This window comes from Cobetia sp. 29-18-1 (assembly GCF_029846405.1).
In the GTDB taxonomy this organism is placed as follows: Bacteria; Pseudomonadota; Gammaproteobacteria; order Pseudomonadales; family Halomonadaceae; genus Cobetia; species Cobetia amphilecti.
In genome coordinates this window covers 171,659-287,001 of record NZ_JARWKS010000001.1, presented here as the reverse complement: position 1 = coordinate 287,001, position 115,343 = coordinate 171,659, and the positions used below count along the sequence as shown (strand labels likewise).

Genomic DNA, 115,343 nt, shown 5'->3' with positions numbered 1-115,343 from the left:
GGCTGGGACATTGGGCGGTCAGAATCCAGGTATCACGCATACGTAGGTGCCTGTCATGTAAGGATTATCTATTGTTGGAAGCAGCAACGTCAGGGTTGCATCCGAGGCCCTGCGCGACAAACCAATATTATTGAGGCGGGCTTCAGTATTTCTGAAGCCCGCCTCCTGGCCCGGGCAAGGCCCCTGGCAGTCGATTCAGGTCATTGCGCGCGCCTGCGACAGACCTCTCTAGACGCAGATCTCTCCAGACGCACTCAGGCCTCAGATCTCAGGCCTTGATGCAGACCCCGAATTCCTCGCTGGCATCCAGCAGCCAGCGGCCGAGGTAATCGGCGAAGCTTCTGCGCACCACCAGCTCGAATTCGCTCTCGCTGACGCGGCGCAGCACCAGTGTCGCCTTGGCGAACACCGCAGGCACGCCACGTCCGACCGGGAAGGCACGCGGGTGCACATCGGTGGGCGTCGACTTCATCAGCACCTGACGCGCCTGGTCGCCACTCAGCGAGATGACGGTCTGGCCACCGCTGACGTTGACCACCTGATAGCGACCGGCCAACGCCTCATGCAGCGCCTTCTCGACAGTGAAGGCTTCCTCGCCGGGTACCAGGATCAGCCACTCATCCGGTGACAGCCACTGGATAGAGCGACCGCCCTCATTGTGGTGGAGGGTCGCCGGCGTCAAGGGCAGCGCCAGACCCAGCGCCGCCTCGACACCCTCGGCGAAGCCCGGCTGCGCGGGGTCACCGCGCAGCGTCAGGTGACCGAGAAACGCCTTCTCCTGCAGCACGACGCCGGCATCGCCGTCATCGCGGGCCGTGAACAGATGCGCCAGCGGCGAACGGGCGCACTGAGCGTGGACCTCGGGCGTCGGGCGCTGGTCGATCACCGACGTCTGAGAACTTGTCATGTCCTGCGGCTGCGCATCGACGGCGGCACCCGCTTGCGGGTCGAGTGTGGTGGCATCAGACATGCTGGCGCTCCCCTTTCTTGTCGTAGAACACCGGTGAGGTGATTTCGGCTTCCAGCGTCGTGCCATCGGCCTGCGGCAGGAACACCGTCTCGCCGATGCGCTTGGCACCGCCCTTGACCACCGCCAGCGCGAAACCATGCCCCAGCGTCGGGCTGTAGTAGCTGGAGGTCACGTGGCCGACCATCGGCATCGGGATGGCATGCTCAGGGTCGAAGACGATCTGCGAGCCTTCCGGCAGCACGATGCGTTCATCGCCGGCCTTCTTGCGTGTCGGAATCAGGCCGACCATCTGCTTGCGGTCGTCGCGACGGGTATCCGGGCGCGACAGCGCACGCTTGCCGATCCAGGAATACGGCTTGTTGTAGCCGACACACCACTGCATGCCGAGATCTTCCGGGGTGATCGAGCCATCGGTGTCCTGACCGACGATGATGAAGCCCTTCTCGGCGCGCAGCACGTGCATGGTCTCGGTGCCGTAGGGCGTGAGGCCATACTTCTTGCCGCATTCGAACAAACGCTTCCAGACATGCAGCCCGTAGTTGGCCGGCACGTTGAGCTCGTAGGACAGCTCGCCGGTGAAGGAGATGCGGAAGATGCGCCCGGGAATGTCGGCGATCAGCCCTTCACGGACTTCCATGAACTTGAAGCTGTCACGGTCAAGGTCGATGTCGGTCAGCTCGCCGACCAGCGCGCGCGCCTCGGGGCCGGTGACGGTCAGGGTCGCCCAGTGATCGGTGACGCTGGTCATCTGCACGTCCAGTTCCGGCCATTCGGTCTGGTGCCACAGCTCCAGCCATTCCAGGATCGAGGCCGCGCCACCGGTGGTGGTGGTCATCAGGAAGTGGTCTTCGGCCAGACAGGTGGTGACACCGTCGTCCATCACCATGCCGTCGTCGTGACACATCAGGCCGTAACGCGCCTTGCCGACGCCCAGCTTGGCCCAGGCGTTGGTGTAGATACGGTTGAGGAATTCGCGCGCATCGCGACCGGTGATGTCGATCTTGCCCAGGGTCGAGGCATCCAGCACGCCGACCTTCTCGCGCACCGCCAGACACTCACGCTCGACCGCGGCATGCATGTCCTCACTGCCCTGCGGGTAGTACCAGGGGCGCTTCCACTGGCCGACATCCTCGAACCTGGCGCCCTGCGCTACGTGCCATTCGTGCATCGCGGTGTAGCGGATCGGGTCGAACAGCTCGCCGCAGTGACGGCCGACGATGGCGCCGAAGGTCACCGGCGTGTAGTTGGGACGGAACACGGTAGTGCCGGTGTCGGGGATGGTCTGCCCCAGACAGCGCGCGGCGACCGCCATGCCGTTGATGTTGCCCAGCTTGCCCTGGTCGGTGCCGAAGCCCATCGCGGTGTAGCGCTTGACGTGCTCGATGGACTCGAAGCCTTCGCGGGTAGCGAGCTCGATACCGGCGGCGGTGACGTCGTTCTGCAGGTCGACGAACTGCTTGGGCGCACGTGCGGTGGGCTTGTCATGCGGCACCTGATAGAGCGGCAGCATCGGCGTTTCTGCAAGTTCGGAGACCGCAGGCGCCTCGGCCTGGGCGATCTCGAACTCGCAGGCTTCCACCGCGGCGACACCGCTGGCGTAGGCCGCGACCAGTACATCTTCCAGCGCGAAGCTGCCATTGGCGGCGCCGCAGGCATCGAAGCCCTTGAGCATCGGTGCGCCCAGCGCCGGCAGGAAGCCGTGGATCTCGTCGCTCCATACCGGACGCGCACCGGTGTGCGCCGCCAGGTGAACCACCGGGCTGTAGCCGCCGGAGCTTGCGATGGTGTCGCAGGCGAGCTCTTCCACTGCCCCCGTCACGCTGAAGGCATCGATATCGATGGCCGCGATGCGCGCGCCTGTCACGCGACGCTCGCCCTTGGCCTCGATCACGGCGGCGCCGGCGATGATGCGGATGCCCGCGGCACGCGCCGCCTCGACCATCACGCCGGAGGGCGCCGGACGCGCATCGGCGATCGCGACCACTTCACGACCGGCCGCCGCCCAGGCAAGTGCCGCGCGATAGGCGTGGTCGTTGTTGACCGACAGCACCAGCTTGTCACCGGCGGCGACGCCGTAACGGGTCAGATAGGTCGTGACGGCACCGGCCAGCAGGTTGCCCGGCACATCGTTGTGGCTGTAGACCAGTGGCCGCTCGTGGGCGCCGGTGGCCATGATGACGCGATGGGCGCGCACGCGGTGCAGGCGGGAACGTGCCTGCTGGGCGCCACGGGCATTCAAGGGCGCGAGATCGGCCTGATGCTCGGTACGGCGCTCGTGCAGGGTCACGAAGTTGTGATCGTGGTAGCCATTGGCGGTGGTGCGCGGCAGCAGCTGCACATCCTCACAGGCTTCGAGTTCCGCCAGCACCGCGTCACGCCATTCGATGGCAGGCTGGCCGTCCAGGGTCTGATCGAGGCAGTCCGCCGACATGGAGAGCAGCGAGCCACCCAGCTCTTCCTGCTCATCACACAGGATGACGCGCGCGCCGCTGCGGGCCGCGACCAGCGCCGCCATCAGGCCCGCCGGGCCGGAGCCGATCACCAGCACATCGGTATGCTGATGCAGGTGATCGTAGATGTCCGGATCCTCCTCGAGCGGAGAACGCCCGAGACCGGCGGCCTTGCGGATGTACTTCTCGTAGGTCATCCACAGCGAGGCCGGCGCCATGAAGGTCTTGTAGTAGAAGCCCGGCGGCATGAACTTGCCGCCCAGCTTGCCGACCTGCGGCAGGAAGCGGCTCATCAGGTCCTTCTGGGCCTTGACCCAGCCGCTGACGGCGTGGGCTTCCAGGCCGTCGTAAAGTGCCTGCTGGGTGGCACGCACGTTGGGCACCTGGCCGGCTTCGGTGCTGCCCAGCTGCAGGATGGCGTTGGGCTCTTCGGCACCGGCGGCGACCAGGCCGCGCGGACGCGCATACTTGAAGCTGGCGTTGAGCACGTCGAGGCCGTTGGCCATCAGTGCCGAGGCGAGGGTATCGCCTGCCAGGCCCTGATAGCGCTTGCCATTGAAGGTGAAGGTCAGCGGCGTGGCGCGGTCGATGCGTCCACCCGAGGCGAGACGGCGCGGGGCAGCGGCGGTCTGGTTGTCTTGCTGGCTCATGCGCTCACCCCCTTGGCTTGCGTGGTCGGATCGGCTTTCGTCTCACCGGTGATGGTGGGCTGCTCGCCCATGCGATAGGTCTCGAGAATCTCGTAGGTCACGGTGTGGCGGGTGATGTTGAAATACTTGCGACAGCCCACGGCGTGAATCCACAGCTCGTGGTGGACGCCACGCGGGTTGTTGCGGAAGAACAGATAATCCCCCCACTCGGCATCGGAGCACGCTTCGGGGTCCTTCGGGCGCTCGATATGCGCCTGGCCCTTGACGTGGAATTCCTCTTCCTCGCGCAGCTCGCCGCAGTAGGGACAGAAGATATGCATCATGGTCGGTCGTCTCCTGACGGCAGGTTCAGTGCGCGACGCCAGCGGCGCCGTGTTCGTCGATCAGCTTGCCCGTGTTGAAACGGTCATAGGAGAAGGGTTCTGCCAGCGGATGGGTGCGCCCCTTGGCCAGTGTCCAGGCAAAGACATTGCCGGAACCCGGCGTGGCCTTGAAGCCACCGGTACCCCAACCGCAGTTGAAATAGAGCCCCTTCACGGGCGTCTTGGAAATGATCGGGCAGGCGTCCGGACAGGTGTCGACGATGCCGCCCCACTGACGGTTCATGCGTACCCGCGAGAAGATCGGGAACATCTCGACGATGGCCTGCAGGGTGTGCTCGATGGTCGGATAGCTGCCACGCTGGCCGTAGCCCACGTAGCCGTCGATGCCGGCACCGATGACCAGGTCGCCCTTGTCCGACTGGCTGACATAGCCGTGGACGTGGTTGGACATCACCACGGTGTCGAGAATCGGCTTGAGCGGCTCGGAGACCAGCGCCTGCAGCGGGTGGGATTCCAGCGGCAGACGGAAGCCGGCCTTCTCGGCCATCACCCCGGAGTTGCCGGCGGTGACCACGCCGACACGCTTGGCACCGATGAAGCCGCGTGAGGTTTCCACCCCGACGATGGCGCCATCCTGCTTGCGGAAGCCGGTGACCTCGGTCTGCTGGAGCAGGTCGACGCCGAGGCTGTCGGCACCGCGCGCGAAGCCCCAGGCCACGGCGTCGTGACGTGCCACGCCACCGCGCGGCTGCCAGGAGGCACCGAGAATCGGGTAACGTGCACGGCTCGAGCAGTCCATCGCCGGCACCAGTTCCTGTACCTGCTGGGCGTCCAGCACTTCGCCATCGATGCCCTGCAGACGGTTGGCATTCACGCGGCGCTGGATGTCGCGCATGTCCTGCAGGGTGTGGCCCAGGTTGAGCACGCCACGCTGGGAGAACATCACGTTGTAGTTGAGATCCTGGGACAGACCTTCCCACAGCTTCATGGAGTGCTCGTAGAGCGCCGCCGCCTCATCCCACAGATAGTTGGAGCGCACCAGGGTGGTGTTGCGCGCGGTGTTGCCGCCGCCCAGCCAGCCCTTCTCGATCACCGCGACATTGGTGATGCCATGCTCCTTGGCCAGGTAGTAGGCCGTGGCCAGACCATGCCCGCCGCCACCGACGATGACGACGTCGTATTCCTTCTTGGGTTCTGGGCTACGCCAGACCTTCTGCCAGTTCTCATGGTGGCTGAGCGCATGCTTGACCAGCCCGAATCCCGAGTAACGCTGCATTTGCCACCCTCCTCACATCTTTGCCACCGCAAGCGCTGTCCGGTGCTCTCGCCCGAGTGATGTCTGTTGTTGTCACCCGAGTGTTGTCTCTGCGCTTGCGGCATGTGTCGTTGTTATCGTTGTCTCTCGCCAGCGCCTTGTTCAGGCAAGCGCAGCGGGGTCGGTCACGCTGTTCGATGCGTAGACCGGGAAGCGTGCACAGACTTCCTCGACCTTGCCGCGCACCTCGGCTTCCACCTTGGCGCTCTCGCCGGTGGACAGCGCGTCGAGCAGATCACAGATCCAGCCGGCCAGTGCCTCGCATTCCGCCTCGCCGAAGCCGCGCGTGGTGGCGGCCGGAGTGCCGATGCGCAGCCCGGATGTCACGAAGGGGCTCTGCGGGTCATTCGGCACGCTGTTCTTGTTGACGGTGATGTGGGCGCGGCCCAGTGAGGCATCCGCGTCCTTGCCGGTCACGCCCTGACGGATCAGCGAGACGAGGAACAGGTGGTCATCGGTGCCACCGGAGACCACGTCATAGCCGCGCGCCATGAAGACCTCGGCCATCACGCGGGCATTGGCGATCACGCGGGCCTGATAGCTGACGAAGTCCTGGCTCATCGCTTCCTTGAAGGCCGCGGCCTTGGCGGCGATGACGTGCATCAGCGGGCCGCCCTGCTGACCGGGGAAGACGGCGCCATTGAGCTTCTTGTGCAGCGCTTCATCACCGGTGGCGGAGAGAATCAGGCCACCGCGCGGGCCGCGCAGCGTCTTGTGGGTGGTGGTGGTGACGACATGGGCGTAGGGCAGCGGGCTCGGGTAGTGACCCGCCGCGACCAGACCGGCCACGTGTGCCATGTCGACCATCAGCCAGGCGCCGATCTCGTCGGCGATATCGCGGAAGCGACGCCAGTTGACCACGCGCGAGTAGGCGGAGAAGCCGGCGATGATCATCTTCGGCTTGTGCTCGCGCGCCAGACGCTCCATTTCCTCGTAGTCCAGCTCGCCGCTTTCGGTCAGGCCGTACTGGATGGCGTTGTAGTGCTTGCCGGAGAAGTTGGGGGCCGCGCCGTGGGTCAGGTGGCCGCCATGCGCCAGGCTCATGCCGAGGATGGTGTCGCCCGGCGAGACAAGTGCCATGAACACCGCCGCGTTGGCCTGGGCGCCGGAGTGCGGCTGCACGTTGGCGTAGTCACAGCCGAACAGCGCACAGGCGCGCTCGATGGCCAGCGTCTCGACCTTGTCGACGAATTCGCAGCCGCCGTAGTATCGCTTGCCCGGATAGCCTTCGGCGTACTTGTTGGTCAGCTGGCTGCCCTGAGCCTCCATCACCAGCGGGCTTGCATAGTTCTCGGAGGCGATCAGCTCGATATGCGCTTCCTGACGCGCTGTCTCTTCGAGGATGGCCTCGGCCAGTGCAGGGTCGAGTCTGGCCAGTCGGTCATCACGGGTGTAGCCATGTTGCTGAGACATTGCGCGCCTCCGGTAAGCGGATCGTTGTTGTTGGAGTGGTTCGATGAAGGGTGATCAGTGATCGTCTGTTCGCTTAAATCCTGTCGAGTCAGCCGGCGCCAAGGCCTTGAGTGGCTGTCTTGACCCGATACTAGCCCTGCCCCCCTGCGGCAAACTGCTTGTCAGCGTCACCCCGCAGCGCGAATGCGACATCGGCAGGCAAAAGCGACATCTCGATGGCCCGCACAGAGCTGCTGCAAAGAGTGGCTGCCCGCCACTGGCGCTACACCGAAGCCCCTGCGGGCAGGTATGCTAGACACCGATATCGTGCGATCAGGCGCCGGATGACGACTGATCCATGCAAGCGCGCGCCTGGGGAAGGGAGTTGAGAATATGCTGATGGAATTGCTGGCGGTGATGGCACCGGTACTGTGTGGCGCCGCCATCGGCTTCTTCTGGGTCAGGCTGGGCAACGACTACCCGATGGCCTTCGTCACCCGGCTGGTGCTCTACATCGGCACGCCGGCGCTGATCCTCAATGCGCTGGGCAGCGCCGAGATCGACAACTCGAGCTTTTTGCGCACGGGCCTGGCGACACTGTCCGTGATGGCCCTGCTGCTGGCGCTGAGCTGGCCCTTCGCGCGCCTGATCGGCAAGCCCTGGAAGGTCGCGGTGGCGCCGTTGCTGTTCTCCAACGTCGGCAACATGGGCCTGCCCGTCTCGCTCTACGCCTTCGGGCAGGCCGGCTTCGCCTACGCCATCACCATCATGGTCACCATGTCGCTGCTGCAGTTCACCCTCGGCGCCTGGCTTGCCAGCACCAGCGGCAACCCGCTGCGCAGCGTGGTGCGCTCGCCGACCATCTGGGCCAGCATCGTCGCCACCCTCATGCTGCTCTGCGATGTGCACATGCCGCGCTTCGTCGCCAACAGCCTGGAGCTGATCTCCGGCTTCACCGTGCCGCTGATGCTGATCACCCTGGGCGTGTCGCTGGCCAGCATTCGTGTCAAGAATCTGGCGGCGGGCGTGGGCTTCAGTGTCCTGCGCATTCCCTTTGCCGCCCTGTGTGCCTGGGGGATCGGCACCCTGCTGGACCTGCCCCCGCTGGCGCTGCACGTGTTGACCATGCAGATGGCCATGCCGGTGGCGGTCTACAACTACATGTTCGCCCAGAAGGCCGGGCGTGAACCGGAGTACGTCGCTACGCTGGTGTTCTGCTCGACGCTCGCCGCCTTCCTCTATCTGCCCATGCTGCTGGCGGCGATGGGGGCGACACTGGGCTGACCCGACGGAAGCCGCCAGAGCCTTCCCGCAGTGAATGACAGGCACAAAAAAACCACGCGAGCCTGAGCTTGCGTGGTCGTGTGACACCTTCCTGCGGAAACTGCCGTGCCGTGAAGAAGACGGTATTGCACCATCCCGATATTGAGCAGCACGGCGCTTCCTGTTGCGACGATCAGCCTTGTAGTCCTGCTGGCACCCGCTCCCGGCCTGGAGGTGGCGCACCGTTCCCCTGTGTCATCATTGCCCTTTTGACCAAACCCGTGACTGGAGTGGCAGTCGTGGACCTGACGTGAACGCTCTCCGCTCTCGACCCGCAGCTGAAGAGGGCATGCAGCCCAACGGGGCCTTGTGCTTATGGCACCAGGGCGAACCCTGGCATGGCCTGGCGGGACTTCCCGCAGAGCCCCCTGCACTGCATGCGCTCATTCACGTGGCAACATCTGAAGGGTAGCCCCGAAGTCGTCTGCACCTCCAGATGGTTTGTGCCGTCTTCCTGCGCGAGTCGACTTGCTCATGAACCTGAGCATGAAGTCTTAGAGCACTCATGCCGAGCAGACTGTCAGCGCACCTCGGGCGTGGCGGCTGGCAGTCCCGCCAGGCCTTCGGCCTGCTGCTGACGCAGCTGGGCCAGCGTTGTCACGGCATGTCCCCTGGCTTGCCATTCGGCGCGCTCATCATCATCGGCCCGGATGATGAAGCGTCCAAGCAGGGTGTAGAGCAGCCCCAGCAACGGTGACAGCCAGCAGGCGAAGGCCAGCGGAATGTAGAGCAGCCCCTCCATGCCCGCGCCACCGGCCATCAGCCCCAGCGAACTGATCACCACCGCACCACTCGCATTCCAGGGCACCAGCGGCGAGATCAGCGTGCCGCCCTCTTCCAGTGAGCGTGACAGATTGAGCGTCGAGTAGCCTTCTCCGCGGAATACCGGCGCGTACATGCGCCCCGGCAGAGCAATGGAGAGGTAGGGGTCGCCCGCGATGACATTGGTCAGCGCCGCCGTGGAACTGGCCGCGACCTGCAGCCCGAAGATACCGCGCACCTTGACCAGCACCGCGGCGCACAGCACCTCCAGACAGCCGATCACCTCCAGCATCCCCCCGAAGGCCAGTGCGATCATCACCAGCAGGATGACCCAGGCCATCGACATCAGGCCACCGCGATTAAGCAGGCTGTCGATCTCGCTCACCCCGGTGTTCAGGGTGTAACCACTCTGCATATAACCGAACAGTGCCTTGATGGCCTCGCCCTGGACACCATAGGCCACCACGGCGCCCGCCAGCACCCCGACGAACAGCGCCGGGAGTGCCGGCATGCGCGCGATCGCCAGCGCCATGACCAACAGCGGCGGCACCAGCACCCACAGATTGAATTCGAAGGCACCTGACAGCCCAGCAGTGATGGCAGTGATGCGCTCGAGATCCAGCGACTGGCCAGCGGCGAGCAGGTTGCCGGCGATCAGGTAGATCACCAGCGCGATCAGCATGGCGGGAATGGTGGTCGGCATCATGTTGCGGATGTGCGCGAACAGATTCACGCCCGTCACCGCCGGCGCCAGATTGGTGGTATCCGACAGCGGCGAGACCTTGTCACCGAAGAAGGCGCCGGACACCACCGCACCGGCGGTCCACCACGGCGGAATGCCGAAGCCGGCCCCGATGCCCATCAGCGCAAGCCCCACCGTGCCCACGGTGCCCCAGCTGGTACCCAGCGCTACCGAGACCACCGCGCACAGCAGCATGGCCGCCGCCAGGAAGTATTCCGGCGAGACCAGCTTGAGTCCGTAGTAGATGATCATCGGTACGCTGCCGGAGGCGATCCACACCCCGACCGTCATGCCGACCAGAATCAGGATCGCGATGGAAGGCAGGCCGACACGCACGATGCGCATCATGCCCTCTTCCATCGCCGACCAGCCGTGGCCCAGCTTCCAGCCGATCAGCGCCGTGATGGCGACACCGCATACCAGCGGTACATGCGGAGTGAACTCGCCGAACACGAACAGTTGCAATGCAAGAACGGCCAGGGTGGCCACGATAGGCAGGCAGGCCATCTTGAGCGATGGCCGTAGTGGGGTCTTCACGTCCCGAGTCATGTCTTGCTCCATTAGTTAGTTGTACTTTTTGTACCCCTAACGCTAATGGGACCCGGGAAGTCGCGGCTGACTGGCTGCGTCATCCAACCGCGCGAATGCGACATGTCCTCTCATTTAGCCAGCGCATTTATCCAGCGCCTGCGCCCGCCCGTGAATATCGCTCGCGAAAGCCAGCAGGGCGGGAGGCCAGGTTGTGGATCAGTAATCGATCACCACATCGCCATTGGGCACGCTGCAGCAAGACAGGATGAAGCCTTCGGCGACGTCTTCATCGGTGATGCCGCCGTTGTGTTCCATCTCGACCTCGCCCGAGACCTTCTGCACCCGGCAGGTGCCGCAGATGCCCATGCCGCAGGCCTTGGGAATATGCAGACCGAGCTTGGCGGCGGCGGCGTGGACGGTCTCGCCCGGGGCGATCTGCACCGACTTGCCGGTGGCGGAGAACTCGACCCGCGTGAGATCGGAGCGGTCCAGCTCATCGGCCAGCACCTCGGCCTGTTCGGCCTGCACGATGGCCTCTTCCTCGACATCGACCGGCGTGGCACCGAAGGATTCCTCGTGATAGCGGCTCATGTCGAAGCCGTGGCTGCGCAGCAGATGCTTGACCGCATTCATGTAGGGCGTGGGGCCACAGCAGAAGATCTCGCGCTCCATGAAGTCCGGCGCGATCATCTCGAGCATCGCGTCGGTGAGATAGCCGCGATAGCCGGACCAGGTCTGGCCGGTCTCGAAGCGCTCGCAGATGACGTGCATGTTGAACTCCGGCACGCGGGAATCCATGAACTCGAGCTGACGCCAGAAGATGATGTCGCGCGGGCTGCGCGCACTGTGTACAAAGGAGATGTCCACGTTGGCATTGGTATCGAAGTACCAGCGCGCCATCGACATCAAGGGCGTGATGCCCACGCCACCGGACAGCATCAGAATGCGTTCCGCCGGGTAGTCGATGCAGTTGAAGTTGCCGACCGGGCCGTGCACCGCCAGCACATCGCCTTCATTGAGGTTGTCGTGCAGCCAGTTGGAGACCAGGCCGCCCGGCACGCGCTTGACGGTGATCGAGAAGCTGTAGGGCACCGACGGTGAGCTGGAGATGGTGTAGGAGCGCATGATCTGCTGGGCATCGATCTCGAGCTCCAGGGTCACGAACTGCCCCGGCTTGAAGAAGAACATCACCGGCTGTTCGGCCATGAAACAGAAGGTGCGAACGTCCCAGGTTTCCTGAATGACCTTCACGCAGCGCACGCTATGTCGACCGTTGGTCCAGGTCTGTGTCGTAACCGGATTGAAGTTGCTGAGAGTGGTGCTCATGAAGGCCTCGCTGGGCATGTTGTTCTTGGAGACATGTTCTTGAAGAGACAGTGTCAGGCCACCCTGCGCTGCGTGCGCGGCCAACGGTGGGACATGCTCAGGATTGTCGAGTCAGCGCCCGGCAAGCATTTATCCGTGCACGACAGAAACATGCCCGATCGCTCCAATCCCTCCCCCGCAGCGCCCTGCCCCCGCCTCATCGCTGCGCCTGTCTGTGTCTCAAAGCCCCTGCGCAGACGACCGGCGTCGGAAATACATCATTGAGCGTCGCCATCAGACATAAGTCGCGACTTGACCTCAGCCACACTGCGATCCATGCGTGGCAATGCCACTCAGACGTCATGCGGGCTGCCTGAACTTCCACGCTGACTATCCTGTCGAGCGAGCGGCACTCTGCCTGCGCCGCCCTCGACACCCGAACCGACCAGGACGGGACGACGCACCGCGCGATGCATCGGCACTCCCTCATGGGGCCCCGATGTCGCCCCGCGGTGCTGCCCGGCAATGGTCTGTTCACTCGTTCCCTCTGTCCCGGCTTCACAACAACAATGATCAGCACACTCACTCAACCCAAGGCGACCCTGCTCCCGGCGCCTACCGACCGTGCGAGGACACCGCGATGAGCGACTTACTGGAACACGCTCAGGATCAGCAGCGTCAGGCGGTACGCGAGGCCGCCGCGCGGCTTCTAGAGGCCCGCAGTCCCGGCTACACCCTGCCCCAGCCCTTCTACAATGATCAGCGCCTGTTCGATCTCGACATGAAGGAGATCTTCGAGCGCGAGTGGCTGTTTGCCGGTCTCAGCAGCGAGATCCCGCTCAAGGGCAACTTCATGACCATGGATGTAGGCAACAGTCCGATCATCATCGTGCGCGGTGACAACGGGGCCATCCATGCCTTCCATAACGTCTGTCGCCATCGCGGGTCTCGCCTGTGCAGCACCGAGCGTGGCAAGGTCGCCAAGCTGGTGTGCGGCTATCACAAGTGGACCTATGAGCTGGATGGTCGCCTGCTGTTCGCCGGTTCTGACATGGGTACCACCTTCGATACCAGTGAATACGGCCTGCACCCCGTCCACGTGCGCTCAGCCGGCGGCATGCTGTTCATCAACCTCGCCGAGCAGCCCGAGAACTGCGAGCCGTTCTTCAAGACGCTGGAGTTCTACCTCAAGCCCTACGACATGGAGAACGTCAAGGTCGCGGCCAGCTCCTCCATCATCGAGGAAGGCAACTGGAAGCTGGTGATCGAGAACAATCGCGAGTGCTATCACTGCGATGGCTCCCACCCGGAGCTGCTCAACAGCCTGCAGGAATTCGATGACACCGATGACCCGCGTGCCACCGATGCCTACAAGGCGCTGGTCGCGAAGAAGCAGGCCGACTGGGATGCCGAGAAGGTGCCCTATCAACTGGTGCGCTTCGGTCGCCGCAATCGCATGACGCGCACGCCGCTGCTGGAAGGCACCGTCTCGATGACCACGGACGGCACCCCGGCGTGCAAGAAGCTGCTGGGTCGCCTGCAAAGCCCCGACATGGGCTCGCTGCGCATCCTCAACCTGCCCAATTCCTGGAACCACTTCATGGGCGATCACGCCGTGGTCTTCCAGGTCGACCCGATCGGCCCCCTCAAGACCCGCGTGACCACCAAATGGCTGGTGCACAAGGACGCGGTGGAAGGTGTCGACTACGACCTGGCGAAGCTGCGCAAGGTGTGGGACGCCACCAATGATCAGGACCGTCAGCTGGTGGAAGAGAACCAGCGCGGCGTCAACTCCAGCGCCTATCAGCCCGGCCCCTACTCGGCGACCTTCGAGTTCGGTGTCGTCGACTTCGTCGACTGGTATGCCGAGCGCATGCAGGAAGCGCTCAAGGAACAGCAGGAGCCGCATCTGCAGCTGGCCTGAGGGCTTGAGTCCTCGAAACCTGAGGCTCTGAAAGACAGGCAAGAAAAAACCCGCCACCGGCAAGCCGGTGGCGGGTTTTTTTGGCTTTCACCCGGGCAACACGCCGAAGGCGGGTCACCCGAGAGGTACTACGGCTGGATTACAGCTGCGTGTCCAGACTCATCATCAGGCTGAGCGCCATGACGATGATGATGGAGAAGCCGAACAGCTTGCGTGCCCAGGAGGCATCAGGCTGATCCTTGAGGCGCCAGGCGGCCAGATACAGCCACCAGCCACCCGTGACGGTCGCGACTACCAGATACCAGATGCCGGTATATCCCCACAGTGTCAGCAACAGCGACACCGGGATGAAGCCGGCAATGTACCCCGTCACTACACGCTTGGCATGCTCCATGCCTCGCGCTACCGGGAGTACCGGAATATTGGCGGCCCGATAGTCATCGACACGAAACATGGCAATCGCATAGGAATGCGGCATCTGCCACATGCTGAAGATGATCAACAGCAGCAGCGCCCCCATGTCCGCCTGACCGGTGACGGCCAGGTAGCCGACCACTGGCGGCGCAGCGCCGGACAGTGAGCCGATGAGGGTGCCATACACCGAGCCACGCTTGAGCCACATGCTGTAGGCCCCGACGTAGATCACGAAGCCCAGCCCCACGGCGATCATCGCCATGAGATTGGTCATCGCGGCCAGAAGCCAGAAGCCCGCAAGGCCCAGCACGCTGCCGAAGACGAAGGCCCCCTTCAGCGAGATGTCGCCCTGCACCAGAGCACGGCCCTGGGTACGTGCCATGTGGCGGTCGATATCGCGATCGATGCAGTTGTTGAACACACAGCCTGAGGCCACGATCAACGCCACCCCGACCAGGGTGGCGATGAACAGCGCCCAATCCACCTCACCACCGGAAGCGAGAAAGAAGCCGCCGCTGACGGTGATCAGGTTGCCGAAGATAATGCCCGGCTTGGTGGTACGCAGGTAGTCCTTGATCATCAGGCTCACGCTATCAGATGGGCATCATGTTCTGATTCAGCTCGATCATGATCCATATGGAACCACCAACGACGATTGCCACGATCACCACGGTGAACAGCATGGCCATGACATTCCAGCTCTGCTCCTTGGAGCCGTCCAAGTGCAGGAAGAAGTACAGCTGCACGAAGACCTGAGCGATGGCGAAACCGTAGATGGCCCAGATCACGCCGACACCCGGATCGTCCATCATCATCACCATCCCGAACGGGATGATGGTCAGGATGATGGAGAGAATCAGACCGGTCACGTACTGCTTGACGCTGCCGTGATTGTCGTTGTGGTCGTTGTTGGAATGGCTCATAGCATCACTCCTGTGAGATAGACGACGGTGAAGACGCAGATCCAGATGACGTCCAGGAAGTGCCAGAACAGGCTGAGCATCATCAGACGACCGCGATGCACTTCCGTCAGACCTTTCTTCTTGACCTGGAAGATCAGCAGCGCCATCCAGATCAGACCGACGGTCACGTGCAGACCGTGGGTGCCGACCAGGGTGAAGAAGGCAGACAGGAACGCGGACTTGTCCGGACCCTGGCCGTTCACGATCAGGTGGTAGAACTCATAGATTTCCATCGCGATGAAGCCTGCGCCACAGGCGAAGGTGATCATCAGCCACTTGATCACCGCGGAGCTGTCTCCGCGGTTCATGCCCAGCATCGCCAGGCCGTAGGTGAAGCTCGAGGCCAGCAGCAGCGCGGTCTCGACCAGCACGAAGTTCAGCTCGAAGATCTCGGCGCCCGTCGGGCCACCGGCATAGGCCTGGCTCAGTACCACGTAGACCGCGAACAGCATCGCGAACAGGATGCAGTCGCTCAGCAGATAGAGCCAGAAACCGAAGACCTTCAGGCCGTTGGTATCGTGATGCTCGTGATCGTCATGGGCGTCATGCGCCCCATCGTGAGATGTCATTGCATTATTCGCCATGATTACCCCTGAACCACTGTGTCGTTAGGTGTGCGGGCGCTGGGCAGGGCGCGACGCTCGCGACCCTCACGCTCGACACGCTCCACTTCCTCGACGGACACGTAGTAGTCGATGTCGTAGTTGAAGGAGCGCACGATGAAGGTAGCGATCATGCCGACCAGCCCGACCACGGCCATCCACCAGATGTGCCAGATCAGTGCGAAACCGAACACCAGGCTGAAGGCGGAGATGATGACGCCAGCAGCGGCGTTGCGCGGCATGTGGATCGGCGCATAAGGCTTCTTGGCCTCCTGCTCGATGCCACGTTCCTTCATTTCCCAGAACTCGTCGAGCTCGGAAACCTGCGGCTCGTGAGCGAAGTTGTAGAACGGTGCCGGTGAAGTGGTGCTCCACTCCAGGGTACGACCGCCCCAGATATCGCCAGTGGTGTCCTGCAGCTGCTTGCGGTTCTTGATGCTGACCGCGATCTGGATCACGGTGCACGCGATACCGATCAGGATCAGGACAGCACCGATGAAGGCGACGACCAGGTACGGCACCCACAGCGGGTTGTCGACGTGCTGCAGACGACGGGTCATGCCCATGAAGCCGAGGATGTACAGCGGCATGAAGGCGAGGTAGAAGCCAGTGATCCAGAACCAGAAGGAACGCTTGCCCCACTTCTCGCACAGCATGAAGCCGGTCGCTTTCGGGAACCAGTAGGTAATACCGGCCATCGCACCGAAGACCACGCCGCCGATGATGACGTTGTGGAAGTGGGCGATCAGGAACAGCGAGTTGTGCAGTACGTAGTTGGCGCCCGGAACGGCCAGCAGAACGCCGGTCATGCCACCGATGGTGAAGGTGACGATGAAGCCCAGGGTCCACAGCACCGGAGAGGTCATTTCGACACGACCACGGTACATGGTGAACAGCCAGTTGAAGATCTTCACACCTGTCGGGATCGAGATGATCATCGTCGCGATACCGAAGAAGGCGTTCACGTCAGCGCCGGCACCCATGGTGAAGTAGTGGTGCAGCCAGACGATGAACGACAGGACGGTGATGACGAGAGTCGCCCACACCAGCGAGGTGTAACCGAACAGCTTCTTCTTGGAGAAGGTGGCGATGACTTCGGAGAACACACCGAAGACCGGCAGCACCAGGATGTACACCTCAGGATGGCCCCAGGCCCAGATGAGGTTGACGTACATCATCATGTTTCCACCAAGGTCATTGGTGAAGAAGTGGAAGTCGAGGTAGCGATCGAGCGTCAGCATCGCGATGGTAGCGGTCAGAATCGGGAAGGCCGCGACGATCAGGACGTTGGCGCACAGTGCGGTCCAGGTGAAGACCGGCATCTTCATCAGGGACATGCCCGGCGCACGCATCTTGAGGATGGTGGCGATGAAGTTGACACCTGTCAGCAGGGTACCGACACCGGAGATCTGCAATGACCAGATCCAGTAATCCACCCCGACCCCGGGGCTGTAATTGGCCCCCGACAACGGCGGATAGGCCAGCCAGCCAGTCTTGGCGAACTCACCCAGACCCAGAGAGATGTTGACCAGCAGCGCGCCGACCACGAACAGCCAGAAGCTGAGCGAGTTCAGGAACGGGAAGGCCACGTCACGTGCGCCGATCTGCAGCGGCACGACAACGTTGATCAGACCGATGACCAGCGGCATCGCCACGAAGAAGATCATGATCACGCCGTGGGCAGTGAAGATCTGGTCGTAGTGATCCGGGGGCAGATAGCCCTGACCACCACTGGACGCCAGCATCTGCTGGGAACGCATCATAATCGCATCGGAGAAACCACGGATCAGCATCACCAACGCGACGATGATGTACATCATGCCGATCTTCTTGTGATCGACAGAGGTGAACCACTCATTCCACAGGTAGGCCCACTTTTTCTTTACCGTGATGAAGCCGACAAGGGCTGCACCACCGAGGATTACCGCCGCAAGCACGATCATGATGATCGGCTCGTGATACGGAACAGCCTCTATTGTGAGTTTTCCAAGCATTGCTTATTCCTCGGTTGCCATCGCAGATTCAGCGTGACCAGAAGCGTCATGATCGGACATGCCGTGTTCGGCGCTGTCGTGATGCATTCCACCCTTCTTCATGTGGCGCATCTGATCATCGCTCATGCCCAGCTCCATGCCGTCCATGTAGGGCGCCATGATCTGCTCATACAGGTTCGGCTTGACCTGACCATAGAAGGTCGGGGCAACGTCCTCGCTCGGCTCCTTGAGAGCGGCAAGACCAGCGTCATCCAGCACCTTGCTGCTGCCGCGTGCCTTCTCGATCCAGGCGTCGAAGTCGCCTTCGCTCATGACATGCGCCTTGAAGTGCATGTCGGCGAAGCCGGCGCCGCTATAGCTGGCAGAGATACCGTCGTAGGTACCCACTTCACTGCCGATCAGGTGCAGACGGTTTTCCATCCCCGCCATTGCATAGATCTGGCTACCGAGCTGCGGGACGAAGAACGAGTTCATCACCGTGTCGGATGTGATGTGGAAGCGAACCTGACGATCCACCGGCATGGCCAGTTCATTGACCGTCGCGATGCCCTGCTCCGGATAGATGAACAACCACTTCCAGTCCATGGACACGACCTGCACCTCGATCGGCTCACCGCCGTCGACGATCTCGGCACGCGGGTCCAGCTCGTGCGTGCTCTTCCAGGTCAGGATGCCCAGAGCGAGGATGATCAGGCACGGAATGCCCCAGACCACGATCTCGATCTTGGTGGAATGCGCCCAGTTGGGCGTGTAGGTCGCCTTGCTCTGCTTGGTATCGCGATAGCGCCAGGCGAACCACAGCGTCATGAAGATGACCGGGATAACAACCACGAGCATCAGGTAGGTAGCAGTCAGGATCAGCGACTTTTCGGATTCACCGATAGGCCCCTTGGGATCGAAGAGTACGGCGTCACAGCCGGACAGCATCAATAATCCCGCGAGGATAGGGAGTCCCCGCAGAGCCCCCCGCATTAGGCTTTTTCTCATCTCACGACCTCGTTGGAACACGCCATGGCGTCATGACGAGCCCACATGTGGAACACAGCGTTCGAAGAAATGACCAACAGGAAGCCGTCGATCTTTCGAACGAAATCAGAAGATTTCCCGCAGGCGGGCACAGGATAGAGAAAAGACAGGGGGGCTGACTACGGGGCAGGATGACGCACCAGGGGCCACATGCGGATGACTTCGGCCATCCGGTGCGCGCCAATCATGCCTTGAGCGGCATGAGTTCTCTCACGCTCGAGGGAGGTTAAGGCAGCGGGATCGGGTGGCGAAGCCGACACTCACGGCAATGATGTCGCGACAGTGCATGCCTTGCAGGGCCAGACAGCTCGTCATTCACCGGCCTTCTCCGCGATGCCAGCCCCCCTGCCCTGCTTGATGATGCCCGTGAGAATCACGACCTTGTCGCGTCACAATTCAGTGCATCCCCACAGATGTCCTCGCCATCGGCGCACCAGGTGGCGTCGAAGCAACCACTACCGCCACACGATACTGCGCAACAAAAACCCAATAAATGGCCACTGCTTGAAATTAAATGCCAAAAATTGTACCGATAAGCCTTTCAAAAGTTGCTGAAGTACTCCCCCAACCCGGGCGAGAGAGGCATTTTCCCGACATGATACTTGTATGAGGCCGGCGTTCATTGACGAGAAAACATGCATCATTATCGATCATTACCTGACAGGTAAATGCACCATGATGCGTCTCACATGATGCTGGCATTCCCGATCAACAGGGGACACTTTTTCGCAACCTTGGCATGCCATTCTCATGATCAATGCCGAACCAAATGGCCTGATGAGTGTCATTTTCCGTCATTCATTTACGCGGACTCACCACCTTTCCGCCAGATGACGCCCAGCCTTCCATCATAAAAAATACACAAATAAACACACCTCAGAAACCTTCTGGTTACCAATTTTGCACAAAAATCCGGTTTCCCGCCCCCATTGTGTGACTTGAGTCAGACAAGGAATGAACTCGACCGCGGCGTCAGGAACAACATCCTCGAAAAAGGTCAAGACCTGCGACAATTGACCACACCAAAAATAGGGACAATGATCTGGGAGAATTTCCCGGGACCTTTTCCACGCCCAGCGGCCACACAGGTCTCTCTTCACCAGCACCACCGGCCTGAGGTCAGGCGCGATTCGCGTTCCCCATCAGCGATGATTCGCGGCCGCCACTCGCCGCGACGGCCAGATTCTCGAGCTCTCGGTCTAGCGGTCTCTTGGCTTGCCGGGTCTCTTGGCTTGCCGGGTCTCTTGGCTTGCCGGGTCTCTTGGCTTATCGGGCTCTGGGCCTGGCGGGCTCACACTCTCTCCAATGTCAGGGCCGTGCGACATGCTGCCTGAGCGGGTCGAGAGCCATGCCCTGAAACGCCCGCTTTGCGATGACAGCTCTGCGATGACAGCTCTACAGCTACAGCTCTGCAATGACAGCTCTACAACAACAGCCCTGCAACGAGAGCCCTACCATGACTGCCTCCTCGACCACGCATTCCCTCATCGCCGCCGACCAGCTTCCCGCAGGCATCCTCTATCGCCTGTTCTCGGGCAGCATCGCGCCCCGGCCGATCGCCTGGGTCTCGACCATCGATGCGGCAGGCAACACCAACCTCGCGCCCTTCTCGTTCTTCACCATCGCCAGCATCAATCCGCCGGTGCTCGCCTTCAGCCCGCTGCGCAATGGCGAAGGCAAGACCAAGGACACCCTCAACAACCTCGGGCAGGTCGCGGAATGCGTCATTCACATCGGTGGCGAGGCGATGAGCGAGGCGCTCAATCTCACCAGCGCCAGTCTCGCCGCCGACGAGGATGAGTTCACCCACGCGGGCCTGAACAAGGTGGCCATGCCGCCGCTTGCGGTCCCGCGCGTGGAGGGCGCCCCGATCGCCTTCGGCTGTCGACTGCGCGACATCATCTCGTTCGGTGATCAGCCGCTGGCCGGTTCACTGGTGCTGGCCGAGGTGGTGGTGATGCATGCCGACGCAGCGGTCTGGGATGGGCGGCATGTCGACAATGAGGTGCTGCGTGCCATCGGGCGCATGGCCGGCAGTGACTATGCACGCACGGATAGCCTGTTCAGTTTACAGCGCCCCGAATGACTTTCCGGCACGGATAGGAAATCCATAAACCTTAATACAATCAATGCCTTTCAGCGCACGACAAGGATGGCTCAAGGTTTGACGCCACCACCTGCAACTGGCAGAAAGGCGCATGTTGCACAAGGCTTCAGACCAAGGTCTGAACGCTTCCACCAGGCGGGACAAGGTCCCTCATTCTGACTCGAGATGCCCACAGGAGCGGCTATCGAAAGAAAACATACGAGGTAACTCCATGTCATCGAATCCGTATGTGACGGATTACCAGATCGGTCAGGACAATGTTCAGCGACTCGGGCTGGATGTCCACAAGCCGGTCTTCACCATCAGTGCGCTGCTGATCGTAGGCTTCATCCTGTTCACGCTGCTGATGCCCGAGTCGGCCGAGTCGGCACTGGGCGGCGCCAAGGCATGGTCCATCACCCATGGTGATTGGCTGTTCATGCTCTCCAGCAACTTCTTCATCCTGTTCTGCCTACTGCTGGTCCTGCACCCGGTCAGCCGCCTGCGTCTGGGCGGACGCGACGCCAAGCCGGAATTCAGCCGGATGGCCTGGTTCGCGATGCTGTTCGCGGCCGGCATGGGCACCGGCCTGATGTTCTGGGGGGTCGCCGAGCCAGTGGCGTACTACACCGACTGGTCCGGCACGCCACTGAACGCACCACCGCGTACGCCGGAAGGCGCAACGGCGGCACTCTCGGCCACCGTCTTCCACTATGGGCTTCACCCGTGGGCCATGTATGCCGTGATCGGCCTGTCGCTGGCCTTCTTCGCCTACAACAAGGGCCTGCCGCTGACGCTGCGCTCGGTGTTCTACCCCTTGCTGGGTGAACGTGTATGGGGCTGGAGCGGCCATATCATCGATATCGTCGCGGTGCTCGCCACCCTGTTCGGCCTTGCCACCTCTCTGGGGCTGGGCGCGGCACAGGCGGCCTCGGGGCTGGACCATCTGTTCGGCATCGGCGATGGGCTGGTCAGTCAGATCGGCGTGATCGTGGCGGTCACGCTCGCGGCCATCTACTCGGTGAGTCGCGGCCTGGATGGCGGCGTCAAACGCCTCTCCAATCTCAACATGATGCTGGCCGCGCTGCTGGTGGTGTTCCTGTTCATCGTCGGCCCGACCATGGACATCATCACCGGACTCGGCACCACCAGCGTCGGCTATCTGGAATATCTGCTGCCGCTCTCCAACTGGATCGATCGCCCCGACGAAGGCTGGTTCCATAGCTGGACCATCTTCTACTGGGCCTGGTGGATTTCCTGGTCGCCGTTCGTCGGCATGTTCATCGCGCGTATCTCGCGCGGACGCAGCGTGCGCGAATTCGTCACCGCCGTGCTGGTGGTACCGACCCTGGTCACCATCGTGTGGATGACCGTCTTCGGCGGCACCGCACTGGAAGAGGCACGAGCCGCCGGCAGCGAGCTGGCCCAGGGCATCGACACTCCCTCGATGGCCATGTTCCAGATGTTCGACAGCCTGCCGCTGTCCTCCATCACCTCCTGCGTCGCCATCGTGCTGGTGCTGGTGTTCTTTGTGACCTCCTCCGACTCCGGCTCGCTGGTGATCGATTCCATCACCGCCGGTGGCAAGCAGGATGCTCCGACGCGCCAGCGCATCTTCTGGGCAGCGGCCGGCGGCCTGATCGCCTGTGCCCTGCTGTATGGCGGCGGCAGCACCGCACTGAGTGCGCTGCAGGCGGGCGCCATCTCCACGGGACTGCCCTTCACGGTGGTGCTGCTGGTGATGTGCTTCTCGCTGTTCCGCGGTCTGCGCTGGGAGAAGCGCGAATACGATCGCGCCAACGCAGCGACCTGAGCCACTGCGCGCAGTGAAAAGAGGCGAGTGAGCACCCACGCAAAAGGGCCTGTCAGTCGACAGGCCCTTTTGTTCATCTGGCAATCAGTGTCAGCGCGCGGCGCGCAATCTTTCAGGAGTGCCGCGCCTAGCGCAGTCCCGGCAGCAGATACTTGTCCAGCGCCTGGCGCACCGACGGCAGCAGGATATCGGAGTGCATCACCAGCTCGCGCACCAGTTCCTGCAGGCCCGGCACGCCCACCTCGGCATGCTTTCTGAGTGCCATGCGCGCGCAGGTATCCGCGCAGGCATGCTCGGAAATCTGCACGCCCAGCGCCACCAGCCGCTCACGAAAGTCTTCGTGATCAATCAGCTCCACGATCATCATCGTCATTCTCCTTGCTCGCTGACGGCGGGCATTGTCATTGGTATTGACCCACTCTGTTCTGAGCATAGCCTTTCTGAGGATAGCCGAAATGCACGACGGGCTGTCTCCGACATTCTGGTCAGACCGGGGCGCCCTCTGCGTGCCTGCCCACGCCACTGGCGTAGGCATTTGCGTCAGGCGCGTCTGGCTCGGTTGCGGTCTATTGCCTCGATCTGGCCGCTCGGTCCAGCCCGCTTGCCATGCCCACCTCACATGTCCGCTTCAGCTCTCCACACCCGCCGAGGCGGGTTCGGCCCTGGCCAGACGACAGGCGGCGTACTTGAACTCGGGAATCTTGCCCACCGGGTCGAGCGCCGGATTGGTCAACAGATTGGCGGCGGCCTCGGCGTAGCAGAAAGGCACGAAGACCATGCCGGCTGGCGTCAGCGGATCGGCGCGGGTAGCAAGAGTGATCTGGCCACGACGCGTGGTGATCGAGAGCGGCTCGCCCGGCGTGATGCCCAGGCGCTCCAGCTCCACCGGATTGAGCGTGGCCACGGCGGCCGGCTCGAGATTGTCGAGCACCGCCGCGCGGCGCGTCATCGAGCCGGTATGCCAGTGTTCGAGCTGACGGCCGGTGGTCAACACCGTCGGATAGTCGTCATCCAGCGTCTCATCCGGCGGCGTGGGCCAGGTAGGCACGAAGCGGGCACGGCCGCTGGCGCGCGGGAAGCCCTCTCCGAACACCACATCCTCGCCCTCGCCTCCCGGCGTCAGGCACGGATAGGTCACCGAGTTCTCCTCGGACAGCCGCGCCCAGTCGATGTTGTCGAGGGAATCCATGCCCTTTTGCATCTCGGCGTAGATCTCCTCCGGCCCGGCGTAATCCCAGTCAAGCCCCATGCGCCGCGCCAGCTGCTGGGTGATCCACCAGTCCGGCTTCGCCTCGCCCGGGGCGCGCAGTGCCGCCCGCCCGCGCTGTACCTGCCGGTTGGTATTGGTGACGCTGCCGTCCTTCTCCGGCCAGGCGTACGAGGGCAGCACCACATCGGCGAACTGTGCCGTCTCGGTGACGAAGATGTCCTGCACCACCAGGTGCTCCAGATGCGCCAGCGCGCTGCGCGCATGTTCGAGATCCGGGTCCGACATCGCCGGATTCTCGCCGAGAATGTACATGCCGCGGATCTGATCGGCGTGGATGGCGTGCATGATCTCCACTACCGTCAGGCCCGGCGTCGCCGAGAGCGGGGTCTGCCACAGCGCTTCCAGCCGCTCGCGCGCCGCCGTGTCACCCACCGGCTGATAGTCCGGGAACACCATCGGAATCATCCCGGCATCCGAGGCGCCCTGGACGTTGTTCTGACCGCGCAGCGGGTGCAGGCCGGTGCCTTCACGCCCGACATGACCACACACCAGCGCCAGCGCGATCAGGCAGCGCGCATTGTCGGTGCCGTGGGTGTGCTGCGAGATGCCCATGCCCCAGAAGATCATCGCGCGCCTGGCGGTCGCATACTCGCGGGCCACGGCGCGAATCTCTTCTGCCGCCACGCCACACAGCGGCGACATCGCCTCCGGCGTCAGCGCCGCGACATGCTCCGCCAGCGCGGCGAAGTCCTCGGTGTGTGCCTCGATATAGGCCTGATTGGCCAGCCCCTCGCTGATGATGACGTTGAGCATGGCATTGAACAGCGCCACGTCCGCCCCCGGCGTGAACTGGATCGAGCGATGCGCCTGACGACGCAGCGCCAGCGCACGCGGGTCGATCACCACGATGCGCGTGCCACGCTTGGCGGCGCGCTTGAAGAAGGTCGCCGCCACCGGATGATTGACGCCCGGGTTGCAGCCGGTCAGCACGATCAGATCGGACTGCTCGGCCTGCATGAAGGAGGCACTCACGCCGCCCGAGCCGACGCCTTCCATCAGCGCCGCCACCGAACTTGCATGACACAGGCGCGTGCAGTGATCGACATGGTTGGAGCCGAAACCGGTGCGCACCAGCTTCTGGAACAGCCACGCCTCCTCGTTGGTGCACTTGGCGCTGCCGAAGCCCGCCAGGCTGTCGGGGCCATGCGCGCGCTTGAGGCGCATGAGCCCCTCGGCCGCGACCTCAAGGGCCTCGTCCCAGCTGGCCTCACGGAAGTGGGTCAGCGGGTGGGCGGGGTCAAAGTTCGCATCCAGCCCCTTGGCCACACCGTCACGGCGGATCAGGGGGCGGATCAGGCGCTCCGGATGGCGCGGATAATCGAAGCCGAAGCGCCCCTTAACGCACAGCCGGCCGTGGTTGGATGGCCCGTCGCGCCCACTGACCGCGATGATGTTGTCCAGCCGCGTATCCGCGACGCGCTGCCGGCGCTTGTCAGTCTTGAGGGAGTCGCCGTCCGCCACGCTCTGCTGGGCATCCGCCAGGGTCGCGACCGGTTGACCCTCGACACTCAATGCCTCGCCGCTGCCGCGACTGACCTGATACTCCAGCTGACAGCCCACGCCGCAGTACGGGCAGATGGAGGCGACGCGCTCATCGACGGCGGCGCTGTCGCCGAAGCCCTGCTCATCCACCTGGGCGGCGGGCATCAGAGCGCCGGTCGGGCAGGCCTGTACGCACTCGCCGCAGGCGACGCAGGTGCTGTCGCCCATCGGGTCCTCGAGATCGAACACGATACGCGTATTGCTGCCGCGCCCCGCCAGCCCGATCACGTCATTGACCTGCACCTCGCGACAGGCGCGCACGCACAGGCCACAGCTGATGCAGGCATCATGATTGACCGCCATCGCGGTGTGGGAGTAATCGAGAGCGCTGGCCTGCATCGGCAACCACTCCTCCACCGTATCCCCCAGCCACTCTCGGACCGTCTCGCGGGCACCGCCCAGGGTCTCGCGCGCGTGCCCGACATCCACCGCCAGCAGCTCGGCCATCGCCATGAAGTGGCTGCTGACATCGGGGTTGTGCGCCTCGGCGGGCATGTCGGCGGCGAGCAGCTCCACCACCATCGCGCGCGCCCCGCCGGCACGTCGCGAGCTGGCACTGCGCACCACCATGCCCGCCCGCGCCTCGCGGATGCAGCTGGCAGCAAGGGTGCGCTCGCCATCGATCTCGACCATGCAGGCGCGACAGTTGCCATCGCCGCGATAATCCGGCGCTTCGCTGTAGCAGAGGTGGGGAATCGTCTCGCCGGCACGCTTGGCAATCTTCCACAGCGTCTCGCCGGGATAGGCCGTCACCTCGGCGCCATCCAGCGTGATGGTGAAGCCATCCTCGCGCAGCGGCTGCTCATCCGAGGATGAGTTGCCCAATCCTGTCAGCGCCTTCATGCCTCACCTCCCGTGCTGTCAGCCGCATGGCTCGTGGCGATCAAGCGTACCCCGCTGCTGGCGAGGGTCTCCCGGAAGTCCTTGAGCAGGCCGAGCACCGGATTGGGCGCGGCCTGACCGAGCCCACAGATCGAGGCGTCCATCATCACCTGCGACAAGCGCGTCAGCAGCGTCTCATCCCACTCATCGCCGCTGAGCGCCGCCAGCATCTGGCGCGTGCCGACACGACACGGCGTGCACTGGCCGCAGGACTCGTCCATGAAGAAGCTCGTCAGATTGCGCGCCACCGCCGCCAGGTCGTCCTTATCCGACAGCACCACCACCGCGGCCGAGCCGATGAAGCAGCCGTGGGCCTGCAGGGTGTCAAAATCCAGCGGCAGGTCCGCCTTGCTGGCCGGCAGAATGCCGCCGGAGGCCCCGCCGGGCAGATAGGCACGCAGGCGATGGCCGTCGGCCATGCCGCCGCCATATTCCTCGACCAGTTCGCTGAGCGTGATGCCAGCCGGTGCCAGATACATGCCCGGGCGTCTGACGCGCCCGGAGAGCGAGAAGCTGCGCAGCCCCTGACGTCCCTGACGCCCGGCCGCAACGTAGTGGTCATGGCCTTCACGATGAAGCCGCGCGATCCAATAGACCGTCTCGACGTTGTTGACCAGGGTCGGGCGACCGAACAAGCCACATTGCGCCACGAAGGGCGGCCGCTGACGCGGCTTGCCGGGCTTGCCTTCCAGCGACTCGATCAGCGCCGATTCCTCGCCACAGATATAGGCGCCGGCGCCACGCCGTAGCTGGATATAGCCCGGCGCGACGAGGCCTGCGGCTTCCAGCTCCGCAATGCAGTCACGCAGCACCTCATTCAGGGTCGGGTATTCGTCGCGCAGATAGAGGTAGAGCGCCTCGGCCTCGATGGCATGCGCACTGGCCAGCGCGCCCTCGAGGAAGGTGTGCGGCTCACGCTCCAGATAGCAGCGGTCCTTGAAGGTGCCGGGTTCACCTTCATCGGCATTGATCACGCAATAGCGCGGCCCCGCCTCGGCGCGCACGAAGCCCCACTTGCGAAACGTCGGGAAACCCGCCCCGCCCAGGCCACGCAATCCGGCCTGTTCGATCATCTGCGCCAGGTCATCGATGCTGACCTCACCGCCATCCAGCGCGGCGAGCAGCCCATAGCCGCCACTGGCGCGATATTCCGCCAGCCGCGGATAGTCGAGACTCGCTGCCGGCGCGGCATGCACATGGCCTTCGGCAATCGCCGCCGTGACGCCTTCCACGCTGGCGTGGCCGAGATGGTAATGCCCGACCTCCGCCACCGGCGCACTGTCGCAGCGCCCCATGCAGGGCGCACGCAGCACGCGCACCTGTTCGGGGTCCAGCCCCGAGGCGAGACCGGCGCGCAAGGCTTCGGAGCCGGCCAGCTGGCAGGACAGCGAATCACAGACGCGCACGGTCAGCGCCGCGGGCGGCGTCTCGCCATCGCGAACCACGGTGAAATGGGCATAGAAGGTGGCCGTCTCGTAGACCTCGGCCATCGGCAGGCGCATCCACTCGGCCAGCGCGCGCAGATGGGCCAGCGTCAGGTAGCCGACCTCATCATTGAGCACGTGCAGATATTCGAGCAGAAAGTCACGCTGCGCCGGGGCATCGCCCAGCAGGCGCTGTACCTCGGCCCAGGCCTCGGCATCCAGCGGACGGCCGCGCAACTGGCTGCGCGAACGGCGGCGAGCGACAGGTGTCGGCTCGGTCAGGGTCTCAGGCGTCATGGCGGCACCACGGTGTTGTTATTGGGCAGGAGCAGGCAAGGACTGGCGTATCGCGCGAGGAGTGAAGTCTCGGGCGCGAAAGTGGTGCGCGGTCAGGGAGTACGCACCACTTTCCTTCACTGTAGATCGCAATCTACAAAGCGGGCACACCTGCGACAACCGCTCTGAGCGCTGAATCGCCCCCTGTGTCAGTCACGCATATGCCGGCGTCGTATCCAGCTAACTCGCTCTCGCCCAGCCCTCACACAATCACGAGGGCCGGTGGCGACCTGCCCCGCAGTCAGACTCGCCACCGCGCTCCGGATTGCCATTCCACCCCCTTCCCACATCGCAGCCCCGGGAGACACCCACGACAACACCTCGCTTCACGCCAGCTGCCCTGCCCGGCTGGCGACACCAATAACAACATGAGGTCACCACATGTCATCGAATCCGTATGACACGGACTACGAGATCGGCCAGGACAATGTCCAGGTCATGGGTCTCGATGTTCATAACCCCGTCTTCGCGATCAGCGCCGTGCTGATCGTCAGCTTCATCCTGTTTGCCATCCTCTTCCCAGCGGGCGCGGAAAGTGCCCTGGGCGGCGCCAAGGCCTGGTCCATCGCACATGGCGACTGGCTGTTCATGCTGGCCGGCAACCTCTTCGTGCTGTTCTGCCTGCTGCTGATCGTGCACCCGGTGGGCAAGCTGCGCCTGGGCGGTCAGAAGGCGAAGCCCGAGTTCTCGACACGCTCCTGGTTCGCGATGCTGTTCGCCGCTGGCATGGGCATCGGGTTGATGTTCTGGAGCGTCGCCGAACCGGTGGCCTACTACACCGACTGGTACGGCACGCCACTGAACGCACCCGCCGGGACGCCGGAAGGAGCACGCGCCGCGCTGGGCGCCACCATGTATCACTGGGGCCTGCATCCCTGGGCCATCTACGCCGTGGTCGGGCTGTCGCTGGCCTTCTTCACCTACAACAAGGGCCTGCCGCTGACCATCCGCTCGGCGTTCTACCCGATACTCGGTGAGCGCACCTGGGGCTGGATGGGGCATATCGTCGATATCCTCGCCGTGCTGGCGACCATCTTCGGTCTGGCGACTTCGCTGGGGCTGGGCTCCGCTCAGGCAGCATCGGGGCTGGACTATCTGTTCGGCGTCGGCGATGGCCTGCCGACCCAGATCGCGATCATCATCCTGGTGACGCTGGTGGCCATCTACTCGGTCAGTCGTGGCCTGGATGGCGGCGTGAAGCTGCTTTCCAACATCAACATGATCATCGCCGCTGTCCTGATCATCTTCATCCTCATCTTCGGGCCGACACTCGCCATTCTCATGGGCCTGGGCACCACCACCCTCAGCTATGTGGAATATCTGCTGCCGCTGTCCAACTGGATCGGCCGCCCCGATGAAAGCTGGTTCCACGGCTGGACCGTCTTCTACTGGGCGTGGTGGATTTCCTGGTCACCGTTCGTCGGCATGTTCATCGCACGTGTCTCGCGCGGCCGCACCGTACGCGAATTCGTCACCGCCGTGCTGCTGGTGCCGACACTCGTCACCATCGTGTGGATGTCAGTCTTCGGCGGTACCGCACTGGAACAGGCCATCAATGGCGTCGGCGCGCTGGCCAATGGCATCGATTCCGTGTCGCTGGCCATGTTCCAGATGCTCGACAACCTGCCGCTGTCCGGTGTGGCGTCCTTCATCGCCATCCTGTTGGTACTGGTGTTCTTCGTGACCTCCTCGGATTCCGGTTCGCTGGTGATCGATTCGATCACCGCCGGCGGCAAGGTGGATGCACCGATCAGCCAGCGCATGTTCTGGGCAGCGATGGAAGGCCTGATCGCCGGTGCCCTGCTCTATGGCGGCGGAAGCGCTGCGCTGGGCTCGCTGCAGGCGGGCGCCATCGCCACGGGGCTGCCGTTCACGCTGGTACTGCTGGTGATGTGCTATTCGCTGTTCCGTGGCCTGATGCAGGAAAAGAAGGCACAGGACATGCTCATTCGTCCGGTCGCCGGCGCCTGACATGCGGCGCTGACCATAGCTTTACTGACCAAAGCTTTACTGACCAAGGCGGTACTGACTGACAGGCCGCAAGACATGGGCACAAAAAAACGCCGCCCCCGGCAACCGGGGGCGGCGTTTTCATTGGATGACCCGAACGTCATCCAGGCGAGATCAGGAGTTTTCCTGAGCCAGCTTCTGCACCTTCTTCATCAGGTCCGGGTCGTTCTGGACCGCTTGACCGATGGAGTTGAAGGTGGCGACTTCCAGACCGGAGTCTTCGACAGCGCTGACCATCTCGTCGTTGGCTTCCTGACGCACGCTCTGCTTGGCAGTCTCGTCGTCGGCTTTCTGCAGCTTGCCGGCGAATTCCTGAGAGATGCGTGCGATGTCCTGAGAGGCCGCAGCGAACTGTTCCAGCTGAGCGTCAGTGAAATCGCCAGCCTGAGCCTGTGCCGCCTGGGCAGTAGACTGACCCTGGGCCGGTGCGTCAGCAGCGAACGCCGGTGCCGACATCATGCCCGCGGAAATCAGGGCAGCCGTCATGTATGCAGTCATCCGTTTCATTGCAGCCTCCAGCAGTGATCAATAAGTGTTTGCCCTAACTCAGACGGGCCTGACGACAGGATGTTCATTTTTTCATGCAACTCTTTGAAAACATTCTGTATCGCCAGAGTTACATGAGTCGCAGATCAGCAACGTAAAAACCGCGGGGCCGCGCATGGCGGGCGTCATGACGGCTGGACGCGCATACAGCTTGCACCACGATTGTGAAAATATCTGCAGCAAGACGCGTGAAGTCTGTCCGCCACGCACTCGACCCGCCCTCGATACAGACATGCCTCTGCGCTCGCTACGCGCTCTAGACAGGCATGTCACCTGCCGCCGCCGCTATCGGCATGTCGCCATTGGCCTTTTCACAGGCTGAATGAGGGCGGCATGTCGTGAAGTACCACATAAATCGCGCGCCAACGGGCAGCAAACTCTCGGCGACTGTCTTAGTCTTGAAGGAGAGGCTGTCAGCCGGGGTGTGCCATTCTCCTGTGCAACCTGCTTCTGCAGCCCAGGCTGGCACACCCAGCTCATATCATTCGTTGCCGGAGGACTGCCATGTCCACGCACATACCGTCCACGCAGAGACTGTCCGCGCTGCCTCGACTGCTCTCGCATCACAGGCTGACGCCGGGCCTGATGAGCCTCTTGTTGCTGGCCCTGCTGCCGGCCCTGCTGCTGAGCTCGCCGGTGCATGCCATCAGCCTGCTGGATTCGGACGCCGACCTGAACGCGCCCGCCGAGACATCTACAGGCGCACCACCGCCCCCGACCTCGCCGGACACCGCGGAGACCACCATGACCGCCGCCAATGTCGACCCCGCCGCCAATCCGCTTTTGGGCGAGACCTGGAACCGACGCTCGCTGGTGCTGATCGCGCCGGATGAGCAGGACCGGGACCTCGAGCGACAGCGCGAGGAACTGCGTGCCACGCGTGGCGAGATGCAGCAACGCGACATGACGCTCTATACGCTGATGGGCACGCGCGGCATCCACGATGGCGTGCCGATGAGCTTCGAGGAGGTGCGTGCCCTGCGCGATGCCATGCAATTGCGCGAGGGCGCGCCCTTCACCGTCATTCTGATGGGCAAGGACGGCGGCAAGAAGATGCAGCAGGAAGGCTTCGTCTCCCCCGACCAGATCTATCAGGTGATCGACAACATGCCGATGCGCCAGCGCGAAGCCAGTCAGGCAGCGCGCAAGCCCCCCCAGGGCACCGACGAACACACCTCGCCCGACCCCTTGAACGATGAGGACTGGCAGTGGGAGGAGTGACCTTTCTGTAAGGAGCGACCTTCTGTGATGCATGAAAAAGCCCCTGTCAGCCGAGCTGACAGGGGCTTTTTACCGTCTGCGCGACTTCAGCGCAGTACGCCTTCCTCACGCAGCAGCTTGAGGATTTCCGCCGCGCCCTCCTCGGCGCTCACGCCTTCCAGCCGCTTGCCACCGCCCCCTTCGGCCTTGGCGGCCGCGGCCTTGAAGCGGTCCCGCGCGCTGGTCGCCTTGATGCGCTTCAAGCGCTTGGGACGCTTGCGAGCCGGGGCCACGCCGAAGGCCTCGGCCTGCGCATCATGCACCAGCTCGCCGCTGGCCAGCGAAGAAAGCTCACCGCGCCGCGCCTGCGCGAAGGCCGACTGACGCGCCGCCGGCGCCGCGGAATCGACGCTGACAAGTGCCGGCAGCTTCACGCGCAACCGTCGCCGCTGACCACGTGGCAGCGCCTGCAAGGCGGTGACATGCAAGCCATCGCAGCTCTCGATCGCGACGATACCCTCCACCAGCGGCCAGCCGAGGCTCTCCGCCAGCAGATGCGGCAGCAGGCCACTGCCCTCGCCGGTCTCGCCCTGGCCGCCACACACCACCAACTGCGGGGCCGCCTGCTTGAGGCGCGTGACCAGCAGCGGCCAGACATCGATGACCGGTTGATCAACAGCCTTGAGCGAATCAACATCCTTGAGCGACGAATCGTCAGCCATGAGCGAACCGACAGCCTTGAGCGGGTCCGCGCCGAGAGCATCCGGCGTCACCAGCGTCAACGACTCCAGCCCCATGCCCAGATAACCGCGCAGCGCCTGGTCCTGCTCGCTGCCGGGCGCGATCTCGCTGCCACTGGCATGCCAGACGCTGAGGCTTACGGCACCCGGTGCCGACTGACGCTCCAGCGCCAGACACAGCTCCAGGGCGCGGGCGTCCTGCTCGGCGCGCCGCAGACGCCCCGACACCGGGTGCTGCCCCAGCGATACCAGGCTCACGACCTCAAGCGGCGCCAAGGCCTGCTGCGCAACGGACGAACGATCTGCCTTCATGTCCTTCTCCTTTCCCCTGTCACAGGCGCGAGTTCAGGCCGCGTCGGCGGCAAGCGTGGCGGATGACGTACTGGATGACGCCGAGGCCGCGGCAGATGCCTGCCCCGCCGACGAGGCATCACCGCCGGCACTGCGTTCGGCCTCGAGCTGCTGACAGAGACTGGCGAGAATCGCCCCGGCGTCACCGATCACCGAAAGATCGGCACGCTTGACCATGTCACAGCCGCCATCGGTGTTGATGGCCACCACCTTGTCGCAGCGCTGGATGCCCTGCAGATGCTGGATGGCCCCCGAGATGCCCACCGCGACATAGACCCGCGCCGTCACCCAGGTACCGGTGGCGCCGACCTGGCGGGCACGCGGCATGAAGCCGTCATCCACCGCCACCCGCGAGGCGCCTTCGGTGGCCCCCAGCAGGCTGGCGGCGCGGTGGAAGCCATCCCAATCGCGGATGCCATTGCCCGCCGAGAGAATGAATTCGGCCTCGCCCAGCGCGATCGCGGAGGGATCGACGGCCACCGGGCCAAGATCTTCGATCACGTCTGGCACAGCGTGCGCGGTGCTGGCCGCCTCCCACTCGAGCGGCAGCGCGGCGTGGCGCACATCTTCCACCGGCTCGGCGCATTCCGCCTCGCACAGCACGATACGGGTCAGCGGGCGGGTCAGATCCTGCTGACCATTGCCGCTGCGCCCGGTGACGTTCACCTCGCCAAGCTCGCCACGCCCGATGGCGGCAAGCTCGCCGTCGAGCTGATAGGCATTGCCGCTGGGCCGCGCCAGCGCATCGCCCCGGCACAGCAGGCGCGCACCGAGACGTCGGCCGCGTTCGCCGCCGCCAGTGCGGGATTCCGGCAGTAACCACAGCCGTGGTGCCAGCTTGCCATCGATGGCCTCAAGCTCCGCCAGCTGGGCCAGCGGCGCATAACCATCGTGGAGAGTATCGGCAAAGTGCAGCCAGCGATCGGCCCCCGCCGCGCCGAGCCCGACACTGTCGGCGGCGTCACCATCCTCACGCAAGGTGCCGAAGGTGACGGCCAGCACCGCGCCCTGATGCGCCGGATCGGCATCGGCGATCTGACGCGCCAGCCCCAGCACATCGCGGTCGTGACTCGAGAGTCGCCCACCGGTCATGTCCGGCACCACCGCGATCAGGAAGGCGGGTGATGCGATCTCGATCAGCGGCAGTACGCGCGCCTTGGCCACGACCGCGGGCTGGCCAGCACCCGCCGCGGCAGGCCCGGAGCGGCCACTGCGGTCGATGCGCTTGCGACCATTGGCGGCGATGAAGTGGCCGACGTGGGGGTCGCGACGCATCACGCCCTGCGGGCCCATCCAGCGTTCCTGAGGGGCTGCCGCGCCGCGGCCCAGCGCCTGCAGCGCGATGAGGTGCTGCGGGTGCAGGCGATTGCGTGCCTGCTGCTCCAGACGCGGGTCACGGCGTGGCAACGCCTCTCGATGGGATACCGGTGGGCGCTCGGTTGCTTGTGGATCGACGGGAATCGTCATGCCGCCACCTCCGCGTCAGTGGGCTGCGTGGTCGACGCCGCCAAGCCTTGCGTGGACGCTTCCAGTACCAGCGCCCGCGCCATCAGTTCCGCCAGATCCAGCACCTGGGGTTCGGCTTCACCGGCCGGAGCCACCACGCCTTCCAGCATCGCGGTGCACTGCGGGCAGCCGACCGCCACGACCTCGGCACCGGTCTCGCGCACATCGCCCATGCGCATGTCGGGGATACGCTGCTTGCCGGGGATGTCCGTCACCGGCGCGCCACCGCCACCGCCGCAACAGCGCGAGCGGAAACCGGAGCGCTGCATCTCGCGCACTTCCAGCCCCAGCGCCGCCAGCAAGCTACGCGGCGCCTCGAATTCACCGTTGTAGCGACCCAGATAGCAGGGGTCGTGCCAGGTGACCGCGCCGAGCGTCGCCAGTCTGGTGGCATCGAGACTCAGGCGACCGGCCGCCAGCAGCTCGTTCATGTAGCTGGTGTGGTGGTTGACGAGGTAGTCGCCACCGAAGGCGGCATATTCGCGCCCCAGCACGTGGAAGCTGTGCGGATCGCAGGTGATGATGCGCGCGAAGCGATACTTCGACAGGGTGGCGATATTGCGGGTGGCCAGCGACTGGAAGGTCGCCTCATCGCCCAGACGACGCGCCACGTCGCCACTGTCACGTTCTTCCGCACCGAGGATGGCGAAATCCACCCCGGCGGCGCGCAGCACCTGCACGAAGGCACGCAGCGTGCGCTGGTTGCGCATGTCGAAGGCGCCATCGCCCAGCCACAGCAGCGCTTCCACCGGACGCGGATCACGCGCTGCCTCGCGGGCGGCCTGGACCTCGGCGATGCGCGGCAGGTCGAGATCCGCCGCCCAATGCAGACGCGCTTCGAGCGCGAAGCCGCCCGGGTTGTCGGTGGCGATCAGGTTGTCGAGCACCTCGACACCCTTGCCCGGCGTCGCGCCCTGCTCCAGCGTCATGTGACGGCGCATGTCGACGATGGCATCGACGTGCTCGATCATCATCGGGCACTCCTCGACGCAGGCGCGACAGGTGGTGCAGGCCCACAGGGTTTCCGGCTCGACCAGTACCTTGAACTCGTGGATCAGCTTGTCGCCATCTGTCGCCTCACCCGGTGCCGCCTTGATCTGGATCGGTCCAGAGGCAACGGTCTGGCTATCAGAGTCAACGGCCTGAGCTGCCGGGCGAGCATGCGGAGAGGCCCCGACGATGGTCTGCTGCGGGCCGCCGCCATGCTGGCCGGGCGCGCGCCTGGGCTCATCGCCCGGATAGGGCGAACCGGCGTAGGCGGCATCGCTGCCACCGGCCATGCCGACCACCATGTCCTGGATCAGTTTCTTGGGATTGAGCGGCTGACCGGCTGCGAACGCCGGACACACCGCTTCACAGCGCCCGCACTGCACGCAGGCATCGAAGCCCAGCAGCTGACGCCAGTTGAAATCGGACGGCTTGCCGACACCCAGCGGTGCCTCGCGGTTGGTCAGGTCCAGCGGCAGCAGCGCGCTGTCGCGGATGCCCGCACTGTCACGAGTGCTGAAACGTGCCGGACGCCGATGGAAGGCCAGATGCAGCGCGCCGGCGAAGGCATGCTTCATCGGCCCGGTGATGCGCGAGCCGCCGCCGGTCATGCCGACGATCATCTCCAGCAGTCCCCAGGCGATGCCCGCTACCAGCACCAGCCCGAGGATACCGCCGGAGATCATGCCGCCGACGCCTTCCGGCAGCACCAGTGACAGACTCATCACGAACAGGCTGGCGGAGAACACCAGCAGGCTCTTGGGCAGACGCATCCACGGGCCAAGCGACAGGCGCGCCGGCGGGTCGAGGCGACGACGACGCACGAACAGCGCGCCACCGAACATCGCGCCACTGGCCAGCAGCAGCAAGACGCCCAGCCAGGCGGAGTCGATGCCAAAGCCGTAGACCACCACCATCAGCAGCGCCGCGGCCACGAAGCCACCCCCGGTGGCGACGTGGGTGTTGGCCATGTAGCGGTCCCGCGCGACCACGTGGTGCAGGTCCACCCCGTAGCGGCGCGGCACCTTGGCAAGGCTCGCGATCAGCTCTCCCATGCTCATGGACGTAGCGTCCGCCCGCCCCTGGCGCCACAGGCCGATGCGCTTGACCGCGCCGAGGGCAGCCAGCGCCAGCGCGGTGAAGATCAATACCGACAAGATCGTGTCATTCATGCTGCTCACCCTCTTTCTTCAAGCCCGCTGTCGACCGGACGACTGCCGAGCCGGCGCATAGGAACAGCCGGCTCGGCAGATCACGTCATCAGAAGTCCTTGCACAGACGCAGGGCGTCATAGATGGCGGCGTGGGTGTTGCGCGGTGCGTTGCAGTCACCGAGGCGGAACAGCAGGTAATCATTGCCTTCGGTGGCCTGGCTCAGGCACGGCTGCGGCTTGATGGCGTAGAGCGACTCGACGTCGATCTGGCCCTTGTTGAGCGAGCCGTCCTTGAAGGCGTAGTAGAGCGCCTCATCCGGGCGCACGCCGTTCTCGACCACGATCTGATCGACGACGCGCTCTTCCAGCGTGCCGGTGTATTCGTTCTCGAGCACCGCCACCAGGCCCTCGCCTTCGCGGTAGACCTCATGCAGCACCATGTCGGAGGTCATCACGACTTCCTTGGCATACAGGCTGCGGTAGTAGGTCGGGAAGGTGGTACCGCCGACCGCCGCACCCGGCTTGATGTCGTCGGTGACGATCTCGACCCTGGCGCCCTTGTCGGCCAGATAGTCGGCTACCGAGACCCCGGAGAACTCGCAGATGCTGTCATAGATCAGTACATTGCTGCCCGGCGCGACGCGCCCATCCAGCACGTCCCATGAAGAGACGATCAGGCTCTTGGCCGGGTCTTCGTCATAGCCCCAGGACGCGAACTGGTCCATGAACGGGCGACCGCCCACCGCAAGGATCACCACATCGCCGCGCAGGTCACGGATGGTGGCCTCATCGGCCCGCGTGCCCAGGCGCAGGTCGACCTTCAGGCGCGCAAGCTCCAGCTGATACCAGCGCGTGATGCCGGCGATCTGATCACGCTGCGGCGCCTTGGCGGCGATGGTGATCTGGCCGCCCAGCTCGTCACGGGCCTCGAACAGCGTCACGTCGTGGCCGCGTTCGGCGCACACGCGGGCCGCCTCCATGCCGGCCGGACCGCCGCCGACGATGACGACCTTGCGCACCGGGCCGCTGGTCTTCTCGATCTGATGCGGCAGGCCCATGTATTCGCGCGAGGTGGCGGCATTCTGGATGCACAGCACGTCGAGGCCCTGATACTGGCGGTCGATGCAGTAGTTGGCGCCGACGCACTGCTTGATCTGGTCGAGCTGACCCATCTTGATCTTGGCGATGATGTGCGGGTCGGCGATGTGGGCGCGGGTCATGCCGACCATGTCGACATAACCGCCTTCCAGAATGCGCTCGGCCTGGTTGGGGTCCTTGATGTTCTGGGCGTGGATCACCGGAATCGAGACGACTTCCTTGATGCCGGACGCCAGGTGCAGGAAGGGTTCCGGCGGGTAGGACATGTTGGGAATGACGTTGGCGAGGCTGTTGTGGGTATCACAGCCGGAGCCGATCACGCCGAAGAAGTCGAGCAGACCGGTGGCGTCGTAATAGGCCGCGATCTGCTTCATGTCGTCGTGGGACAGGCCATCGGGATGGAATTCATCGCCACAGATGCGCATGCCGACCACGAAGTCGTCGCCGACCTCGGCGCGCACCGCCTTGAGCACTTCGAGGCCGAACTTCATACGGCCCTCGAAGCTGCCGCCCCACTCATCGGTGCGCTTGTTGACGCGCGGGCTCCAGAACTGGTCGATCAGGTGCTGGTGCACGGCGGACAGCTCGACGCCGTCCAGGCCGCCTTCCTTGGCGCGCCGCGCCGCCTGGGCGAAATCGGCGATGATGCGCTGGATCTCCTCCACCTCGATGGTCTTGCAGGTGGAGCGGTGCACCGGCTCGCGGATGCCGGACGGTGACATCAGCGAGGTCCAGTCGAAGCCGTCCCAGCGCGAGCGACGGCCCATGTGGGTAATCTGGATCATGATCTTGCCGCCATGCTTGTGCACGGCATCGGCCAGATTCTGGAAATGCGGAATGATGCGGTCGGTCGACAGATTGACGGAGCTCCACCAGCCCTGCGGGCTGTCGATGGAGACCACCGAGGAGCCACCACAGATGCACAGGCCACACCCGCCCTTGGCCTTCTCTTCGTAGTAGCGCACGTAGCGCTCGGTGGTCATGCCGCCATCGGTGGCATACACCTCGGCGTGGGCGGTACTGACGACGCGGTTGCGGATGGTCAGCTTGCCGATCTCGATCGGCTGGAAGAGTGCGTCGAATGCCATGGTGAGAGCTCCTCGCCGGGGAGAGCGCCGCCTCGTCACGCTGGCCTGGCCTGCCCGCCGCCACGAGTCGTTGCTGGTGGCGGCGGAGTTGGCGTCAGGCGTCTTGCATGTCAGGAAAGGCGGCGCTCAGGCGTTGCGTTGTCGTTGTTGTGGGTGGTGAGTGTCGTGACAGAGAGATGCTCGGGCAGCCGGCCTGCGCTGTTGCCTTTTGCCTGGGCCGGGCCTGGGCCTTGACCCGAGCCATGGAATAGAGAGTGGCGGATCCCAAAACGTCACACTGTTCCGGGAGCGACCTCGAAATACCCCACGTCACAGCCTTCCTCACCGCCGCTCTGGGTCTGCACGGCGACGGTGCGCAGCTCGCTGCCACGCGCAGCCAGAATCTGGTCCATCGCGCCGGCGAACCAGCCGGTGAACATGTACTCGAGCCTGGTGCCGGTCTTGCCCTGCTGATAGACGAAGCAGGAGTGTTCCAGGCGCACCTTGCAGGTACCGCGCTCCAGATCGATCTCCTCGGTGATGAACAGGCCCCAGCCGCGCTGCGACAGGCGCTTCATGTAGTGCTCGAAGACTTCGACGCCGACCAGGCCGTGCAGCTCGGCTTCCTTCTCGCACCAGTGCCAGGCGCTCTTGTAGCCGGCGTGATAGAGAATCTCGGCGTATTTCTCCACGCCCAGCGCCTCTTCCACCGCGACATGGTTGTTGATGAAGAAGTGGCGCGGCACGTACAGCATCGGCAGCGCATCGGACGTCCAGACGCCAGTCTCGCTATCCACTTCGATCGGCAGTTCAGGGGCCATCTTGCTCATGTCGGTGTCCTCGAAAGGGGGCTTGAGGGAATTGCAAAAGAGAGATCAGGAAAGAGAGATCAAGTAAGAGCGATCAATAAAGGGAACAGGCAGCCAGACTCAGCCGCCCCAGACATTTTCCAGCGTGCGCAGCCAGTTCTCGCCCATGATCTTGCGTACCTGATGCTCGCTCATGCCGCGACGCAGCAGCGCCTCGGTCAGATTGGGGAACTCGCCGATGGTGCGGATGCCTTCCGGATTGACGATCTTGCCGAAGTTGGTGAGACGACGGGCGTAGCCCTTGTCGTGGGTCAGCCACTCGAAGAAGTCCTGGCCGTGACCCTGGGTGAAGTCGGTGCCGATGCCGATGGCATCTTCGCCGACCAGGTTCATCACGTATTCGATGGCCTCGACGTAGTCATCGACGGTGGCGTTGACGCCGGCCTTGAGGAAGGGGGTGAACATGGTGACGCCGACGAAGCCGCCGTGTTCGGCGATGAAGCGCAGCTCGGCATCGGACTTGTTGCGCGGGTGGTCCTTGAGACCGGCCGGCGCGCAGTGGGAATAGCAGACAGGTACCCTGGATTCGAGGATGACTTCCTCGGAAGTCTTCGAGCCGACGTGGGAGAGATCACACATCACGCCGACGCGGTTCATCTCGGCGACCATCTCGCGCCCGAAGCCGGACAGGCCGCCGTCGCGCTCGTAGCAGCCGGTGCCGACCAGATTCTGGGTGTTGTAGCACATCTGCACGATGCCCACGCCAAGCTGCTTGAAGACATCGACATAGCCGATCTGGTCTTCATAGGCGTTGGCATTCTGGAAGCCGTAGATGATGCCGGTCTTGCCGGCGGCCTTGGCGGCGCGGATGTCGGCGGCCGTACGCGCCACGCAGACCAGATCACTGCTCTCGGCGATCAGCTGGTTGCTCTTGACGATGTTGTTGACGGTCGCCTGGAAGCCTTCCCAGACCGAGACAGTGCAGTTGGCAGCGGTCAGACCGCCCTTGCGCATGTCCTCGAACAGCTCGCGCTGCCACTTGGCGATCACCAGACCATCGATGACGATGCTGTCATCGTGCAGGGCGCGGGCCGCATCGGACCCACCGAAGGAGGAGGAGAATTCGGACATCATGTCGCTCCGGCGCTGGGCAGGCGGCTCTGGAAGTCAGGTCACTGCCCGTACCCGGCGGACAGAGCCTGCCGGAACACGATCTCCAGCAGGCTGTGCCAGCATAGTCCTGCCCTCTTTCCCCTCTGACGCCAGATGCGACCCGTGGCTATCGAATCGCGTCAGGGCTGTCGTTTCTGAAACGACGACGCCCCGACTCGAGAGAGTCGGGGCGTCGTGGGACAGCCGATGGTGTAGCGTCAGGCCGGTCAATGCGCGGGGGACAGCTCCTTCAGCGAAGGCAGCAGGTCCCAGCTCAGCCAGCCACGCGGCTGTTCCAGACGCTTCAAGTAGCCCATGCCGAGATTGTTCATCTGACGGCGCGTCCAGCTGGCGCGGCGCTGGATATAGGCCGAGGGCTTGCCGGCATTGAAGCGGATCGGGTTGGGCAATACCGCCGCCAGCAGGCTGGCCTGATAGGCGGAAAGGTTGGCGGCATCGGTATTGAAGTGATGCTCGGCCGCGGCCTCGACGCCGAAGACCCCCGGCCCCCATTCGGCGACATTCAGGTAGACCTCGAGAATGCGCTCCTTGGGCCAGATCATCTCGATCAGGATGGTGAACCAGACCTCCAGCCCCTTGCGCACCCAGCTGCGCCCGTTCCACAGGAAGACATTCTTGGCGGTCTGCTGGCTGATGGTACTGGCGCCGCGCAGACGCTCACCGGCCAGCCGCGCATCGATGGCCTTGACGATCTGATCGACATCGAAGCCGTAGTGATCGGGGAATTTCTGGTCTTCCGAGGCGATCACCGCCAGACGGGCATTGTTGGAAATCTGCTCCATCGGCACCCAGTCATACTGCAGCGCCATCGGCTCGCCGGTGACCAGGCCATAGCCCCACTTCTCGAGCATCACCATCGACACCGGCAGCGGCACGAAGCGCAGCAATACCACCAGGCCGATGCAGGCCACCATCCAGCAGGCGATGACCTTGAATGCCCACACCGCCAGCCAGCGCAGGCGCTCCATCGGGCGCATGCCGGCACGCGGCGCCGGGCGGCGTGTCGCCCCTCGCCGAGCACCCGCCACACGCTCCGTGCCTTCCTGCCTGCGTTGCTGTCCTCGTGCCATCCCTTGCCGTCCCCTGTCGTGCGTGTCGTGGCTCGCCGCCGAGCCATTGTCGTGTCAGCTACTGATTCCTGGTGCCTTCGAGTGTACCAGAGCGTGCCGGTGGCTCCTGTGAAAACGACAACGCCCCTGCCGGAGCGGCAGAGGCGTTGGACATTGCGGGAAGCTGCTGTCAGTCGGCAGGCATCAGCCTTGCAGACGCACGCTGGCGTAGGTCGGCTCACCGCGCGCATTGGCCAGTGCCAGAATCGCCGAGGAGACGGGGGACTCGCTGGCCGATTGCAGCGGCGCATTGCCGACCATGCTCTGGCCGATCGACTGGTGCAGCAGCCCTTCCAGACTGGCGACACCGGTCAGCTGATGATCGCCATCGGCGCGACACGGCACCTCCAGCACGCTGACACTGCGCTCGCCACCGATGCGCTCATCACGCGGCGGCATGCCAAAGTACTCGCGGTAGCACTTGGAGAAGTGCGGCGTGGACACGAAGCCGCAGGCCGAGGCCACCTCGATGATCGACAGCGCCGTCTGCTTGAGCAGCTGACGCGCGCGGGTCAGGCGCAGCTTGAGGTAGTAGCGCGACGGCGAGCAGTGCAGATACCGCTGGAACAGCCGCTCCAGCTGACGGCGCGAGACATCGACATAGTGCGCCAGCTCGTCCAGGCCGATGGGCTCTTCCAGATTGGCCTCCATCAGCGCGACGATTTCCAGAAGCTTGGGCTGGGTGGTGCCCAGCACATGCTTGAGCGGCACGCGCTGCTGGTCCTGCTCGCCACGTACGCGATCGCAGATGAACATCTCGGAGATGCCCGCCGCCAGCTCGCGGCCATGCTCGCGACCGATCATGGTCAGCATCATGTCCATCGGCGCGGTACCGCCGGAGGCCGTGGCGCGGTCCTGATCGATGGAGAACAGTCGTGTGGTCAGCGGCACGCGCGGGAAGGCTTCCTGCATCGCGGCCAGACACTCCCAGTGGATGCTGGTCTCATGGCCTTCGAGCAGCCCCGCCTGGGCCAGCGCCCAGCTACCGGTGCAGACGGCGCCCAGCTTGCGGCCGGCACGCGCCTGGGCCTGCAGCCAGCTGACATGCGGGCGATGCACGGAGCGCTGGATGCCGACGCCGCCGCACACGATGACGATATCCAGCGGCGGGCAGGCCTCGGTGGAGGTATCGGGCGTGACCTGCAGGCCATCGCTGGCGCGCACGGGGGCGCCTTCCAGCGTCACGGTATACCAGCGGTACAGCTCGCGTCCGGCCAGCTGATTGGCCATGCGCAGCGGTTCCACCGCCGAGGCCAGCGAGATGAGCGTGAAGCTGTCGAGCAGCAGGAAGCCGATGGTCTGCGGCTGGCGCGTCTCGCCGGCCATTCCTGCAGCGGATGAGTGAGCTTCGTACGGGCGGGCGAAACGGCCACTGGTCAATGCCATGAGGGGAGTCCTTCTCTATATCTGCTTGAGTGGCAGACCGGGGCCTCGTGGTGCCCTCTCCCGTGGCCTGATGAGGCCGGCGGGGGTCCGCAGTATTATCGTTATTGGGTCTCAGCAGGGAGCGAACCCTGAGGGGTCGGCTCCAGCAGCGACGACATCGGCGATCGGCCCCATCAGGGGGAGGTCAATAAGCGACCTCTGCAATTCCGATAGCGTCAGGGATGTCGTGATTCACTGCCTGGACGTCGTGCGTTGTCCACCTCTCGACAGTAAACCATCGCGCCTGCCTGGCGCAGTGACTTTATCGCCGCTGTGCAGCAAATCATCGTTGCCGCACGGCACAGAATAACGCCTGAGTTGGCTACCACTGACGCAGCATAAGCAAACGCCACCAGAACGGGCTTTCATGCCTTGAGGTTCTGAAAAACGCCGCTTCTCATGACGAAAAAACGACAGTCCCGCTATCCATCAATCGATAGCGGGACTGTCGTTTCTGTCTTTCACGCAGTGTCTCTGCTCGGCGAGCGATCAGCTGCGATTGGCACTTTCATACCTCAACGCCTGAGGCTCACCTCAAAGCAGGTGCTTCGCATGCCTTTCATTTCTACCGGCTACCACACTCACACCTCAAAGGAGGTGTTTCGCGTGGTAGGTCAAATGCTCATCGATGAAGCTGGCCATGAAGAAGTAGCTGTGGTCGTAGCCGGGCTGACGACGCAGGACCAGCGGGTGATCCAGCTCGGCGCAGACCGCCTCCAGGCGCTCCGGCTTGAGCTGCTCCTCGAGGAACTGGTCGCTTTCGCCCTGCTCGACGAACAGCTCCTGGCGCTCGGCGCCGCTGGCGTGAACCTGCTTGACCAGCTCACAGGCGTCCCACTGCGCCCACTGGCTACGGTCATCGCCCAGATAGCCGCTGAAGGCTTTCTCGCCCCACGGGCAGGCCATCGGATTGACGATCGGCGCGAAGGCCGAGACCGAACGATAGCGGCCCGGATTCTTCAACGCACAGATCAGGGCGCCGTGACCGCCCATGGAGTGACCGGAGATCGACTCACGCTCGCCATCCACCGGGAAGTGCCGCTTGACGAGCGCCGGCAGCTCCTCGGTGACATAGTCATACATGCGGTAATGACGCGCCCACGGCTCGCGGGTGGCATTGACGTAGAAGCCTGCGCCACTGCCGAAGTCGTAGCTGTCGTCTTCGCCGTCCAGATTGACGCCGCGCGGGCTGGTGTCCGGGCAGATCAGGGCGATGCCCAGCTCCGCCGCCTTCTTCTGCGCGCCGGCCTTCTGCATGAAGTTCTCGTCGGTGCAGGTCAGCCCCGACAGCCACCACAGCATCGGCACCGGGCCCTGTTCGGCCTGGGGTGGCAGATAGATGGCGAACACCATGTCGCAATCCAGGCTGCCGCTGCGGTGACGGTAACGCTTGAGCCAGCCGCCATGCACCTTGTTGGCGCTGACCAGCTCGAGTTGTTCGGTCGCGGTCATCATGCTCTCCCTTGTGGTATCGCGTCATGAAAACGGCGTCGGCAAGCCGACGCCGTTTCGCGTTCCAGATCTCACCGGGCAACACGCTTTCGCGCGTTGCCCGGCGGCAGCTCAGCCCCGGATCAGAAGCTCAGCACGGTACGGATCGACTTGCCTTCATGCAGCAGATCGAAGGACTCGTTGATCTTCTCGAACGGCATCTGGTGAGTGATGAAGTCGTCCAGGTTGATCGCGCCGCTCATGTAACGCTCGACGTAACCCGGCAGTTCGGTACGGCCCTTGACGCCACCGAAGGCGGAGCCTTTCCAGACGCGCCCGGTCACCAGCTGGAACGGACGGGTGGAGATCTCTTCACCGGCACCGGCGACGCCGATGATGATGGATTCGCCCCAGCCCTTGTGCGCGCACTCGAGCGCCGCACGCATGACGTTGACGTTGCCGATGCACTCGAAGGAGTAGTCGACGCCGCCGTCGGTCATGTCGACGATGGCTTCCTGAACCGGCACGGACAGCTTGCTCGGGTTGACGAAGTCGGTGGCACCGAACTTGCGGGCCAGGTCGAACTTGTCTTCATTGATGTCGATGGCGATGATGCGCGACGCCTTGGCCATCACCGCGCCCTGGATGGCGGCCAGACCGATGGCGCCGAGGCCGAAGATGGCGACGGTAGAGCCCGGCTCGACCTTGGCGGTGTTCATCACCGCGCCGATACCGGTGGTGACGCCACAGCCCAGCAGGCAGATCTTGTCCAGCGGCGCTTCCTTGGACACCTTGGCCAGCGAGACTTCCGGCACCACAGTGTATTCGGAGAAGGTGGAGGTGCCCATGTAGTGGTGCAGCATCTTGCCATCGAGGGAGAAGCGCGAGGTGCCGTCCGGCATCAGGCCGCGACCCTGGGTGGCACGCACGGCGCTGCACAGGTTGGTCTTGCCGGAGAGGCAGAACTTGCACTTGCCGCATTCCGCGGTGTAGAGCGGAATGACGTGGTCGCCCGGTACCAGGCCAGTCACGCCTTCGCCCACTTCCTCGACGATACCGGCGCCTTCGTGGCCCAGCACGGACGGGAACAGGCCTTCCGGGTCTGCGCCGGACAGGGTGAACGCATCGGTGTGACAGACGGCGGTATTGACGATGCGTACCAGCACCTCACCGGCCTTCGGCCCTTCGACATCGATCTCGACCAGTTCCAGCGGCTTGCCGGCTTCCAGCGCAATCGCAGCACGTGATTTCATGAATCTCTCCTAGTGAGCATCAATAGCGGTAAACTGGCTGCCAATCTCATGCCCCTTGGTGTGGTGATGATCACCACGGAGGCCACCATGAAAGGTAGCAGCACCTGACAGGTTGCGTAGATGAGTCGCCCGAGGGACTCCCCACGCGACAGGCACTGGGCTCGTCCTTGCGGTTCATCCTTGCGGGCTTGGCATGGAGCACAGTCTACGCAGTCATGCGGGTGGGATTAAGCCGTCGGCACTCAGATGATTATTGCCACTCAACAACAATGAAAGAGGAGCCAGCATGCAGCGCTGGGACCGTATCGAAGCCTTCGTGGAAGTCGTCAGAATCGGCTCATTTTCCGGTGCCGCCCGTCATCTCGGGGTGTCCAGCTCACATGTCAGTCGTCTGATCAGCCAGCTGGAAGCCCAGCTCGATACCCAATTGCTCTACCGCACCACCCGTCAGACGCGTCTCACCGATGCCGGACAGGTGTATTTCGAGCACTGTCATCACCTCTTCGATGGCTTCCGCGCCGCCGAACAGGCCATCGGTGACTTCCACGCTCGCCCCAGCGGCGTGCTCAAGCTGACCAGCGCCACCACCTTCGGCGAGCGCTACGTCGCGCCGCTGGTCAACGACTTCCAGCTGCTGCACCCGCAACTGGAAGTGCAGATGCACTTCACCAACCGTCCGGTGGAACTGATCGACGAGGGCTTCGACGTCGCCATTCGCATGGGCGTGCTCAAGGATTCCTCGCTGATCGCAAGGCGGCTGGTGGATCGCCGCGAATTCGTCGTCGCCTCGCATGACTACTTCCAGCAGGCGCCGCGCCCGCACACCCTGGCCGAGCTCTCCAGTCACCGCTGTCTGGCCGGTTCCAAGCGCGAGTGGCTGTTCGAGGTCGAGGGCCAGCGCCGCGAGGTGCGCATCACCGGCGGCTGGCAGGCCAACTCCGGCCCGGCGCTGTTGGACGCCACGCTCAAGGGCCTCGGCCTTGCCCAGATTCCCGACTATTACGTCGCGCCCCATCTGGCCAGTGGCAAGCTGATCTCGGTGCTGGATGAGTACCAGGTGCGCGATACCGGGGTGTGGATCGTCTATCCCCGCCACCGCCACCTCTCGCCCAAGGTGCGCCAGTTCGTCGACTTCATGGTCGAGCGCTTCGAAGATGGCACCCCCGGCCTTGACGCATGACGCGCCGCTGAGGATGAGCTTACGGCTCGATGAGCAGATGAGTTGATAAGCCGACGAACGACAGACGGGCTGCCAATCGGCAGCCCGTCTGTCGTTGTACTCACCGTGTTCACCAGCGGCGTCAGGCGCGTTGCGCTCCGCTGCCCGGCACCGCCTCCGGCAGGTGCACCGGCGGCGCCTTGACCAGCAGCTTGCTGGAAACGAAGTAGACCAGTGCGCCCAACAGCGAGCCGGTGAACCAGCCGTAGTCATAGAACCAGGAGAGTCCGGGCTGGGAGAAGCTGATCACCGTCAGTCCCACCGGCACGAAGAAGGCGATGAAGCCCGCCGGATTGAAGGCCGGATAGGTGCTGCCATCCAGATAGAGTGCCGGCAGATCGAAGGACTGACGACGGATCACGAAGTAATCGACGATCATGATCCCCGCGATCGGCCCCAGCAGACTCGAATAGCCCAGCAGCCAGTTGGAATAGAGACTCTCGAGACTGACGTCCGAGACGATCCAGCCCATCTTCTTGATCAGCTCGAAGCCCATCAGCAGCACCCCGACCAGCCCGGTCAGCAGCACGCCGCGCGTCTGGTTGATCAACTTCGGCGCGATATTCTGGAAGTCATTGGTCGGCGAGACGATGTTGGCCGCGGTGTTGGTGGAGAGCGTCGCGATGATGATCAGCAACATGGCGATGGCGACCCAGCCGGGGCTGTCGATACGACCGATCAGGTTGACCGGGTCGGAGATGGTCTCGCCCACCAGCGAGCTGGACGCTGCGGTCAGCACCACGCCGAGCGCGGCGAAGAAGAACATCGTCAGCGGCAGACCGATGATCTGACCGACGATCTGGTCCTTCTGGCTCTTCGCGTAACGGCTGAAGTCAGGGATGTTCAGCGACAGCGTCGCCCAGAAGCCGACCATCGCGGTCAGGCCCGCCATGAAGTAGCTGGCCACGCCATCGCCTTCGGGACGATTCGGCGGCTGGGCCAACAGCTCGCTGATCGAGGTATGCGGCAGCGCCCACACCATCAGACCGACACCCACCGCCAGCAGCAAGGGCGCGGACAGCGTCTCCAGCCACTTGATGGATTCCGCGCCGCGAATCACCACGAACAGGTTGAGCGCCCAGAACACGAAGAAGCCGATGACCTCACCTACCCCGCCCAGCGCCTTCCAGTCGGCCGAAAGGCTCGACAGCAGCAGGTGGATCGCCAGCCCGCCGAACATCGTCTGGATACCGAACCAGCCACAGGCGACCACCGCGCGAATCATGCATGGCACGTTGGAGCCGATGATGCCGAAGGAGGAGCGCAGCACCACCGGGAAGGGAATCCCGAAGCGCGTGCCGGGGAAGGCGTTGAGGGTCAGCGGAATCAGCACCACCAGGTTGGCGACCAGAATCGTGAACAGCGCCTCGCCGACGCTCAGGCCGAAGTAGGCGGTCAGGACGCCACCCAGGGTGTAGGTCGGCACGCAGATCGACATGCCGACCCACAGTGCGGCGATGTTCCAGCGCGACCAGGTGCGTTCGGCACTCTTGGTCGGCGCGATATCCTCGTTGTAACGCGGGCTGCGGGCGACATCCTGTGCCACCACCAGCTCGATCATTTCCTCATTGCTGCGCACCATGTGCGAGCGCGTCTGTGTCGGGGCCATGAGTCCTCACCTGTTCAGCTGTTGTTATTGTTGAGGGTGATGCACTGCGCTTGCCTTGTGTCACTTGTCGTTTCTTGTCTTCCTCACCTTCTCCGTCGCTTTCCTGACTCCTTTTCGCTCCTCCCCGTTCGGCACACTTCTTCAGGCACACTTCATACGGCACTGCATGCAGAAGATTCTGATGCATAAGATTCTGCGGCAGACGAATCTGTGGCAGGCCGTGTAGAAGAAACACCTTGCGCAGTTCGTGTGCAAAACCCTGTGGCAAATCGCATGCCGCCGGCCGGATTATTGCCGACAAATCAAACCTGTCTTGCAAGACAACTTGAGATGCAATGGCGCGTATTTTCATGCATGACGCCTGTCAGGTGGCGACAAGCCGTGTTCGCGCCAACTGTCAGTATGGTCAGGTTCCAAGCTGGTGCAAGGCGGTCTTGCGCAATGTCCCCGCAAACGATCACAAGCCACTGTTGTGCATCACCTTTTACCTTGAAAATCACGTGAACCACGCTGATTCTCCAGGCACCACAATGGTGAAATATGGCCTTTTATTGAATAAAACTCTTTGATAACAACAAGATAAATCCACAAGACTTTATTTGAAACTTCATCTTGCCGAACGCGGGAACACTGTCTAATGTTCATTAAGCTGACTGGTGAGACAGGATTTAAATTGGACCTTTCCTGACCCACGATGCTTGCCAGCGGCATGCAGGCTTGCCAGGCAGGCGGCGTGTTTTTCCTGGGGCCATTTCGCGCTATCCCTGCTCACCCGTTCAGCCCACCAGCACTCATTGAAGACAACAACAACCGGCGCCAAGCGCCCGATGAGGAAGACATGTCGAACGATTCCCGCACCTCCTATACCGAGGATGCCGGCAAGCTGCGCTGCGCCGTCATCCAGATGGGACTCAACGTCTCCACCGACCTCGAGCCCGCGCAGATCCGTGATGCCATGAACGAGGCCCACCTGCCGCTGATCGACCAGGCCGGTGAGGCAGGCGTCAAGATCCTGTGCTTCCAGGAAGTCTTCAATCAGCCCTATTTCTGCCCGAGCCAGGATGCCAAGTGGTATGCCGCCGCCGAGCGCGTGCCCGACGGCCCCACCGTCACCCTGATGCAGCAGTACGCGAAGAAGCATCAGATGGTGATCATCGTGCCCATCTACGAGGAAGTGCAGCCGGGGGTGTACTACAACACCGCCGCCGTCATCGATGCCGACGGCAGCTATCTGGGCAAGTATCACAAGACCCACATCCCGCAGGTGGCGGGCTTCTGGGAGAAATTCTTCTTCAAGCCGGGCAAGTCCGACTGGCCGGTCTTCGACACCGCCTACGGGCGCATCGGCGTCTACATCTGCTACGACCGCCACTTCCCGGAAGGCTGGCGCGCACTGGCGCTCAACGGCGCCGAGATCATCTTCAATCCCTCCGCCACCGTCGCGGGCCTCTCCCAATACCTGTGGGAGCTGGAGCAACCCGCCTCCGCCGCCGCCAATGGCTGCTACATCGCCGCCATCAACCGCGTCGGCCATGAACAGCCCTGGGATATCGGCGAGTTCTACGGCTCCTCCTACTTCGTGAATCCACGCGGCCAGATCGAAGCCCAGGCCAGCGCCACCGAGGATGAGCTGCTGATCCACGACCTCGACATGTCGATGGTGCGCGAGGTGCGCAACAACTGGCAGTTCTTCCGCGACCGTCGCCCCGATGCCTATACCCGCCTCACCGACGGCGAGTGACGGACTGACGACCCGCACGACAACAACAAGACGACCTGACACTCAATGCCGGACAAGGCCGCGCGATGCGGCCGGGAGAGATTCATGGCAATCCTGATCAAGGGCGGCAGCATCCAGACCCACGAAGAGCGCTACACCGCCGATGTGCTGTGTGACGGCGAGACCATCACCGCCATCGGCACCGACCTGAACGTACCGGACGACTGCGAGGTGATCGACGCCAGCGGCTGTCTGGTGATGCCCGGCGGCATCGACCCGCACACCCACATGCAGCTGCCCTTCATGGGCACCGTGGCCAGCGAAGACTTCCAGACCGGCACTGCCGCGGCGCTGGCCGGCGGCACCACCATGATCATCGATTTCGTGATCCCCTCCCCGCAGCAGCCACTGATGGAGGCCTATCACACCTGGCGCGAATGGGCCGAGAAGTCGTGCTGCGACTACAGCTTCCACGTCGCCGTCACCTGGTGGGACGAGAGCGTCAGTCAGGACATGGCGACGCTGGTCGCCGATTACGGCGTCAACAGCTTCAAGCACTTCATGGCCTACAAGAACGCCATCATGGCGCCGGACGACACCCTTGTCTCGAGCTTCGCGCGCTGCCTGGAACTGGGCGCGATTCCCACCGTGCATGCCGAGAACGGCGAGCTGGTCTACCACCTGCAGCAGAAGCTGCTGGCCGACGGCATCACCGGCCCGGAGGCGCATCCGCTGTCGCGCCCGCCGCAGGTCGAGGGCGAGGCCGCCAGCCGTGCCATCCGCATCGCCGGCACCCTGGGCACGCCGGTGTATCTGGTCCACGTCTCCACCGCCGATGCGCTGGAGGAGATCCGCTACGCCCGCGAGCACGGTCAGCCGGTCTACGGCGAGGTGCTGGCAGGCCACCTGCTGATCGATGAAGAGGTCTATCAGAACAAGAGCTGGGAATTCGCGGCCGGCCACGTGATGAGCCCGCCGTTCCGTTCGCTGGAGCATCGCCAGGCGCTGTGGGGCGGCATCCAGTCCGGTGATCTGCAGACCACCGCCACCGATCACTGCTGCTTCTGCGCCGAGCAGAAGGAAATGGGCAAGGACGACTTCTCGAAGATTCCCAACGGCACCGCCGGGGTCGAGGACCGCATGGCGATGCTGTGGCACGAAGGCGTCAACACCGGGCGCTTCTCCGCCGAGGACTTCGTGGGCCTGACCTCCACCAATGCGGCCAAGATCTTCAATCTCTATCCGCGCAAGGGCGCGATCCGCGTCGGCAGCGACGCCGATATCGTGGTCTGGGACCCCAACGCCGAACGCACCATCTCGGCCAAGACCCACCACCAGAACATCGACTTCAACATCTTCGAAGGCCGCACCGTCAAGGGCATTCCGCGTCACACCATCAGCCGCGGCGACTGGGCATGGCGCGATGGCGAACTGCATGCCAAGCGCGGCCACGGCCAGTATGTCGAGCGTCCGGCCTACCCCAGCGTGTTCGACCAGCTCAAGGCCCGCGCCGAGAGCAACGTCGTCAGCGCCGTGGATCGCAGCTGACGGTCGGCGAACGGCCCACCTGAGACCAGTACGACACGGCTGAGACCAGTACGGCACGACTGAACGACGGCCTGGCGGCGCACCTGACGCGCTGCCAGTCCCTGAGCGCAACCCGACTCGCCTGCAAGACCAACAACAACGACCCCGCGCCAGAGCGCGGGCAGGAGCCACACCGTGACCACATCCTCCACTCCTTCCCACTGGGCCCCGAGCGGGCTCGCGGAAGAGGCGCTGAGTGCGCGTTTCACAGACCTGCATCCGGCGCTCAGCAAGCGCCAGGCCTTCATCGAGAGCTCGCGCTGTCTGTACTGCTACGATGCCCCCTGTATCAAGGCCTGCCCGACCAGCATCGACATCCCGACCTTCATTCGCCGTATCCACGATGACAATCTCGAAGGCGCCGCCAGCGAGATTCTGGATGCCAATATCCTCGGTGGCAGCTGCGCCCGCGTCTGCCCCACCGAGATCCTCTGCGAGCAGTCCTGCGTGCGCAATCAGGGCGATGAGTGCCAGCCGGTGCTGATCGGCCTGCTGCAGCGACATGCGCTGGACAACGCCCAGTTCGAAGCCCATCCGTTCACGCGTGGCGCCAGCACCGGTCGGCGTATCGCGGTGGTCGGCGCCGGGCCTGCCGGGCTTTCCTGCGCCCATCGTCTGGCGCGTTTCGGCCACGACGTGGTGATCTTCGAGGCCGAGGAAAAGGCCGGCGGTCTCAACGAATACGGCATCGCCCGCTACAAGCTGACCGATGACTTCGCCGCCCGCGAGGTCGAATTCCTGCTCGAGATCGGCGGCATCGAGATCCGCCACGGTCAGCGCCTCGGCGACAACCTGGCGCTAGCCTCTCTGACACGCGAATTCGACAGCGTCTTCCTGGGCCTCGGCCTTGGCACCAGCCATGCCCTCGGCCTGACCGGCGAAGATGCCAGCGGCCTGATGGCGGCCACCGACTTCATCAAGGTGCTGCGTCAGAGTGGCGAACTGAACGCCCTGGCGGTGCCCAGACACGCCGTGGTGATCGGCGCCGGCAACACCGCCATCGATATCGCCGTGCAGGCCAGGCGCCTCGGCGCGCAGACGGTGGACCTGGTCTACCGGCGTGGCGAAGAGCAGATGTCCGCCACCCATCACGAGCAGGAAATCGCGCGCGCCAATGGCGTGATGATCCACACCTGGGCGCGCCCGCTGGCGATCGATGTGGCAAAAGAAGACGATGACGCCGCGCTCAGCGCGATGCAGTTCGCGCGCACGCGGGTCGAGGATGGCCGCCTCGTCGATACCGGCGAGACCTTCACGCTGGCCTGCGATGGGGTCTTCACCGCCATCGGTCAGGGCTTCGATGACGCGAGCCTGAGCGACGTCCATGCCGCAGGGCTGGCCCGCGAGGGGGCCAGGATAGAGGTGGACGAGATGCTGCGCACCAGTCTGCCCGGCGTCTATGCCGGCGGTGACTGCATCGCCCGCGGGCAGGACCTCACCGTTCAAGCCGTCGCCCACGGCAAGCTGGCCGCCGAGGCCATCCATCACGATCTGATGCTCAAGGTGGAGGCCGCCTGATGACCATTCATACCCCGCTCAATGACGATAACGCCCGCCCGGCAGGTGCTGGATCAAGTGCTGAAGCAAGTGGCGATCACGTCGCCAGCTACAAGGCCGATCTGTCGGTCAACTTCGCCGGCATCCGTGCCCCCAACCCCTTCTGGCTGGCCAGTGCCCCGCCCACCGACAAGGCCTACAACGTGGTGCGCGCCTTCGAGGCCGGCTGGGGTGGCGTGGTCTGGAAGACGCTGGGCGAAGACCCGGCCGCGGTGAACGTCTCCTCCCGCTACTCGGCGCACTATGGCCCGAATGGCGAGGTCAGCGGCTTCAACAACATCGAGCTGATCACCGACCGTTCGCTGGAGATCAACCTGCGCGAGATCACCCAGGTCAAGAAGGACTGGCCGGACCGCGCGCTGATCGTCTCGCTGATGGTGCCGTGCGAGGAAGAGGCCTGGAAGACCATCCTGCCGCAGGTCGAGGCCACCGGCTGTGACGGCATCGAACTCAACTTCGGCTGCCCCCACGGCATGCCGGAACGCGGCATGGGCGCGGCGGTGGGCCAGGTGCCGGAGTATGTCGAGCAGGTCACGCGCTGGTGCAAGACCTACAGCTCGCTGCCGGTAATCGTCAAACTGACGCCCAACATCACCGACGTGCGTGAACCGGCCAAGGCCGCCTGGCGTGGCGGCGCCGATGCCGTATCGCTGATCAACACCATCAACTCCATCACCCATCTGGATCTCGACCGCATGGTCGCGCATCCCATCGTCGGCGACCGCAGCACCCACGGCGGCTATTGCGGCAGCGCCGTGAAGCCCATCGCGCTGAACATGGTGGCCGAGATAGCGCGCACGCCGGAAACCGCCAACCTGCCGATCTCCGGCATCGGCGGTATCTCCAACTGGGAGGATGCCGCGGAATTCATTGCCCTCGGCGCAGGCAGCGTGCAGGTGTGCACGGCGGCGATGCTGCATGGCTTCCGTATCGTCGAGGAGATGAAGGACGGCCTGGGACGCTGGATGGACAGCAAGGGCTATCAGCGTATCGACGAGTTCTCGCGTGCGGCGGTGCCCAACACCACCGACTGGAAGCAGCTGGACATGAACTATCAGGTGATCGCCCGCATCGACCAGGACAAGTGCATCGGCTGCGGACGCTGCTATATCGCCTGCGAGGACACCTCGCACCAGGCCATCATGCATCTGGCCAAGGACAACGGCACCGCCCGCTATGAGGTAAAGGACGCCGACTGCGTGGGCTGCAACCTGTGCGAGATCACCTGCCCGGTCGAGGACTGCATCACCATGGAAGTGCAGGACACCGGCAAGCCGTACATGAACTGGATGGAGGACCCGCGCAATCCGCATCGCGCGGCCTGATCGTCTGGTGCTCCTCTGATCCCGGGGAACAGCTAGCAATAGATGAGAATCAAGAAGGGGCTGCCAGCAATGGCAGCCCCTTCTTCATTGGCTTGATGATCCACCAATGATGATCGTGATTAGCTTAAGGACAATGCAATCCTGAAGTCACCTGCTGGCTCAGGCGGACAAACCGACGCCCTTCAGCAGCACCCGCGTCACGTTCTGCACCGCCTGCTCGAATTCCCGATCACTCAGCGCCTTGCCCTGATTGAGCACCGCGATCTGGTGATCGAAGTCGGCGTAGTGCTGGGTGCTGGCCCAGATCATGTACAGGTAGGCAGAGGCATCGACGTTGTCGATGCGACCCTCGCCGATCCACTGGCGCAGACGTGACTTCTTCATCTCGGCCCACTCGTCGAGCCACACCGTCAGCTCTTCGCCCAGCACCGGCGCGCCCTGCATGATCTCGCTGGCCCACACCTTGGAGCCATAGGGGCGCTGGCGCGAGTGCATCATCTTGGCGCGAATGTAGGTGGAGAGCACCAGCTGCGGGTCGTCGTAGGCCTCGAAGCACAGCGCATCTTCCTTCCACAGCGCCAGCAGGCCATCGAGCACCGCGCGATACAGCGCTTCCTTGGTGCTGAAGTAGTAATGCAGATTGGACTTGGGCAGCTCTACCTCGGCGGCAATATCGACCATGCTGGCGCCGACATAGCCCTTGAGAGCGAAGATCTTTTCGGCGGCGAGCAGGATGCGGCCGACATTATCCTTGCGAATCTGAGACTTGCGAGTGGTCATGCGATCCCCTGACGCGGTGCTGGCAGTGCGATGAGAATATCACAACCGCACTGCCAACATGTCTGAGCCGTCAGGTTTGCCCTGTCATCCGGCAAAGGAGATGGCGACTTATCTACAAGTGCCGTGCAATCCCGCGCCAGCGCGGACCTGCAAGAACCGCGCCCGCGACGTCACTCGAAGACCGCACCATCGATGAAGCCATCCGCCGGCATCGGCACCTGGCCCGCCTCGCCGCTCAGCCACCAGGGCGCCGGATGCGTGCCTTCACTGCGCTCATCCGCCACCGGCACCACCATGCCCAGCTTGCGGGCCGCCGTGCGGTAAAGGTCCGGGCGCACACAGCGTGTCAGCGTCGCCTCGAGATCCTCGTCATTGAAACCCTGCAGATGCCCCCAGCGCTGCATCTGGGCGATGTACCAGCGCGTCTGGGAACGCCACGGGAAGTTGGCCGCATAGCGATGGAAGATGGTCCAGCCGGGATTGTGCTGCTGGAAGTCGTCCACCGACTGCTCGACATCGACATCTTCCAGCCCGCGCGTCACCACGCTCATCGGCACCTCCGGCATGCCCTCGTCGTGCAGCCACTCGGCGGCCTTGGCCCGATTGCCGGGGCGGTCCAGCCAGGCGCAGGCATTGAGCAGCGCGCGAATCAGCGCCTGATGCGCCAGCGGATGCTGCTCCGCCCAGTCCTCGCGCACGCCCAGCACCTTTTCCTGCCCGAAGCGCCAGATATCGTGACTGCCCGCCACCACCTGCCCCATGCCCTGCGCCGCCGCCAGGCTGTTCCAGGGCTCTCCGACACAGAAGCCATCCAGCGCTCCGCTGGCCAGCTGCGCCGCCATCAGCGGTGGTGCCACGGCGCGCATCTCGACGTCGCGGTCCGGATTGATGCCGCCCGCCGCCAGCCAGTAGCGCAACAGATAACGGTGCGAGGAGAACGGGTGCACGCTGGCCAGCTTGAGCAGTGGCTCACCGCGCTGCTTGCGCTCGCGCATATGCGCCGCCAGCGCCTTCGCGACCTGCAACGGACTGGAGAGGTCGTGGCCGTCCTCGTCGAGGGTGGCCATCAGCGCGCGCGACAGCGTGATGGAGTTGCCGCCCAGATTGAGCGTCATGGCACTGATCACCGGCGTGGCGCGGCCATCCAGGCCCAGGGTGGAGGTCAGCGGCATCAGCGCCAACATCTGCGCGCCCTGCAACACGCCGGTCTGCAGGTCATCACGCAACGCCGCCCACGAGGGTTGCCACTTGAGTGTCACCGCCAGCCCCTCCTCGCGGAAAAGCCCCAACTGCTCAGCGACCACGAAGGGCGCGGCATCATTGAGTGGCATCAGGCCCAGCGTCAGCTGATGGCCATTCAGGGGTACATCTGTGGGCATCACGCACACCTCTTGAACGATCGAGAGAGAAGGACAGTACGGCGACCGGCTCAGCGCCGACGCGCGGCCTTGAGCAGCTCATCGGCCAGCTCATGCAGGGCCAGGCGCCGGTTCATGGCGGTCTTGCGCAGGTATTGATAGGCGGCATCTTCACTGAGCCCGCGCGTCTCCATCACCACGGCCTTGGCGCGATCGACGCTGCGCCGCTGCACCAATGTGGTCTGGGTACGGTTGAGCTCCCCCTTGAGCGCACGGTGCGCCTCGAAGCTGGTGATGGCGACCTCGACCATGCTGCGCACCATCGCTGGCATGACGTGGTCCACCACATAGGCCGAGACACCGGCGCCGGCCGCCTCACGCACGAGGTCCGGGGCATCTTCACTGGCCAGCATGATCATCGGCTTGGGATAGCGTCGCCCCAGCTGGCCGAGATGCTCCAGGGTGTCGCGGCTGGGCAGGTCGGCGTCGATGATCACCGCATCGGGCTGATGCTGCTCGACCAGCGCGTGCAGGTCCTCGTGCTCGTCAACGCGCAGCGCCACCTCGAAGCCGGCGCTCAATAGCGCCTGCTCCAGCGCGGCGGAGCGCTCACTGCGGACATCGACGATCAGCACGGTCACGGGCATGTCAGGTTTCCTTGGGTCGGGCATGAGACTTGCCGTACACCCAAGCAGGATTCGTGCCGCAATCTGGTGCAACCCTGCGGCCAAAGGCCTTCAGAGCGGCCGAGCCGAAAGCGTCGCTGCACTGCAATGAGGCACGCGCCTTGCCGACCCTCCCAGCGCCAGTCGCGTGCGCCAGACTGGTACCTCGCGCCTTGCTGACGCACCCCCAGCGCGCATCGAGCGCGCACCCAGCCCGAGACATCACCTGCACGTGCCAATCTATTGCCCTCGCCAAGCCATTGATCTTCTGGCACTTGTCCCGCCTACACCCCCGCAACTGGCGCGCTACTTGCTTTGTTCCTGTCACTTGCTGCACAGACGCTCTGCTGCCGGCAACCATGGCATCACCGACTGCTGCCATCGCTATCCATGACGTGGACCAGGCTCTTCGGAGTACGAGTGCGTCGAACCAGGCCCCTCAATGACGAGGCGCCCTTGCTGTCGTTCATTCACAGCCGTTCGACCACTCGCCGAGCACACCTGACTTCGTGCCCGGCACCGACGCTGAATCAGGAGCCCACTCATGGATATCCGCAACAAGGCCAGCCGCATCCGGCTGTTCAGCTTCAACACCCCGCAAATGCGCGCCTTCCACATGTCGTGGTTCGCCTTCCACGTCTGCTTCTTCGGCTGGTTCGGCATCGCGCCGCTGATGGCCGTGGTGCGTGACGACCTCGGCCTGACCAAGACCCAGATCGGCAACACCATCATCGCCTCCGTCGCCATCACGGTGATCGTGCGCCTCGCCATCGGCGTGCTGTGTGATCGCATCGGGCCACGCAAGGCCTACACCTGGCTGCTGTGCCTCGGCTCGCTGCCGGTGATGTGCATCGGCTTCGCCGACAGCTTCGAATCCTTCTTCCTGGCCCGTCTGGCCATCGGTGCCATCGGTGCCTCCTTCGTCATCACCCAGTACCACACTTCCGTGATGTTCGGCCCCAACGTGGTCGGCACCGCCAACGCCACCACCGCGGGCTGGGGCAATCTGGGCGGTGGCACCACCCAGATGCTGATGCCGCTGGTGATGGCCGGCCTGCTGATGCTGGGCGTCGAGCAGACCCTGGGCTGGCGTCTGGCGATGGTCGTGCCGGGCATCGTGCTGTTCCTGACCGGTATCGCCTACTACTTCTTCACCCAGGATGCGCCGGACGGCAATTTCAGCGAGCTGCGTGAGCGTGGTGAGCTGCCCAAGGCCGAGAAGGAATACAGCATGCGCGCCACCTTCGGCGCGGCGGCACGCGACATTCGCGTCTGGGCCCTGTTCCTCGTCTATGGCGCCTGCTTCGGGGTCGAGCTGACCATCAACAACGTCGCCGCCATCTACTTCTTCGATCACTTCGATCTCGATCTTGCCACCGCCGGTCTCATCGCGGGCCTGTTCGGCCTGATGAACCTGTTCGCCCGCACCCTGGGCGGCGTGTTCTCCGACCTGTTCGCCCGCCAGTCCGGCCTCAAGGGCCGCGTGCGCTGGCTGTTCATCGCGCTGCTGTGTGAAGGCGTGGCGCTGGTCGGCTTCGCCCAGATGGAAACCCTCGCGGTGGCCATCGGCATCATGCTGGTCTTCAGCCTCTTCGTGCAGATGGCGGAAGGCGCGACCTTCGGTATCGTGCCCTTCGTCAATCGCAAGGCACTCGGCGCGGTCGCCGGTATCGTCGGCGCGGGCGGCAACGCAGGCGCGGTCGCCGCGGGCTTCCTGTTCCGCAGTGAGGAGCTGACCTACCAGGAAGGCCTGATGTACCTGGGCATGGGCGTGATCGTGATCTCGCTGTTCGCGCTGCTGGTGCGCTTCAGCGCCGCCACCGAAGCCGAGGAAAGCCGCGCCTACGACGCCGCCGTCGCGGACCGCAAGCAGCAGAGCGAGCAACAGCCCGCCTCGGCATAAGCGGATTTCCCTCTCCCCGAGCCAGACACAAGAAGGCCCCGCCTCATGGGAGGCGGGGCCTTCTTGTGTCTGGCGACAGCTCAGGCCAGCGGCGACTCATCGCAGCGCTGGCAGCCGAGCCTCAGCTATCGGTGGCGTTCTCGACGCTATCACCGGCTTCCTCGACGGCGTTGTCCATCTTCTCACCGGCCTTCTCCATCGGGCCTTCGTCCTCGCAACCGGCGAGCGACAGGCCACCGAGACCGAGCATGGCAATCATCAGCGAACTACCCAGAGTCTTGAGCTTCATGATGTCTCTCCTTGAATCATCGGTCGGAATGACGCGACAGCTGCCATCACACGCAGGCAGCCACGTGGTGTTACCCATAACATGGAGCTGGAGCCTTGCCGTTTCAAGGGTCACGCAACGCCGAGTTGCCTGTTGCTGATCAAAACCAACCGCTCAAGGCTGCTCAGATACCCAGCTCAGAGAAGGTTTCGGGAAACTGCACTTCACCGCCCAGCCCCTCCAGATAGTCCGGCAGCAGCTCGAAGGCGACGAAGGAACCCGGCACGTCGTCATGATGGCAGTAGAGCCCGTAATGACACGCCGGATGAAAGCCCAGATGGGTATAGAAATCCGCATGGCCTGCCGCCACCACGGCCCCCGCCCCCAGCAGCCGGCAGCGCTTGACCGCCGAGATCACCAGCCGCTTGCCGATGCCGTGACGCTGATGCTGGGGCAGCACCGCCAGCGGCGCCAACGCCATCAGTACGCGGTCCGGGTAGCCGGAAAGCTCCACCCGCGACACCATCACATGCCCCAGCAGGCCGCCCTCGCCTTCGCTGAGGTGACGGCCGGTCTCCGGGTCGGTGACACGCTCGGCCACCAGCGAGATCTGCGCCAGATTGCCTCGACGCAATCTATCACCCAGGCGCGCTTCACGATGGCCGGCAAAGACGGATTCATGAATGCGGTAGATGCGCTCATGATCAATGAGACGTTCTTCACGAATGCGAAGATTATCGACGGCGTTGGCAGTCATCACGAGGTACCGGATCAGCGCCCTGATGGCCAGGGACGTTACCTCAAGCTTAGCCACCGCCCGCAGCGGCTGCGAGCGTCAATCTGCTGCTCAAAAAGCACGATGCCCGCCGTGGTGGCGGGCATCGCTTGGGGTGATATCAAGGTCGCATGGCAGATGAAAAGCCTGGTTCAGTCCCTCTCAGGCTTCTCGCCGATACCGGCCAGATATGTCGCTGGCACTGCTCGAGCATCGCGCCGACGCTGCCCGCCTCAGCTCTTGAGACGACGCGCGCGGAAGGAGCGCCCCTTGAGCTTGCCATTCATCAGCTGGGTGAGTGCCGACTTGGCGACATCACGCTCCACGGCGAGGAAGGTGGTCCGCGCCAGTACCTTGATCTTGCCGATCTTGCTGCCTTCCAGGCCGCCGTCGCCGGTCAGCGCGCCGAGGATATCGCCGGGACGCAGCTTGTCCTTCTTGCCACCGTCGATCTGCAGCGTCGCCATGCGCGCATGGAACGGCTCGCGCGTCAGCATGCTTTTCGAGGGCAGCGGCTCGGCTTCCAGCGTCTGCTCGAGGAATTCACCCAGCTTGGTCAGACGATAGTCTTCCTTCTCGGTGTACAGCGTGCAGGCGATGCCGGAGCTGCCCGCACGGCCGGTACGCCCGACACGGTGCACGTGAGCGTCGAGATCACGCGCGATCTCGTAGTTGAACACCGCGTCCAGCGCTTCGATATCCAGCCCGCGCGCCGCGACGTCAGTGGCCACCAGAATCGAGGTGCTCTTGTTGGCGAACATCACCAGTGTCTGGTCGCGCTCGCGCTGTTCGAGATCACCGTGCAGCGCCATGGCACTGAAGCCGTGCTCATTGAGCGCGTCGCTGACTTCCTGCGCCTGGCGCTTGGTGTTGCAGAACACCACGCTGGATTCCGGGCGGTACTTGAGCAGCAGGATACGCAGCGCCTCGAAACGCGCCTCGTCATCGGCGACACGGTGGAACAGCTGACGGATGCTGCTGTCATCGTGGGTGGAGGCCACCTCGATGCTGACCGGATCACGCAGCATGCGCTCGGCGATCGGACGCACGCCATCGGCGAAGGTCGCGCTGAACAGCAGCGTCTGACGCTCCTCCGGGGTCTCGGCGACGATGGCATCCAGCACCTCGGCGAAGCCCATGTCGAGCATGCGGTCGGCTTCATCCAGCACCAGGGTGTTGAGCTCGACCAGGCTCAGGCTGCCCTTGCGCAGGTGCTCATCCACGCGCCCCGGCGTGCCGACGATGATGTGCGCGCCGTGTTCCAGCGAGCCCAGCTGCGGGCCGAAGGGCGCGCCGCCGCACAGAGTCAGCACCTTGACGTTGTGCAGGCCGCGCGCCAGACGACGGATCTCGCCGGCGACCTGATCGGCCAGCTCACGTGTCGGACACAGCACCAGTGACTGCACACGGAAGCGCGAGACCTTGAGACGCGACAGCAGCCCCAGGCCGAAGGCAGCGGTCTTGCCGGAGCCGGTCTGGCCCTGGGCGATGACATCGCGGCCTTGCAGCATCGGCGGCAGGCTCTGCGCCTGAATCGGCGTCATGGTGTGATATTCGAGCGTGGCGAGGTTGTCGAGCAGCTCGGGCGCCAGCGCCAGAGAGGCAAAGGCAGGGGTGGCGGTGGCGTCAGTCACGGGGACATTCCTTCAATCGATGAACAGGCACGAGCCGAACGGGCTTACGCGCGGGCGCAGAGCATAGCAGAGCGTGGCCACTAACGCCTGCCACGGATGCCAGCACCTGATACCGGCTCCCCAGGCGAGATAGCCTTTTTGAGCAACGCCCTCTCTTGCCCGCCAGACTCACCTCTCAGCACACCGTATGAGCCAGCTCGCATGTGACTCAACTCAAAGCATGATTTTCATCACGACAGGATTCGATTCCCGCCAAATATCATTTATTAATTATCGTTAATTAAACAAAATGGCCAACGGTCAGTTGGCATGTCACGAAATCCCATATCAGGCGGTGGCTGAGTCGCTGCATATTTCACGCCGTGCATTTCCTGCAGCGAACTTCACGAAAATGGCGCCGACATTCGTGACGGGATAATCATCAAGACGTTCTTGTTATCTGCCTCAGACTATCAGTGCCAATGACACACCAGGATTGGCGCATACCGAGATGGGCCCACCCCCATGCCGGGTATGAGGAATGCCACCTCTCATCAGTGATGTGCTGCTGGATACCGCTCGGCTACCGCAGCGGTGCCGCTGCGCGCCCAGAGGCTACATCTGAATCGATGTCATGAATATCAATGACTTGCAGATAGCGAACTGCTGTCCGTGCCGCACAGGCGTTTTCGATCTCGGGGTGGTCTCCCGAATTGGATCGTTGCAAGCGTACTGACAGCTCGTGCGAAACCGCTCATCACGCTGGTCATGAAACCGGTCATCAAGCCCGGTGCAAGGCACAGGTCGCCGGCACTCAGAACCGGCAACACCATGGAAACACCATTGACGTGAATCCTGCAGCTTCATCGCCGCAATGCGCGACACCACACGCATGCAAGTTGCTGTAATAGCACGTCAAAGAGCAAATGATATCGCACGGACAGGCGATCTTTGCCACCCGCAACACCACGGTCACCGCTGCCCCGACAACAGGGGAGCAGCAATAGAGCGGCGCAGTCTTCAAGCCGCCAGCTGTCAGAGGGGGTCACACCTCTCTACCGAAACAGCCACAAGATGTCACTACGACCCAGGGAGCAAGACGACATGAAGGACCTCTCAAGAATCACGGGCTACGGATGTATCGTGGCCGGTGTCGGCCCGGCAGGCATGGGATTTCTGTTCAATGCCCTCAAGACAGGCCAGATCACGACACTGGCCCGCCACGGACTGTTGATTCTCGATGCCGGCGGTACCCACGCCAGCGGCAAGCTTGGCGCTGGTCGACTGGGCGAATATCGCATCACCGCCAACTCGGTCGGTGATGTGTTCCTCGACTGCCTGCGCGACCCGGCACTTGCCGACGTGCTGGCCCCGCTTGAAGGCGAACCCTGCCTGGAGCGAATCCGCGCCGATCCCTACTCCTCCCCGCGACTCGATGAGATCGGCGAGCTACTGGAAGCCGCCAGTGCCCTGGTATTGGCGCACATCACCGCCCTGCCGGGCGTCGAGATGTGGTGCGGCACCAGCCTGGACACGCTGCAGTACCTCGACGGCACCAGCATTCTGACCCTCTCGCATGAACCGGAAGTGGCCCAGCGCACGTCGCGGCTGCGCACCGAGAACCTGGTGCTCAATCTGGGCGGCCAGCAGTGCCCGGAGCAACTGACCCAGAGCCTCCACCGTCAGGGACTGACGCCGTCGCGGCGCGCACGCATCTACAGCGGCGATGAGCTGTTGCGCATGCCGCCGGGACAGCTGCGCAGCCTGCTGTTGCCGCGCCTGCGTCGTGGTGGTCGCGTCTGTGTGGTGGGGGGCTCGCACAGCGCCTTCTCGATGCTCGACGTGCTGGCCGACGCGCTGCGCAATACCCGCGTCAAGGAGATCACCCTGCTGCATCGCTCGCCGATTCGACTGTTCTTCGAGAATGCCGAAGAAGCGCGCGCCGCAGGCTATCACTTCGATGCCGAGCGCGATGTGTGCCCGATCAGCGGTCGCATCAACCGCTCCGGCGGGCTGCGCTACCGGGCGCTGGCCATCGGTCAGGAAATTCTGGCCACCGGCCGCATCGAAGAGTGCGCAATGGACATCCAGCTGGTACAGACCGGCCCCGGCAGTGCCCAACGCCTGGAACTGGCCAGCGAAGTGCTCGCCGACGCGCCCATCGTGGTGCAGTGCAACGGCTATCAGCCGATTCTGCCCACCATCAGCGACGCTCATCATCAGCCCATCACGTTGCGCGAGGTGAATGGCGGGCTGGATTCCGATGCCAACGGCAACCCCTGCGACATCCACGGCCAGCGTCTTGCGGGCCTCTACATGTTCGGGCTGGGCGCCGGTCTTGCCGTCGACCCGACACTGGGCAGTGAAGCCTCCTTCGATGGCCGCATCTACGGCGTATGGCAGTTCCACAATCACGCCAGCCTGCCGGCCCTCCAGGCCATCATTGCGCGCAACGCCAGTGACGACGCGCTCGGCAGCGACACTGCTCACTCCGTCGGTCAGGTGATCGCCAGCGATCGCGGCATGGCAAGCGAAAGCGGCAGTGGAATGACCATCGACAAGACCAGCGACAAGACCATCGCAAACAGTGTCGTCAGCGAGAAAGCCAGCGCGGACAGTCTCGCACAGGCGAGCGACGCCGAGGACTTCTCCAGCGCCCTCAAGGTGCTGAGTGACTCACTGGGCCTGCAGCAGAAGTCCCGCATGGCGTAGCAAGGCATGACGTGACCTGAGCAAGCACAGTGCTGCCTGTGGGCCTTGCCATCAGATGATTACGTAATGCCGGTTATGGAGCACAGAAGAAACAATCATGGGCTTTATCACCCTCACATAAGCCAACTGATTGCCTTTTGGATAAACATAATAATAAACAACACATAACGACGCTGGAGCCCCCACTCTCCCCGGCGCAAGCAAGCAAGGCCACACGAAGACGCACGATGGCGATACCTCCCCACACAAAAGCGCCGCCCGGGCATGTCCCGAGCGGCGCTTTTGTGTGTCATCTCAGCAAGGGCTTTGGCCGAGCCTTGCAGCCAGCTCGGCCACGGGCACTTAGCGTGCCGCTTCTTCCTCAAGACGCGCCTGCTTGCCACCGAGGGTGAAGCAGGTGTCGATCTCGCGCAGCATGAACAGCGCGACACAGGCGGCCAGCATCGGCCAGGCGGCGAAGAACAGCAGGTGATCGAACGGGTCCAGATACTGCTTGAAGGCAGAGAAGGTAGACCCGGCGTGCAGCAACAGCACCAGACCGTAAGTGAGGGTCTTCTTCACGCCGGTGACGAACAGCAGCAACAGCACCATCTCGATGACGGCAATCGCGATGACGATGCCCTCGCCCATGCCACCGATGGCATAGAACTTCTCGAAGATGGCGGCGGCGTGGCCAGGATTGAAGAACTTGTCCAGTGTCCACATCGTGATCACGAGGAAGACCCCGAGGCGCAGCAGCAACAGGGAAATGCGGATTCGATCGGCGTACTTCGTCATGTCAATTCTCTCCAGGGGGAATGGGCCAGCGCTGCAACGCAGCGGGCACGTGCTGCTGTGTACGTACGAAGTGGCCGCCTGGTTGCATCGATTGATGTTTTTTCTCGCGAAATTAATCACTTGGCAGCGCAATCCCGCCGCGTGACTCCTTGGCGCGAACGCCTGCTTCATCTGCGGGTTTAGCATCCGCGTGCTGCCATTGTTGGGCAAAACAGCAGCAGTGACTGCCGCGCAAGCGACGCTGACTCGCCCGCCATCCAACACTCTGCCTTTCTCGCTGTCTGATTCATCAAGGACTAGCGCCTTTGCAGCCTCGCCCTGACCCTGGACCCTCGCCCCTCGACCGGCCTGCCGGCTCGCCCTTCGCTCTGGAGTTTATCCACATGGCCTCCAAGACTGATCATCCGTCTGCTTGTGTGTCGTCAGACGCTTCAATGCCGAGCTCTTCCACCCAGCTCTCTCCTGCGCTGCGCCGCTGGCGAGCGCCCGGGCCTGGCGACTCGCATCTGCCGGCCCGCATTGCCAAGGCGCGCTTTCCGGCCTTGAGCGCCCAACTGCTGGCGCATGCCGCGCGCATTGCAGCAGAACGCGAGCGCGGCGAGATTCTCGACTATGCCTGTGCCATGAGTGCGGTGCCGACAGTGATTCAGGAGATCTGGCTGGCCAGTGGTGAGCTTGAGACATTCGCATTACGCGAAGGCATCCAGATCGAGAGCCTGGCGGAGCTGCTGGGTGAGCACACTCCGCCTGACAACCCCGCCACCGCTGCACAAAGTGGCGAGCCAGCGCGGGTCGTGAGGCCCCTTGATACTTTCGACTGGCTGCATCTGGCGCTGGAGCAGCTGTTGCAGATACATCAGGATAAGCAACGTTTACACTCAGACTGATGTATCTCGGCGCCAAAACTCGTATGGTGAGAGAGAGGCTCGGCCTGTCGTCGATCAAGATGGCGCGCGAGCCTCGAGCACGACTGTCATATGCACGACTGGAACGCATTTCTGGTACGAGCAACAAGGCACGACATCAAGCACAGCACGCGGAGCAGAACATCACGATCGATCATTGAAAACGACCAGCCGAGGAGGTTCACATGAAGGTCTACAAACCTGAATGGCGTTGCACGCTCGACGTGACGGAAGGCCCCGACCCCACCGCCCGCTGGAAAACACGGCTTGCCTGGCGCTTGCGCGCCCTCGCCGACCGCTTTGATGGCGGTAGTCGTACGATGAAGATTGACTGCAATGTCACCCCGGCGCTCACCCGCGAAGAGGTCGACACCTGCCTGGGCAAGGGCTTCGCCCTCAGCCAGAACCTGATGCTGCAACTGGCCAACCACAGCGCCTGCGAAGATGTCCTACGCGACGCCAAGGCCGAGCTCTACGAAGAAGAGCAACACCCGATGTAACGGTCTGATCTCAGTAGAACCCCGCAGATCAACCCATCGGTGAACGTAGTCCGCAAGACGCATGAAAAAGCCCTCCCGGCGATGCCGGGAGGGCTTTTATTCTGTAATATACCAACTAAATATAGGGCGGATGCAGGCTCTGAGTGCAACACCCTATTGAATTGAGGGTGGTGCTTCATTGTGCTTTGCCATCAGTTCATTCATCACCTCGATAGGGCATTTGAAGTCAAAGCGTTTTCGAGGCCGCATATTCAGCTCGAAGGCAATGGCATCCAGCTCTTCCTGACTGGTCAGTGACAGATCCGTTCCCTTAGGAAGATACTGACGAATCAGCCCATTGATATTCTCGTTGCTGCCTCTTTGCCAAGGGCTATGGGGGTCACAGAAGTAGATAGCGACGCCTGTGTTCTGCGTGATAGCGGCATGCCTGGCCATCTCCCGTCCTTGGTCATACGTCAGGGTTTTTCGTGCTGCCAATGGCATTCTGTTCAGCGCGGCACTGAAGCCCTCTACGGCTGAGGTCGCAGTCGCATCATGCATCTTTGCCAGTATCAAGTATCCGCTACTGAGCTCTACAAGAGTGCCAATCGCTGAGGCATTGCCTTTGCCCTTGATTAGATCGCCTTCCCAATGCCCAGGCATCTCGCGCTTGTCCACCTCGGGCGGACGAAGGTGAATGCTGACCATGTCGGGGATCTGACCTCGCCGGTCCGTCTCACCACGCCGAGGCTTACGCGTACTTTTGCCTTGCCGCAGGCAATGGATGAGCTCTTTGCGCAGTTGCCCAACCGGCAGCGCATAGATGGCGGTGTAAATCGTCTCGCGACAGACGTAGGCGTCTTCAAGCTTGGGTAAATTCATGTGTCGAAGCTTGCCGGCGATCTGCTCAGGAGACAAGTAGCGGCGAAGAAGGTACTCGACAAGCCTGAACCGCTCACTACCGATGGCAAGCTTTCGCTTGGGCCGGCAAAAACGCCGACGTTTGAGTCGCGACGTTTGCGCGCGTTCAGCTCGGTAGTCGTTGTTCGGCTCACTATTTCGGCGAATTTCGCGGCTGATAGTGGAGGGAGAACGACTCAGACATCGAGCAATGGCTCGGAGGCTCAGGCCTTGAGAGAGACAAACCTGGATAGTGGCACGATCAGTAATGCTGAGTTCTGAGTATGACATGAGCGCAATACCTTACAGGGAAACTCAGGTATTGCACTCAGAATCTGCGGCCAAGTAGTTAAAAATAAGCACAAGCGTTAGGCAATAAAAATTTATTCAATCAACTGATATAAAATACTTTATTAAATCATAAGCAGCACTAGACGCTACTGCCATACTAACCCCACCAAGCAAACCAACTACCGACCAAAATATAGATCGTGTATTCCTGTTTTTAAATGACTTAATTATCTTTGCATCTCCTTTATTTATTTTCAAATAAGATAATGAAAGATAGCTATCAATCGAAACTTCCAACTTTTTAAAACATAGGTCGGCCAACGAACTAACAACATAAAAAACAGACCCATACAACACAATGAATTTGAGAACTTCATTTCCTGAAACTGTCTCAACCTCGATTGCATTAGATACAAAAAAACCAAGAAGCGCTATAACTAGCAGATGACTAAACCTAGATATAAGATGAGAAATACGTTTAAGATGAACTATAAACTTAACCTCTGGAGATTCATCGCAACCTTTCACCCACTCATCAAACATTGCGACGAAATGCCTTGCTTTCACATAGTCACTATACTCAACATTAATTTTAGCAGTTCTAGTAACTATATTAGATAAAATTGCAGAAGATATAAATGGTGGCGCTTCCTTCTCGAACTGAGTAAGATCGGCTATTCTAGATCTAATGCTTATAGTGACCTTATATGCCTCTAAATCACCTGACACTGAGTCAGAGCTCGAGAACTTATAAGTAATCCTCACTTCAGTGGTTGGACTAGGACTGGTTAAGTTATGACACTTAAAATCTTCGAAAGATTTAAATCTTTCAGCCTCCCCTTCATGATGACTAACTACCAACTCCATAATAATAGAGTCTCTGTAAGGTCTAGCCGAGCGTATGCATTGTACTGCTTTATTATGCACTTCCTCTACATCTTCGATTTCAACCAGTATATTATTTTTATATGTCTTTGATATCTCCTGACTTCTTTCATTAACCTTCTTGTGCATTCTAAAGTATAAATCAAGTTCTGCGTCATTCAATACAGGCATATCACCATCTTCGTCATAACCACCTTGTACTTCTATGACATCGCTCATAACCCCGTCCTTGAGTAATTAACTTGGTCCATTATAATTTATCCCGCCTCCAACATGGTTAGAAAGCAAAGGCAGCAAGAGTCAAACAAACTTCTATATCGTCGACGAACATCTATAGCTAAAACCAACAAAAAAATCAATCAAACTTATACCCTTCTAGATCAATAAGTTTAGTCAAAAGCGCAAAGATGCTGTGCTTTTCGTGGACAAGAACAGTGTAGACTAAAAACTATCTCTACATTTGTTATCATCTATAGTAATTTTCGGTAAAAATGTATATTTGAACCTTACATTAGACTTAAACATTCCAACAATCGCAACCACGGCGGAGTGTGCCATGTACCTACTTTGCCGCTTCCATGTCGAATAGAGCCAAAGGCTACTCTTCGCTCATCCTATACAATGCCCTCATCGACCCCTCCCCCCAACGTCAGGCCTTCCATGTCCATTTCCGCGCGTCCTTCCAAGCTGAGCCTGCCTCAGGTCAATCCCGGTGTGACGACGGTACTGGAGTATCTGCTGCTCAAGTTTCCGGCGATTGCCGAGTCACGCTGGCGCGAGCGCATGGCCGAGGGCAAGGTGCATCGCGATGATGGATCGCGGATTACGCCTGAGTCGCCCTACCAGCCACATCTGCGCGTGTTCTATTACCGCGAGGTGGCAAGCGAGCCAAACATTCCCTTCGCGGAGCGGATTCTCTATCAGGATGAGCACATTCTGGTGGCCTACAAGCCGCACTTTTTGCCGGTGACGCCCGGCGGCCTGTACGTGAACGAGTGCCTGCAGCAGCGACTGCGCAAGCGCACCGGGATAGAGGCGCTACAGGCGGTGCATCGGCTGGATAGAGTCACGGCGGGGCTGGTGCTGTGCTCCGTCAATCCCGACACGCGCCCCCTCTACCATCAGCTGTTCAAGTCACGAAATATCCACAAGACCTATCAGGCCATCGCCGAGACACACAGCGATGAATCCCTAGTGGGCCAGCAGTGGGAGGTGAAGAATCGTCTTGAGCAGAGCGAGCAACGCTTCCGCATTCATGTCACCGACGGCGCGGCCAACAGCCACTCGGTGATTCGCTGCGTGCAGCAGACAGACCGCCAGGCATTGTTCGAGCTGCACCCTGTTACCGGCAGAACCCACCAGCTACGCGTGCATATGCAGACGCTGGGCTGGCCGATTCTGAATGACCGCTATTACCCCGTGCTGCAACCGCTCTCGCCGGATGACTACGCGCGCCCCTTGCAACTGCTCTCCAAGGGATTCGAGTTCATTGATCCTGTCACCGGCGAGGAAAGACGCTTCGAATACGACGGTGACCTGACACTGGCGTGAGCCGTGGCATGGCCCGTGGTTGTCGTCGCCAGCCGACGCACAGGCCACGGCATGTGCACAAAGAAATCATCTGGCGAAGGCTTCCTGCTCGACGTCAGGCGGGCTAAGGTTTTCCTCCTGTCCCCGGAAAATAGGCCCATCGATGTCCCGACGTCTCGCAGTGACCGGAGGAGCCGCGCTGGCCGCGCTCCTGTCCTTCCCCGTCCTCGCACAACAAGGGCACGACGGGCCGCCGCCCGATCACGATGGCCCGCCGCCGATGTCAGCGGAAGACCAGGCCCTGAGCGAGGCGCTGCGCGCGCGCATGGGCGATACCAGCACCCAGATGCAGAGCGTGCCCATCCCCGAGAGCGCCGCCGAGTGCGGCGACACGCCAGGTTATGAGCGCATGCTGTGCCTGATTGATCTGCTCAAGGCGGATATCTCCGACGATGACATCCTGCAGAACCTGCAGCATGACTACTCCCTCGCTGAGGCCGAGAACTGGAGCAATCTGCCCGCTGGCGCCTTCCCGAAACGCCCTGGCGTGCTGCTGGGCGAGCTGAATATCAAGCAGCGCGGCCTCGTCAAAGCCATCATGCTGGAAGCCACCGGCCACGCGCCCGATGAAGGCTTCGACGAGATGCTCCAGACGCTCAACGCCGATGACCACATCAACACCGTCAGCACCGACTACAAGGCCGGTTACTCCTCCTACAACACCAAGTTCGCCTTCCTCGGCACGCCCGGCGAGACCGGCACCTGGGAGCTGTACTACGGCGGCCACCACATGGCCTTCGCCAACACCTACACCGACGGCAAGCTGGCCGGTGCCACGCCCTCCTTCCGTGGCGTGGAACCCTTCCCCTATTTCGAGATGAACGGGCGCGTGAACGAGCCACTGACCCAGGAACGCGATGCCTTCGCCACCCTGTTGAGCTCGCTCTCCGATGATCAGAAGGCCAAGGCCACGCTGGAAGGCACCTACCGCGACATCCTCGCTGGCCCTCAGGCCGACGATGCCATCCCCGAAAGCTATGAAGGCCTGCCGGTCTCCGAGTTGGATGATGACCAGCAAGCGCTGCTGCTGACGGCCATCGAGACCTACGTGGACGATATCTCCGCCCCCGAAGCCGCGGCCTACATGGAGAAGTACACCTCCGAGCTTCCCGAGACCTATCTCGGCTTCTCCGGCACGCCGCAGGTCAGCGCCGAAAACGATTATGTGCGGATACACGGCCCGTCGCTGTGGATCGAATTCTCGTTGCAGTCCAACAAGTCCACCGACAAGGTCGGCAACCATCCGCACTCGGTATGGCGTGACCGCACCGACGACTACGGCGGCCAGAGCGAATGACCCGTAGCTCGCCGTGGCGCGCGGTGCTGCTCACGCTCGCGGTGATGATCGGCGGTAATGCCCTGGGAATCAGCGGCATGGGAATCATCCAGTCGGCTCACGCCCATGCCCTGCCCGGCAGCACGCTCATCTTCCAGCAGCAGCCGCAGCATACGCTCAAGCTCACTCTCCAGTTCCCGCGTGAAGACCTGCTGATCGCCGCGCCGGAACTGGCAGCGCTTGGTGACGCCAAGCCTGATGCTCCCTTGGCGCAGACGCTGACAGATCAGCTCGGCGACTATCTCAGTCAGCACCTGGCGCTCTCCAAGGACGGCGACACGCTACCGCTGACGCTCACCGAAGCGCATCTCACCTCTACCTATCAGCCACAACTCGGCGACTACCTGCTGGTCGTCACCCAGTGGAACCTGAGCCACGAAGGCGCCTTACCCGACTCATTGCTGCTGAAATACGACGCCGTGATGCACGAAGTTCGCAATCACCGCGCCGAAGTCGAATGGCAAACACCCGCAGGCGACACCCGCCTGTTGGCAGACTTCGGCTTCTTCCACTCCGCCCACGGCATACGGCTCGATCTACGCAAGGCCAGGCAGGCACCAGCCAAGCAGGAGTGAACCGAGCTGGAGTAAACAAGGCGGTTTGCGTTTCCTGAATCGCGCCCACAAAAAAGCCCTTCCGGCCAATGGCCAGAAGGGCTTTTTGCTTGCTGCGTTCTCGTCTCGATCAGTTCAAGAGACCGTCTCGACAGAACGCTGCGTCAGCTCAGCGAGGGGTGATCGTCAGGCGATCATTCCCACTCGATGGTGGCCGGCGGCTTGCTGCTGACGTCATAGGTGACGCGCGAGACGTGCTCCAGCTCGTTGATGATGCGGTTGGAGACCTTCTCCAGCAGCTCATACGGCAGGTGCGCCCAGCGGGCAGTCATGAAGTCGACGGTCTCGACGGCACGAATGGCGATGACCCACTCGTAACGACGGCCATCGCCGACGACGCCGACGGACTTGACCGGCAGGAAGACGGCGAACGCCTGGCTGGTCTTGTGGTACCAGTCGAAGTTGTGCAGTTCTTCGATGAAGATGGCGTCGGCTTCACGCAGGATATCCGCGTATTCCTTCTTCACTTCACCGAGGATACGCACGCCCAGACCCGGCCCCGGGAAGGGGTGACGGTAGACCATGTCGTAGGGCAGGCCGAGTTCGAGGCCGACCTTGCGGACTTCGTCCTTGAACAGTTCGCGCAGCGGCTCGACCAGTTCCATCTTCATGTCGTCCGGCAGGCCGCCGACATTGTGGTGGGACTTGATGACGTGGGACTTGCCGGTCTTGCTGGCAGCGGATTCGATCACGTCCGGGTAGATGGTGCCCTGGGCGAGGAAGTCGACATCCTTGAGCTTGGCAGCTTCGGCATCGAACACTTCGATGAAGGTGTTGCCGATGGCCTTGCGCTTGGCTTCCGGGTCGCTGACGCCAGCCAGCTTGCCGAGGAAGAGGTCTTCGGCGTCAACACGGATGACCTTCACGCCCATGTGGCGGGAGAAGGTTTCCATGACCTGGTCGCCTTCCTTCTTGCGCAGCAGGCCGTTGTCGACGAAGACGCAGGTCAGCTGGTCGCCGATGGCCTTGTGCAGCAGCGCCGCGACCACGGAGGAGTCGACACCGCCGGACAGGCCGAGCAGCACCTTGCGGTCGCCGACCTGAGCGCGAACGCGATCCGTGAGGTCTTCGATGATCTTGGCCGGAGTCCACAGACGCTCGGACTGGCAGATCTCGATCACGAAGTGCTCGAGGATGCGCTGGCCCTGCAGGGTGTGGGTGACTTCCGGGTGGAACTGCACGCCGTAGAACTGCTTCTCTTCCCACGCCATGGCGGCGATCGGGCAGCTCGGGGTGGAGGCGGTGACGGTGAAGGTCTCCGGGACCTTCGCGACCTTGTCACCGTGGCTCATCCAGACGTCGAGCAGCGGGCGGCCTTCGTCGTCCAGGTGGTCCTTGATGTCCTTGAACAGCGCGGACTCACCGTCGACACGAATCTGGGCATAGCCGAATTCGCGCACGTTGGAGCCTTCGACCTTGCCGCCGAGCTGCTCGGCCATGGTCTGCATGCCGTAACAGATGCCGAACACCGGCAGACCCATCTCGAACACGCACTCAGGCGCACGCGGCGAGTCCAGCTCGGTGACGGATTCCGGGCCACCGGCCAGGATGATGCCGTTGGGGTTGTACTCGCGGATCTCTTCTTCGGTGATGTCGAAGGCACGCACCTCGGAGAACACGCCCAGCTCACGCACGCGACGCGCGATCAGCTGTGTGTACTGGGAACCGAAATCGAGGATCAGGATCTTGTGGGAATGGATGTCTTGCATCTTCAGTCTCTCATTGGGGAGTCGTGAGACCCGCTTCGGAGCTGCGAGGGAGCGCAGGGCCGAAACAATCTGGCGTCGAGGGTAGCCGATACCGAAAGTTCGTTCGACCCAAGCAAAGCGGGAACCCGTGTTGGGCTCCCGCTTTGCGTCGCGCTTCGCTATGTATCAGTCGCGCCGATAGTTGGGCGCTTCCTTGGTGATCTGCACGTCGTGGACGTGGGATTCGGCGAAGCCGGCACCGGTGATCTGCACGAATTGCGGCACGGTGCGCATCTCTTCGATGGTCTGGCTACCGGTGTAGCCCATGGAGGCACGCAGGCCGCCCATCAGCTGGTGCACGATGGCGCTCATCATGCCCTTGTAGGGCACGCGGCCTTCGATGCCTTCCGGTACCAGCTTCTCGACGCCGGCATTCTTGTCCTGGAAGTAACGGTCGCTGGAACCCTGGGTCTGGGACATGGCGCCCATGGAACCCATGCCGCGATACGCCTTGTAGGTACGACCCTGGAACAGCTCGACTTCGCCCGGGGCTTCTTCCGTCCCGGCGAGCAGACCGCCGATCATGACGATGCTGGCGCCTGCGGCGATGGCCTTGGCGATGTCACCGGAGAAGCGGATACCGCCATCGGCGATGACCGGCACGTCGTACTTGGCCATGGCGGCCGCGACGTTGGCGACGGCGCTCATCTGCGGCACACCGACACCGGCGACGATACGCGTGGTGCAGATGGAACCCGGGCCGATGCCGACCTTGACGCCGTCTGCGCCGGCTTCTGCCAGGGCGATGGCGGCTTCAGCGGTCGCGATGTTGCCACCGATGACCTGAATCTTCGGGTGATGCTCCTTGACCCAGGCGACACGGTCGATCACGCCCTTGGAGTGACCGTGAGCGGTGTCGACGACAATGACGTCAACGCCGGCTTCGGCCAGTGCAGCGACGCGGTCCGGGGTTTCCGGGCCGGTGCCGACGGCGGCGCCGACCAGCAGGCTGCCGTTGCTGTCCTTCGCCGCGTTCGGGTAGGTCTTGACCTTCTCGATGTCGCGAACGGTGACGAGGCCGCGCAGGCGGAATTCGTCATCGACGATCGGCATCTTCTCGATGCGGCTTTCCTGCAGCTTGGCCTTGATCTGGTCCAGCGGCGTGCCTTCCAGCACGGTGACCAGCTTCTCGCGGCCGGTCATGATGCCGGCGACGGTATCGCTGAAGTCAGGCTGGAAGCGCATGTCGCGACCGGTCACGATGCCGACCAGGTATTCGCCCTCGACCACCGGGAAGCCGGAGTAGCCATGCTCCTCGGACATTGCCAGCAGATCCTGGATCTTGGCCTTCGGGCTGACAGTGACCGGGTCACGCACGATGACGCTTTCGTGCTTCTTGACCTTGCGGACTTCCGCGGCCTGCTGGGCGATGCTCATGCTCTTGTGGATGATGCCGACACCACCTTCCTGCGCCATGGCGATGGCCAGGCGAGCTTCGGTGACGGTATCCATCGCAGAGGAGATAAGCGGGATATTGACGCTGATGTCGCGTGTGAGACGTGATCTCAGGCTGACGTCCTTGGGGAGGACCTCGGAGTAGCCGGGGACGAGAAGAACGTCATCAAACGTCAGAGCTTCTTGCGCTATACGTAGCATGTCGAACGCCCAGTAGCAGTTTATGAGGGATGCGCGAAAGCCGCAGTGCAGGGCCCGATGGACAGGCGCCATGACTACGGTTCTAGCGGTTGCTGCGAGGTAATCACCCATGATAACCCATTCGCCCCGCCCGAGACAAACGTCGCAGGCTATCAAACTCGCAACTTCACGTCCCGACGACACTAACCATCTGGTCAACTAAAGCCACGGATGGCGCGGCCTGCGGGCTGGCGGGCGGTGAGCCACCTTGCCAGAGCCGAGCCTCGCTGGGTGCTGGCCAGCGCATCCCGAGGATCGCTTTGATCGTCTCTCGCTTCTCGCCTGTGGCATCATTGTCTTGTTCTCTTCACAAGCTTCAATAGTCGCCCTCACTCAAGCTTCCGTCAGCTCCAGCACAAGGAATGTCGCGTGTTCGAAACCTCGTCTGCCGCCAACGCCATCAGCGTGACCCAGCTCAACCGCGAGGCCAAGGGCCTGCTGGAGCGAGGCATGGGGGAGCTCTGGATCGAGGGGGAGATCTCGGGCTTTTCGCAGCCGCGCTCCGGCCACTGCTACTTCACGCTCAAGGATGACAACGCCCAGGTGCGCTGTGCGCTGTTCAAGAGCCGCGCCCAGTTTCTGCGCGTGAAGCCCAGGGATGGCGATCGGGTGCGGGTGCGCGCCAAGGTGTCGCTGTTCGAGGCGCGTGGCGACTATCAGTTGATCGTCGAGGCGTTGCAGCAGGCGGGGCTGGGGGAGTGGCTGGCGCGACTGGCACGCTTGAGAGAACAACTGGCGGCCGAGGGCGTGTTCGCCAATCAGCGCGCCCTGCCCCATCCGCCGCGCCATCTGGGCGTGATCACCTCCGCGACCGGCGCCGCGCTGCAGGATGTTATCGCGGTGACGCGCAAGCGCTGGCCACAGGCGCATCTGAGCGTGTTGCCGGTCGCCGTGCAGGGGCCGCAGGCGGTGCCGCAACTGATTCGCGCGGTGGCGATGGCCAATCGCGACAGCGACTGTGATGCGCTGCTGATCACACGCGGCGGCGGCAGCCTGGAAGACCTGTGGGCCTTCAATGACCAGCATCTGGCGCGCGCCATCTTCCACTCGCGCCTGCCGGTGGTGGCCGCCATCGGCCACGAGACCGATACCACCCTGGCGGAACTGGCCGCCGACCTGCGCGCGCCGACGCCCTCCGCTGCAGCCGAGGCGCTGTACCCGGACCAACGCGCCCAGGTGCAGCAACTGACCGCCCTCAAGCAGCGCCTGTGGCGCGCGCAGCGTGCCCGCCTCGATCAGGCGGCGCAGCGGCTGGATCATGCCCGCTCGCGCCTGCGTCATCCGGCCCGTGAGCTGGAAACCCAGCGCCAGCGTGCCCGCGAGCTGGAACGCCGCCTGCACACCGCAGTGCGCATGCGCATGACCAGTGAGCAGCAGAAGGCCGACCAGCTGACCCGCCGCCTGCAGCAGGCCAGTCCCGCGCGCGACATCCAGCGCCATCGTCAGCAACTGGCGATGCTGACCCCGCGCCTCAACAACGCCCTGCCACGCCGCCTGGCCGCTGATCGTGAGCGCCTGGAAGGCGCGATGCGCGCGCTGAATGCAGTCAGTCCGCTCAATGTGCTCAACCGTGGCTACGCCATCGTCGAACGCGTCGGCAGCGGCCAGACGCAGTCACCCGGCGACAGCAAGGTGATTCGCGCCGCCCACCAGACCCAACCCGGCGAGATGCTCTCGATCCGCCTCGGCGAAGGCCGCCTGGCCGTCGAGGTCAAACGCCGCTACAAGCCGCGCCCCTGAGCCCTGTCTTGCCTCGGACTGACGAGAACAAGACGAGAACAAGACGAAAAAAGCCCCGCTACCTGAACCGGTAACGGGGCTTTTTCTTGGGCGCTTTACGTCCGACACACCGGGCCACTTTTGGCCTTACGACCTTCGCGTGGCGCCGGGCCGCTTTTGACCTCATGCCCTTCACGTGGCTTCGGACGCGTTAGATCAAAAATCAGGCGGACCCTGCTCGGCGCCCGGCTTGAACACGCCCGGCTCCAGATCATGTCGTCCCAGCAGCTTGTAGAAGTCGGTGCGGTTACGCCCGGCGATACGCGCCGCCTGGGTCACGTTGCCTTCGGTGATCTTCAGCACCTTGATCAGGTAGCTGCGCTCGAAGCCGGCACGCGCCTCGGAGAAGGACGGCAAGGCGTTCTCTTCCGCGGCCAGCGCCTGGGAGACCAGCGCTTCCGGAATCATCGAGGAGCTGGTCAGGGCGACGCACTGCTCGACCACGTTGACCAGCTGACGCACGTTGCCCGGCCAGGCACTGGAGGCCAGCAGGTTGAGCGCTTCCGGCGAGAAGCCCTTCACGAACGGCTTGTGGCGCGCGGCGGCCTGGCTGATCAGATACTTGGCCAGCAGTGGCACATCCTCGGCACGCTCGCGCAGGGCGGGCAGCTTCAGGTTGACCACGTTGAGGCGGTAGTAGAGGTCTTCGCGGAAGTCGCCGTCATGCATCGCCTTGTCGAGATTGCGGTGCGTGGCGGAGATGATGCGCACATCGATGGGCACCGAGGTGGTGGAGCCCAGCGGGCGAATCTGACGCTCCTGCAGGGCACGCAGCAGCTTGACCTGCAGCGCCAGCGGCATGTCGCCGATCTCGTCGAGGAACAGGGTGCCGCCGTCCGCCGCCTGGAACAGGCCCTGGTGGGCACTGACCGCGCCGGTGAACGAGCCCTTGGCGTGACCGAACAGCTCGCTTTCCAGCAGCTGCTCCGGCAGCGCGCCACAGTTGATGGCGACGAAGGGACGCGAGGCGCGCGGGCTGGCGTTGTGGATGGCCTTGGCCATCAGCTCCTTGCCCGAACCGGACGGACCGGTGACCAGCACGCTGACATCGGATGCCGCCACCATGCGCGCCTGCTCGAGAATCTGCTCCATCTGCGGGGAGCGAGTGATGATGCCAGCGCGCCAGGCATCGTCACCCTCCTTTACGGGCGGCGCCTGGGCCAGCGCCTCATCGATGGCGGCGAACAGCTCGTCCTTGTCGACCGGCTTGGTCAGGAAGCTGAACACGCCCTGACGGGTGGCACTGACGGCATCAGGGATGGAGCCGTGTGCGGTCAGCAGGATAACGGGCATGCCCGGCTGACGCTTCTGCAGTTCACCGAACAGGGCCATGCCATCCATTTCATCCATGCGCAGGTCGGACAGGACCAGGTCTGGACGTGCGGCTTCGAGACGGCTGAGCGCCTCGCGGCCACTGCTGGCCGTCGTGACCTTGAAGCCACGGCTTTCGAGACGCATGCCGAGCAGCTTGAGCAGGCTCGCATCATCATCGACGAGCAGAATATGCGCTTGTGCGTATTTCACACTAACTCTCCTTGCGACACCCGAGGGCCTGGGACATCGACGTCGGGGCCGCACAGTCTTGCGTCATGCAATCGCGGGGATTGAGTGACAGGGTCGTGGCCAGAGTCTGCCGCTGAGGGTTCAGGGCGTGCTCTGGCGGCGCGAATTGATCGATTCTTCGATGGCCGTCAAGGCTTCCAGCTTCTTGGTCAGCTGGGCGTTCTCGGCGCTGAGCTTGCGACGGGCACCGTCATTCTTGTCACGCTCGGCGATCAGACCGCGACGCTCCTCGAGGCCATTGAGCCACTGACGAAGCAGCGGCTGCAGGCGGCTCGGGGCAGTGGGCAGGTCCGCCTTGTAGAGGTCGGAGGCCAGCTCCCAGTCCGATTCATCGCCCCAGCTGAGCACGATGGCACGCGCGAGACGACGGTCGTGGCGGTTGCCTTCCAGCTGCAACAGGGTGCTTTCACGCCAGCCGCTGTTGCCACGCTGGGCCTGCAGCGCGAAGGCGACCCATTCATCCAGCAGGCAGTCCTCGCCGGTGAAGTCCGGCAGGTCGCCGGCGCCGTAGCAGCTCTCCCGCACACTCGGGCTGACCACTTCCGGCTCGCTGCCCGGCATGGTGATATTGGTCAGGGCGCCACAGGCGCTAAGCGTACTGAGCAACACGCCTGCAGCCAGGCGCATCAGTAGTCGTTGACCCTTCATCACTTCAGTTCCTTGCGTGCTTGATGGCGTTCAATGACGCCATTTCATGTGGTGTGGACTGCTGATCCGCTCCGGCGGCATCCCTGTCTGCCTGCGGTTCATGCTCGCCGCCTTCCCCTGACGTCAGCGAGCGACTCGGTGTCGGCAATGTCAGCCGGAAGCAGACATCCGCCTTGGGGTCATCCACCAGCGCCAATTGACCATATTGGGCGCGGGCGCTGTCAGCGGCAACCGAGAGACCGATGCCCGAGCCCTTGAGCGGGCCCTTGCGCTTCACCGCGCCCTGATAGAAGGGCTTGAACAGGTGGTCACGGTCCTGGGCGGCGATGGGTTCACCGCTGTTGGCGACTTCGATGATCAGCTTGCGACGCTCCTTGCGGGCTCTCAACCACAGGTCGCCACTGTCTTCGCCGTAGGCGATGGCATTGGAGATCAGGTTGTCGAGAATCCGCCCGGTACGCGGCCTGTCCGCCTCCCAACTGAGGCTGGCAGGCGGAAGATGCACGCGCATGCCCTTCTTTTCCAGTGCCAGGCGATGTTTTGCCAGCACTTCCTTGAACACTTCATGCACATCGAAGCGGCTCTGTTCGAGGCCCTGATTGTGCTGCAGCAGATTGTAGTCGAGGAGTTGCTCGATCAGCTTCTGCAATTCCTTGCTGGAGTCATCCAGCAGGCCAAGAATCTCGGTCTGGTGCGGACTCAGCGGCCCGGCGACCTCGTCGATCAGCAGGCCGGTGCCTTCACGGATGCTGGCCAGCGGGGTCTTGAGCTCATGCGACATGTGACGCAGGAACTGCTGCTTCTGCTCCTCGAGCTCATCCAGACGCGTCGACAGCCAGTTGAGACGCTCGCCCAGCTGCACCAGCTCCGCCGGCCCCTTGATGACGATGGGTCGCTCGCTGTCGGTGCCGCTGCCCAGGCCATTGATGCGGCGTTCCAGCTGCCGGATGGGACGGATGATCAGCCAGGTGAAGAACAGCATCAACAGCAGACTGATGGAGACCAGCGCGGCGGTCTGCCACCACAGCTGATTCTTGACCTGGGAGGCGCGGGCGCGGATGCCTTCGATACGCGCATCGACGAGTTCACGCGTGGAGTTGAGCAGGCCGCTGGCCTGGATCGAGAAGGGCCCGAAGTCTTCCAGATGGCGACTGACCTGATCGACGCTCATCTCGGGCATGCGCTCGAGCTGTGACAGCGTCGCCTTCAATTCGCTGACGCGGGGGTCGCCCTCGCCCAACAGGCGCGCCTGCTCATCCAGCAAGGTGCGGAAGCTGTTGGCCTTGTCGGCGTAGATCTTCATCAGATCAGGATTTTCCAGCACGGCGTACTGGCGGGCGCTACGCTCCATCTCGACGGCGAGATTGGTCAGCGTGCGGGCGCGGCGGGTCTGGTCGACGGCCTGGCGGGCACTGACATCCGCCAGTTCCGACAACTCCGACAGCGCCTGCCCTGCTTGAAACATGAGCACGGCAATCGGCAGCATCACCACCAGAAATGCCATCAGAACCAGCTGCGGCAGCGAGCGGGGACGCCAGCGTCGTGACACTGTGGAGGCCATGGAAAGAACTCTATGCAAGAAAGGGGTGGTCATCATCGAATCACGTCTTCCTAGAATACCAGAGTTCACCAGCGTCCATCGCGGTTGCCAGTTCGTTAATAAATATGACTCTTATTCAAATCACTACGCCGCCACGAGACAAACCGCCCCATTGGCAACGTTTCGCATGAAATTGTTGGCCATTCAGCGCTAGACGCACAAAAAAAGAGGGCCGGCATAGCCGGCCCCAAGTACGCAGGGAACTGAAGGGTCAGTCATCACGTGGTGCCTCTGGTACCTGGAGACCAGAGGCACCACGTGATTGGCGGGTCTGACAGGTGGTCTGCCTGTCAGTCCCGGGAGAAAAGAACGTCACCTGGTGGTCGTTCCAGGTCAGTTGACGTTCACGCCGGACAGCGTCCGCGCTCCCTATCGGATGTGAAGCAGGGGGCAACACATCGCAATGTGGATGATCGAGTCGGATGGCTTGCCGACTTGCCCGCCTCGATCGTCAATTCGGGGATGACGGCAGCCAATCTCTCCGGCTACCGCATCGGTTTCGGGCATCCTTGCCCGGGCGTCCTTGCCCTCAAGATACTGTCCATGCCCACCAGGGGCCGTACCTGTCTCATCGCAACCTGAAGTCACACATCGCGTGGAGCAGACGCTTGGCCTGTCAGCGATCACGGAGCGCACAGGGTAGTGAGTACCGTCATCGCTGGAAGGCCAGAGAAAGGGCCGGTAATGCACCTCATATCTCTTGCTCAAGGTACCTATTGCCAAAGGCGTGCCATAAACGCGAAAACACATTACAAAACAATGACTTGAAAAGATGGTCACGGCGATAGGCATGCCAATGTTGCCCAGGGCGGCACACAGAGTCGTGTTTTACTGGCCGATTCGTCGCGATTTGCCAACACATATACGGAGCATGCTATTTTTCCCTTTTGAATCAATATCTTGAAACGTCTCCTTTGCAAGACAATCCCGCAAGGGGTGGGGAAAAACTGCGACACCTACGCAAGAACACCCGCTGATCAGCCCTCATCGAGGAAGGTCATCAGCGGGTGTTCTCTGGGCGATTCACACTGGCAGGCAAGTGAGGTGTGACTAGAGCGACTTGAGCAATACCTTGGAGTTACGCGCCGAGTTGTAGGCCTCGCGACGCATGGGCGGCAGGTCTTGCAGGCCGGCCGACTCGAAACCGTGCTCGATGAACCAGTGGACGGTATGGGTCGTCAGCGCATACAGACGCTCGACGCCGGCGCGACGCGCGCGCAGCTCGATCTCGGCCAGCAGCTGCTCGCCGCGCTGTCCGCGGCGATAGTCATCATGCACGGCCACGCAGGCCAGTTCGCCCATGGCGGCGTCACGGCTGAGGTGCAGCGCCGCACACCCGATGACCATGCCATCGCGCTCCAGCACCACATAGTCGTCGATCTCATGTTCGAGACGCTCACGCGAGCGGGCCACCAGAATGCCACGCTGCTCCAGCGGCCCCAGCAGTGCCAGCAGGCCACCGACATCCTCGAGCCGCGCCTTGCGCAGCTGCTCGTAGCCCTGACGCGTGATCATGGTGCCGATGCCGTCACGGGTGAACAGCTCGCCCAGCAGGGCATCACGGTCGCGCCAGCTCAACAGGTGAGTGCGCCCGACGCCGCGCCGTGCGGCGCCACAGGCAGCAGCCAGATGGCGCGACAGCTCACTGTCGTCATCGCGGGACGGCGCCATCAGTGCGGCTTCCTCCGGATTGAGCTGACGCAGCAGCTCGCCGTCTTCGCCGAACAGGCCCTCCCCTTCGCCAAGCAGGATCAGCTTGTCAGCGGCCAGCGCCACGGCGGCGTGTTCGGCGACCTCAGCGGCGTCCAGATCGAACACCTCGCCGGTGCTGGAATAGCCCAGCGGCGGCAGCACGACGATGGCCTGCTGCGAGAGCAGCCCCTGGATCGCCTCGCTGCGCACACGGCGCACCTCGCCACCATGCAGGAAGTCGACGCCATGACGCACACCCAGCGGCTTGGCCATCACCAGATTGCCGGAGACGGCGGAGAGCTCCACGCCATGCAGCGGCGTATTGGGCAGCCCCTGGGACAGACTCGCCTCAAGACGCAGACGCAGCGTGGCGACCTGCTGCTCCAGATGGCCGAGAATCTCGCGAGTCACTACCCAGCGGCCCTGATGGCGGTCCGCCTCGATATCGGCAGCTTGCAACGCCTCGGCCACCTGCGGGCGCACCCCGAACACCACCACCAGCTTCACGCCGAGGGTATGCAGCAACGCCAGATCCTGTATCAACTGCGTTCGTCGTGACGAGGACAGGGCATCGCCCTCGATCAGAATGACGAAGGTGCGGCCACGATGGGCATTGATATAGGGAGAGGAGTTGCGAAACCAGTCCGCGAAGGGGAAACGCGTGTTCAAGAGCCAGCTCCGGGCAGGAGAGAGGGAAAATGGCATGTCAGGCATGCCCATGAATCATCATATCAGCGCCGCAGGCTGCACGGCGAGCGGTGCCCCCTGACAACCATGTGTCAGACATGAGAAAGGCGACCGCCCTTCACTGCCCCCGTCACTCTGCCAATGCAAAATCGACGGCTGCAAGCGCATGAATCGCCGTAGTGTCGTAGAGAGGAACATCAGTATCAGCTTGCTCTACCAATAGCGATATCTCGGTACACCCCAGAATTACCGCCTCAGCGCCTTGTTGATACAAGTCCGCAATCACAGCCAGAAATGCCTCGCGGGATTCCTGCTTGATGACGCCCTTGCACAATTCATCATAAATTATCTTATGTACCAGCTGGCGTTCGTCTTCTGCCGGAACGACGACGTCAATACCGAACTTTTCGGCAAGGCGACCTTTATAAAAACCCTGCTCCATGGTGAAACGCGTGCCCAGCAGCCCGACGCTCTTGATGCCGTCGCCGAGCACCTTCGCTGCCGTGGCATCCGCAATATGGATGACAGGGATGGAAATCGCAGTCTCTATCTCTGCGAAGACCTTGTGCATGGTATTCGTGCAGATCACCAGACATTCAGCCCCTCCGGCCTCTACTGCCTTGGCTGACTCTGCAAGGATGTCAGCCGTCCTGTCCCACTCACCCGCATGCTGATAGCTTTCGATGATACTGAAATCCACACTCTGCAAGCAGATCTTCGCGCTATGAAGACCGCCCAGGCGCGCATTGATTTCGCGATTGATAGCGCTGTAATAACTGACGGTGGATTCCCAACTCATTCCTCCCAACAGACCAATAGTCTTCATCAGCGAATCCTTGTCGACAGAGAGATTGAAGCCACGTACAGGTCTGGATGACTACCTACAAGAACGACGATTCAAACCAGCGTAGGCAAGGGAAACACCCCAGTTCATCACATGCTGATCAACATACCGTTCAGACACGAGAAAGGCGACCCGAAGGTCGCCTTTCTCATTTTTCCAATTCAGCTCTGGATCATGCGTCGGCTTAGCCGAACATGCCCTTGAACATGAAGAAGAACAGGATCGACAGGATCGCGCCGGCCGGCAGAGTGATCAGCCAGGACATCACGATGGTGCCGATCACGCGCAGGTTGAGCGCTGCCATGCCGCGTGCCAGACCTACCCCCAGCACCGCACCGACGAGGGTGTGGGTGGTGGAGATCGGCAGGCCGGTGCCGGAGGCCAGCACGACGGTCGAGGCGGCGGCCAGCGTGGCCGCGAAGCCGCGTGACGGCGTCAGCTCGGTAATGCCGGTGCCGACAGTGGCAATGACGCGACGACCATAGGTGACCAGGCCGACGACGATACCGCCGCCACCCAGCACGAGGACCCACCACGGCATGCTCGCCTTGGCGCCGATCTGACCGGCAGAGTCGACGACGCTGATGATGGCCGCCAGCGGACCGACCGCATTGGCCACGTCGTTGGAGCCGTGGGCGAAGGCCATCGCACAGGCGGTGAACATCATCAGCAGGCCGAACACCTTCTCGACGCCGCTGAAGTCGAAGTCGTCACCGGTGGCGCGATTCTTCTCCTTGAGGCGTGAACGCGCGACCTTGCGCTCCATCAGCACGCCGATACCCATCACGATGGCGCCGATGACGACGGCCAGCAGCAGGCTGGATTCGAAGCTCAGGTGCAGGCCGACATGCTTGAGGCCCTTGACCATGGTCACCATCGAGATGATGAAGCCGACCAGGAACATGTACATCGGCACGTAGCGCTTGGCGGCCGCGAACGGGTCTTCGTTGTCGAAGATCAGCGTCTGCACGGACTTGAACAGCACGAAGGCGATGGAGCCCGCCAGCAGCGGCGAGACCAGCCAGGAGGCCGCGATCTGACCGACCTTGGTCCATTCGACGGCATCCACACCCAGACCCGCAGCGGAGAAGCCGACGATGGCGCCGACGATGGAGTGGGTGGTCGAGACCGGCCAGCCCTTCATGGAAGCGATCAGCAGCCAGATACCGGCGGCCAGCAGCGAGGCCAGCATGCCGTAGACCAGGAACTGCGGATTCTCGATCAGCAGTGACGGGTCGATGATGCCCTTGCGGATGGTGTCAGTCACCTCACCACCGGCAAGCCAGGCACCGAGGAATTCGAAGATCACGGCGATGATGATCGCCTGCTTGATGGTGATCGCCTTGGAACCTACCGAGGTTCCCATGGCATTGGCGACGTCATTCGCACCCACACCCCATGCCATGAAGAAACCGAACAGACAGGCAAGAATGACGAGCACATCGCCGTATTGAGCAATGATGGACATAGAAGACTCTTGGACAGATGGCAGGACGTCCTGATGGCGCTCAGCGCGCCATCAGGATCTGCAGTCGGGTACCGACCTTTTCCGCTTGGTCAGCCACATCGCCGACCCAATCGATGATCTTGTAGAGGAAGATCACATCGACGGGCGGGAGGCTGGCTTCCAGCGAGAACAGGGTCTGGCGGATGGCGATCTGCTGTTCGTCGGACTGCTTCTCGAGCTCATGCAGCTCGTTGATCAGCTTGTCGACCAGCTCGCTCATGTTGCGCCCGAAACCGGACTCGACGAGGTCTTCCAGTTCACCCAACGCACGACGCGCCTGGCAGACCGATTCGACCGCAGTCTTGAGATACTCACGCATGGCGGGCACCAGTGCGGTGGGTATCTGCATATGACGACCCAGCATGATCCCGGCGATGTCCTTGGTGACATTCGCGATGGAATCCTGGACATGGATCAGCTCGAGAAGGTCGGAGCGCGAGACCGGCAGGAACAGCGAGTTGGGCAGGTTGAGACGCAGCTGCGTCTTCAACTCGTCCGCTTCACGCTCCAGCCCGCTGATGGTCTTGCGAATGCTGGCTGCCTGCTCCCAATCACCCTGCTCGCAGGCGTCGAAGAAGGTCAGCAAGTGCTGGGCGCACTCGTCGGTCTTGATGATGTGGGTGTGCAGCGCCTTGAAAGGCGAGCGCCCGAACATCGAAGAGAAAGGGTTGGTCGTTACCATAGTGGCCGTCGGCGTTAAGGATTGACGCGCGGAGTGTAGCAAAGCCTTTGTGACGATCACATAACTTTCATCGTAACGTCATGATACCGCCTTGCTGTTGTCATTTACGCAACAACAGCGGCAGTTCGGGGGAACACGAAGGATTCCAGAAGAGAGATTGTCATGTAGCGGCAGGACTCGTGGTCGCTGGCTTTATCCACTGTTCGTAATATAACCAAGGACGTGACGACAGGCAATTGCTGTCACTTCAATGTCATCATGCTGTCATATAAGTGTGATTCGGCCGACAGACCGATATCCCGCATGCCCTTCCGCCCTCCCCGCGCTTGCCTTGCCGCGGGCCAGGCGCGAGCATGAGACACATGAGCCTTCATCACCATGCACCACGCTTGCCGGAGGCTCTGCGGTCCTGGCGCCGCTGTCACCCTCATCCGTCAGCATCTGTCTTCATTCATCCGTACAGGGAGTGCCCATCATGGCGCAGGAAATCGAACTCAAACTGGCACTGTCTCAACCCGTCATTGATCGCGATGCCATTCTGGAGACACTGACGAGCATTGCAGAACTGGCAACGGTCGCCCCCAGGCGGCGCTGGCTGGCCAACACCTACTTCGACACCCCCGAGCATGCGCTGGAGCGCGCGCGCATGGCGCTGCGTCTGCGCCGGAGCGGTGAGGATGCCGACAGTACGGGTGCCCTGCGCCAGACGCTCAAGACCAGCGGCGAGAGCCATGGCGGACTGCATTCACGCGGCGAATGGGAGTGGGAGCTGCCCAAGGGCCAGACCGGCCTCGACCTCGACGGCCTGCGTGACCTGCCGCCCTTGCAGGCGCTGGAAGACGGCGCCCGCGAGCAGCTGCTGAGTGCACTCGCGCCCAGCTTCAGCACCGATTTCGAGCGTCATGCCTGGCAGATCGACGTCAAGGCGACACGCAGCGACGCGAATGTGAGCGACGAGCAGGTCACCGTCGGCGTCGAGATGGCGCTGGACCTGGGCGCGGTGAAGGCCAGTGGTCGCGAAGTGGCCATCCAGGAGATCGAGCTCGAGCTGACCGGCGGCGAAGAACTCGCCCCCGAGGTGAGAGAAGGCGTGCTCTGGCAGCTGGCGGATTCACTGGCCAGCCGCCTGGCACTGCGCCCGGCGGATGCCAGCAAGGCCAAGCGCGGCGCGGCGCTGCGGGATGGCGAATGGCATGAGAAGACGCTGGATACCGCTGACCCCGGCGCGCTGCTGTCCGCCGCCATCGATGCGCTCGATGCCCACGCCGACCGTCAGGCGAAAGACGACCTCAAGTGGCACGCGCATGCGCTGGCCGCCCTGTCGGCCCTTGCATCACGGCTGGCCGCCAGCCAGCATCCCGGCCATATCCATGCGGTGGCGCTGGTCGAGGCGCTGGAAAGCAGCGACGGCGACGCCTCACAGGACTGGGCGACTCGCGACTTCGGCCAGCACAGCCTGTCACTGCTCGCGACGCTGCGCGGCTGAATCTCAGCACGACACTGACTGCCCAGCCGCCAGGCGCTAGACCACTGGCTGATGGACAACGGCCGGGCAGTCACTGAAGGTCACACACTGAGACACCCCCGATACGCCCTGACATTCATCCGGCGTCGTCACGCCCGTCAAGGAAGCCTGCATGCCTGAACGCCAGGGCCCTGCCAATGAATATGGCAGCACGCCGCAAAGCCCCCCAGCGACATCCTCGCACCCCAGTGACTACGAGCCCGCGACGGGCCGCCTGCGCGCGCGGCTGTTCCACTGGATCTTCGAATCCGATACCAAGGCGGCCAAGGCCTTCGATATCGGCCTGATCCTGATGATCTTCGCCAGTGTCGCCGTGGTGATGCTCGACAGCGTGCCCTCGCTGAATGCGCAATACGGCGAGCTGTTCCGCATCATGGAGTGGGGCTTCACGATCATCTTCACGCTGGAATATGCCGTCCGCCTCTACTGCCTGAAGCATCCCGGCACCTGGGCCAAGGGCTTCTACGGCGTGCTCGACCTGCTGTCGATCGCGCCCACCTGGCTGTCGCTGCTGATTCCGGGCGCCCAGGCCCTGCTGGTGGTACGCGTGCTGCGTGTGCTGCGCCTGTTCCGCGTGTTGCGCCTGATGGCCTTCGTCGGCGAGGGCCGCATGCTGGTCGAGGCCATGACGCGCAGCCGGCGCAAGATCCTGCTGTTCTTCATCACCGTGCTCAGCATCGTCACGGTGTTCGGCGCTCTGATCTATCTGATCGAGCCACCCGAGGCCGGCTTCACCTCCATCCCCAAGGCGCTCTACTGGGGCGTGGTGACGCTGACGACGGTGGGCTATGGCGACATCGCGCCCATCACGCCGCTGGGGCAGTTCATCTCGGCGCTGATGATGATTCTCGGCTACTCGATTCTCGCCGTGCCCACCGGGGTGTTCTCGGCCGAGGTCCTCAACGGCCTGCGCATGCAGCAGACCAGCGACGAAGCCTGCCCGGGCTGTGGTCGTGAAGGCCATGATCGCAACGCCAAGTACTGCAAGTTCTGCGGCACCTGGCTGGACGAGGACACCCGCGACCCGCGCGAGCCGGAACCGGAACCGGAGCCTGAGCCGGAACCTGAGACAGAGCCGGATCCCGAATCTGCGCCTGACGCAGAGACGCCATCGGACGATCAGCCAGAACCTCCCGAGAGCGGGCCTCCCGATAGCGGGCCTCCCGATAGCGACCGCAGCTGACGAAGCCGAGAATCACTCAGCACACGACAACTCCTCGGAAATGACAACGCCCCCGCGACCGCAAGGTCCGGGGGCGTCTTCGTATGGCAAGGCGATGTCAGCGCCGTGAAGCGCTACGCTGTCGCGATCACTCAGTGAAGCTCGAGATATCGCCACGTCCTTCGCGCACGATCACCGGCGGCAGCTCGCGCAGGTCCACCACACTGGTGGTCTCGAAGCTGCAGGCGCCGCCGTCGATGACCAGATCCAGCGCGTGTCCGAAGCGCTCGCGAATCTCTTCGGCGTCCGTCATCGGCAGCTCCTCACCAGGCGGAATCAGCGTCACGCTCATCAGCGGTTCGCGATGGGTTTCCAGCAGGGCGTGGGTGATGGCGTGGTCTGGCACGCGCACGCCGATGGAGCGGCGCTTGGGGTGCAGCAGCAGGCGCGGCACTTCGGAAGTCGCCTGCAGGATGAAGGTATAGGCGCCCGGCGTGTGACTCTTGAGCAGGCGGAAGATGGCGTTGTCGACCTTGGCGTAGGTGCCGATTTCCGAGAGGTCAGAACACACCAGGGTGAAGTTGTGCTTGTCGTCCAGCTGACGCAGGCGCTTGATGCGCTCGATGGCCTTCTTCTCGCCCAGATGACAGCCCAGCGCGTAGCCGGAGTCGGTCGGATAGGCAATCACGCCACCCTGCTGGATGATGGCGACGGCCTGATCGATGAGGCGTTTCTGGGGATTTTCGGGATGAATCTGGAAGAACTGTCCCATGCGGTGCTCCTTGCGTCTGGGCGCCAGCCCGGCAGGCGGACTGGCGTCACGGTGATCTCTTGATATCACATGGAGGCAGCGTCGGCCGCAAAAAAGGGCGCGATGCGCGGATGACACCACACGGGCGGCACCTTGGTGCGGGGCGGCGGACTCATGCTGCCGGGCGCCAGCGGGCCGCCGGGGAAGTGGAAGTCACTGCCGACGGAGGCGTAGAGGCCCAGCTCATCCAGCTGACGCGCCAGGTCACGCGCGCGATCGATATTCTGGAAGCCGCTGACCAGCTCCGCGCCTTCACCGCCGGCGGCAATGAAGTCACGCAGCAGCTCGCCACGCTTGGTGCGCGTCAGCTTGTAGCGCATCGGGTGCGCCATCACGGCGATGCCGCCATCGGCACGCACCCAGCCCACCGCCTCTTCCATCTCCGGCCAGTGCGCCTTGACGTCGCCTTTCTGACCCGCGCCCAGGTGCCGCTTGAAGGCGTCCTGCAGGTTGCGTGCAATCCCGGCCTCGACCAGCGCGCGGGCGAAATCCGGGCGTGACAGCGGGCGGTCGCCTGAGCCACTCAGCGTGGCCTGCTCCCGGGCGCGCTCGAAGGCATTCTCGAGCCCGAGCTTTTCCATGCGCGTGGCGATCTCGTGGCTGCGGCGTTCACGCGCCTCGTGCTGCTGCTTGAGACCGGCGCTCAGCGCATCGCCGGCGCCCTCGGGCATCAACGCCACGATGTGGATGGTCTGGTTGCGCCAGCGGACCGACAGCTCACAGCCGGGCAGCAACGAGATTCCCTCGGCGCGGGCGGCCTGCTGGGCCTCGAAGATGCCTTCCATGCTGTCGTGATCGGTCAGTGACATGCGCGACAGACCGCGCCGCGCGGCCAGGGCCACCAGCTCTGTCGGTGCCATGCCGCCATCGGAGGCGGTGGAATGCATGTGCAGGTCGATGTCCGGCACCTCAATATCGGAATCGAAGCGCTCCGGCAGCGGGCGAAACTCGATCGGCTTGCGGGATGTGGAAATCGGCGAAGAGTCGGACAGAACGTCGGACACGGGGAACCTCTCGGGATGAACGTCTGTGCCACGCGATGCCTGAGATGCAGGCGATCCAGCGGGCCAGGCGTCGGGCAGTATTGGCTGCGTTGCGCGCCCGGACACACAGGGGCTTTGTCAGCAGGCAGCAATGGCGGCAGAATGAGCACATGCAGGCAAGGGTGCGCCGCTGGTGTCAGACAGGATACCACTCGCACAGGCCCTTGCCTTCCCGACGGCTGCGTCGTCGTGTTCAGGAGTGCGCATTACCCATGAAGATGTTGCTCGACTTTCTGCCGATCGTGATCTTCTTCGCCGTCTACAAGATGACTGGCGACATGATCATGGCTACCGCCGTGTTGATTCCCGCGACCCTCGCGCAGGTGCTGTACATCTACTGGCGCCACAAGCGCGTCGAGAAGATGCAGCTGGTCACCCTGGCGCTGGTCGTCGTGCTGGGTGGCGCGACCGTGCTGTTCGGCAACAGCTCCTTCATCCAGTGGAAGCCCACCGTGGTCAACTGGCTGTTCGCCGTCGCCTTCCTGCTGTCGCCGCTGTTCGGTGGCAAGCCGCTGGTGGAACGCATGATGGAAAAGGCGATTCAGCTGCCGCGCCCCATCTGGCACCGCCTCAATCTGGCCTGGGTGGTATTCTTCCTCGCCATGGGCGGCCTCAACATCTACGTCTTCAGCCACTATTCGGAAGACATCTGGGTCGATTTCAAGCTGTTCGGCATGCTCGGTCTGACACTGCTGTTCGTCATCGTTCAGGGCGTCTACCTGTCCCGTCACATGGTGCAGGCCCCTCAGGAAGAGAACGCTTCCTCGACCAATTCTCAAAAGGATGATTCGTGATGCTCTACTCCATTGTCTGTCAGGACGTCGAAGGTAGCCTCGAAGCACGCATGGCGGCGCGTCCGCCGCATCTGGCACGTCTGGAAGCGCTGCACGCCGCCGGTCGTCTGGTCATCGCCGGCCCCAACCCGGCCATCGACAGCGAAGCACCGGGCGAAGCCGGCTTCAGCGGCAGCGTCATCATCGCCGAGTTCGATTCCCTCGAAGACGCCCAGAAGTGGGCCGATGCCGATCCCTTCGTCATCGCCGGTGTCTATGAAAGCGCCGAAGTGAAGCCCTTCAAGCAGACCCTGCCCTAGCCCGGCGTCCGACCGGTCATCTGACCGGCGGTTTCTCACAGACGACGGACAGCCTGGCTGTCCGTCGTCTGCATTGCAGGCCTTGCTCTGCCGCTGTCTCGCTGTGCTGCTCTCCCGCTCGACCTCCTGCCAGGAATGCCCGTGAACGATCACCCTTCCTCTCCCCGCCAGCCCGCTCCCGGCCAGTCAGCTCCTGATCAGGCCGCCTCGTCAGCCCGGAAGACTTCGCCGCAGGAAGCCTCGGCCACCGCGGCACGCAAGCCTGCCACGACGCCACCGAGCGCGATCGAGCCGGTCACGGCGCCCGGCGTAGTGCCGAGCGTGCCACTGGCACCACTGGCGGCATTGGAGGAGGCGCAGCTCGAGTGGGACGACACCGCGCCACAGGCCACCGATTACGGCGATGTGTACTTCTCGATCCACGATGGCCGCGCCGAGACCGTGCACGTCTTCCTCGACAGCAATCGTCTGAGCGAGCGTTTCCGTGACTGGCGGGAAGCGCGCACCTTCGTGATCGGCGAGACCGGCTTCGGCACCGGTCTCAACATCCTGTGCGCCGCCCAGCGCTTTCTGGCGACGGCGCCAGCCGAGGCGCGCCTGCATGTCATCTCGGTGGAAAAGCACCCGATGCGCGCCGCGGATCTCGAGCGGGCGCTGTCCGCCTGGCCGGACCTCGCCTCACTGGCAAAGCCGCTGGTCGCTCAATGGCCCGCTGCCGTTCTCGGCGTGCACCGCCTGTGGCTGGATGAGCGCATCACCCTGGACCTGCACTTCGGCGATGCGGTGGAGCGCCTGTCGCGCCTGGAAGGTGGCGTGGATGCCTGGTTCCTCGATGGCTTCTCGCCGTCGAAGAACCCGCAGATGTGGTCACCCGAGCTGTTCGCGGCCATGGCGGGTGTCTCGCGCCCCACGGCGACCTTCGCCACCTTCACCGCCGCGGGCTTCGTGCGGCGTGGCCTGCGCGCAGCAGGCTTCGTGTGGCGCAAGGTGCCCGGCCACGGCATGAAGCGCGAGATGATCTGCGGCGAGCTGGACGAACCGACCGCCGCCGCGCGCGCCGAACTGATGGGGCTTGATGCCTCACCCGCGTCCGGCCATGCCCCCATGAAAGAGCACGCGGTGCGTGGCGCCCTTCATCCGCTGCGTCGTGAGCAGCCCTGGACCCAGCCCTCGCAGCCCGCGCCGATCGCTCGCGAGACGCATGTCGCGGTACTCGGCGCCGGTATCGCTGGCACCAGCTGCGCCGAGGCGCTGGCGCGGCGCGGCGTGAAGGTCACGCTGATCGATGCCGAAGCCCCCGGCGCGCGCGCCTCCGGCAATCGCCAGGGCGCGCTATACGTCAAGCTGGCCGCCGAGACCAACCCCGCCAGTCGCTTCCAACTGGCCGCGCTGCAGTACAGCCGCCGCTGGCTGGCAAGCCTCGACCCCGAGCAGACCCTGTGGTCCGCCAGCGGCGTGCTGCAGCTGGCCACCAGCGAGCGTGAGCGCAAGCGCCAGCAACGCTTCCTCGACAACCACCCGCTGCCCGAGGCGCTGCTCACGCCGGTCAGCGCCAATGAGGCCAGCCGGATCGCCGGCAGCGAGATCGCCTTCGACGGCCTCTACTATCCGATCGCGGGCTGGGTGCGCCCCAGCGCACTCTGCCAGCATCTTGCCGCCACCCCGGGCATCCGCTTCCTGCAGGCGCGCATCGAGGCCATTCAGTCGCTGGGGGCCGAGGAAAGCGGGGCTACTGGCAACGGCGCGCCACGCTGGCAGCTGCAGACCAGCGACGGCACCAGCATTGAAGTCGATCAGCTGATCGTCGCGCTGGGGGAGCAGACTCACCTGCCCGAGCCGCTCGCGCACCTGCCGCTGCAGCCGATTCGCGGCCAGGTCAGCGAGATCACGGTAGCGCCGGAACACGCCGCGCACCTGCCCGCGCTCGACAGCGTGGTGTGCGCCGGTGGCTATGTCTCGCCCTATCAGCGCCACGCCGATGGCAGCGTGACCCTCAGCTTCGGCGCGACCTTCGCCCCACGCGATGAGGATGATGCAGTCCGCGAGGCGGATCACGCCGCCAATGTCGCTGAACTGCGCAGTGCCCTGCCCGCCTTCGTCGCCGCCTGGGAGCAGGCGCGTGGCGTCAGGCTGGAAGACGATGACTGGCAGGGACGTGTCGCCTGGCGCGCCGCCAGCCCGGACAAGAGCCCGCTGGCCGGCCCGGCACCGGACGCCGCGCAATGGCGTGAGGATTACGCCGCCATGGCCTTCGATGCGAAAAAGCGCGTGCCACAGTCGAGCGGCGCCCACCTGCCCGGCCTGTGGCTCTCCACCGCACACGGCTCACGCGGCTTCACCACCGCCCCGCTGTGCGCCGAACTGATCGCCTCGCAACTGTGCGGCGAGCCGCTGCCGCTGGAACGCGAACTGGCCGAGCACCTGCACCCGGGACGCCGCCTGATCCGCGATATCGTCCAGCGGCGTTGAGAGGTCGGTATCACTCAGGCCTGACGGCACTGTCTGGACAGGGCCTGACGGTCGATGACCTGATAGGTGAAGGATGGCCGGCCGATCTGACCGTAGTGGAAGGCCTCGCTGAGCATGCCGCAGGCCGCGAGATGGCGCAGGTACTTGCGGATGGTCACTCGCGACATGCCGGTGGCAGGCAGCAACGCCTCACTGGTGAAGCTGCCTTCCTCACGCGGCAACGCCTGGATGGCACTGGCCACCAGGGCTAGAGACGCCGCCGTCACGCCCTTGGGCAGGCGCCCCTCGGGCACCGCGCCCGCAGCGCCGCTGACCAGCCCTTGCACGCCGAAGAGCTGGTCCAGTTGTTGCTGGCTGACTTCACCCTCTAGGCTCTCCAGCTGCTGGCGCCCGCGACGCGCCAGTGCCAACGCCTGCTGAAAACGGGCGAAGCTGAAGGGTTTGACCAGGTAATCGCACACCCCGAGCGCATGTGCGCTGCGCACCGTGTCCGCCTCACTGGCGGCGGTGATCAGGATCACCTGGATATCGGGGGCGGCGTGGCGCCTCAGCCATCGCAACACTTCCAGCCCGCTGCGACTGCGCAGGTAGACATCCAGCAGCACCAGGTCCACCGCTTCCTGCGCCAGCACGTCGAGTGCCGTCGCGACATCCTCGCACTGGGCCACCAGGCGCATGCCGTCGATGCGACTGAGGTATTCGACATTGAGACGCATGACCATGGGGTCGTCTTCGACTATCAGTACACGCATGCGCTCTGGCTCCTTCGTTGTGCAAGTTCCGGCCGCTACGCCATCCCGTGATGCCCGGGCCACTATCAGGGCGCCGCGCCAGTCAGCAGTCGGCAAGGCAGGGTCAGCTCGACCAGGGTACCGCCGCCCGAGGGCGCATAGAGGTGCCATTCTCCCTCGCGCGCGGTCACGATCTCCTGCACCAGCGACAGGCCCAGCCCGCGGCCTTCTCCATGACTGCTCACCCCCGCCATGCGTGCCGTCTGCCTCAGCTCCGTCGGCATGCCGGGGCCGTTGTCCGCCACGCTGATCGACAACTGCGCCTCTGCCGACGGGTCCAGTGATTCCAGCATCAACCCCAGGGTCACAGACGGGGCGTGAGCGTCAGCGCCCACCTCCTCCAGCGCTTCGAAGGCATTGTCGAGCAGATTGCCGATCACGCTGACCAGATCATGACTCAAGCTACGCTCCAGCACCGGAAACTCGGCCTGAGCGCCCTCGTCCTGTGACATTCCCCACTCAGCGCAGCGGCCATGATGGCACTCGATCTCCAGCTCGACCGCCAGCGCGATGCCACGCTCGCGCGCCTCGCTGTGCTTGCCGATCAGAAGACCTGCCAGCAGAGGGTCCGCGATGCGCTCGGCGGCCGCGGCATCCGCCGGCAACTCCCGCTCCACCAGCAACGCCAGATAATCGCGCAGACCGGCGAGGTCCTGCATCTGTGTCAGGCCCGACAGCACATGCAGCCGGTTGCGGAACTCATGGCGCGCGGCGCGCAGTGACTCCGCCTGACGGCGGACGCCGGTCAGCTCCTCGGCGAGGCGCTGCATGCGATCGTGCTCGCGCAGTACCAGCACGCCGCCCATCAGCAGCTCGCCATCATGCACTCGCTGGCAACGCACCAGCAATCGCCGCCCGCGGTGGGTCACCTGGCGCAGGCGGGTCTCCTCCTGTTCGCTCACCGGCTGGCGCGCAACAAGGCACTCACGCATGCCGGTGTCTGGCAACCAGTCATCAAGGCGCTCTCCCAGCGTCGGCAAGGCCCCCAACAACTCGCGCGCCGCGGCATTTACCAGCGTGACCCGCCCCTCGGGGTCGACCACGATGATGCCCTCTTCCAGGCTGGCCAGCACCGCCTGATGCTCCTCCACCAGCCGCGCGATGGCCGCCGGCTCCAGTCCCTTGAGCTGCCTGCGCAGATAGCGCGCAAGTCCCAGTGCGCCCAGCGTGCCGAACAGCATCAACACACCCAGCCCGAGCAGCAGCTGGCGCTTCTCATCGGCCAGACGCCGCCCCAGGGAATCCAGCGTGATCCCGATGGCCACCGCACCGACGACGGCGCGCTCACCGCCCCTGGACGCATTCGCCATGACCGGAACGAAGCTGCGCAGGCTTTCGCCGAGCGTGCCGCGGGATTCGGAGAGGTAGGAGGCACCGGCAAGCGCACGCTGTTCGTCGCCACCCTGGAAGGGCTGCCCGATGCGTGCGGGGTCCGGGTGACTGAGCCGCAGGCCATCCGGGCGCATCACCACGATGAAGTCGACGGCATTCTCCCGACGCAGTCGCTCGATGCGTGCCGCCAGGCGGCTGTCCGCGACAGGAGGCGCAGCCTGCGGTGAGCTGGCCTCGCTCAGGGCAGAACGCACCTCGGGCAGACGCGCGATGCGCTGGGCAAGGGCGGCAATGCGCTGGCCCTGAATCTCGCGCTGGGTCCGCTCCAGCTGGGCACTGAAGAGCCAGGCCGCGACCAGCAGGCTGACGATCACCATGCCGGCGGCGAGCAATGAGGTCAGCGCGCTCAGCCCGGGTTGAGAATGCCGCAACACGCCGGACAAGCCATGTGCCCCCTTGGTGGCATGGCCATTCGGCCCCGCGCATGGGCGAGCGGCAGCCGGCGCTTTCATAAGTTTCAAAAGGCTTTCTTTAATTCGCAAAACTTGGCCCTCGGGAGCCACACCGTAAGCTCCCTGTGACGCGCATCCAGTGCGCGAACATGATGTCCCTTCCCCGTCCCAAACGATCCCGCGATGCCACGCCAACGCGTCCGGGCATGACAACAGGTCCTGCAACGACAGAGTGCAGGACAAGGAGCATGCATGACACATTCCTCGCAGACCGCCACGGCCACGCCTGCCGCAGAGTCCCCCTGGCAGAAGACGCGCATCTTCGGCATGTCGCTGCCGATCTTCGCCCTGTCCTTCCTGGTTCTTGTCGCCGCCATCGCCACCGACACCCTGCCTGCCGGCATGATCGGCGCGCTGCTGGTCATGATGATTCTCGGGGAGCTGCTGGGCTTTCTGGGCGACCGCCTGCCGATCATCAACAGCTATCTGGGTGGCGGCGCCATTCTCGCCATCTTCGGTGCCGCAGCGCTGGTCTACAGCGGCTGGCTGCCGCAGGAGGTCACGGCGAATGTCAGTGAGTTCATGAAGGCCGGTGGCTTTCTGAACTTCTACATCGCGGCGCTGATCACCGGCAGCATTCTCGGCATGGACTCCCGCGTGCTGGTCAAGGTCGGGGCCCGCTTCGCGCTGCCACTGCTGTGCTCGGTGCTGTTCGCGGCGCTCTTCGCGATGCTGGTCGGCTGGGTCATGGGCTTCTCGCCCAAGGATGCCGTCATGGTCATCGCCCTGCCCATCATGGGCGGCGGCATGGGCGCCGGCGCCGTGCCGATGAGCCAGATCTACGAGCAGCTGCTGGGGCAACCGGCCAGCTACTATATCTCGATCCTGGTGCCGGCACTGGCCCTGGGCAATGTCTTCGCCATCATCATTGCCGGGCTGCTCAACGGGCTTGGCAAGCGCTTCCCGTCACTGACCGGTGGCGGCCAGATGATGCCGGGCGTCAATGTCCGCGAAGAGAAGAGCACGCCTGACCTGTCCCAGCTGGGCATCGGCATGGTGATTGCCCTGAGCTTCTTCGTCGCCAGCCAGATTCTCGGCAAGGTCATTCCGCTGCACCCCTACGCGCTGATGATCATCGCGGTCGCCGTGCTCAAGTGCGCCAACCTGGTACCGGAGAACATCAATCAGGCCGCCGCCCAATGGTTCCGGTTCGTGGCAGGCAACTGGACCTTCGCGCTGCTGTTCGGCATCGGCGTGGCCTATACCGATCTGGGCCAGGTGATCGATGCCATCACCATCACCTACGTGGTGATCGTGTTCGGTGTCGTCGCGGGCGCCGCCTTCGGTGCGGGTCTGGTGGGCAAGCTGGTCGGCTTCTATCCCATCGAGTCGGCCATCACCGCTGGCCTGTGCATGGCCAACATGGGCGGCACGGGTGACGTCGCCGTGCTTTCGGCGGCCAATCGCATGCAGCTGATGCCCTTCGCGCAGATTTCCTCGCGCCTGGGCGGGGCCTTGATTCTGCTGATCTCGAGCCTGGTCGTGCCGATGTGGTTCGCATGATCCGGCGCAGCGCCAGACGCCACTAACCGCACCAACTGGTGCAACAACTGGCGCTTCATGAACGACAACGCCCCTGGCCTGTGCCAGGGGCGTTGTCGTTTCCAGCCCCGAGCTCAGGGGCAGGGTAAGGATCAGGGCATGCTCAACACAGCATGACCGCTGGCCGGGCTCAGTCGCCCTCTTCCTCGTCGTCCGCCAGCTGGCGACCGAAGGACTGCCATTGCTCCAGCGTCATCACCTCGGTGGATTCGGTGCCGATATCATGGACGATCAGCAGCTTGCCGCGTGACAGCTGGCCTTCCAGCTCCGCGACCCAACCGGCCATGCCTTCACCGACATCGGTGGTGTCATAGCCCTGGCGGGTGACGAAGGCTTCCAGCAGGGCGCGCCGTGTATCGGCGGGCAGCATGGTCTGCGGCACCTCGATGAAGCGGTCCCGCGGGTCCATCTGATCAAGTGGCATCTGGCTCATGGGTAGCTCCTGTCCATCATCAGGGTGGCGTGACGCCGCCTCCGGTGCATCGTTCAGCGTATCCGTACTCATGCATCCTCTCCCGCGCTGTCCTGCACATTGGCTTGCGCACTGTCTTGCGGATTGTCCTGCTGTGCATCAGCACCGGATTCCCATTCGGCCAGGCGCTTCACGAAGGTCTCTTCGTCCAGCACCGTGAGGCCCAGCTGCATGGCTTTCTCGAGCTTGCTACCCGCTGCCTCGCCGGCGACCACACCAGCGGTCTTCTTCGAGACACTGCCCGCCACCTTGGCGCCCAGCGCCTGCAGACGTGCCTTGCCTTCATCACGCGTCATGCTGTCGAGGCTGCCGGTCAGCACCCAGGTCTGGCCTGCCAGCGGCTGGGGGCGCTCACCGATCTCGACCTCTTCCCAGCTCAGACCACAGGCGAGCAACGCATCCAGCGTCTCGTTGTTGGTCGGCTGCTGGAAGAAGGTATGGATATGCGCGGCGACGATGGGGCCGACATCTTCCACTGCCTCCAGCGCGGCCTGATCCGCTGCACGCAACGCTTCAAGCGTGCCGAAGTGCGTGGCCAGATTCGCGGCGGTGGCTTCCCCGACTTCCCGAATGCCGAGGGCGTAGATGAAGCGCGCCAGGGTGGTGTTGCGGCTCTTGTCCAGCGAGGCGACCAGATTGGCGGCGGACTTCTCGCCCATGCGCGGCAGCTCGGCCAGGGTGGCAGCTTCCAGGTGGAACAGGTCCGCCGGCGTCTTGACCAGCTCACGTTCGATCAGCTGCTCGATCAGCTTCTCACCGAGGCCATCGACATCCAGCGCCTTGCGGCTGGAGAAGTGCTTGAGGGCTTCCTTGCGCTGCGCGGCGCAGATCAAACCACCCGCGCAGCGTGCCACCACCTCGCCTTCGAGGCGCTCGATCTCGGAGCCGCACACCGGGCAGCCGTCCGGCAGCACGATGGCTTCACGGCTGGCGCCTTCGCTGGCCACCCGCACCACCTGCGGGATGACATCGCCGGCGCGGCGGATGATGACGCTGTCACCGATCTGCACGCCGAGACGTTCCACCTCGTCCATGTTGTGCAGTGTGGCGTTGGAGACCACCACACCGGCGACCTGCACCGGTGCCAGCCGGGCGACCGGTGTCAGCGCGCCAGTGCGTCCGACCTGAAAATCGACGCCTTCCAGGGTGGTTTCCTGTTCCTGCGCCGGGTACTTGTAGGCGATGGCCCAGCGCGGGGCGCGCGCCACGAAGCCCAGTTCACGCTGCAGACGCAGTGCATCGAGCTTGATGACCGCGCCATCGATGTCGTGGTCGAGGCCATCACGCTGCTCGCCGAGGCGACGGGTGTAGTCGATGATGCCCTGGGCACCGCGCACCACCTCAAGCTGCGGGCTGGTGCGGAAGCCATAGTCGTTGAGCAGCGCCATCAGACCGGAATGATTCTGGCCGGCCTCGCTGGCGAGCAGCGCATCATCCACCCGCGCGACCTGATAGGCGCAGAATTCCAGCGGACGCGAAGCGGCGATATTGGAATCCAGCTGGCGCAGGCTACCGGCGGCGGCATTGCGCGGGTTGGCAAACACCTTGCCATCCTCGTCGCGGCCGCGCGCATTCAGCGCCTCGAAACCAGCGTGGCTCATGTAGACCTCGCCGCGCACTTCCAGCAGCTCCGGCAGATCATCACCCCGCAGCTTGAGCGGGATCGAGCGGATGGTGCGCAGATTGGTGGTGATACCTTCGCCGGTGCGGCCATCACCGCGCGTCACGCCCTGCACCAGCACGCCATTCTCGTAGATGAGCGACACGGCCAGGCCATCGAGCTTGGGCTCGCAGCAGAAGCTCAGCTCGTCACCCGCATCCTGAGCGTCTCCCAGCTCCAGCGTTTTCGCCGCGCGTTGCACGAAGGCACGCAGCTCATCGTCATCGAAGGCGTTGTTGAGCGACAGCATCGGCACCGCATGCTGCACTTCTTCAAAGCCGCTGGCCGGTGCGGCTCCGACACGCTGAGTGGGTGATTCCGAGCTGATCAGCTGGGGATATTCGGCTTCCAGCGCCTCGAGACGGCGCAGGCGCGTGTCGTAGTCGGCATCGGTCAGCGTCGGATCATCCAGCACGTAATAGCGGTGGCTGGCCTCGAGCAGCTCGCGATGCAGCTGCGCGACCTCCTCCATCACCTTGGCAGGTACGCCTTCCACCGCGGCCGGTGCAGCGGAGCGAGAAGCGCTCGAGGCGTTGGAATCATCGGCGGGCGCCGAAAACAGATCATCCTGGGCTGACATGACACTCACTCGAAACAGTGGCTCGCCAGCACTGCCAGAAGGCAGCGCTGAGCGACCTGAAAACGGGTGGCGCCCCCTCCGACCTGATGCACTTGCAAGGGCTTGCAAAGACTTGCAGGCAGAGGGGGCGCCTTGATGCTGCCATTGTACTCAATGTGATCGACAGGCCACACATTCAAGCACTTCGGGCGACTGGCAGGGGCTGGCAGGGGCCGTCAGAGGCTGCAAGAGGTCGACAGGACACGCAAACGCCAACGGCGACCCGAAGGTCGCCGTTGGCGTTCTGGCATGACTGCTCGACTCAGAGAATGGCTGGGAAGTCGATCAGTTGGCCTGGTAGCGATGCAGACGATTGCGACGCTCGAACTCGTGCACCTGCTGGCGCTTGAACTCGATGGTCTGGGCCGTCATCACGCTGTGGTTCTCATCTTTCAGCTCACCACCCAGACGACGCACCAGCAGCATGGCGATCTCGACCATGGTCTCGAAGGCGGCGGAGGTGTCATCCGCGCCCGGCAGCGGCATCAGGAAGGTGACGCCATCCAGCTGGCTGTCCACCATCTCGGCCGGCTTGAAGATGCCCGGCTTGACCACGTTGGCCATCGCGAACTGCAGCGGGCTGTCGTCGTCATCTTCCTCGTGGCGCAGGAACAGCCCCATCTCGGAATGACGCAGACCACAGGCCAGCGAGATGCCCAGCACGTCTTCACCGCTGAAGCCTTCATCGCCGCGCGCCATCACCGAGATGATGATGACTTCACTGGCATCGGCCAGGGTGTCACGTGCGAGCTGGTCATCAACCTGATTGCGTTCGGCACGCAGCACCAGCGGATGACGATCATCCTCGGGCGCTGTGGCATCGGCAGCAGGCGCGGCGGCCGCTTCCAGTGAAGGTTCCTGGCGCTGGGAAGCACTGTCGGCGACATCGGCCGGCTTGCCAGCGGAGGACGCCTCAGTCCTCGCATCCTGACCTTCCTCGATCTCGGCCATCGGCTCGAGATCATCGGCCTGGGTGGAGGAGACGCTGATGCTGTCGTCCTCGGCGGTGATCACCGGCTTCTCATGGAAGTCGTCTTCGCGCGCCGTCTCGGCCTCCTCACTGGAGGCACTGCCGAGCACGGGCTCACGATGCGCATCGTCGTGCTCATGCTCATCATCACGCCGTGCGCCCAGACTGGCCGTCACGTCGCGCATTGACTGGCTGGCACGTGCACCGAAGGCAGCCGCACGCTCGCCGAAGCCCTTGCGCTCCGGCGCTTCACGACGCTCCATGGGCTGCGCCGGACGACTCGGTTGAGTCACCCGCGAGGCCTTGATGCCGTGCGCATTGTCGAGCACGACATCTTCCTCGTCCTCGGCATGCGTCTCGGAATCGCCAACCACCCGGTAGCCGCCGTTCGGCAGCTCCCAGTTGTCACGTTCTTCCTCTTCTTCCACCGCGGGATTGCCCGCATCATCGGTGGAATCCTCTGTACCCGCTCGATCCAGTCGGGGTACTCGACGTTGACGTTGGAGCCTGCGCACACCATCAACGACGATGATTGCGACCAGCACCAACCCCAACAAGATGAGCCACTCTCTCAATTCCATGGGTCATTAGCCTGTTTGCTTGGGCACCATGCACGTGAACAGCATAGCGCGATTGCAGAAAAAGGGGACATTTTTTCGAATGTCAATCCTGTGGTGGTGACCTGCGCAATCGCCCTTCAATTATCCCTGACTGACACTATGACGCAAACTCGTAGTGCTTTCGATGTCTAGATGCAACACGATCTTGCCAACTAGGCCGCCAAGGCGGCCACTGGCTACCGCGCCGGAGGATGACCTTGCCCTCCTGAACGGCTTTTCCCTCACGCTTCGGCAAGCACGGCAGCTTCTTCTATCCCTACAGAGACAAGGCGCGAGACGCCGGGTTCCTGCATGGTGACACCCATCAGCCGATCTGCCGCTTCCATGGCGATCTTGTTATGGGTGATATAGATGAACTGTACGCTTTCCGACATCTCCTTCACCAGCCTCGCATAGCGTCCGACGTTGGCATCATCCAGCGGTGCATCCACCTCATCGAGCATGCAGAACGGGGCCGGATTGAGCTGGAAGATGGCGAAGACCAGCGCCAGTGCCGTCAGTGCCTTCTCGCCGCCTGACAGCAGGTGAATGGTGGAGTTTTTCTTGCCCGGTGGCCGCGCCATGATCGCGACTCCCGTCTCCAGCAAATCATCACCAGTCAGCGTCAACCATGCGGTTCCGCCCCCGAAGATCTTGGGGAAAAGCGCCTGGATTCCGGCATTGACCTTGTCGAAGGTGTCCTTGAAGCGCACCCGTGTTTCCTGGTCAATCTTGCGGATGGCGCGCTCGAGGGTCTCCAGCGCTTCGCTCAGCTCGGCATGCTGGGCTTCCAGATAGTTGCGACGCTCGGCCTGCTGGTCGTATTCCTCGATGGCCGCCAGGTTGATGGCCCCCAGCCGCTTGATGCGCTCGCCGATCTGCTCGAGGTTGTGGCTCCAGGCCGACTCGGTGGCATTGGGGTCCAGCTCGTCCTCGAGCTGCGTGATCGTTGCCTCGTCATAACCCAGTTCCACCAGTTGCTCGTCCTGCGCATCGCCCTTGAGGGTCAGCGCCTGCACCTGCATGCGGCCTTCCTCGAGGCGCTGACGAATCCCCTCGAGATTGCGCTCATGAGTCTGACGCGACTGTTCCGCCTGACGCATCTGTTCGACCAATTCATGAGTCTTGTCACGACAGGCGTTGAGCTTGGTTTCCTGATACAGACGCGTCTCGAGCAGCATCTCGAGCTTTTCGCGCTCTTCTTCCTGCGGCAATGAGGCTTCTTCGCGGCTGGCCTCGAGCATCTCGATGCGCTCGGCGAGCTTCTCGCGCTGCTCGACGGCTCGCATGCGCTGCCCCTGCATGCCGTCACGCTCGGTGGTCAGGCGCTGACGCTCCATGTCGAGACGGTTGACCTGCTCACGCGCGGGCGCCAGCTGGGCACGCAGCCCGGCCAGCGCCTCCTGATGTTCGCGCCGTGAACGCTCCAGCGACTCGCGCGACTGGGCGTTGTTCTCGACCGCCTCCAGTGCCTGCTGCCAGCGCTCACGCGCCTCCTCCAGCGTCAGGGCCTGAGTCTCGCGCGTTTCCGCCAGCTGCTCGAGCTCCTCATCCAGCTCACGGGCGCGACCATCGACATGCTCCAGGCGGCTGGCGATGCCGGCCTCCTTGAGACTGAGTTCACGCTGGCGCTCGCCCAGCTCACGCTCTTCGACGCGCAGATGCTCGAGCTGCTGCTCGGCGCCGGCAATCTGTTCGGCGGCTGCGGCCAGACGCGTCTCGATCTCCTCGAGACGCTCATCCAGTGACTCGAGCTCCAGCACCACCTGCTCGAGGCGCGCCCGCTGGGCGATGACGCTATCGGCACGTTCACCGGCCACCTGACGGCGGCTCCAGCCCTGCCCCAACCACAGACCATCCGGCGTCAGCACGCTCTCGTGCGCGGCCAGCGAATCACGCCTGGCCCAGGCGGCTGCCTGCGACTCGACACAGTGGATACTGGCCAGCCAACCGGCCAAGGCATCCGCGCCGCTCACCTGCGCCGCCAGGGTGCCAGCGGGGCGGGCAGCCGCGCTGGACGCCGGCGTGCCATCGACCAGCAACAGCTCGCCGCCGGGCAGCTCGTCCATCAGCGTGGCCAGCCGCGACGGCTCGCTCGCCGCCAAGCGCGCCTTGAGGAAGGGCCCCAGCACCCAGGCGCTGGCCGATTCCCAGCCCTCGGCGACCTCGAGCCCCTCGGCCAGCGCCGGGGTCTCGGCGAGCCCATGCTGCTCCAGATGGCTCGCCAGGCTGTCATCGTCGTCACGCAGCGCCGCGTCGATCAGTGCCTCAAGCGAGGCCTTCTCGCCCTGCAAGACGTTGCGACGCTGGCGCAGCTGATCGCGCTCACCATCCAGCGCCAGACGATCGGCCTGGGCCTGCTCACGGGCTTCACTGCCCTGCTCGCGGCGCGACTCCAGTGATTCACCGCTGAGCGACAATTCATCGAGCTGCTCGCGCAGCTCCTCGCGGGCTTCACGCAACTCGGCGACATCCGGCAGCTCCGCCAGCTGCTGGCGACGGCGCTCGCGCTGGCGCTCGGCGTCGGCGATGGCATTCTCGAGCTGCTGGATCTCGCTCTGGGCCCGCTCGGCGCCACGCTGGGATTCGTTGTCGGCCTGACTGAAGCGCTCCCACTCGCTCTGGCTGTCCTGGCGGCGCTCTTCGGCCTCCTCCAATGACAGCTCGAGCCCTTCGAGGGTCTCGCGGGCCAGCTCGAGTTCCGGGGCGATGTCTTCCAGGCGCGCATCGATCATCTCGAGGCGCTCGCCGTCCTCACCCTCGACGCGCTGGATGTCGCTCAGCTCACGCCTGGCCATCTCGAGGTCCGCCGCCAGCTGCTGCTCACGGGTGCGAGCGTGCTCGAGGCTCTGCTCGAGGCGCGCGATCTGGGCGCCGGTCTCATAGAAGGCGGCCTGATGGGTTTCCAGCTCACCGGCCAGCTCGTCGTGCTGATAGCGCTGCTCTTCCAGCTGGCTCTCGCACTGACGCTGACCGAGAATCTCGCGCTCGACGCCGGTTTCCAGCTCCGCGACGCGTGACTGCTGCTCGCGCTGCTGCGCACGCAGGCCCCGCCGACGCAGCACGGCCAGCTCGCCCTTGAGGCGGTATTCGTCCTGTTTGAGGGTCTGATAGCGCTTGGCGGCCTCGGCCTGACGCTTGAGGCGCTCGAGCTGCTTGTCGAGCTCCTCACGCAGGTCATCCAGGCGCTCCATGTTCTCCTGGGTGCGCTTCATGCGGTTCTCGGTCTCGCGGCGGCGCTCCTTGTACTTGGAGATGCCCGCGGCTTCCTCGAGGGTGCTGCGCAGGTCATCCGGGCGCGCCTCGATCAGCTGCGAGATCATGCCCTGACCGATGATGGAGTAGGAGCGCGGCCCGAGGCCGGTGCCGAGGAAGACGTCAGCGATATCACGCCGGCGACATTTCTGGCCATTGAGGAAGTAGCCGGACTGGCCATCGCGCGTCACCAGACGCTTGACCGCTATCTCGGCGTACTCGGACCAGGCGCCACCGAGGCTGCCATCGGCATTGTCGAAGGTCAGCTCGATGGAGGCCTGCCCCACCGGCTTGCGTCCGGTGGAGCCATTGAAGATGACGTCCGTCATCGACTCGCCACGCAGATTCTTGGCGCTGGACTCGCCCATCACCCAGCGCACAGCATCGATGACGTTCGATTTCCCGCAGCCGTTGGGGCCGAGAATCGCCGTCATGTTGCTGTCGAAGGGCACGGTGACCGGATCGACGAAGGATTTGAAGCCGACCAGCTTGATCGATTTGAGCCGCATTGCGCCTGGCGCGTCCTTGAGTCTGGAGAAAGAAGGTCTTTAGAAATAATTCTGGAGAAAGAAGCTCTGACGCAGGAAAACCTGAAATACCGCGGCGTCGCAGGCCTTTCGATAGGAGCCCGCACCGCCGCAAGGTAAACATGTCCTTACGACGAGACAGCCGGTCATCGAGGGTATTTTCGAAAAACCAGCGCGCAGTCTACCCAAAAGCGGCGATGGCCCCAACCGGCGCAATGACAAACGAAGCCGTCATCGCGCGGGCCAGGGGCCAATCGCGGCTTACTGAGTGATGCGGTGATCGATGCGCAGTGCCAGCGGCGCCTGTGATGCATCAGTGCCCTTCTCGTCATCGGCGTCAGCACTGCGCGTGACGATGACATTCTCGAGCTTGCCTTCGAGATCCCCCGGCTGGGCCGTCGGCTGCCCGGAAGCGGAGATGCGCGCCACGAGCGTGACGCGCTCGGCCATCGAGAGCCGCGCCATCGGGGCCATGGCGTTGTCGTCCGACAGAGTGAGCGTCAGCGGCAGCTTGTCCGCGGTGGTGCGCACCACTGCCAGCGGCGGCAGCTTGCCTTCGCCATCACGCGCCACGATGAACAGGGTCGCCGCTTCGGCACTGACCGGCAGCGCCGCCAGCTGCGCCTCGAGCGCCGGGTCCAGTGACACCTTGAGCGTCAGACGTGCAGCGCCCTCCTTGCTGTCCTGATCAGCCGCAGTGCTCTGATCCGCCGAGCCTTGATCTGGCGCGACCGAGTTGGCCAGGGCGACCGAGGCATCGACATCACCGGCACTGGCCATGCGCTGACGTGCGGCCTTGATGCCTTCGCGCAGTGCCTTGGCGGCATCGGGATTCTCGAAGCCGGCAATCGCCTTGCGCCAGTAATCGATGGCCTCGGGATAGCGGGCATGATCGAAGGCCTCGATCCCGAGCAGGCCGAGTACCGTCGGCTGACGCGGATCGGCCGCCAGCACTTCATCGACCAGCGTCTGGACCTCATCGGTCAGGGTGCGCTGGGCGGCGAAGAACTTGAGCTGCGCCAGCTGCGCGATCAGCGCAGGCACGCGGCCCTCGAGCGCGATCAACGCCTCGAGCGACTGCATGGCCTCATCGAGACGGCCGGCATCGCGGTAGAGCGGGAACAGCGCCATCCACACCTTGGCGTTGTCGGGCTGGGCCTCGGCCTCGGCACGCAGCCGGGCGATGCGTGCCTCGAAGCTGGCGGCATCATGGATCGGCGTGGCGGCAATCGCCTGCGCCAGCGCCAGGTCCCCGCTCGCGCCTTCGCGCTGATACCAGTAGAGCGAGCCCGCCACCATCGCCACCAGCAACACGGGCACCAGCACGCGGCCACTGCTGGCCGCCTTGAGCGGAGAGCGCTTGAGGGATTCGGCGTCTTCCAGCAGGCTGCGTTCCAGCTCGACCCGCCCTTCCGCCAGCGCCGTGTCATCCAGCTCGCCGCGCGCATGGCCGCGCTCCAGCGAGGCCAGTCGACGCCGATAGACACGCACGTTCTCGGCGCCGAGGCTGTCGTTGTCCTCGAACGCCTGCTGATCGGCATGCACGCGACGCGCCCGCCGCAACGGCAGCAACAGCAGCCAGCCGGCGGGAATCAACAGCACGGCAATCGCCAGCCATAACAGGATCATGAGCGCTCCTTGGCAGTGGGTTGCCCAGTGCCGGGCTGCTCATCGCTGGTCTGACGGTGCGTGGCAAGCAGTGCCGACAGGCGTGCCTGCTCATCATCATCCAGCGCACGCACACGTGCACGCCGCCGGGCACGCACGATCAGGGTCACGACCAGCAAGCCGAGCAGGATCAGGACAGCGGGACCGCCCCACAGTAGCCAGGTGCGCCCATCGAGGCGCGGGTTGTAGAGCACGTACTCGCCGAAGCGCGCGACCATGAAATTCTGGATCTCGCTGTCACTGCGGCCGTCCTTGAGCAGGTCCGCCACGTTCTGGCGCATGTCACCGGCGATGGGAGAGTCCGAGTCACCGATCGCCTGGTTCTGACACTTGGGGCAGCGCAGCGCGGCGGTCAGGCTGTCGTAGCGCTTCTGCAGCACCGGGTTGTCGAACTGATGCATCTCGATGGCGGCCTGCGCCTTGCCGGCAGACAGCCAGGCAAGAAACATCAGCACCACCAGCGCCTGCACCAGCGGGATGGCGAAACTCCTGAGCACGGATTTCATGAGCTGGCCTCCTCATCGGACATGCTGGCGGAATCAGTCGCAGGTTCTGCAATGCGCTCCAGCGTCGGCAGGATGACGTCGCGGACATCTTCAGGGCGGATGTAGCCGGTGTGGTGATAGCGGATCACGCCCTCGGCATCGACCAGGAAGGTTTCCGGTGCCCCATAGACGCCGAGATCAAAGCCCAGCGTGCCGTCGGGATCGAACAGATTGACGCTGAACGGGTTGCCGAATTCCTCCAGGAACTGACGGCCCTTGGCGCGGGTGTCCTTGTAGTCGACGCCGACCATATGCACGCCGCGGCTGGCGAGATCCAGCAGCTGCGGCATCTCGTGCTTGCAGGTCGGGCACCACTCGCCCCAGACGTTGACGAGGCTGACCTGCCCCTTGAGCAGCGAGGCATCGAGGCGCGACTGCGGATCACTCAAGGTGCTGAGCGAGAATTCGGGGAAGGGCCGCGACAGCAGCGCGGAGTCCCGTGCATAGGGGTCATCATCGAGGCGCTGGTAGAGGAAGGCACCCAGCCCCACCACGACCACCAGCGGCACGAACAGCACCAGACGACGAACATTCATGGGCGAGCCTCCTGCGTGGCGAGGGAGCGGGTGTCAGACGCCGTGCTGGCCTCGACACGGCGGCGATAACGGCGATCCAGCACGGCGATCACGCCGCCCGCCCCCATCAGCAGGGCGCCCAGCCACAGCCAGCGCACGAAGGGTTTGACCTGGATGCGTACCGCCCAGCTGTCGTCATCCAGCTTCTCGCCCATGGCGACGTAGAGGTCACGCGTGAAGCCGGCATCGAGCGCGGTCTCGGTCATCGGCATGCCGCTGGCCAGGAACAGACGCTTCTCGGGATGCAGTGTCGTCACCGCCTTGCCATCACGGCTGACCTCCACCGTGGCGCGGTCCGACAGGTAGTTGGGGCCGCGATATTCACCAAGTTCGGTCATGCGGAACTGATAGCCGCCCACGCTGACCTCCTTGCCCTGCACCATGCGCACGTTCTCGGCGACCTCGGTATTGGAGACCAGCGTCACGCCGACGATGGTCACCGCCAGCCCCAGATGCGCCAGCTGCATGCCCCAGTAGCTGGGCGTGAGGCGCTTGAGTCCCGCCCAGCGCCCCGCCTTCGAGGCGCTCTTGTCCCACAGGTCGCGCAGCAGCGACAGCACCACCCACAGCGCGATGACCAGCCCGAGCGCCACCGAGAAGCTCCACTCGATATCCAGCGTCAGCGGCAGCAGGCCGCCGATGACGAGTGCCGCGCTGCCGGCCAGCGCCAGACGACGCGTAAGCTCGCGCCCCGGCATCTGCTTCCAGCGCGAGGCCGGCCCGAGGCCCATGAAGGCGCACAGCAGCGTGGTCAACGGCACGAACAGCGCATTGAAGTACGGCGGGCCCACCGAGATCTTGCCCAGCCCCAGCGAATCCAGCACCAGCGGATAGAGGGTACCCAGCAGCACGGTGACCATCATCACCAGCAGCACGAGATTGTTGACCAGCAGGAAGGCATCCCGCGACAGCCAGTGAAAGCCCAGCGTCGAACGCACGCGCGGTGCACGCAGCGCGAACAGCAGCAGCGAGCCACCGACGGTAATGCCGAGCAGTACCAGAATGAACAGCCCGCGATCAGGGTCGCTGGCGAAGGCGTGTACCGAGGTCAGCACGCCGGAGCGCACCAGGAAGGTACCCAGCAGTGACAGCGAGAAGGCGAAGATCGACAGCAGCACCGTCCAGCTCTTGAAGGCGCCGCGCTTCTCGGTGACCGCCAGCGAATGGATCAGGGCGGTACCGGCCAGCCACGGCATCAAGGAGGCGTTCTCCACCGGGTCCCAGAACCACCAGCCGCCCCAGCCGAGCTCGTAGTAGGCCCACCAGCTGCCCAGCGCGATGCCGACGGTGAGGAAGGCCCAGGCGATGTTGGTCCAGGGGCGCGCCCAGCGTGCCCAGGCGGCATCGAGACGCCCGCCCATCAGTGCCGCCATCGCGAACGCGAACGCCACCGAGAAGCCCACGTAGCCCATGTAGAGCATCGGCGGATGGATGATCAGCCCGATGTCCTGCAGCAGCGGATTGAGGTCCGCGCCGTCAGCCGGCATGTCCGGCAGCAGGCGCGCGAAGGGGTTGGAGGTCAGCAGTACGAAAGCGAGGAAGCCGGTGGAGATCAGCCCCATGATGCCCAGCACCCGTGCCAGCATGTCGCGCGGCAGATGGCGTGCGCCCAGCGAGACGGCAAAGCCCCAGCCAGCCAGAATCAGGCTCCACAGCAGCACCGAGCCCTCATGGCTGCCCCATACGGCGCTGAACTTGAAGTACCACGGCAGCTGGCTGTTTGAGTTGTTGGCGATGTAGGCGACGCTGAAATCATCCAGCAGGAAGCTCGCGGTCAGGCAGGTATAGGCGATCAACACGAACAGGAACTGCCCCCAGGCCATCGGCTGGGCGAAGCTCATCCACAGCGGACGGCGCGTACTGGCCCCCGCCAGCGGTACGACCGCCTGCACACAGGCCAGACAGGCACCCAGAATCAGCGCGAAGTGGCCGATTTCCGGCAACAGTTGCGTCACCATCACGGGGTCTCCTGCGGATCGAGCGCGGCCTTGGCTGCGCTGCTGTCGCTGGTCAGGTTGCCCGTCCTGTTACCAGACACATCTCGTCCGGAGGCCTTGAGTGCATCGGTCACCTCCGGCGGCATGTACTTCTCGTCATGCTTGGCCAGCACCTCGCTGGTCTCGAGATGCTCACCATCGAAGGTGCCCATCACCACCACGCCCTGCCCTTCACGGAACAGGTCCGGCAGGATGCCCTGATAATGCACCGTCACGTCGTGATCGAAATCCGTGACGATGAAGATGGCATCCAGCGTCTCGTTGTCGCGCCTGACACTGCCATCACGCACCATGCCGCCCGCACGGATCTGCCGCCCCTGGGGCGCTTCGCCACTGGCGATCTGCGTCGGGGTATAGAAGGCGTTGATGTTGGCGCGTAGGGCATAGAGGGTCAGGCCCACCGCGAGGGCGGCCAGCAGCACGATGGCCGTGACGATATACAGGCGCTGCTTGCGTTTGGGAGTCATGGTCAGGGCTCGGTCAGGGCAAGGGACGGTCAAGCCTCTCGCGGTCAGCGGGACAACCGCCGCGGGAGGGAGAAAACAGGTTCAATCACGAGAGGTGTGGTGCGAAGCCTGATGTGACGAACGATGCGAAGCGCGGTGTGAAGCAGGGTGCGAAGAATGACGGGAAGCGTCACGGCGCAGGCGGCGACGGATATCCGCCTCCAGCGCGCGACGCGACAGCCGCGTGGCGATCACCAGCCCCACCAGACACGCCGCCGTCAGCCCCCAGGCCGACCACACATACAGCGCATGGCCGCCCATGGCGAAGAACTCGCTGATACTCGAGAAGGCGATGCCCGGCAGGTTCATGGCTTGTCCCCTTCTGTCGCGACTACCGCAGCGTCGGGGCGCGCATGCGAAGACGGACTCAGCCGATCACGCACCCACTGCTTGCGACTCTCGCGTCTCAGCACCTCGACCCGCGTGCGCATCAGCACCAGCGCGCCGAACAGGGCGTAGAAGCCGATCACCATCATCAGCAAGGGAATCCACATGCTGGCCGGCATCGGCGGCGCTTCGCTGAGCGTGAAGGTGGCCGGTTGATGCAGTGTGCTCCACCAGTCCACCGAATACTTGATGATCGGGATGTTGACCATGCCGACCAGCGCCAGGACCGAGGCCGCGCGCGAACCGCTGTCACGGCTGGCGAAGGAGCCACGCAGCACGATCACGCCCAGATACAGGAACAGCTGGATCAGCATCGAGGTCAGCCGGGCATCCCAGATCCACCAGGTGCCCCAGGTGGGAATGCCCCACACCGAGCCGGAAAACAGCGCCAGCGCCGTCATCAGGGCACCGACAGGCGCGGCGGCCGTGGCGACCATGTCCGCCAGCTTGATCTTCCACACCAGGAAGAGCAGCGCGCACACCGCCAGCAGCATGAAGCACGACTGGGCGAGAATCGCCGCCGGCACATGCACATAGATGATGCGGAAGCTGTTGCCCTGCTGGTAGTCGGCGGGCGCGAAGGCCAGCCCCCAGACACTGCCGGCCACCAGCGCGATGATGGCCAGGGCCCAGAGCCACGGCAGCCAGCGCTGGCTGGCCGCGAAGAAGGTCGCCGGTGCGCCCATGCGATGCAGCCACGGCCATAGCCCGCCCTTGCGGGGGCGAACCTTGCGGGCAGGCGCTTGAGGAGAGTCGGAGTCGGCGGTCACACGGGCCTCTTGTCAGGGGCAATGAAGAGCCTTGCGAATGCCCGAGAATGCTCGGGCAGCGTCATGCAGTTCTTGATCGGGCTAGCCATTGATGCTCAGCCTGAGTCCGGCGGCGATGGCGAGCGGTGCCAGCAGCAGGGCCAGCGCCAGCATCGCGCCCAGAATGGCCAGATGGGCCAGGCTGGGCATGCCATTGACGGCGCTCTGTACGGCGCCGGCACCGAAGATCAGCACCGGAATGTACAGCGGCAGAATGATCAGCGAGAGCAGCACCCCGCCGCGACGCAGCCCCACCGTGAGTGCCGCACCGATCGCACCGATCAATGACAGGCTCATGCTGCCCAGCGCCAGCGAGGCGATCAACACGCCAAAGGCGCCGCTCGGCAGCCCCAGCATCACGCCCAGCAAGGGTGCCATCAGCGCCAGCGGCAGGCCGGTCAGCAGCCAGTGGCCCACCACCTTGGCCAGCACCAGCAACGGCAATGGCTGCGGCGTCAGCAACAGTTGCTCGAGGCTGCCGTCCTCCAGATCCTGCCGGAACAGACCGTCCAGTGACAGCAGCGTCGCCAGCAATGCCGCCACCCACAGCAGGCCCGGCGCCAGCGTCGCCAGCAGCGCCTTGTCCGGGGAGATGCCCAACGGAAACAGCGTGATCACCAGGGCGAAGAACACCAGCGGATTGATCAGCTCACTGCGTCGGCGCAGCGCCTGACGCAGGTCGCGCGCGAGGGTCGCCTTGAAGGCCCCGGCCAGCGAACTGGTGGGCGGGGCCTCGGGCAATGCCGTCAGCAGCTCATGGTTCATGCCGAGGCGCCTTGTATCGAGGCTGTGTCTTTCCCGCCCACGCCCTGCTCTGAACCCTGTTTTAGCCCCTGTTCGGCCTTCTCCCCTTCCTTCGCGCCCAGGCACAGGCGGCGCAAGCGCGAGGCCGGTGAGAAGCGATGATGAGTCGTCATCACCACGCTGCCCCCACGCTGGGCGTGAGCCAGCAGTAATGCCTCCAGTGCCTGAACACCATCACGATCAATGGCGGTGAAGGGCTCATCGAGCACCCACAGCCGGCGTGGCGTCAGATGCAGCCGCGCCAGCGCGATACGTCGCTGCTGACCGGCGGACAGCTGCTGTGCAGGCACATCCTCGAAACCGGCCAGCCCCACGGCGTCCAGCGCCGCCCAGGCGAGCTCGCTGCGGGCCTCTGACTTTGCCTGCGGCTGACCGCCAAGCGCCTGATACCAGGCAAGGTTTTCCAATGCGGTCAGGGTGCCCTTGATGCCGGGCTGGTGCCCCAGATAGAGCAGTGAGCCCAGAAAGTCGTCACGCACCCGCGAGGTAGGCTGGCCGCGCCACAGCACCTCGCCCTCGTA

At 63.6% G+C, this 115,343-nt stretch carries 89 protein-coding genes (2 of these 89 running past the window's edge); 25 read left to right on the top strand and 64 right to left on the bottom strand.

Annotated features, from left to right (window positions below):
• The 6 genes from purU to glyA all read right to left on the bottom strand — a co-directional run.
• A protein-coding gene (gene purU, locus QD208_RS01210) for a formyltetrahydrofolate deformylase (RefSeq protein WP_054555342.1) crosses the window boundary here: on the bottom strand, nt 1-40 show its start. Its footprint begins 836 nt before the window's first position; 40 of the gene's 876 nt are visible here — the first part of the coding sequence; it begins with the start codon at nt 38-40; the stop codon falls past the left edge of the window.
• Between the two features lie 228 nt (nt 41-268).
• A complete protein-coding gene (gene soxG / locus QD208_RS01205; RefSeq protein ID WP_279835338.1) occupies nt 269-970 on the bottom strand; it encodes a sarcosine oxidase subunit gamma family protein in 702 nt (233 codons plus the stop codon).
• Entirely contained in the window at nt 963-4,070 is a 3,108-nt protein-coding gene (locus tag QD208_RS01200) for a sarcosine oxidase subunit alpha family protein (protein WP_279835336.1), read from the bottom strand. The genes soxG and QD208_RS01200 overlap by 8 nt, the downstream gene beginning before the upstream one ends.
• Nucleotides 4,067-4,393, bottom strand: coding sequence for a sarcosine oxidase subunit delta (locus QD208_RS01195; protein WP_043333138.1), 327 nt, complete (start codon nt 4,391-4,393; stop codon nt 4,067-4,069). Before QD208_RS01195 ends, QD208_RS01200 begins: the two co-directional genes overlap by 4 nt.
• A 25-nt stretch (nt 4,394-4,418) precedes the next feature.
• Nucleotides 4,419-5,669: a sarcosine oxidase subunit beta family protein gene (locus QD208_RS01190; protein ID WP_279835334.1), complete on the bottom strand. Its 1,251-nt coding sequence runs from the start codon at nt 5,667-5,669 to the stop codon at nt 4,419-4,421.
• A gap of 141 nt (nt 5,670-5,810) precedes the next feature.
• Nucleotides 5,811-7,121: a serine hydroxymethyltransferase gene (gene glyA, locus QD208_RS01185; protein WP_043333140.1), complete on the bottom strand. Its 1,311-nt coding sequence runs from the start codon at nt 7,119-7,121 to the stop codon at nt 5,811-5,813.
• Between the two features lie 372 nt (nt 7,122-7,493).
• Here glyA and QD208_RS01180 point away from each other — a divergent pair, with 372 nt between their 5' ends.
• A complete protein-coding gene (locus QD208_RS01180) occupies nt 7,494-8,384 on the top strand; it encodes an AEC family transporter (RefSeq protein ID WP_054555340.1) in 891 nt (296 codons plus the stop codon).
• 559 nt (nt 8,385-8,943) lie between these two features.
• Here QD208_RS01180 and nhaC read toward each other — a convergent pair.
• A complete protein-coding gene (gene nhaC, locus QD208_RS01175; protein ID WP_279835332.1) occupies nt 8,944-10,476 on the bottom strand; it encodes a Na+/H+ antiporter NhaC in 1,533 nt (510 codons plus the stop codon).
• A gap of 198 nt (nt 10,477-10,674) precedes the next feature.
• Nucleotides 10,675-11,784 carry a hybrid-cluster NAD(P)-dependent oxidoreductase gene (locus QD208_RS01170; RefSeq protein ID WP_279835331.1) on the bottom strand — a complete coding sequence of 370 codons (1,110 nt, stop codon included), beginning with the start codon at nt 11,782-11,784 and terminating at the stop codon, nt 10,675-10,677.
• Nucleotides 11,785-12,403: 619 nt separating this feature from the next.
• On the opposite strand from QD208_RS01170, the gene QD208_RS01165 reads away from it, so the two are divergent.
• Complete coding sequence (locus QD208_RS01165) at nt 12,404-13,687, top strand: aromatic ring-hydroxylating dioxygenase subunit alpha (protein WP_279835329.1); 1,284 nt, start codon at nt 12,404-12,406, stop codon at nt 13,685-13,687.
• A gap of 139 nt (nt 13,688-13,826) precedes the next feature.
• Here the strand turns inward: QD208_RS01165 and cyoE are convergent, their stop codons facing one another.
• The 5 genes from cyoE to cyoA are packed head-to-tail and all read right to left on the bottom strand — an operon-like array spanning nt 13,827 to nt 18,631.
• Nucleotides 13,827-14,681 (bottom strand): heme o synthase, encoded by an 855-nt coding sequence (gene cyoE / locus QD208_RS01160; RefSeq protein ID WP_043333143.1) that lies wholly within the window; start codon nt 14,679-14,681, stop codon nt 13,827-13,829.
• Nucleotides 14,682-14,694: 13 nt separating this feature from the next.
• Complete coding sequence (gene cyoD, locus QD208_RS01155; RefSeq protein ID WP_043333144.1) at nt 14,695-15,024, bottom strand: cytochrome o ubiquinol oxidase subunit IV; 330 nt, start codon at nt 15,022-15,024, stop codon at nt 14,695-14,697.
• Nucleotides 15,021-15,647 (bottom strand): cytochrome o ubiquinol oxidase subunit III, encoded by a 627-nt coding sequence (cyoC, locus tag QD208_RS01150; RefSeq protein WP_043333145.1) that lies wholly within the window; start codon nt 15,645-15,647, stop codon nt 15,021-15,023. The genes cyoD and cyoC overlap by 4 nt, the downstream gene beginning before the upstream one ends.
• A 2-nt stretch (nt 15,648-15,649) precedes the next feature.
• The gene (gene cyoB / locus QD208_RS01145) at nt 15,650-17,659 is read right to left on the bottom strand and encodes a cytochrome o ubiquinol oxidase subunit I (RefSeq protein WP_279835327.1); all 2,010 of its coding nucleotides are present in this window, start codon (nt 17,657-17,659) and stop codon (nt 15,650-15,652) included.
• A 3-nt stretch (nt 17,660-17,662) separates the two neighbouring features.
• Complete coding sequence (gene cyoA / locus QD208_RS01140; protein ID WP_082388205.1) at nt 17,663-18,631, bottom strand: ubiquinol oxidase subunit II; 969 nt, start codon at nt 18,629-18,631, stop codon at nt 17,663-17,665.
• A 1,510-nt stretch (nt 18,632-20,141) separates the two neighbouring features.
• Here cyoA and QD208_RS01135 point away from each other — a divergent pair.
• Entirely contained in the window at nt 20,142-20,771 is a 630-nt protein-coding gene (locus tag QD208_RS01135; protein ID WP_052384477.1) for a flavin reductase family protein, read from the top strand.
• Nucleotides 20,772-21,003: 232 nt separating this feature from the next.
• Nucleotides 21,004-22,584, top strand: coding sequence for a BCCT family transporter (locus QD208_RS01130; RefSeq protein ID WP_043333147.1), 1,581 nt, complete (start codon nt 21,004-21,006; stop codon nt 22,582-22,584).
• Nucleotides 22,585-22,711: 127 nt separating this feature from the next.
• On the opposite strand, the gene QD208_RS01125 is transcribed toward QD208_RS01130, so the two are convergent.
• The 3 genes from QD208_RS01125 to QD208_RS01115 all read right to left on the bottom strand — a co-directional run bounded on the left by QD208_RS01125 (nt 22,712) and on the right by QD208_RS01115 (nt 27,999).
• Nucleotides 22,712-22,951 (bottom strand): hypothetical protein, encoded by a 240-nt coding sequence (locus QD208_RS01125; RefSeq protein ID WP_043333148.1) that lies wholly within the window; start codon nt 22,949-22,951, stop codon nt 22,712-22,714.
• A gap of 261 nt (nt 22,952-23,212) precedes the next feature.
• Nucleotides 23,213-26,239, bottom strand: coding sequence for a molybdopterin-dependent oxidoreductase (locus QD208_RS01120; protein ID WP_279835325.1), 3,027 nt, complete (start codon nt 26,237-26,239; stop codon nt 23,213-23,215).
• Nucleotides 26,236-27,999, bottom strand: coding sequence for an NADH-ubiquinone oxidoreductase-F iron-sulfur binding region domain-containing protein (locus QD208_RS01115; RefSeq protein WP_279835323.1), 1,764 nt, complete (start codon nt 27,997-27,999; stop codon nt 26,236-26,238). Before QD208_RS01115 ends, QD208_RS01120 begins: the two co-directional genes overlap by 4 nt.
• A 420-nt stretch (nt 28,000-28,419) precedes the next feature.
• On the opposite strand from QD208_RS01115, the gene QD208_RS01110 reads away from it, so the two are divergent.
• Nucleotides 28,420-30,009 (top strand): BCCT family transporter, encoded by a 1,590-nt coding sequence (locus tag QD208_RS01110; RefSeq protein WP_043333742.1) that lies wholly within the window; start codon nt 28,420-28,422, stop codon nt 30,007-30,009.
• A 153-nt stretch (nt 30,010-30,162) separates the two neighbouring features.
• On the opposite strand, the gene QD208_RS01105 is transcribed toward QD208_RS01110, so the two are convergent.
• On the bottom strand, nt 30,163-30,555 hold the full coding sequence (locus QD208_RS01105; RefSeq protein ID WP_043333741.1) for a DUF4168 domain-containing protein: 393 nt from the start codon (nt 30,553-30,555) through the stop codon (nt 30,163-30,165).
• A 543-nt stretch (nt 30,556-31,098) separates the two neighbouring features.
• Here QD208_RS01105 and QD208_RS01100 point away from each other — a divergent pair.
• Nucleotides 31,099-31,815 carry a DUF4174 domain-containing protein gene (locus QD208_RS01100; RefSeq protein ID WP_279835320.1) on the top strand — a complete coding sequence of 239 codons (717 nt, stop codon included), beginning with the start codon at nt 31,099-31,101 and terminating at the stop codon, nt 31,813-31,815.
• 86 nt (nt 31,816-31,901) lie between these two features.
• Here the strand turns inward: QD208_RS01100 and QD208_RS01095 are convergent, their stop codons facing one another.
• From QD208_RS01095 to QD208_RS01050, 10 genes are all read right to left on the bottom strand, one after another.
• Nucleotides 31,902-32,846 carry an electron transfer flavoprotein subunit beta gene (locus QD208_RS01095; protein WP_279835318.1) on the bottom strand — a complete coding sequence of 315 codons (945 nt, stop codon included), beginning with the start codon at nt 32,844-32,846 and terminating at the stop codon, nt 31,902-31,904.
• Nucleotides 32,847-32,879: 33 nt separating this feature from the next.
• Nucleotides 32,880-34,352: an electron transfer flavoprotein subunit alpha/FixB family protein gene (locus QD208_RS01090; protein WP_279835317.1), complete on the bottom strand. Its 1,473-nt coding sequence runs from the start codon at nt 34,350-34,352 to the stop codon at nt 32,880-32,882.
• Entirely contained in the window at nt 34,349-36,550 is a 2,202-nt protein-coding gene (locus QD208_RS01085; protein ID WP_279835316.1) for a (Fe-S)-binding protein, read from the bottom strand. The genes QD208_RS01090 and QD208_RS01085 overlap by 4 nt, the downstream gene beginning before the upstream one ends.
• Before the next feature lie 88 nt (nt 36,551-36,638).
• Nucleotides 36,639-38,717: a dimethylglycine demethylation protein DgcA gene (gene dgcA, locus QD208_RS01080; RefSeq protein WP_043333738.1), complete on the bottom strand. Its 2,079-nt coding sequence runs from the start codon at nt 38,715-38,717 to the stop codon at nt 36,639-36,641.
• A gap of 272 nt (nt 38,718-38,989) precedes the next feature.
• Nucleotides 38,990-39,526, bottom strand: coding sequence for a DUF5943 domain-containing protein (locus tag QD208_RS01075; RefSeq protein ID WP_107335564.1), 537 nt, complete (start codon nt 39,524-39,526; stop codon nt 38,990-38,992).
• 99 nt (nt 39,527-39,625) lie between these two features.
• The gene (locus QD208_RS01070) at nt 39,626-40,636 is read right to left on the bottom strand and encodes a dipeptidase (RefSeq protein ID WP_107335565.1); all 1,011 of its coding nucleotides are present in this window, start codon (nt 40,634-40,636) and stop codon (nt 39,626-39,628) included.
• Between the two features lie 248 nt (nt 40,637-40,884).
• A complete protein-coding gene (mtgA, locus tag QD208_RS01065) occupies nt 40,885-41,748 on the bottom strand; it encodes a monofunctional biosynthetic peptidoglycan transglycosylase (protein ID WP_279835314.1) in 864 nt (287 codons plus the stop codon).
• 183 nt (nt 41,749-41,931) lie between these two features.
• Nucleotides 41,932-43,113 (bottom strand): GlxA family transcriptional regulator, encoded by a 1,182-nt coding sequence (locus QD208_RS01060; RefSeq protein WP_279835458.1) that lies wholly within the window; start codon nt 43,111-43,113, stop codon nt 41,932-41,934.
• A gap of 687 nt (nt 43,114-43,800) precedes the next feature.
• Entirely contained in the window at nt 43,801-44,664 is an 864-nt protein-coding gene (gene fghA, locus QD208_RS01055; protein WP_279835313.1) for an S-formylglutathione hydrolase, read from the bottom strand.
• Nucleotides 44,665-44,786: 122 nt separating this feature from the next.
• Complete coding sequence (locus QD208_RS01050) at nt 44,787-45,896, bottom strand: S-(hydroxymethyl)glutathione dehydrogenase/class III alcohol dehydrogenase (RefSeq protein WP_279835312.1); 1,110 nt, start codon at nt 45,894-45,896, stop codon at nt 44,787-44,789.
• Between the two features lie 286 nt (nt 45,897-46,182).
• Between QD208_RS01050 and QD208_RS01045 the strand changes: the two genes are divergently transcribed.
• Nucleotides 46,183-47,076, top strand: coding sequence for a LysR family transcriptional regulator (locus QD208_RS01045; RefSeq protein WP_279835310.1), 894 nt, complete (start codon nt 46,183-46,185; stop codon nt 47,074-47,076).
• Nucleotides 47,077-47,197: 121 nt separating this feature from the next.
• Here the strand turns inward: QD208_RS01045 and QD208_RS01040 are convergent, their stop codons facing one another.
• Complete coding sequence (locus tag QD208_RS01040) at nt 47,198-48,676, bottom strand: NCS1 family nucleobase:cation symporter-1 (RefSeq protein ID WP_279835457.1); 1,479 nt, start codon at nt 48,674-48,676, stop codon at nt 47,198-47,200.
• A 4-nt stretch (nt 48,677-48,680) separates the two neighbouring features.
• Complete coding sequence (locus QD208_RS01035) at nt 48,681-49,076, bottom strand: hypothetical protein (RefSeq protein ID WP_279835309.1); 396 nt, start codon at nt 49,074-49,076, stop codon at nt 48,681-48,683.
• Between the two features lie 486 nt (nt 49,077-49,562).
• Between QD208_RS01035 and QD208_RS01030 the strand changes: the two genes are divergently transcribed.
• From QD208_RS01030 to preA, 4 genes are all read left to right on the top strand, one after another.
• Complete coding sequence (locus QD208_RS01030) at nt 49,563-50,465, top strand: nitrilase-related carbon-nitrogen hydrolase (RefSeq protein ID WP_279835308.1); 903 nt, start codon at nt 49,563-49,565, stop codon at nt 50,463-50,465.
• An 84-nt stretch (nt 50,466-50,549) separates the two neighbouring features.
• Nucleotides 50,550-51,992: a dihydropyrimidinase gene (hydA, locus tag QD208_RS01025; protein WP_279835306.1), complete on the top strand. Its 1,443-nt coding sequence runs from the start codon at nt 50,550-50,552 to the stop codon at nt 51,990-51,992.
• Between the two features lie 174 nt (nt 51,993-52,166).
• Nucleotides 52,167-53,549 carry an NAD(P)-dependent oxidoreductase gene (locus QD208_RS01020; RefSeq protein WP_279835305.1) on the top strand — a complete coding sequence of 461 codons (1,383 nt, stop codon included), beginning with the start codon at nt 52,167-52,169 and terminating at the stop codon, nt 53,547-53,549.
• The gene (preA, locus tag QD208_RS01015; RefSeq protein ID WP_084589409.1) at nt 53,549-54,913 is read left to right on the top strand and encodes an NAD-dependent dihydropyrimidine dehydrogenase subunit PreA; all 1,365 of its coding nucleotides are present in this window, start codon (nt 53,549-53,551) and stop codon (nt 54,911-54,913) included. Before QD208_RS01020 ends, preA begins: the two co-directional genes overlap by 1 nt.
• A gap of 159 nt (nt 54,914-55,072) precedes the next feature.
• On the opposite strand, the gene QD208_RS01010 is transcribed toward preA, so the two are convergent.
• From QD208_RS01010 to QD208_RS01000, 3 genes are all read right to left on the bottom strand, one after another.
• Nucleotides 55,073-55,693: a TetR/AcrR family transcriptional regulator gene (locus QD208_RS01010; RefSeq protein WP_043333730.1), complete on the bottom strand. Its 621-nt coding sequence runs from the start codon at nt 55,691-55,693 to the stop codon at nt 55,073-55,075.
• Between the two features lie 170 nt (nt 55,694-55,863).
• Nucleotides 55,864-57,072 (bottom strand): CmpA/NrtA family ABC transporter substrate-binding protein, encoded by a 1,209-nt coding sequence (locus QD208_RS01005; RefSeq protein ID WP_279835302.1) that lies wholly within the window; start codon nt 57,070-57,072, stop codon nt 55,864-55,866.
• A 50-nt stretch (nt 57,073-57,122) separates the two neighbouring features.
• Complete coding sequence (locus tag QD208_RS01000) at nt 57,123-57,698, bottom strand: ANTAR domain-containing protein (RefSeq protein WP_054555320.1); 576 nt, start codon at nt 57,696-57,698, stop codon at nt 57,123-57,125.
• 562 nt (nt 57,699-58,260) lie between these two features.
• Between QD208_RS01000 and QD208_RS00995 the strand changes: the two genes are divergently transcribed.
• Complete coding sequence (locus QD208_RS00995) at nt 58,261-59,619, top strand: NarK family nitrate/nitrite MFS transporter (RefSeq protein ID WP_043333727.1); 1,359 nt, start codon at nt 58,261-58,263, stop codon at nt 59,617-59,619.
• 121 nt (nt 59,620-59,740) lie between these two features.
• Here the strand turns inward: QD208_RS00995 and QD208_RS00990 are convergent, their stop codons facing one another.
• The 3 genes from QD208_RS00990 to dbpA form a co-directional block, all read right to left on the bottom strand.
• Complete coding sequence (locus tag QD208_RS00990) at nt 59,741-59,908, bottom strand: hypothetical protein (RefSeq protein WP_166019763.1); 168 nt, start codon at nt 59,906-59,908, stop codon at nt 59,741-59,743.
• Nucleotides 59,909-60,071: 163 nt separating this feature from the next.
• Nucleotides 60,072-60,644: an N-acetyltransferase gene (locus QD208_RS00985; RefSeq protein WP_279835301.1), complete on the bottom strand. Its 573-nt coding sequence runs from the start codon at nt 60,642-60,644 to the stop codon at nt 60,072-60,074.
• Nucleotides 60,645-60,895: 251 nt separating this feature from the next.
• Nucleotides 60,896-62,296: an ATP-dependent RNA helicase DbpA gene (gene dbpA, locus QD208_RS00980; RefSeq protein WP_043333726.1), complete on the bottom strand. Its 1,401-nt coding sequence runs from the start codon at nt 62,294-62,296 to the stop codon at nt 60,896-60,898.
• Between the two features lie 1,083 nt (nt 62,297-63,379).
• On the opposite strand from dbpA, the gene QD208_RS00975 reads away from it, so the two are divergent.
• Complete coding sequence (locus QD208_RS00975) at nt 63,380-64,987, top strand: hypothetical protein (protein ID WP_279835300.1); 1,608 nt, start codon at nt 63,380-63,382, stop codon at nt 64,985-64,987.
• 342 nt (nt 64,988-65,329) lie between these two features.
• Here the strand turns inward: QD208_RS00975 and QD208_RS00970 are convergent, their stop codons facing one another.
• Nucleotides 65,330-65,764, bottom strand: a complete 435-nt coding sequence (locus tag QD208_RS00970; RefSeq protein WP_043333725.1) for a hypothetical protein — start codon at nt 65,762-65,764, stop codon at nt 65,330-65,332.
• Between the two features lie 434 nt (nt 65,765-66,198).
• Here QD208_RS00970 and QD208_RS00965 point away from each other — a divergent pair, with 434 nt between their 5' ends.
• Together QD208_RS00965 and QD208_RS00960 are read left to right on the top strand one after the other, a co-directional pair.
• Nucleotides 66,199-66,651 (top strand): hypothetical protein, encoded by a 453-nt coding sequence (locus QD208_RS00965; protein ID WP_279835298.1) that lies wholly within the window; start codon nt 66,199-66,201, stop codon nt 66,649-66,651.
• A gap of 203 nt (nt 66,652-66,854) precedes the next feature.
• Nucleotides 66,855-67,169 (top strand): hypothetical protein, encoded by a 315-nt coding sequence (locus QD208_RS00960; RefSeq protein WP_043333722.1) that lies wholly within the window; start codon nt 66,855-66,857, stop codon nt 67,167-67,169.
• A gap of 153 nt (nt 67,170-67,322) precedes the next feature.
• Here the strand turns inward: QD208_RS00960 and QD208_RS00955 are convergent, their stop codons facing one another.
• Nucleotides 67,323-68,339, bottom strand: a complete 1,017-nt coding sequence (locus tag QD208_RS00955) for an IS30 family transposase (protein WP_279835297.1) — start codon at nt 68,337-68,339, stop codon at nt 67,323-67,325.
• Between the two features lie 96 nt (nt 68,340-68,435).
• Nucleotides 68,436-69,443, bottom strand: coding sequence for a hypothetical protein (locus QD208_RS00950; protein ID WP_248379946.1), 1,008 nt, complete (start codon nt 69,441-69,443; stop codon nt 68,436-68,438).
• A 441-nt stretch (nt 69,444-69,884) separates the two neighbouring features.
• On the opposite strand from QD208_RS00950, the gene QD208_RS00945 reads away from it, so the two are divergent.
• From QD208_RS00945 to QD208_RS00935, 3 genes are all read left to right on the top strand, one after another.
• Nucleotides 69,885-70,775, top strand: coding sequence for a pseudouridine synthase (locus QD208_RS00945; protein ID WP_279835295.1), 891 nt, complete (start codon nt 69,885-69,887; stop codon nt 70,773-70,775).
• A 142-nt stretch (nt 70,776-70,917) separates the two neighbouring features.
• Nucleotides 70,918-72,111 carry a DUF3500 domain-containing protein gene (locus tag QD208_RS00940; RefSeq protein WP_279835294.1) on the top strand — a complete coding sequence of 398 codons (1,194 nt, stop codon included), beginning with the start codon at nt 70,918-70,920 and terminating at the stop codon, nt 72,109-72,111.
• On the top strand, nt 72,108-72,725 hold the full coding sequence (locus QD208_RS00935) for a hypothetical protein (RefSeq protein WP_279835293.1): 618 nt from the start codon (nt 72,108-72,110) through the stop codon (nt 72,723-72,725). The genes QD208_RS00940 and QD208_RS00935 overlap by 4 nt, the downstream gene beginning before the upstream one ends.
• A 173-nt stretch (nt 72,726-72,898) precedes the next feature.
• Here the strand turns inward: QD208_RS00935 and guaA are convergent, their stop codons facing one another.
• Nucleotides 72,899-74,473, bottom strand: a complete 1,575-nt coding sequence (guaA, locus tag QD208_RS00930) for a glutamine-hydrolyzing GMP synthase (protein ID WP_054555315.1) — start codon at nt 74,471-74,473, stop codon at nt 72,899-72,901.
• A gap of 165 nt (nt 74,474-74,638) precedes the next feature.
• Complete coding sequence (guaB, locus tag QD208_RS00925; RefSeq protein WP_131431234.1) at nt 74,639-76,108, bottom strand: IMP dehydrogenase; 1,470 nt, start codon at nt 76,106-76,108, stop codon at nt 74,639-74,641.
• 408 nt (nt 76,109-76,516) lie between these two features.
• Between guaB and xseA the strand changes: the two genes are divergently transcribed.
• Nucleotides 76,517-77,887 (top strand): exodeoxyribonuclease VII large subunit, encoded by a 1,371-nt coding sequence (gene xseA / locus QD208_RS00920; RefSeq protein WP_279835291.1) that lies wholly within the window; start codon nt 76,517-76,519, stop codon nt 77,885-77,887.
• Between the two features lie 195 nt (nt 77,888-78,082).
• On the opposite strand, the gene glrR is transcribed toward xseA, so the two are convergent.
• The 7 genes from glrR to QD208_RS00885 all read right to left on the bottom strand — a co-directional run bounded on the left by glrR (nt 78,083) and on the right by QD208_RS00885 (nt 87,149).
• Nucleotides 78,083-79,450 (bottom strand): two-component system response regulator GlrR, encoded by a 1,368-nt coding sequence (gene glrR, locus QD208_RS00915; RefSeq protein WP_054555312.1) that lies wholly within the window; start codon nt 79,448-79,450, stop codon nt 78,083-78,085.
• 120 nt (nt 79,451-79,570) lie between these two features.
• Complete coding sequence (locus QD208_RS00910; RefSeq protein WP_052384557.1) at nt 79,571-80,137, bottom strand: hypothetical protein; 567 nt, start codon at nt 80,135-80,137, stop codon at nt 79,571-79,573.
• A gap of 4 nt (nt 80,138-80,141) precedes the next feature.
• A complete protein-coding gene (locus QD208_RS00905) occupies nt 80,142-81,698 on the bottom strand; it encodes a HAMP domain-containing sensor histidine kinase (protein ID WP_279835289.1) in 1,557 nt (518 codons plus the stop codon).
• A gap of 1,089 nt (nt 81,699-82,787) precedes the next feature.
• Nucleotides 82,788-84,098 carry an amino-acid N-acetyltransferase gene (argA, locus tag QD208_RS00900; protein WP_279835287.1) on the bottom strand — a complete coding sequence of 437 codons (1,311 nt, stop codon included), beginning with the start codon at nt 84,096-84,098 and terminating at the stop codon, nt 82,788-82,790.
• Between the two features lie 148 nt (nt 84,099-84,246).
• The gene (locus QD208_RS00895) at nt 84,247-84,942 is read right to left on the bottom strand and encodes an aspartate/glutamate racemase family protein (protein WP_279835286.1); all 696 of its coding nucleotides are present in this window, start codon (nt 84,940-84,942) and stop codon (nt 84,247-84,249) included.
• Nucleotides 84,943-85,144: 202 nt separating this feature from the next.
• Nucleotides 85,145-86,428, bottom strand: a complete 1,284-nt coding sequence (locus QD208_RS00890; protein ID WP_043333714.1) for an inorganic phosphate transporter — start codon at nt 86,426-86,428, stop codon at nt 85,145-85,147.
• 40 nt (nt 86,429-86,468) lie between these two features.
• The gene (locus tag QD208_RS00885) at nt 86,469-87,149 is read right to left on the bottom strand and encodes a TIGR00153 family protein (RefSeq protein WP_043333713.1); all 681 of its coding nucleotides are present in this window, start codon (nt 87,147-87,149) and stop codon (nt 86,469-86,471) included.
• 475 nt (nt 87,150-87,624) lie between these two features.
• Between QD208_RS00885 and QD208_RS00880 the strand changes: the two genes are divergently transcribed.
• Nucleotides 87,625-88,635, top strand: a complete 1,011-nt coding sequence (locus tag QD208_RS00880; RefSeq protein WP_279835285.1) for a CYTH domain-containing protein — start codon at nt 87,625-87,627, stop codon at nt 88,633-88,635.
• A 151-nt stretch (nt 88,636-88,786) separates the two neighbouring features.
• A complete protein-coding gene (locus QD208_RS00875) occupies nt 88,787-89,857 on the top strand; it encodes an ion transporter (protein ID WP_279835284.1) in 1,071 nt (356 codons plus the stop codon).
• Between the two features lie 127 nt (nt 89,858-89,984).
• On the opposite strand, the gene QD208_RS00870 is transcribed toward QD208_RS00875, so the two are convergent.
• Both QD208_RS00870 and QD208_RS00865 read right to left on the bottom strand, forming a co-directional pair.
• On the bottom strand, nt 89,985-90,608 hold the full coding sequence (locus tag QD208_RS00870) for an L-threonylcarbamoyladenylate synthase (protein ID WP_054555307.1): 624 nt from the start codon (nt 90,606-90,608) through the stop codon (nt 89,985-89,987).
• Between the two features lie 65 nt (nt 90,609-90,673).
• On the bottom strand, nt 90,674-91,534 hold the full coding sequence (locus QD208_RS00865; RefSeq protein WP_131432877.1) for a PHP domain-containing protein: 861 nt from the start codon (nt 91,532-91,534) through the stop codon (nt 90,674-90,676).
• 368 nt (nt 91,535-91,902) lie between these two features.
• Between QD208_RS00865 and QD208_RS00860 the strand changes: the two genes are divergently transcribed.
• From QD208_RS00860 to mnmC, 3 genes are all read left to right on the top strand, one after another.
• Nucleotides 91,903-92,484, top strand: a complete 582-nt coding sequence (locus tag QD208_RS00860) for a septation protein A (RefSeq protein ID WP_043333711.1) — start codon at nt 91,903-91,905, stop codon at nt 92,482-92,484.
• A complete protein-coding gene (locus QD208_RS00855; protein ID WP_043333710.1) occupies nt 92,484-92,783 on the top strand; it encodes a YciI family protein in 300 nt (99 codons plus the stop codon). Before QD208_RS00860 ends, QD208_RS00855 begins: the two co-directional genes overlap by 1 nt.
• A gap of 141 nt (nt 92,784-92,924) precedes the next feature.
• On the top strand, nt 92,925-95,252 hold the full coding sequence (gene mnmC, locus QD208_RS00850) for a bifunctional tRNA (5-methylaminomethyl-2-thiouridine)(34)-methyltransferase MnmD/FAD-dependent 5-carboxymethylaminomethyl-2-thiouridine(34) oxidoreductase MnmC (RefSeq protein ID WP_347881982.1): 2,328 nt from the start codon (nt 92,925-92,927) through the stop codon (nt 95,250-95,252).
• Between the two features lie 14 nt (nt 95,253-95,266).
• Here the strand turns inward: mnmC and QD208_RS00845 are convergent, their stop codons facing one another.
• Together QD208_RS00845 and QD208_RS00840 are read right to left on the bottom strand one after the other, a co-directional pair.
• Nucleotides 95,267-96,004, bottom strand: coding sequence for a response regulator (locus QD208_RS00845; RefSeq protein WP_175089931.1), 738 nt, complete (start codon nt 96,002-96,004; stop codon nt 95,267-95,269).
• 65 nt (nt 96,005-96,069) lie between these two features.
• On the bottom strand, nt 96,070-97,887 hold the full coding sequence (locus QD208_RS00840; RefSeq protein WP_279835451.1) for a sensor histidine kinase: 1,818 nt from the start codon (nt 97,885-97,887) through the stop codon (nt 96,070-96,072).
• Between the two features lie 192 nt (nt 97,888-98,079).
• Between QD208_RS00840 and QD208_RS00835 the strand changes: the two genes are divergently transcribed.
• Nucleotides 98,080-99,390 carry a 2-hydroxycarboxylate transporter family protein gene (locus QD208_RS00835; RefSeq protein WP_043333707.1) on the top strand — a complete coding sequence of 437 codons (1,311 nt, stop codon included), beginning with the start codon at nt 98,080-98,082 and terminating at the stop codon, nt 99,388-99,390.
• 169 nt (nt 99,391-99,559) lie between these two features.
• On the opposite strand, the gene QD208_RS00830 is transcribed toward QD208_RS00835, so the two are convergent.
• The 13 genes from QD208_RS00830 to ccmA all read right to left on the bottom strand — a co-directional run.
• Complete coding sequence (locus QD208_RS00830; RefSeq protein ID WP_043333752.1) at nt 99,560-99,838, bottom strand: YheU family protein; 279 nt, start codon at nt 99,836-99,838, stop codon at nt 99,560-99,562.
• Nucleotides 99,839-99,930: 92 nt separating this feature from the next.
• The gene (gene ligA / locus QD208_RS00825; protein ID WP_279835450.1) at nt 99,931-102,033 is read right to left on the bottom strand and encodes an NAD-dependent DNA ligase LigA; all 2,103 of its coding nucleotides are present in this window, start codon (nt 102,031-102,033) and stop codon (nt 99,931-99,933) included.
• Between the two features lie 432 nt (nt 102,034-102,465).
• Nucleotides 102,466-103,578 carry a cell division protein ZipA C-terminal FtsZ-binding domain-containing protein gene (locus tag QD208_RS00820; protein WP_279835283.1) on the bottom strand — a complete coding sequence of 371 codons (1,113 nt, stop codon included), beginning with the start codon at nt 103,576-103,578 and terminating at the stop codon, nt 102,466-102,468.
• A gap of 413 nt (nt 103,579-103,991) precedes the next feature.
• A complete protein-coding gene (smc, locus tag QD208_RS00815; protein ID WP_279835282.1) occupies nt 103,992-107,513 on the bottom strand; it encodes a chromosome segregation protein SMC in 3,522 nt (1,173 codons plus the stop codon).
• Between the two features lie 279 nt (nt 107,514-107,792).
• Nucleotides 107,793-109,160, bottom strand: a complete 1,368-nt coding sequence (gene ccmI, locus QD208_RS00810; protein WP_279835281.1) for a c-type cytochrome biogenesis protein CcmI — start codon at nt 109,158-109,160, stop codon at nt 107,793-107,795.
• Nucleotides 109,157-109,648, bottom strand: a complete 492-nt coding sequence (locus QD208_RS00805; protein ID WP_279835449.1) for a cytochrome c-type biogenesis protein CcmH — start codon at nt 109,646-109,648, stop codon at nt 109,157-109,159. The genes ccmI and QD208_RS00805 overlap by 4 nt, the downstream gene beginning before the upstream one ends.
• A gap of 53 nt (nt 109,649-109,701) precedes the next feature.
• Complete coding sequence (locus tag QD208_RS00800; RefSeq protein ID WP_279835280.1) at nt 109,702-110,280, bottom strand: DsbE family thiol:disulfide interchange protein; 579 nt, start codon at nt 110,278-110,280, stop codon at nt 109,702-109,704.
• Nucleotides 110,277-112,277, bottom strand: coding sequence for a heme lyase CcmF/NrfE family subunit (locus QD208_RS00795; protein ID WP_279835447.1), 2,001 nt, complete (start codon nt 112,275-112,277; stop codon nt 110,277-110,279). Before QD208_RS00795 ends, QD208_RS00800 begins: the two co-directional genes overlap by 4 nt.
• Complete coding sequence (ccmE, locus tag QD208_RS00790) at nt 112,277-112,783, bottom strand: cytochrome c maturation protein CcmE (RefSeq protein WP_279835279.1); 507 nt, start codon at nt 112,781-112,783, stop codon at nt 112,277-112,279. The genes QD208_RS00795 and ccmE overlap by 1 nt, the downstream gene beginning before the upstream one ends.
• A gap of 81 nt (nt 112,784-112,864) precedes the next feature.
• On the bottom strand, nt 112,865-113,131 hold the full coding sequence (gene ccmD, locus QD208_RS00785) for a heme exporter protein CcmD (RefSeq protein ID WP_279835278.1): 267 nt from the start codon (nt 113,129-113,131) through the stop codon (nt 112,865-112,867).
• A complete protein-coding gene (locus QD208_RS00780) occupies nt 113,128-113,895 on the bottom strand; it encodes a heme ABC transporter permease (RefSeq protein WP_279835446.1) in 768 nt (255 codons plus the stop codon). The genes ccmD and QD208_RS00780 overlap by 4 nt, the downstream gene beginning before the upstream one ends.
• Before the next feature lie 165 nt (nt 113,896-114,060).
• Nucleotides 114,061-114,783: a heme exporter protein CcmB gene (gene ccmB / locus QD208_RS00775; RefSeq protein WP_279834294.1), complete on the bottom strand. Its 723-nt coding sequence runs from the start codon at nt 114,781-114,783 to the stop codon at nt 114,061-114,063.
• Nucleotides 114,780-115,343, bottom strand: partial view of a cytochrome c biogenesis heme-transporting ATPase CcmA gene (gene ccmA, locus QD208_RS00770; RefSeq protein ID WP_279835277.1) — the 3' portion only. It continues 204 nt past the right edge of the window; the window shows 564 of its 768 coding nt (coding positions 205-768); its start codon lies beyond the right edge, outside the window — the gene reads right to left on this strand; it ends in the stop codon at nt 114,780-114,782. Before ccmA ends, ccmB begins: the two co-directional genes overlap by 4 nt.

What these genes read in the sequence shown, in the direction of transcription:
- soxG (WP_279835338.1), bottom strand. Translation starts at nt 970, where the DNA reads ATGTCTGATGCCACCACACTCGACCCGCAAGCGGGTGCCGCCGTCGAT.
- QD208_RS01200 (WP_279835336.1), bottom strand. Translation starts at nt 4,070, where the DNA reads ATGAGCCAGCAAGACAACCAGACCGCCGCTGCCCCGCGCCGTCTCGCC.
- QD208_RS01195 (WP_043333138.1), bottom strand. Translation starts at nt 4,393, where the DNA reads ATGATGCATATCTTCTGTCCCTACTGCGGCGAGCTGCGCGAGGAAGAG.
- QD208_RS01190 (WP_279835334.1), bottom strand. Translation starts at nt 5,669, where the DNA reads ATGCAGCGTTACTCGGGATTCGGGCTGGTCAAGCATGCGCTCAGCCAC.
- glyA (WP_043333140.1), bottom strand. Translation starts at nt 7,121, where the DNA reads ATGTCTCAGCAACATGGCTACACCCGTGATGACCGACTGGCCAGACTC.
- QD208_RS01180 (WP_054555340.1), top strand. Translation starts at nt 7,494, where the DNA reads ATGCTGATGGAATTGCTGGCGGTGATGGCACCGGTACTGTGTGGCGCC.
- nhaC (WP_279835332.1), bottom strand. Translation starts at nt 10,476, where the DNA reads ATGACTCGGGACGTGAAGACCCCACTACGGCCATCGCTCAAGATGGCC.
- QD208_RS01170 (WP_279835331.1), bottom strand. Translation starts at nt 11,784, where the DNA reads ATGAGCACCACTCTCAGCAACTTCAATCCGGTTACGACACAGACCTGG.
- QD208_RS01165 (WP_279835329.1), top strand. Translation starts at nt 12,404, where the DNA reads ATGAGCGACTTACTGGAACACGCTCAGGATCAGCAGCGTCAGGCGGTA.
- cyoE (WP_043333143.1), bottom strand. Translation starts at nt 14,681, where the DNA reads ATGATCAAGGACTACCTGCGTACCACCAAGCCGGGCATTATCTTCGGC.
- cyoD (WP_043333144.1), bottom strand. Translation starts at nt 15,024, where the DNA reads ATGAGCCATTCCAACAACGACCACAACGACAATCACGGCAGCGTCAAG.
- cyoC (WP_043333145.1), bottom strand. Translation starts at nt 15,647, where the DNA reads ATGGCGAATAATGCAATGACATCTCACGATGGGGCGCATGACGCCCAT.
- cyoB (WP_279835327.1), bottom strand. Translation starts at nt 17,659, where the DNA reads ATGCTTGGAAAACTCACAATAGAGGCTGTTCCGTATCACGAGCCGATC.
- cyoA (WP_082388205.1), bottom strand. Translation starts at nt 18,631, where the DNA reads ATGCGGGGGGCTCTGCGGGGACTCCCTATCCTCGCGGGATTATTGATG.
- QD208_RS01135 (WP_052384477.1), top strand. Translation starts at nt 20,142, where the DNA reads ATGACTGCCTCCTCGACCACGCATTCCCTCATCGCCGCCGACCAGCTT.
- QD208_RS01130 (WP_043333147.1), top strand. Translation starts at nt 21,004, where the DNA reads ATGTCATCGAATCCGTATGTGACGGATTACCAGATCGGTCAGGACAAT.
- QD208_RS01125 (WP_043333148.1), bottom strand. Translation starts at nt 22,951, where the DNA reads ATGATGATCGTGGAGCTGATTGATCACGAAGACTTTCGTGAGCGGCTG.
- QD208_RS01120 (WP_279835325.1), bottom strand. Translation starts at nt 26,239, where the DNA reads ATGAAGGCGCTGACAGGATTGGGCAACTCATCCTCGGATGAGCAGCCG.
- QD208_RS01115 (WP_279835323.1), bottom strand. Translation starts at nt 27,999, where the DNA reads ATGACGCCTGAGACCCTGACCGAGCCGACACCTGTCGCTCGCCGCCGT.
- QD208_RS01110 (WP_043333742.1), top strand. Translation starts at nt 28,420, where the DNA reads ATGTCATCGAATCCGTATGACACGGACTACGAGATCGGCCAGGACAAT.
- QD208_RS01105 (WP_043333741.1), bottom strand. Translation starts at nt 30,555, where the DNA reads ATGAAACGGATGACTGCATACATGACGGCTGCCCTGATTTCCGCGGGC.
- QD208_RS01100 (WP_279835320.1), top strand. Translation starts at nt 31,099, where the DNA reads ATGTCCACGCACATACCGTCCACGCAGAGACTGTCCGCGCTGCCTCGA.
- QD208_RS01095 (WP_279835318.1), bottom strand. Translation starts at nt 32,846, where the DNA reads ATGAAGGCAGATCGTTCGTCCGTTGCGCAGCAGGCCTTGGCGCCGCTT.
- QD208_RS01090 (WP_279835317.1), bottom strand. Translation starts at nt 34,352, where the DNA reads ATGACGATTCCCGTCGATCCACAAGCAACCGAGCGCCCACCGGTATCC.
- QD208_RS01085 (WP_279835316.1), bottom strand. Translation starts at nt 36,550, where the DNA reads ATGAATGACACGATCTTGTCGGTATTGATCTTCACCGCGCTGGCGCTG.
- dgcA (WP_043333738.1), bottom strand. Translation starts at nt 38,717, where the DNA reads ATGGCATTCGACGCACTCTTCCAGCCGATCGAGATCGGCAAGCTGACC.
- QD208_RS01075 (WP_107335564.1), bottom strand. Translation starts at nt 39,526, where the DNA reads ATGAGCAAGATGGCCCCTGAACTGCCGATCGAAGTGGATAGCGAGACT.
- QD208_RS01070 (WP_107335565.1), bottom strand. Translation starts at nt 40,636, where the DNA reads ATGTCCGAATTCTCCTCCTCCTTCGGTGGGTCCGATGCGGCCCGCGCC.
- mtgA (WP_279835314.1), bottom strand. Translation starts at nt 41,748, where the DNA reads ATGGCACGAGGACAGCAACGCAGGCAGGAAGGCACGGAGCGTGTGGCG.
- QD208_RS01060 (WP_279835458.1), bottom strand. Translation starts at nt 43,113, where the DNA reads ATGGCCGGCGAGACGCGCCAGCCGCAGACCATCGGCTTCCTGCTGCTC.
- fghA (WP_279835313.1), bottom strand. Translation starts at nt 44,664, where the DNA reads ATGACCGCGACCGAACAACTCGAGCTGGTCAGCGCCAACAAGGTGCAT.
- QD208_RS01050 (WP_279835312.1), bottom strand. Translation starts at nt 45,896, where the DNA reads ATGAAATCACGTGCTGCGATTGCGCTGGAAGCCGGCAAGCCGCTGGAA.
- QD208_RS01045 (WP_279835310.1), top strand. Translation starts at nt 46,183, where the DNA reads ATGCAGCGCTGGGACCGTATCGAAGCCTTCGTGGAAGTCGTCAGAATC.
- QD208_RS01040 (WP_279835457.1), bottom strand. Translation starts at nt 48,676, where the DNA reads ATGATCGAGCTGGTGGTGGCACAGGATGTCGCCCGCAGCCCGCGTTAC.
- QD208_RS01035 (WP_279835309.1), bottom strand. Translation starts at nt 49,076, where the DNA reads ATGAAAATACGCGCCATTGCATCTCAAGTTGTCTTGCAAGACAGGTTT.
- QD208_RS01030 (WP_279835308.1), top strand. Translation starts at nt 49,563, where the DNA reads ATGTCGAACGATTCCCGCACCTCCTATACCGAGGATGCCGGCAAGCTG.
- hydA (WP_279835306.1), top strand. Translation starts at nt 50,550, where the DNA reads ATGGCAATCCTGATCAAGGGCGGCAGCATCCAGACCCACGAAGAGCGC.
- preA (WP_084589409.1), top strand. Translation starts at nt 53,549, where the DNA reads ATGACCATTCATACCCCGCTCAATGACGATAACGCCCGCCCGGCAGGT.
- QD208_RS01010 (WP_043333730.1), bottom strand. Translation starts at nt 55,693, where the DNA reads ATGACCACTCGCAAGTCTCAGATTCGCAAGGATAATGTCGGCCGCATC.
- QD208_RS01005 (WP_279835302.1), bottom strand. Translation starts at nt 57,072, where the DNA reads ATGCCCACAGATGTACCCCTGAATGGCCATCAGCTGACGCTGGGCCTG.
- QD208_RS01000 (WP_054555320.1), bottom strand. Translation starts at nt 57,698, where the DNA reads ATGCCCGTGACCGTGCTGATCGTCGATGTCCGCAGTGAGCGCTCCGCC.
- QD208_RS00995 (WP_043333727.1), top strand. Translation starts at nt 58,261, where the DNA reads ATGGATATCCGCAACAAGGCCAGCCGCATCCGGCTGTTCAGCTTCAAC.
- QD208_RS00990 (WP_166019763.1), bottom strand. Translation starts at nt 59,908, where the DNA reads ATGAAGCTCAAGACTCTGGGTAGTTCGCTGATGATTGCCATGCTCGGT.
- QD208_RS00985 (WP_279835301.1), bottom strand. Translation starts at nt 60,644, where the DNA reads ATGACTGCCAACGCCGTCGATAATCTTCGCATTCGTGAAGAACGTCTC.
- QD208_RS00975 (WP_279835300.1), top strand. Translation starts at nt 63,380, where the DNA reads ATGAAGGACCTCTCAAGAATCACGGGCTACGGATGTATCGTGGCCGGT.
- QD208_RS00970 (WP_043333725.1), bottom strand. Translation starts at nt 65,764, where the DNA reads ATGACGAAGTACGCCGATCGAATCCGCATTTCCCTGTTGCTGCTGCGC.
- QD208_RS00965 (WP_279835298.1), top strand. Translation starts at nt 66,199, where the DNA reads ATGCCGAGCTCTTCCACCCAGCTCTCTCCTGCGCTGCGCCGCTGGCGA.
- QD208_RS00960 (WP_043333722.1), top strand. Translation starts at nt 66,855, where the DNA reads ATGAAGGTCTACAAACCTGAATGGCGTTGCACGCTCGACGTGACGGAA.
- QD208_RS00955 (WP_279835297.1), bottom strand. Translation starts at nt 68,339, where the DNA reads ATGTCATACTCAGAACTCAGCATTACTGATCGTGCCACTATCCAGGTT.
- QD208_RS00950 (WP_248379946.1), bottom strand. Translation starts at nt 69,443, where the DNA reads ATGAGCGATGTCATAGAAGTACAAGGTGGTTATGACGAAGATGGTGAT.
- QD208_RS00945 (WP_279835295.1), top strand. Translation starts at nt 69,885, where the DNA reads ATGTCCATTTCCGCGCGTCCTTCCAAGCTGAGCCTGCCTCAGGTCAAT.
- QD208_RS00940 (WP_279835294.1), top strand. Translation starts at nt 70,918, where the DNA reads ATGTCCCGACGTCTCGCAGTGACCGGAGGAGCCGCGCTGGCCGCGCTC.
- QD208_RS00935 (WP_279835293.1), top strand. Translation starts at nt 72,108, where the DNA reads ATGACCCGTAGCTCGCCGTGGCGCGCGGTGCTGCTCACGCTCGCGGTG.
- guaA (WP_054555315.1), bottom strand. Translation starts at nt 74,473, where the DNA reads ATGCAAGACATCCATTCCCACAAGATCCTGATCCTCGATTTCGGTTCC.
- guaB (WP_131431234.1), bottom strand. Translation starts at nt 76,108, where the DNA reads ATGCTACGTATAGCGCAAGAAGCTCTGACGTTTGATGACGTTCTTCTC.
- QD208_RS00910 (WP_052384557.1), bottom strand. Translation starts at nt 80,137, where the DNA reads ATGAAGGGTCAACGACTACTGATGCGCCTGGCTGCAGGCGTGTTGCTC.
- QD208_RS00905 (WP_279835289.1), bottom strand. Translation starts at nt 81,698, where the DNA reads ATGGCCTCCACAGTGTCACGACGCTGGCGTCCCCGCTCGCTGCCGCAG.
- QD208_RS00895 (WP_279835286.1), bottom strand. Translation starts at nt 84,942, where the DNA reads ATGAAGACTATTGGTCTGTTGGGAGGAATGAGTTGGGAATCCACCGTC.
- QD208_RS00890 (WP_043333714.1), bottom strand. Translation starts at nt 86,428, where the DNA reads ATGTCCATCATTGCTCAATACGGCGATGTGCTCGTCATTCTTGCCTGT.
- QD208_RS00885 (WP_043333713.1), bottom strand. Translation starts at nt 87,149, where the DNA reads ATGGTAACGACCAACCCTTTCTCTTCGATGTTCGGGCGCTCGCCTTTC.
- QD208_RS00880 (WP_279835285.1), top strand. Translation starts at nt 87,625, where the DNA reads ATGGCGCAGGAAATCGAACTCAAACTGGCACTGTCTCAACCCGTCATT.
- QD208_RS00875 (WP_279835284.1), top strand. Translation starts at nt 88,787, where the DNA reads ATGCCTGAACGCCAGGGCCCTGCCAATGAATATGGCAGCACGCCGCAA.
- QD208_RS00870 (WP_054555307.1), bottom strand. Translation starts at nt 90,608, where the DNA reads ATGGGACAGTTCTTCCAGATTCATCCCGAAAATCCCCAGAAACGCCTC.
- QD208_RS00865 (WP_131432877.1), bottom strand. Translation starts at nt 91,534, where the DNA reads ATGCATTCCACCGCCTCCGATGGCGGCATGGCACCGACAGAGCTGGTG.
- QD208_RS00860 (WP_043333711.1), top strand. Translation starts at nt 91,903, where the DNA reads ATGAAGATGTTGCTCGACTTTCTGCCGATCGTGATCTTCTTCGCCGTC.
- QD208_RS00855 (WP_043333710.1), top strand. Translation starts at nt 92,484, where the DNA reads ATGCTCTACTCCATTGTCTGTCAGGACGTCGAAGGTAGCCTCGAAGCA.
- QD208_RS00845 (WP_175089931.1), bottom strand. Translation starts at nt 96,004, where the DNA reads ATGCGTGTACTGATAGTCGAAGACGACCCCATGGTCATGCGTCTCAAT.
- QD208_RS00840 (WP_279835451.1), bottom strand. Translation starts at nt 97,887, where the DNA reads ATGAAAGCGCCGGCTGCCGCTCGCCCATGCGCGGGGCCGAATGGCCAT.
- QD208_RS00835 (WP_043333707.1), top strand. Translation starts at nt 98,080, where the DNA reads ATGACACATTCCTCGCAGACCGCCACGGCCACGCCTGCCGCAGAGTCC.
- QD208_RS00830 (WP_043333752.1), bottom strand. Translation starts at nt 99,838, where the DNA reads ATGGACCCGCGGGACCGCTTCATCGAGGTGCCGCAGACCATGCTGCCC.
- ligA (WP_279835450.1), bottom strand. Translation starts at nt 102,033, where the DNA reads ATGGAGGAGGTCGCGCAGCTGCATCGCGAGCTGCTCGAGGCCAGCCAC.
- smc (WP_279835282.1), bottom strand. Translation starts at nt 107,513, where the DNA reads ATGCGGCTCAAATCGATCAAGCTGGTCGGCTTCAAATCCTTCGTCGAT.
- ccmI (WP_279835281.1), bottom strand. Translation starts at nt 109,160, where the DNA reads ATGATCCTGTTATGGCTGGCGATTGCCGTGCTGTTGATTCCCGCCGGC.
- QD208_RS00805 (WP_279835449.1), bottom strand. Translation starts at nt 109,648, where the DNA reads ATGTTTCTTGCCTGGCTGTCTGCCGGCAAGGCGCAGGCCGCCATCGAG.
- QD208_RS00800 (WP_279835280.1), bottom strand. Translation starts at nt 110,280, where the DNA reads ATGAATGTTCGTCGTCTGGTGCTGTTCGTGCCGCTGGTGGTCGTGGTG.
- QD208_RS00795 (WP_279835447.1), bottom strand. Translation starts at nt 112,277, where the DNA reads ATGGTGACGCAACTGTTGCCGGAAATCGGCCACTTCGCGCTGATTCTG.
- ccmE (WP_279835279.1), bottom strand. Translation starts at nt 112,783, where the DNA reads ATGACTCCCAAACGCAAGCAGCGCCTGTATATCGTCACGGCCATCGTG.
- ccmD (WP_279835278.1), bottom strand. Translation starts at nt 113,131, where the DNA reads ATGAACCTGCCGGGCATCGCCTTCTCGAGTATCAGCGAGTTCTTCGCC.
- QD208_RS00780 (WP_279835446.1), bottom strand. Translation starts at nt 113,895, where the DNA reads ATGGGCGCACCGGCGACCTTCTTCGCGGCCAGCCAGCGCTGGCTGCCG.
- ccmB (WP_279834294.1), bottom strand. Translation starts at nt 114,783, where the DNA reads ATGAACCATGAGCTGCTGACGGCATTGCCCGAGGCCCCGCCCACCAGT.